The organism is Rhodospirillales bacterium (assembly GCA_023898785.1).
Classification (GTDB): domain Bacteria; phylum Pseudomonadota; class Alphaproteobacteria; order Micavibrionales; family Micavibrionaceae; genus TMED27.
Genome location: CP060239.1, coordinates 517,161 through 632,503, shown reverse-complemented (window position 1 = coordinate 632,503; position 115,343 = coordinate 517,161). Strand labels below are relative to the sequence as shown.

Annotated in this window: 111 protein-coding genes, 1 tRNA gene and 3 pseudogenes (2 of these 115 cut by a window edge); 42 read left to right on the top strand and 73 right to left on the bottom strand. The window is 48.4% G+C overall.

Features of this window, described 5'->3' with window-relative positions; translation table 11 throughout:
• From pepN to H6859_03225, 9 genes are all read right to left on the bottom strand, one after another.
• Positions 1-1,676, bottom strand: the 5' portion of a protein-coding gene (gene pepN, locus H6859_03265) for an aminopeptidase N (protein USO06226.1). It extends 925 nt beyond the left edge of the window; 1,676 of the gene's 2,601 nt are visible here — the first part of the coding sequence; the start codon lies at positions 1,674-1,676; its stop codon lies off the left edge, out of view.
• A 20-nt stretch (positions 1,677-1,696) separates the two neighbouring features.
• A complete protein-coding gene (locus H6859_03260) occupies positions 1,697-2,854 on the bottom strand; it encodes a glutamate 5-kinase (GenBank protein USO06225.1) in 1,158 nt (385 codons plus the stop codon).
• Positions 2,851-3,879 (bottom strand): GTPase ObgE, encoded by a 1,029-nt coding sequence (gene obgE, locus H6859_03255; GenBank protein ID USO06224.1) that lies wholly within the window; start codon positions 3,877-3,879, stop codon positions 2,851-2,853. The genes H6859_03260 and obgE overlap by 4 nt, the downstream gene beginning before the upstream one ends.
• A gap of 114 nt (positions 3,880-3,993) precedes the next feature.
• Positions 3,994-4,281: a 50S ribosomal protein L27 gene (gene rpmA, locus H6859_03250; GenBank protein USO06223.1), complete on the bottom strand. Its 288-nt coding sequence runs from the start codon at positions 4,279-4,281 to the stop codon at positions 3,994-3,996.
• Positions 4,282-4,317: 36 nt separating this feature from the next.
• On the bottom strand, positions 4,318-4,620 hold the full coding sequence (gene rplU / locus H6859_03245) for a 50S ribosomal protein L21 (GenBank protein USO06222.1): 303 nt from the start codon (positions 4,618-4,620) through the stop codon (positions 4,318-4,320).
• A 110-nt stretch (positions 4,621-4,730) separates the two neighbouring features.
• Positions 4,731-5,528: a zinc transporter ZupT gene (zupT, locus tag H6859_03240; protein ID USO06221.1), complete on the bottom strand. Its 798-nt coding sequence runs from the start codon at positions 5,526-5,528 to the stop codon at positions 4,731-4,733.
• A 52-nt stretch (positions 5,529-5,580) separates the two neighbouring features.
• Positions 5,581-7,467 (bottom strand): asparagine synthase (glutamine-hydrolyzing), encoded by a 1,887-nt coding sequence (asnB, locus tag H6859_03235; GenBank protein ID USO06220.1) that lies wholly within the window; start codon positions 7,465-7,467, stop codon positions 5,581-5,583.
• Between the two features lie 12 nt (positions 7,468-7,479).
• Complete coding sequence (locus tag H6859_03230) at positions 7,480-8,604, bottom strand: glycosyltransferase (protein ID USO06219.1); 1,125 nt, start codon at positions 8,602-8,604, stop codon at positions 7,480-7,482.
• Positions 8,605-8,738: 134 nt separating this feature from the next.
• On the bottom strand, positions 8,739-9,668 hold the full coding sequence (locus H6859_03225) for a glycosyltransferase (protein ID USO06218.1): 930 nt from the start codon (positions 9,666-9,668) through the stop codon (positions 8,739-8,741).
• Positions 9,669-9,804: 136 nt separating this feature from the next.
• Here H6859_03225 and rfbF point away from each other — a divergent pair, with 136 nt between their 5' ends.
• The 11 genes and pseudogenes from rfbF (at position 9,805) to H6859_03170 (ending at position 20,446) form a co-directional block, all read left to right on the top strand.
• The gene (rfbF, locus tag H6859_03220; GenBank protein ID USO06217.1) at positions 9,805-10,581 is read left to right on the top strand and encodes a glucose-1-phosphate cytidylyltransferase; all 777 of its coding nucleotides are present in this window, start codon (positions 9,805-9,807) and stop codon (positions 10,579-10,581) included.
• Positions 10,575-11,699, top strand: coding sequence for a CDP-glucose 4,6-dehydratase (gene rfbG, locus H6859_03215; protein USO06216.1), 1,125 nt, complete (start codon positions 10,575-10,577; stop codon positions 11,697-11,699). Before rfbF ends, rfbG begins: the two co-directional genes overlap by 7 nt.
• 10 nt (positions 11,700-11,709) lie before the next feature.
• Positions 11,710-12,261, top strand: a complete 552-nt coding sequence (locus H6859_03210) for a dTDP-4-dehydrorhamnose 3,5-epimerase family protein (GenBank protein USO06215.1) — start codon at positions 11,710-11,712, stop codon at positions 12,259-12,261.
• 3 nt (positions 12,262-12,264) lie between these two features.
• The gene (locus tag H6859_03205) at positions 12,265-13,488 is read left to right on the top strand and encodes a class I SAM-dependent methyltransferase (GenBank protein USO06214.1); all 1,224 of its coding nucleotides are present in this window, start codon (positions 12,265-12,267) and stop codon (positions 13,486-13,488) included.
• A gap of 11 nt (positions 13,489-13,499) precedes the next feature.
• Positions 13,500-14,630, top strand: a complete 1,131-nt coding sequence (locus H6859_03200; GenBank protein ID USO06676.1) for a DegT/DnrJ/EryC1/StrS family aminotransferase — start codon at positions 13,500-13,502, stop codon at positions 14,628-14,630.
• Between the two features lie 17 nt (positions 14,631-14,647).
• Entirely contained in the window at positions 14,648-15,673 is a 1,026-nt protein-coding gene (locus H6859_03195; GenBank protein ID USO06213.1) for an ATP-grasp domain-containing protein, read from the top strand.
• The gene (locus tag H6859_03190; GenBank protein USO06212.1) at positions 15,670-16,956 is read left to right on the top strand and encodes an NAD-dependent epimerase/dehydratase family protein; all 1,287 of its coding nucleotides are present in this window, start codon (positions 15,670-15,672) and stop codon (positions 16,954-16,956) included. The genes H6859_03195 and H6859_03190 overlap by 4 nt, the downstream gene beginning before the upstream one ends.
• Positions 16,953-17,744 (top strand): class I SAM-dependent methyltransferase, encoded by a 792-nt coding sequence (locus H6859_03185; protein USO06211.1) that lies wholly within the window; start codon positions 16,953-16,955, stop codon positions 17,742-17,744. Before H6859_03190 ends, H6859_03185 begins: the two co-directional genes overlap by 4 nt.
• Before the next feature lie 18 nt (positions 17,745-17,762).
• Entirely contained in the window at positions 17,763-18,578 is an 816-nt protein-coding gene (locus H6859_03180; protein ID USO06210.1) for a cephalosporin hydroxylase family protein, read from the top strand.
• Between the two features lie 233 nt (positions 18,579-18,811).
• Complete coding sequence (locus H6859_03175; protein USO06209.1) at positions 18,812-19,534, top strand: GNAT family N-acetyltransferase; 723 nt, start codon at positions 18,812-18,814, stop codon at positions 19,532-19,534.
• 39 nt (positions 19,535-19,573) lie between these two features.
• Positions 19,574-20,446 (top strand): annotated as a pseudogene (locus H6859_03170) (ThiF family adenylyltransferase).
• 1,162 nt (positions 20,447-21,608) lie between these two features.
• Here H6859_03170 and H6859_03165 read toward each other — a convergent pair.
• Positions 21,609-21,698, bottom strand: a tRNA-Ser gene (locus H6859_03165).
• A 102-nt stretch (positions 21,699-21,800) separates the two neighbouring features.
• On the opposite strand from H6859_03165, the gene H6859_03160 reads away from it, so the two are divergent.
• From H6859_03160 to H6859_03120, 9 genes are all read left to right on the top strand, one after another.
• The gene (locus H6859_03160) at positions 21,801-22,244 is read left to right on the top strand and encodes a two pore domain potassium channel family protein (protein USO06208.1); all 444 of its coding nucleotides are present in this window, start codon (positions 21,801-21,803) and stop codon (positions 22,242-22,244) included.
• 3 nt (positions 22,245-22,247) lie between these two features.
• The gene (locus H6859_03155) at positions 22,248-23,207 is read left to right on the top strand and encodes a lytic murein transglycosylase (GenBank protein USO06207.1); all 960 of its coding nucleotides are present in this window, start codon (positions 22,248-22,250) and stop codon (positions 23,205-23,207) included.
• Between the two features lie 45 nt (positions 23,208-23,252).
• Positions 23,253-24,215 (top strand): septal ring lytic transglycosylase RlpA family protein, encoded by a 963-nt coding sequence (locus tag H6859_03150; GenBank protein USO06206.1) that lies wholly within the window; start codon positions 23,253-23,255, stop codon positions 24,213-24,215.
• Between the two features lie 98 nt (positions 24,216-24,313).
• Positions 24,314-25,450, top strand: a complete 1,137-nt coding sequence (locus tag H6859_03145; protein USO06205.1) for a D-alanyl-D-alanine carboxypeptidase — start codon at positions 24,314-24,316, stop codon at positions 25,448-25,450.
• 9 nt (positions 25,451-25,459) lie between these two features.
• A complete protein-coding gene (locus tag H6859_03140; GenBank protein ID USO06204.1) occupies positions 25,460-26,113 on the top strand; it encodes a dTMP kinase in 654 nt (217 codons plus the stop codon).
• Between the two features lie 12 nt (positions 26,114-26,125).
• The gene (locus H6859_03135; protein ID USO06203.1) at positions 26,126-27,292 is read left to right on the top strand and encodes a DNA polymerase III subunit delta'; all 1,167 of its coding nucleotides are present in this window, start codon (positions 26,126-26,128) and stop codon (positions 27,290-27,292) included.
• Between the two features lie 40 nt (positions 27,293-27,332).
• Positions 27,333-28,898: a methionine--tRNA ligase gene (locus H6859_03130; GenBank protein ID USO06202.1), complete on the top strand. Its 1,566-nt coding sequence runs from the start codon at positions 27,333-27,335 to the stop codon at positions 28,896-28,898.
• Positions 28,898-29,692, top strand: a complete 795-nt coding sequence (locus tag H6859_03125; protein ID USO06201.1) for a TatD family hydrolase — start codon at positions 28,898-28,900, stop codon at positions 29,690-29,692. Before H6859_03130 ends, H6859_03125 begins: the two co-directional genes overlap by 1 nt.
• Positions 29,689-30,480 carry an MBL fold metallo-hydrolase gene (locus tag H6859_03120; protein USO06200.1) on the top strand — a complete coding sequence of 264 codons (792 nt, stop codon included), beginning with the start codon at positions 29,689-29,691 and terminating at the stop codon, positions 30,478-30,480. The genes H6859_03125 and H6859_03120 overlap by 4 nt, the downstream gene beginning before the upstream one ends.
• Here the strand turns inward: H6859_03120 and H6859_03115 are convergent.
• From H6859_03115 to H6859_03105, 3 genes are all read right to left on the bottom strand, one after another.
• Positions 30,470-32,092: an ABC transporter ATP-binding protein gene (locus H6859_03115; protein USO06199.1), complete on the bottom strand. Its 1,623-nt coding sequence runs from the start codon at positions 32,090-32,092 to the stop codon at positions 30,470-30,472. The two genes, H6859_03120 and H6859_03115, sit on opposite strands and share 11 nt — an antisense overlap.
• Before the next feature lie 177 nt (positions 32,093-32,269).
• Positions 32,270-34,096 carry a hypothetical protein gene (locus tag H6859_03110; protein ID USO06198.1) on the bottom strand — a complete coding sequence of 609 codons (1,827 nt, stop codon included), beginning with the start codon at positions 34,094-34,096 and terminating at the stop codon, positions 32,270-32,272.
• Positions 34,097-34,601: 505 nt separating this feature from the next.
• Positions 34,602-35,426 carry a class I SAM-dependent methyltransferase gene (locus tag H6859_03105; protein USO06197.1) on the bottom strand — a complete coding sequence of 275 codons (825 nt, stop codon included), beginning with the start codon at positions 35,424-35,426 and terminating at the stop codon, positions 34,602-34,604.
• 226 nt (positions 35,427-35,652) lie between these two features.
• Between H6859_03105 and mazG the strand changes: the two genes are divergently transcribed.
• On the top strand, positions 35,653-36,411 hold the full coding sequence (mazG, locus tag H6859_03100; GenBank protein ID USO06675.1) for a nucleoside triphosphate pyrophosphohydrolase: 759 nt from the start codon (positions 35,653-35,655) through the stop codon (positions 36,409-36,411).
• Between the two features lies 1 nt (position 36,412).
• On the opposite strand, the gene H6859_03095 is transcribed toward mazG, so the two are convergent.
• Complete coding sequence (locus tag H6859_03095; GenBank protein ID USO06196.1) at positions 36,413-36,976, bottom strand: hypothetical protein; 564 nt, start codon at positions 36,974-36,976, stop codon at positions 36,413-36,415.
• A 121-nt stretch (positions 36,977-37,097) separates the two neighbouring features.
• Here H6859_03095 and H6859_03090 point away from each other — a divergent pair, with 121 nt between their 5' ends.
• Positions 37,098-37,784: an IS3 family transposase gene (locus tag H6859_03090; GenBank protein ID USO06195.1), complete on the top strand. Its 687-nt coding sequence runs from the start codon at positions 37,098-37,100 to the stop codon at positions 37,782-37,784.
• Positions 37,785-37,805: 21 nt separating this feature from the next.
• On the opposite strand, the gene hflX is transcribed toward H6859_03090, so the two are convergent.
• Genes hflX through H6859_03055 form a run of 7 tightly spaced genes read right to left on the bottom strand, consistent with a single transcriptional unit; the run spans position 37,806 to position 45,483 of the window.
• Positions 37,806-38,558: a GTPase HflX gene (gene hflX, locus H6859_03085; protein USO06194.1), complete on the bottom strand. Its 753-nt coding sequence runs from the start codon at positions 38,556-38,558 to the stop codon at positions 37,806-37,808.
• A gap of 9 nt (positions 38,559-38,567) precedes the next feature.
• Positions 38,568-38,834, bottom strand: a complete 267-nt coding sequence (gene hfq, locus H6859_03080) for an RNA chaperone Hfq (protein ID USO06193.1) — start codon at positions 38,832-38,834, stop codon at positions 38,568-38,570.
• A 51-nt stretch (positions 38,835-38,885) separates the two neighbouring features.
• Positions 38,886-39,572, bottom strand: coding sequence for an HAD hydrolase-like protein (locus H6859_03075; protein ID USO06192.1), 687 nt, complete (start codon positions 39,570-39,572; stop codon positions 38,886-38,888).
• The gene (gene murI / locus H6859_03070; protein USO06191.1) at positions 39,565-40,383 is read right to left on the bottom strand and encodes a glutamate racemase; all 819 of its coding nucleotides are present in this window, start codon (positions 40,381-40,383) and stop codon (positions 39,565-39,567) included. Before murI ends, H6859_03075 begins: the two co-directional genes overlap by 8 nt.
• A gap of 5 nt (positions 40,384-40,388) precedes the next feature.
• Positions 40,389-41,765, bottom strand: coding sequence for a Trk system potassium transporter TrkA (gene trkA / locus H6859_03065; protein USO06190.1), 1,377 nt, complete (start codon positions 41,763-41,765; stop codon positions 40,389-40,391).
• A gap of 4 nt (positions 41,766-41,769) precedes the next feature.
• The gene (locus H6859_03060; protein USO06189.1) at positions 41,770-43,227 is read right to left on the bottom strand and encodes a sigma-54-dependent Fis family transcriptional regulator; all 1,458 of its coding nucleotides are present in this window, start codon (positions 43,225-43,227) and stop codon (positions 41,770-41,772) included.
• Between the two features lie 15 nt (positions 43,228-43,242).
• Positions 43,243-45,483 carry a PAS domain-containing sensor histidine kinase gene (locus tag H6859_03055; GenBank protein USO06188.1) on the bottom strand — a complete coding sequence of 747 codons (2,241 nt, stop codon included), beginning with the start codon at positions 45,481-45,483 and terminating at the stop codon, positions 43,243-43,245.
• A 41-nt stretch (positions 45,484-45,524) separates the two neighbouring features.
• Between H6859_03055 and ispD the strand changes: the two genes are divergently transcribed.
• The 4 genes from ispD to H6859_03035 are packed head-to-tail and all read left to right on the top strand — an operon-like array spanning position 45,525 to position 48,676.
• Positions 45,525-46,745: a 2-C-methyl-D-erythritol 4-phosphate cytidylyltransferase gene (gene ispD, locus H6859_03050; GenBank protein ID USO06187.1), complete on the top strand. Its 1,221-nt coding sequence runs from the start codon at positions 45,525-45,527 to the stop codon at positions 46,743-46,745.
• Complete coding sequence (locus H6859_03045; protein USO06186.1) at positions 46,742-47,239, top strand: phosphatidylglycerophosphatase A; 498 nt, start codon at positions 46,742-46,744, stop codon at positions 47,237-47,239. The genes ispD and H6859_03045 overlap by 4 nt, the downstream gene beginning before the upstream one ends.
• Positions 47,223-47,705, top strand: a complete 483-nt coding sequence (locus H6859_03040) for a CinA family protein (protein ID USO06185.1) — start codon at positions 47,223-47,225, stop codon at positions 47,703-47,705. Before H6859_03045 ends, H6859_03040 begins: the two co-directional genes overlap by 17 nt.
• The gene (locus H6859_03035; protein ID USO06184.1) at positions 47,702-48,676 is read left to right on the top strand and encodes a hypothetical protein; all 975 of its coding nucleotides are present in this window, start codon (positions 47,702-47,704) and stop codon (positions 48,674-48,676) included. The genes H6859_03040 and H6859_03035 overlap by 4 nt, the downstream gene beginning before the upstream one ends.
• Before the next feature lie 12 nt (positions 48,677-48,688).
• Here H6859_03035 and H6859_03030 read toward each other — a convergent pair.
• The 3 genes and pseudogenes from H6859_03030 to tnpA form a co-directional block, all read right to left on the bottom strand.
• Positions 48,689-49,371 (bottom strand): annotated as a pseudogene (locus H6859_03030) (IS5 family transposase).
• 46 nt (positions 49,372-49,417) lie between these two features.
• The gene (locus H6859_03025) at positions 49,418-49,564 is read right to left on the bottom strand and encodes a transposase (protein ID USO06183.1); all 147 of its coding nucleotides are present in this window, start codon (positions 49,562-49,564) and stop codon (positions 49,418-49,420) included.
• A gap of 17 nt (positions 49,565-49,581) precedes the next feature.
• On the bottom strand, positions 49,582-49,824 hold the full coding sequence (gene tnpA / locus H6859_03020; protein USO06182.1) for an IS200/IS605 family transposase: 243 nt from the start codon (positions 49,822-49,824) through the stop codon (positions 49,582-49,584).
• Between the two features lie 387 nt (positions 49,825-50,211).
• On the opposite strand from tnpA, the gene H6859_03015 reads away from it, so the two are divergent.
• The 5 genes from H6859_03015 to H6859_02995 are packed head-to-tail and all read left to right on the top strand — an operon-like array spanning position 50,212 to position 54,361.
• Positions 50,212-50,865, top strand: coding sequence for a TetR/AcrR family transcriptional regulator (locus H6859_03015; protein ID USO06181.1), 654 nt, complete (start codon positions 50,212-50,214; stop codon positions 50,863-50,865).
• Positions 50,852-52,009 (top strand): efflux RND transporter periplasmic adaptor subunit, encoded by a 1,158-nt coding sequence (locus H6859_03010; GenBank protein ID USO06180.1) that lies wholly within the window; start codon positions 50,852-50,854, stop codon positions 52,007-52,009. Before H6859_03015 ends, H6859_03010 begins: the two co-directional genes overlap by 14 nt.
• A gap of 1 nt (position 52,010) precedes the next feature.
• On the top strand, positions 52,011-53,150 hold the full coding sequence (locus H6859_03005) for an ABC transporter permease (GenBank protein ID USO06674.1): 1,140 nt from the start codon (positions 52,011-52,013) through the stop codon (positions 53,148-53,150).
• Positions 53,151-53,159: 9 nt separating this feature from the next.
• Positions 53,160-53,894: an ABC transporter ATP-binding protein gene (locus H6859_03000; GenBank protein USO06179.1), complete on the top strand. Its 735-nt coding sequence runs from the start codon at positions 53,160-53,162 to the stop codon at positions 53,892-53,894.
• A complete protein-coding gene (locus H6859_02995) occupies positions 53,891-54,361 on the top strand; it encodes a hypothetical protein (protein ID USO06178.1) in 471 nt (156 codons plus the stop codon). The genes H6859_03000 and H6859_02995 overlap by 4 nt, the downstream gene beginning before the upstream one ends.
• A 36-nt stretch (positions 54,362-54,397) precedes the next feature.
• Here the strand turns inward: H6859_02995 and H6859_02990 are convergent, their stop codons facing one another.
• The 9 genes from H6859_02990 to H6859_02950 all read right to left on the bottom strand — a co-directional run bounded on the left by H6859_02990 (position 54,398) and on the right by H6859_02950 (position 63,898).
• Entirely contained in the window at positions 54,398-54,979 is a 582-nt protein-coding gene (locus H6859_02990) for a recombinase family protein (protein ID USO06177.1), read from the bottom strand.
• Between the two features lie 108 nt (positions 54,980-55,087).
• Positions 55,088-58,006, bottom strand: a complete 2,919-nt coding sequence (locus H6859_02985; protein ID USO06176.1) for a Tn3 family transposase — start codon at positions 58,004-58,006, stop codon at positions 55,088-55,090.
• A gap of 240 nt (positions 58,007-58,246) precedes the next feature.
• Entirely contained in the window at positions 58,247-58,726 is a 480-nt protein-coding gene (locus H6859_02980; GenBank protein ID USO06175.1) for a type II toxin-antitoxin system RatA family toxin, read from the bottom strand.
• Between the two features lie 18 nt (positions 58,727-58,744).
• Positions 58,745-59,710 carry a lipoyl synthase gene (gene lipA, locus H6859_02975; GenBank protein ID USO06174.1) on the bottom strand — a complete coding sequence of 322 codons (966 nt, stop codon included), beginning with the start codon at positions 59,708-59,710 and terminating at the stop codon, positions 58,745-58,747.
• Complete coding sequence (locus H6859_02970; protein USO06173.1) at positions 59,711-60,013, bottom strand: hypothetical protein; 303 nt, start codon at positions 60,011-60,013, stop codon at positions 59,711-59,713.
• Between the two features lie 23 nt (positions 60,014-60,036).
• Positions 60,037-61,440, bottom strand: a complete 1,404-nt coding sequence (lpdA, locus tag H6859_02965) for a dihydrolipoyl dehydrogenase (protein USO06172.1) — start codon at positions 61,438-61,440, stop codon at positions 60,037-60,039.
• A gap of 9 nt (positions 61,441-61,449) precedes the next feature.
• Positions 61,450-62,043, bottom strand: a complete 594-nt coding sequence (locus H6859_02960) for a hypothetical protein (GenBank protein USO06171.1) — start codon at positions 62,041-62,043, stop codon at positions 61,450-61,452.
• Positions 62,040-62,582, bottom strand: a complete 543-nt coding sequence (locus H6859_02955; GenBank protein ID USO06170.1) for a hypothetical protein — start codon at positions 62,580-62,582, stop codon at positions 62,040-62,042. The genes H6859_02960 and H6859_02955 overlap by 4 nt, the downstream gene beginning before the upstream one ends.
• An 11-nt stretch (positions 62,583-62,593) precedes the next feature.
• Complete coding sequence (locus H6859_02950; GenBank protein ID USO06169.1) at positions 62,594-63,898, bottom strand: pyruvate dehydrogenase complex dihydrolipoamide acetyltransferase; 1,305 nt, start codon at positions 63,896-63,898, stop codon at positions 62,594-62,596.
• 84 nt (positions 63,899-63,982) lie between these two features.
• Here H6859_02950 and H6859_02945 point away from each other — a divergent pair, with 84 nt between their 5' ends.
• A complete protein-coding gene (locus tag H6859_02945) occupies positions 63,983-64,318 on the top strand; it encodes a hypothetical protein (GenBank protein ID USO06168.1) in 336 nt (111 codons plus the stop codon).
• Here H6859_02945 and H6859_02940 read toward each other — a convergent pair whose 3' ends face one another.
• The 4 genes from H6859_02940 to eno all read right to left on the bottom strand — a co-directional run bounded on the left by H6859_02940 (position 64,319) and on the right by eno (position 69,017).
• Positions 64,319-65,767 carry a pyruvate dehydrogenase complex E1 component subunit beta gene (locus H6859_02940; protein ID USO06167.1) on the bottom strand — a complete coding sequence of 483 codons (1,449 nt, stop codon included), beginning with the start codon at positions 65,765-65,767 and terminating at the stop codon, positions 64,319-64,321.
• A 295-nt stretch (positions 65,768-66,062) separates the two neighbouring features.
• Complete coding sequence (pdhA, locus tag H6859_02935) at positions 66,063-67,013, bottom strand: pyruvate dehydrogenase (acetyl-transferring) E1 component subunit alpha (protein ID USO06673.1); 951 nt, start codon at positions 67,011-67,013, stop codon at positions 66,063-66,065.
• 233 nt (positions 67,014-67,246) lie between these two features.
• Entirely contained in the window at positions 67,247-67,558 is a 312-nt protein-coding gene (locus H6859_02930; GenBank protein USO06166.1) for a septum formation initiator family protein, read from the bottom strand.
• A gap of 142 nt (positions 67,559-67,700) precedes the next feature.
• Complete coding sequence (gene eno / locus H6859_02925) at positions 67,701-69,017, bottom strand: phosphopyruvate hydratase (protein ID USO06165.1); 1,317 nt, start codon at positions 69,015-69,017, stop codon at positions 67,701-67,703.
• Between the two features lie 124 nt (positions 69,018-69,141).
• On the opposite strand from eno, the gene H6859_02920 reads away from it, so the two are divergent.
• A complete protein-coding gene (locus H6859_02920; GenBank protein ID USO06164.1) occupies positions 69,142-69,357 on the top strand; it encodes a hypothetical protein in 216 nt (71 codons plus the stop codon).
• A gap of 21 nt (positions 69,358-69,378) precedes the next feature.
• On the opposite strand, the gene H6859_02915 is transcribed toward H6859_02920, so the two are convergent.
• The gene (locus tag H6859_02915) at positions 69,379-69,777 is read right to left on the bottom strand and encodes a hypothetical protein (GenBank protein USO06163.1); all 399 of its coding nucleotides are present in this window, start codon (positions 69,775-69,777) and stop codon (positions 69,379-69,381) included.
• Between the two features lie 63 nt (positions 69,778-69,840).
• Complete coding sequence (kdsA, locus tag H6859_02910; protein ID USO06162.1) at positions 69,841-70,662, bottom strand: 3-deoxy-8-phosphooctulonate synthase; 822 nt, start codon at positions 70,660-70,662, stop codon at positions 69,841-69,843.
• A 128-nt stretch (positions 70,663-70,790) separates the two neighbouring features.
• On the opposite strand from kdsA, the gene H6859_02905 reads away from it, so the two are divergent.
• The gene (locus H6859_02905) at positions 70,791-71,486 is read left to right on the top strand and encodes a hypothetical protein (GenBank protein USO06161.1); all 696 of its coding nucleotides are present in this window, start codon (positions 70,791-70,793) and stop codon (positions 71,484-71,486) included.
• Positions 71,487-71,591: 105 nt separating this feature from the next.
• On the opposite strand, the pseudogene H6859_02900 reads toward H6859_02905, so the two are convergent.
• From H6859_02900 to H6859_02880, 5 genes and pseudogenes are all read right to left on the bottom strand, one after another.
• Positions 71,592-71,798, bottom strand: a pseudogene (locus H6859_02900) (toxin-antitoxin system HicB family antitoxin).
• Positions 71,799-71,848: 50 nt separating this feature from the next.
• Positions 71,849-72,292: a putative toxin-antitoxin system toxin component, PIN family gene (locus H6859_02895; protein USO06160.1), complete on the bottom strand. Its 444-nt coding sequence runs from the start codon at positions 72,290-72,292 to the stop codon at positions 71,849-71,851.
• A 1-nt stretch (position 72,293) separates the two neighbouring features.
• A complete protein-coding gene (locus tag H6859_02890) occupies positions 72,294-73,928 on the bottom strand; it encodes a CTP synthase (GenBank protein USO06159.1) in 1,635 nt (544 codons plus the stop codon).
• Positions 73,929-73,930: 2 nt separating this feature from the next.
• Positions 73,931-74,281 carry a preprotein translocase subunit SecG gene (gene secG / locus H6859_02885; protein USO06158.1) on the bottom strand — a complete coding sequence of 117 codons (351 nt, stop codon included), beginning with the start codon at positions 74,279-74,281 and terminating at the stop codon, positions 73,931-73,933.
• Positions 74,282-74,301: 20 nt separating this feature from the next.
• Positions 74,302-75,054: a triose-phosphate isomerase gene (locus tag H6859_02880; GenBank protein USO06157.1), complete on the bottom strand. Its 753-nt coding sequence runs from the start codon at positions 75,052-75,054 to the stop codon at positions 74,302-74,304.
• A 113-nt stretch (positions 75,055-75,167) separates the two neighbouring features.
• Between H6859_02880 and H6859_02875 the strand changes: the two genes are divergently transcribed.
• Both H6859_02875 and trpE read left to right on the top strand, forming a co-directional pair.
• Positions 75,168-77,072, top strand: coding sequence for a peptidyl-prolyl cis-trans isomerase (locus H6859_02875; protein ID USO06156.1), 1,905 nt, complete (start codon positions 75,168-75,170; stop codon positions 77,070-77,072).
• Between the two features lie 3 nt (positions 77,073-77,075).
• A complete protein-coding gene (gene trpE, locus H6859_02870) occupies positions 77,076-78,587 on the top strand; it encodes an anthranilate synthase component I (GenBank protein ID USO06155.1) in 1,512 nt (503 codons plus the stop codon).
• A 236-nt stretch (positions 78,588-78,823) separates the two neighbouring features.
• Here trpE and H6859_02865 read toward each other — a convergent pair whose 3' ends face one another.
• Positions 78,824-80,128, bottom strand: coding sequence for a divergent polysaccharide deacetylase family protein (locus H6859_02865; GenBank protein USO06154.1), 1,305 nt, complete (start codon positions 80,126-80,128; stop codon positions 78,824-78,826).
• 95 nt (positions 80,129-80,223) lie between these two features.
• On the opposite strand from H6859_02865, the gene H6859_02860 reads away from it, so the two are divergent.
• The 4 genes from H6859_02860 (at position 80,224) to lexA (ending at position 83,368) form a co-directional block, all read left to right on the top strand.
• Entirely contained in the window at positions 80,224-80,790 is a 567-nt protein-coding gene (locus H6859_02860) for an aminodeoxychorismate/anthranilate synthase component II (GenBank protein USO06153.1), read from the top strand.
• Between the two features lie 13 nt (positions 80,791-80,803).
• The gene (trpD, locus tag H6859_02855) at positions 80,804-81,802 is read left to right on the top strand and encodes an anthranilate phosphoribosyltransferase (protein ID USO06152.1); all 999 of its coding nucleotides are present in this window, start codon (positions 80,804-80,806) and stop codon (positions 81,800-81,802) included.
• 3 nt (positions 81,803-81,805) lie between these two features.
• Positions 81,806-82,594: an indole-3-glycerol phosphate synthase TrpC gene (gene trpC / locus H6859_02850; GenBank protein USO06151.1), complete on the top strand. Its 789-nt coding sequence runs from the start codon at positions 81,806-81,808 to the stop codon at positions 82,592-82,594.
• 102 nt (positions 82,595-82,696) lie between these two features.
• On the top strand, positions 82,697-83,368 hold the full coding sequence (gene lexA / locus H6859_02845) for a transcriptional repressor LexA (GenBank protein USO06150.1): 672 nt from the start codon (positions 82,697-82,699) through the stop codon (positions 83,366-83,368).
• Positions 83,369-83,434: 66 nt separating this feature from the next.
• On the opposite strand, the gene H6859_02840 is transcribed toward lexA, so the two are convergent.
• Positions 83,435-85,582 (bottom strand): ComEC family competence protein, encoded by a 2,148-nt coding sequence (locus H6859_02840; protein ID USO06149.1) that lies wholly within the window; start codon positions 85,580-85,582, stop codon positions 83,435-83,437.
• Between the two features lie 71 nt (positions 85,583-85,653).
• Between H6859_02840 and H6859_02835 the strand changes: the two genes are divergently transcribed.
• Together H6859_02835 and H6859_02830 are read left to right on the top strand one after the other, a co-directional pair.
• A complete protein-coding gene (locus tag H6859_02835) occupies positions 85,654-87,063 on the top strand; it encodes a glutamate--tRNA ligase (GenBank protein USO06148.1) in 1,410 nt (469 codons plus the stop codon).
• Positions 87,064-87,158: 95 nt separating this feature from the next.
• Positions 87,159-88,469: a citrate synthase gene (locus H6859_02830; GenBank protein ID USO06147.1), complete on the top strand. Its 1,311-nt coding sequence runs from the start codon at positions 87,159-87,161 to the stop codon at positions 88,467-88,469.
• A gap of 11 nt (positions 88,470-88,480) precedes the next feature.
• Here the strand turns inward: H6859_02830 and lpxB are convergent, their stop codons facing one another.
• The 27 genes from lpxB to nuoN all read right to left on the bottom strand — a co-directional run.
• On the bottom strand, positions 88,481-89,638 hold the full coding sequence (gene lpxB, locus H6859_02825) for a lipid-A-disaccharide synthase (GenBank protein ID USO06146.1): 1,158 nt from the start codon (positions 89,636-89,638) through the stop codon (positions 88,481-88,483).
• 12 nt (positions 89,639-89,650) lie between these two features.
• Positions 89,651-90,496 carry a UDP-2,3-diacylglucosamine diphosphatase LpxI gene (lpxI, locus tag H6859_02820; GenBank protein USO06145.1) on the bottom strand — a complete coding sequence of 282 codons (846 nt, stop codon included), beginning with the start codon at positions 90,494-90,496 and terminating at the stop codon, positions 89,651-89,653.
• A complete protein-coding gene (gene lpxA / locus H6859_02815; GenBank protein USO06144.1) occupies positions 90,469-91,272 on the bottom strand; it encodes an acyl-ACP--UDP-N-acetylglucosamine O-acyltransferase in 804 nt (267 codons plus the stop codon). Before lpxA ends, lpxI begins: the two co-directional genes overlap by 28 nt.
• 90 nt (positions 91,273-91,362) lie before the next feature.
• On the bottom strand, positions 91,363-91,812 hold the full coding sequence (gene fabZ, locus H6859_02810) for a 3-hydroxyacyl-ACP dehydratase FabZ (protein USO06143.1): 450 nt from the start codon (positions 91,810-91,812) through the stop codon (positions 91,363-91,365).
• Between the two features lie 30 nt (positions 91,813-91,842).
• Positions 91,843-92,865 (bottom strand): UDP-3-O-(3-hydroxymyristoyl)glucosamine N-acyltransferase, encoded by a 1,023-nt coding sequence (lpxD, locus tag H6859_02805; GenBank protein ID USO06142.1) that lies wholly within the window; start codon positions 92,863-92,865, stop codon positions 91,843-91,845.
• Complete coding sequence (locus H6859_02800; GenBank protein USO06141.1) at positions 92,865-93,302, bottom strand: OmpH family outer membrane protein; 438 nt, start codon at positions 93,300-93,302, stop codon at positions 92,865-92,867. The genes lpxD and H6859_02800 overlap by 1 nt, the downstream gene beginning before the upstream one ends.
• A 156-nt stretch (positions 93,303-93,458) precedes the next feature.
• Positions 93,459-95,726, bottom strand: a complete 2,268-nt coding sequence (gene bamA / locus H6859_02795) for an outer membrane protein assembly factor BamA (protein USO06140.1) — start codon at positions 95,724-95,726, stop codon at positions 93,459-93,461.
• 180 nt (positions 95,727-95,906) lie between these two features.
• Complete coding sequence (gene rseP, locus H6859_02790) at positions 95,907-97,289, bottom strand: RIP metalloprotease RseP (GenBank protein ID USO06139.1); 1,383 nt, start codon at positions 97,287-97,289, stop codon at positions 95,907-95,909.
• A gap of 1 nt (position 97,290) precedes the next feature.
• On the bottom strand, positions 97,291-98,478 hold the full coding sequence (locus H6859_02785; protein USO06138.1) for a 1-deoxy-D-xylulose-5-phosphate reductoisomerase: 1,188 nt from the start codon (positions 98,476-98,478) through the stop codon (positions 97,291-97,293).
• Positions 98,479-98,487: 9 nt separating this feature from the next.
• A complete protein-coding gene (locus H6859_02780; protein ID USO06137.1) occupies positions 98,488-99,174 on the bottom strand; it encodes a phosphatidate cytidylyltransferase in 687 nt (228 codons plus the stop codon).
• A 5-nt stretch (positions 99,175-99,179) separates the two neighbouring features.
• The gene (locus H6859_02775) at positions 99,180-99,908 is read right to left on the bottom strand and encodes an isoprenyl transferase (GenBank protein USO06136.1); all 729 of its coding nucleotides are present in this window, start codon (positions 99,906-99,908) and stop codon (positions 99,180-99,182) included.
• 16 nt (positions 99,909-99,924) lie between these two features.
• Positions 99,925-100,467 (bottom strand): ribosome recycling factor, encoded by a 543-nt coding sequence (gene frr, locus H6859_02770; protein ID USO06135.1) that lies wholly within the window; start codon positions 100,465-100,467, stop codon positions 99,925-99,927.
• Positions 100,468-100,489: 22 nt separating this feature from the next.
• Positions 100,490-101,200 carry a UMP kinase gene (locus H6859_02765; protein ID USO06672.1) on the bottom strand — a complete coding sequence of 237 codons (711 nt, stop codon included), beginning with the start codon at positions 101,198-101,200 and terminating at the stop codon, positions 100,490-100,492.
• Positions 101,201-101,324: 124 nt separating this feature from the next.
• A complete protein-coding gene (locus tag H6859_02760) occupies positions 101,325-102,242 on the bottom strand; it encodes an elongation factor Ts (protein USO06134.1) in 918 nt (305 codons plus the stop codon).
• Positions 102,243-102,294: 52 nt separating this feature from the next.
• Positions 102,295-103,224 carry a 30S ribosomal protein S2 gene (gene rpsB / locus H6859_02755; protein USO06133.1) on the bottom strand — a complete coding sequence of 310 codons (930 nt, stop codon included), beginning with the start codon at positions 103,222-103,224 and terminating at the stop codon, positions 102,295-102,297.
• Between the two features lie 227 nt (positions 103,225-103,451).
• The gene (gene dnaE, locus H6859_02750; protein USO06132.1) at positions 103,452-106,850 is read right to left on the bottom strand and encodes a DNA polymerase III subunit alpha; all 3,399 of its coding nucleotides are present in this window, start codon (positions 106,848-106,850) and stop codon (positions 103,452-103,454) included.
• Between the two features lie 33 nt (positions 106,851-106,883).
• On the bottom strand, positions 106,884-107,582 hold the full coding sequence (locus H6859_02745) for an ABC transporter ATP-binding protein (protein USO06131.1): 699 nt from the start codon (positions 107,580-107,582) through the stop codon (positions 106,884-106,886).
• Between the two features lie 9 nt (positions 107,583-107,591).
• Positions 107,592-108,014, bottom strand: a complete 423-nt coding sequence (locus tag H6859_02740; GenBank protein USO06130.1) for an EamA family transporter — start codon at positions 108,012-108,014, stop codon at positions 107,592-107,594.
• Entirely contained in the window at positions 108,015-109,256 is a 1,242-nt protein-coding gene (locus H6859_02735) for a lipoprotein-releasing ABC transporter permease subunit (GenBank protein ID USO06129.1), read from the bottom strand.
• Position 109,257: 1 nt separating this feature from the next.
• A complete protein-coding gene (locus tag H6859_02730; GenBank protein ID USO06128.1) occupies positions 109,258-109,464 on the bottom strand; it encodes a hypothetical protein in 207 nt (68 codons plus the stop codon).
• Between the two features lie 20 nt (positions 109,465-109,484).
• The gene (locus H6859_02725; GenBank protein ID USO06127.1) at positions 109,485-110,942 is read right to left on the bottom strand and encodes a proline--tRNA ligase; all 1,458 of its coding nucleotides are present in this window, start codon (positions 110,940-110,942) and stop codon (positions 109,485-109,487) included.
• A gap of 16 nt (positions 110,943-110,958) precedes the next feature.
• Complete coding sequence (locus tag H6859_02720; GenBank protein USO06126.1) at positions 110,959-111,441, bottom strand: hypothetical protein; 483 nt, start codon at positions 111,439-111,441, stop codon at positions 110,959-110,961.
• Positions 111,438-111,686, bottom strand: a complete 249-nt coding sequence (locus tag H6859_02715; protein USO06125.1) for a DUF1467 family protein — start codon at positions 111,684-111,686, stop codon at positions 111,438-111,440. Before H6859_02715 ends, H6859_02720 begins: the two co-directional genes overlap by 4 nt.
• A gap of 4 nt (positions 111,687-111,690) precedes the next feature.
• A complete protein-coding gene (locus tag H6859_02710) occupies positions 111,691-113,373 on the bottom strand; it encodes a ribonuclease J (protein ID USO06124.1) in 1,683 nt (560 codons plus the stop codon).
• Positions 113,370-114,149, bottom strand: a complete 780-nt coding sequence (locus H6859_02705) for a type III pantothenate kinase (protein USO06123.1) — start codon at positions 114,147-114,149, stop codon at positions 113,370-113,372. The genes H6859_02710 and H6859_02705 overlap by 4 nt, the downstream gene beginning before the upstream one ends.
• Positions 114,133-114,813, bottom strand: coding sequence for a biotin--[acetyl-CoA-carboxylase] ligase (locus H6859_02700; protein ID USO06122.1), 681 nt, complete (start codon positions 114,811-114,813; stop codon positions 114,133-114,135). The genes H6859_02705 and H6859_02700 overlap by 17 nt, the downstream gene beginning before the upstream one ends.
• 5 nt (positions 114,814-114,818) lie before the next feature.
• Positions 114,819-115,343, bottom strand: the 3' portion of a protein-coding gene (gene nuoN / locus H6859_02695; GenBank protein USO06121.1) for an NADH-quinone oxidoreductase subunit NuoN. 918 nt of this gene lie beyond the right edge of the window; only the last 525 of its 1,443 coding nucleotides appear in the window; its start codon lies beyond the right edge, outside the window; its stop codon occupies positions 114,819-114,821.

The window sequence follows — 115,343 nt, the reverse complement described above, 5'->3', positions numbered from 1 at the left end:
CGGTTAAACCCGTCACTGTCATGGAGCATCAGAAAAGTCAAATCAGCATTGGAAAGTTCGTTCTCAAGACGTACAGGCGCAGAAAACCCACGCAAAATCGATGGCACCGGGGCTTGTCCAACATCTTCAATAACAAAGCGCTGTTGTCCGTCACGCAAATCTAAAACCTGCGTTTCAATTAAATCCTGACCATTGTCACCCAATAAGCCAATCGCCACCGGAATATGCATCGGTTTTTTATTGTTTTGCCCCGGCGTATCGGGAATTTCCTGCGTTAATTCTATACTATATGTCTTGTTTTTCGGGTTATATTCACCTTTGAAGGCAATTTTCGGCGTTCCGGCTTGCGAATACCATAGCTTAAATTGCGATAAATCAATTCTGCTTGCCTCTTCCATACAGGCAACAAAATCATCGCAGGTCACCGCTTGCCCATCATGGCGCGAGAAATACAAATCCGTACCCTTACGATAATTCTCCGCCCCCAAAATCATCCGCAGCATGCGGATGACCTCGGCCCCTTTTTCATACACGGTCATCGTGTAGAAGTTATTGATTTCAATGTAATTATCCGGCCGGATTGGATGGGCGAGGGGACCGGCATCCTCAGAAAACTGCAAACGCCGCAGATGCGTTACATCGTCAATCCGCTGCACGGCTCGTGAATTCATGTCCGCCGAAAATTCCTGATCCCGAAAAACCGTCAGCCCTTCTTTGAGTGACAACTGGAACCAGTCCCGGCAAGTCACGCGGTTCCCGCTCCAATTGTGGAAATATTCATGCGCAATTACACTTTCCACGCGGCTGAAATCCTGATCCGTCGCTGTTTCCTGCGCCGCCAGCACAAGGGCCGTGTTAAAGATATTCAGCGACGTATTCTCCATCGCTCCCATATTAAAATCGTTCACAGCGACAATGTTGAACATATCCAGCTCATATTCCAGCCCGTACGTATCCTCATCCCATTTCATGGACTTCTTTAAGGACTCCATTGCATGCCCGCATTGGTCCTCATCACCCGGTCGCACATAGATATAAAGCTCAACAGCGCGGCCGGACTTCGTGGTGTACGTGTCCTGAATATGCGTCAAATCCCCCGCGACCAGCGCAAACAGGTAACAAGGCTTGGGGAAAGGGTCGTGCCACACCGCATAATGCCGCCCGCCGTCAGAATCACCATGATCAACCCGGTTGCCGTTTGACAACAAAACCGGGTAATGTGCCTTGCTGGCTTCAACACGTACAGTGAAAACCGTTAAAACATCAGGGCGGTCTGGATAATAGGTAATCGTTCGAAACCCTTCGGCCTCACATTGTGTACAATAAGTATCCCCGGACTTATACAGCCCCTCCAGCCGCGTATTGTCTTCCGGGTGAATTCGCGTCGTAATCTCCAGCGTGAAGTCTTTCAAACCCGGGCAGGGCAGGGTAAGCCCCGTATCATCCTTGTGATAATTCGCAAGCTTTTCACCATTCAGGCTGATATTCATCAGTTCCAGATGCTCGCCATTCAGAAACATATCCTCGCGGCAATGATCGGGCGTCGAGACCTGCATCACGGATTTAACAACGCAATACCCGTCATGAATGTCAAAATTCAGCTCAATGGCCTCAATTTTGTAGGGATAGGGCTTATAATCTTTAAGATAAATCGTTTTCGGTGTGTCTGTTCTCATGCCTAGAGCATGGCATGACCTTATGCGTCCTGCAAGACCATATCATTGCGGTGGATGAGTTCGCTGCGCCCGGCATAGCCCAGAATAGAAGGGATTTCATCGCTGCTTTTGCCGATAATTTTCTGTGCGTCATCGGAAGAATAGGCCGATAAGCCCATCCCCAGACGATCACCGTTGGAATGCTTGATTTCAATCACATCGCCGCGCTCAAAATGCCCTTCAAGCGCCATAACTCCAACCGGAAGCAGGCTTTTCCCATTTTTGAGCGCTTTTGAGGCCCCTTTATCGAGAACATAGGTGCCTTTTGGTCTTAAATGGGCGCTCATCCAGCGTTTTTTCGCTGTTTTAGTGCTTTTTTGTGCTAAAAACACCGTCGTGCGTGTCTTAAAGTCCTCAAAAACATCCCGTAAGACATGTTTTTCAAGCCCGTCAGCAATAATCAAATGAATACCCGTGCTAGTCGCCGCCTGCGCCGCTTCCACCTTGCTCTTCATCCCCCCGGTGCTCAGCCCCGGAACAGCATCTCCGGCCATTTTCACATGTTCGGTAGTAATCTTTTCAACCAAGGGAATATGCACGGCCTCCGGATTATGCCCCGGATGGTCGGTATAAAGCCCGTCAGTAGTCGACAACAATAACACCGAATCGGCATCGATCATCTGCGCCACACGCGCCGCCAGCCGGTCATTATCGCCAAAGCGGATCTCTCCTGTCGAAATCGTGTCATTTTCGTTGATCACCGGCACAATCCCCTGCGCCATGAGTGCGCCCAGCGTGGCGCGGGCGTTCAAATGCATTCGCCAGTTCTCGGTTTCCGACATAGTTAGCAAAACTTGAGCCAGTTCCAGCCCCTGATGCGCAAAGCTCTGGTGATAGGCATGGAAAAGATGATATTGCCCGACAGCCGAGGCCGCCTGCTTCTTTTCCAACGGAATTGCCGCCGGCGGCGTATTCATATCGATATGCAAGGCTTTACGCCCCAGCGCCACTGCGCCGGAGGTCACAATCACCACCTGTATCCCGCGCTCACGCAGGGACTTTACATCCTCGGCCAGCGCATCCAGCCAGTCTTGACGCACGCCGCTCCCGTCGCTCTGCGTCACCAAAGCCGTACCAATTTTGATGACCAGTATCTGACAGATCTTGAGAATATCAACTGTACGTGTCTTGGAGCTCACGGTGCAAACTCCTCATCCTGGGGCAGAGCGCTTGTTTTTACCTTTTTTATGGCCTTATCCAAAGCATACACAACCTCGGAAACGCCCTGACCGGAAACGCCTGACATTTTATACACAGGCTTATCCACAACCGCGCGCAAAGCCTTAGCCTGCTCCTCAGCCAGTTCATCTCCCAGCGCATCAACCTTATTCAAAACAATAATTTCTTCTTTTTTATCAATATAATGTCCGTATTCTTTCAACTCATTTCTTATGGTGGTGTACGCCTCAGCGACATCATCTTGTGTGCAATCAATCAGGTACAAAATCACATTGGTTCGTTCAATATGGCCAAGAAAACGATCCCCGAGACCATGGCCTTCGTGCGCACCCTCAATCAAACCGGGAATATCAGCAATCACAATCTCCTGTTCACCGGCTTTGACCACGCCAAGATTAGGATGTAGCGTCGTAAATGGATAATCCGCAATCTTCGGCTTGGCATTCGAACACGCCGCCAAAAATGTAGATTTTCCGGCATTCGGCAGGCCCACCAGCCCCGCATCGGCAATCAGCTTCAACCGTAGCCAAACTGCCGCCTCTTGCCCCGGCCAGCCAGGCGTCGATTTACGCGGTGCCTGATTGGTTGCGCTTTTGTAATGCGCATTGCCAAAACCGCCATCGCCGCCTTTAAGGAATAACTGGCGCTCTCCGGCTTTCGTGAAATCGGCTAGCACCGTCTCTTTGTCCTCGTCCAAGATCTGCGTTCCGACAGGAACTTTTACAATACAATCCTCTCCGTGCGCACCAGTGCGGTTCGCGCCTTTACCGTTTTCACCGGGCCGCGCCCGAAAATGCTGCTGATAACGAAAATCAATCAGTGTATTGAGTGTATCAACAACCTCAAACACCACATCGCCGCCTTTGCCGCCATTACCGCCATCCGGACCGCCAAATTCCACATATTTCTCACGCCGAAAGCTCACACAGCCTGGTCCGCCGTGTCCGCTTTGGAGATAGATCTTTGCTTCATCAAGAAATTTCATTGTCTGGATATTAGAATGTTGGAGATTGGAATGTTAGAAAAATCGCCAAAAAAGAAAAAGGATGACTGGAATATTTCCAATCATCCAATATTCCAGCTATTCCAATATTCTAAATTATTCTGCTGCTTGCTGGTTTGCGGCTGTATCGTTAGCTGGAACAACATTCACAACCGGCCGATCGCTTTTGCTGCGTGTGAACAACACCTCACCATCAACCAGAGAGAAAATCGTGTGGTCTTTACCCAGACCGACATTTTTACCCGGCTTGTACTTCGTACCGCGCTGACGCACAAGGATGTTACCTGCAAGCACATCTTCACCGGCATATTTCTTAACACCAAGACGGCGCCCTGCTGAATCCCGGCCGTTTCTGGAACTCCCGCCTGCTTTTTTATGTGCCATGCTTTAATCTCCTTAAAAATGTTTTTTCAAAAGGCCTTAGGCCGCTTTAATGTCCGTAATTTGCAGCAATGTCAGATTTTGACGATGCCCTTTTTTACGGCGGTAATTTTGACGACGTTTCTTTTTAAAAATCGTGATTTTCGGGGCGCGCTTTTGCTCCAAAACCTTGGCCACAACTTTCGCGCCTTTAACCAAAGGTGCGCCAATTTTACCATCTACGAACAGGACTTCATCAAAATCAACAGATTTACCGGCTTCAACGTCCAGCTTCTCTACCTCAATTTTGTCATCTTTTTGGACTTTATACTGCTTCCCACCGGTGCGAATAACTGCAAACATGTCTTATCTCACTTCAAATTCGTATTGAGGGGCTCAAGCCCGCTTTCTTGTACATTATGCTCGAAGCCACGAAATATACACATCCGGCAATAGGTGTCAAGAAAATGATGCTATTTAAACAAAATCAGGCTCAGCGCAATGCTGGCCATGCCAATAACCATACCGTAAACCGCGTCATGTCCACTTGAGTAACGCTTTGCAGTCGGCAAAAGCTCATCCAGAGACAAAAACACCATCGCCCCGGCAATCACCCCAAAAACGCTTCCAAACACGAAAGGGGTAAGGAAAGGAGCCAGTACCAAATACCCGGCCAATGCCCCAATAGGCTCGGCCACAGAGGAAAGTAAACATGCCAACAGAGTCAGTTTTTTATCACCGGTTGCGTAATATACGGGAATAGCGATCGAAACTCCCTCAGGAATATTGTGAATAGCAATCGCAAAAGCCAGAGAAGCCCCAACCACCGGGTCTTCCAGCGTCGCAAAGAACGTTGCCATGCCTTCCGGGAAATTGTGAACTGTAATAGCCAAAGCTGCCAACAATCCCACACGCTTCAGGTGGGACTTACTTTCATCATGCGGTGCAGTCAGCTTATTGTGCGGGTTAGGAACAAGCCGGTCAATTAACATTAAAAGTACCACCCCGCCAAAAAACGCCAGTGTTGCAGAAGTGTATGCTTCTTTTTCCGGCAAAATCTCCCCAAAAGACTGATAAGATTTCCAAAAAATCTCAACCAAAGAAATATAAACCATCGCCCCACCGGCAAATGCCAAGCCAAAAGCCAGCATCCGGGGATTGGACTCCCGTGCTTTTATGATAGAAAAACCGCCCAGCATCGTTGCCGCCGCTGCCGCAACGCATATACCAAGAGCTGTGAGAACAGGGGGAGATAAAAGATCGTAAGCCATGAGAGGTATATACGCTGTAGGGAAAGGGGGTGCAACTATGCTTTAATGAATTTCAAGACTTCTGTCTTTCAAGCCAGGCCTGGAACATCAAGATACTCCAAAGTAGGTAGCCCCAATCATTTTTTCTCGATACATGCTCTTGCCATTTTTTCCGTATTGGCTCCGTGTTAAAGAAACCTTCTTCTTCAAGCCTTTTTTCGCTCAGAAGAGTTTCCGCCCACTCACGTAAAGGGCCTCGTAGCCATTGACCGTGAGGAATGCCAAATCCCTGTTTAGGACGTTCAAAAAGAGTAGCCGGAACATGCCGCTCCAAAATTGCTCTCAATATCCGTTTTCCTCTGCCTTGATGCATTTTCATCGCGATCGGCAGTTTCCATGCATATTCAATCACGCGATAATCAAGAAGCGGGGCCCTTGTTTCCAAAGAAACAGCCATACTGGCACGATCAACCTTGACCAGAATATCATCAGGAAGATAATGCAATGTATCAACGCACATCATTCTATGTATAAAGTTATCAATATCAGGACATCGAGACGGCATATCCATAAAATCTAACGGTTCACGGCCAGGTTTGAGTAATATCTCAGGGGTCTTCCAAAAGGACATTAACAGCCTATAGAGATCATCATCATCGCGGGCATTAACAAGTTCTAAAAATTTACACGCCCGCCCACTCAGCGGCAGATTTAGCAAAAGTCTGGAAATGCATTTTTTAACAGGATAGGGAAGAGGGGATAGCCCCTTTGCCAAATTATTAGCCAGTTGATAACGGTTATATCCGGCAAAACTTTCATCTCCGCCATCCCCGGATAGAGCCACGCTCACACTTCGTCTGGCAAGGCGGGAGACATGGTATGTTGGAATTTGTGAAGGATCGGCGAACGGCTCGTCGTAAATATCAGGCAAATCAGGGATGACATTACGCGCTTCTTCAGCTGTGACATAAAATTCTGTATGATCCGTCCCCAGATGCTTCGCGATTTTTGCAGCATCTTCAGCTTCATTATACCCTGCTTCCTCAAAACCGATGCAAAAGCTCTGTACCGCAGAGACGGAGTTTTTCTGCATCAGAGCTGTCACAAGTGATGAATCTACACCGCCGGATAAAAACACGCCAAGCGGAACATCCGAAACCATCCGTTCGCGCACAGATTCGTCCAAAAGGTGCTCCAACTCATTTGCTGCATCCTCAAAAGGAATATCAAGCGGTGCACGGCACGCATCTTCGGCAACGCGTTTAATATCCCAATATTTAACTGGAGGGTCATCCTTTCCTTTATCCAGAGAAAACACAACAAAAGACGCTGCCGGAAGTTTATGAATATTCTTGTAAATAGAGCGGGGAGAGGGAACATAGCTACACCTTAAATATAAAGCCAACGCATCACGATCTATCTCCGCTGAAAAAGAAGGGTGTGCTCTAAGAGCTTTTAATTCTGAGGCAAAAACAAAAGCCTTTCCTGCCCATCCATAATAAAGCGGTTTTTTCCCCAGTCGATCCCGGCCTAAATACAGCGTGCGCTCTTTTTTGTCCCACAGGGCAAAAGCAAACATACCGTTAATTCGGCGCAGAGTTTCTTTAATTCCCCATTCCTCTATAGCCGCCAGAAAAACTTCTGTATCCGATGTACCGCGAAACTTATAACCTTTTTCAGAAAGGCTGACCTTCAAAGACAGAAAATTATATATCTCCCCATTGTAACTTAAAACATATCTGCCACTCGAAGAGACCATAGGCTGTGCTCCGTGCTCAGATAAATCAATAATGGCAAGACGCCTGTGCGCCAAGGCTACACCTTGTTTTTCATCACACCACACTCCCCATGCATCCGGCCCGCGATGAACAAGCCGAGCATTCATTTCACTAACAGTATTTTTTAGCGAATCTATATTGTGAGCACTATGAAAATCTATAAAGCCAACTACGCCGCACATTGCCTTACGCTCCTAGGAATGATGTACTAAGTCTTTCAAAAGACCCTCAAATTTATTGCAAATCTCCGGGCATTCAAAGGCACGAGGCAATAGTGAATCTCTAAATGTTTCCGAAGGGCATGGCTGTACACTTTCCATGGCCTCTATAAAATCCGCCATCGTATCAACAACAGTGACGGCTCCAGGAGAAGAAGCTTCAGCAATTTCCATAATTCCACCCGCCGAGCGCATAGCAATAACGGGAGTTCCACACGCAAGCGATTCCAAAACAACATTTGGCAGCCCTTCAAAGCGCGACGGCAATAAAAAACAATCTGCATAGGCATAAAAAGGCCAAGGGGTGTCTTGTAAACCTAAAAGATGTACGTGTTTGGACAAACCTAAGTCGTTGATAAGATTTTCCAAGGTATTTCTTTCTTCTCCTTCTCCGAGAATGCTGATCTTCCAATCATATTCAAGTCGAAGCTGTGGCAAGGATTGAATCAACCGGTCAAAGCCTTTTTGAGGATGAAGACGCCCGGATGCTACAAAGTGCACAGCGCTTTTTCGTAGTTCAGAAAGGGAATCTTTTTCGTCTTTTTGAAGCCAAATATTCGCGGTATTCACAGGATTGTAGAGCAAGGCATGGTTGTTACAAGCAAGCCCCAGATCTTTCTTGAACTCATCAATAATCATTTGGGCAGGGCTGATCACAAGGTCGGCATAGGGATAAAGCACACGATAGGCCATACGGATTATGAAGGGTTTGAACAAATATTTTTGGGAAAAATAAGAAGGCGTGACCGCTTCTCTGACAACAAACTTTGTTTTTTTAAAAAAAGGTTTGATTAATAGCGCCATAAAATTGACATGAGCCATCGTTGAAACCACTATATCGGGCCGTATTTCTTTTAACTTTTTGTAAAGATTTAGAAATGACAGGGAAACTTTTTTTCCATCCAGAGAATGAAACGGAATGTCTTTTGAAATAAGATTTCGTAACGGGCCTTCATTATTAATCGCCACAAAAACCGGCTCAAACTGCTCACGATTTAAAAAGTTCATCAATGTAATAAGAACGCGCTCTGCCCCTCCTGCATGAAGGGTAGGAAGGATAAAAAGCACTTTTATTGGCCGTTTTGTTGAAGATATACCCAACTAGAATACCCACCTTGAGTTTTGTGCATTTAAAAAAAGATTATGTGAACCAATATAGACCCTCAACAATATTTGCTGGCCCACAATCATCAGGCTATGTTTTTTGCCATCTTGTATCATAAAACAATCGGCTCCTATCGTTTAAATGCAGCAAGAAACCGCCCTATCAATTTCCAGATAAAAGACATCCCCAGCCCCCAAAACACGACAATACAAACCGGAGGAAGAACAAAAACTTTAGAGCGCGTAGAAATAAAGCTGGAAGAAAAAAGATAAGCAAATCGCTCTATATCCATTTTTATCCGCCCAAGAGGGGTCTCAATTGCCTTCCTATGAGATATGGAATAGGGGTCATCTTTGTAACGTTCTCTAAACGGCTTATCATTCTTAATTTTTTTCATCAACGGTTCATCAACAAAAATAAAACCGTAATCACAAGCAAAAGCAGACAAAAAAGCCGTGTCTCCAGGCAAATCAGGATAATCAGCCATAAATTTTTTAACCAAATCGAGATTAAACAGTCCTAGAATGTAACGATTATAATTTTTAGGCTCCTCGCCAATATATAACAAATGATAAAGACGTTTTATTGCCTGAAATATGGTGGGTTTTTCAAGGTTTTCTAATGGCTTGGCGTCTAAAAACTCGTCACGTTCGCTGTAATACTCCGCGCGGCAGGCCGCCAAAGCTGCATGTGGATTATTCTCAAGCGCCGCAACAAGCTTTTCTATAAAATTTGGTTTCCATGTATCATCGCAGCCGGAAAACAAAATATATCGCCCACGAGCACGCTTCCAGATCGATCGCGAATTGGCATAGACGCCAACATTACTATCCTGACGTTGCAGTACAATTCGCGGATCTTTTTTTTCATAACGCTGGCATATGTCAAAAGTTTCGTCATCAGAGGCATTATCTGAAACAATAATCTCAAGATTCGGATATGTTTGCGCGACAATAGAATCCAAAGCATTGCTTATAGAGGATGCGCCGTTAAATACAGGCATAGAAATTGTCACCAGAGGCAACCGATCTTTTTTCTCTGTCATATTGTTATCTTGCATGGTGTTAAATTTTCAGAGGTCACAAGGCCTATTTGAAGAATTTATAAAACATAAAATCTGTTGTTCTCAACTTACAATAAAGCTAAGAAGATGCAAACGCATTGAGGCAATTGAATAAAAATAAGGGGTTTTTACCATGAAGGTTGTGATTTTGGCAGGCGGCTATGGAACACGGATCAGCGAGGAATCTGACCTGAAACCAAAGCCCATGGTTCAAATCGGTGGACGTCCTGTCTTATGGCACATCATGAAGATATATTCACATTACGGCCTCAATGACTTCGTCATTTGTCTTGGCTATAAAGGCTATGTCATCAAAGAATATTTCGCCAATTACTTCATGCACATGTCAGATGTTACCTTCGATATTGCCAATAATGAAATGCACGTACACCGTGAAAAAGCCGAGCCATGGAAGGTAACGCTAATTGATACAGGTCAGGATACCATGACAGGGGGGCGTTTATTGCGCGTACGCGATTATATTGATGACGCGCGTTTTTGCTTCACATACGGTGATGGTGTCTCAAATGTTGATATTCCCGCCCTGATTAATCAACATGATAAAACCGGAAACGTCGCTACATTAACAGCAATCTCTCCGCCGGGACGTTTCGGCGTTTTGGAAATGGAAGGTGGTAAAAACAAAATCACCGAATTTGCTGAAAAGCCGCAGCAAACAGGAAGCTGGATCAACGGTGGTTTTTTTGTAATGGAGCCTGAAATCTTCGATTATATCAAAGACGGTGATGCAACGATTTTAGAACAAAAGCCGTTAAAAGACTTAACCGCAGACGGCAAATTGGGGGCCTATAAACATAAAGGGTTTTGGCAATCCATGGATACATTGCGGGATAAAAATTATCTTAATAAACTATGGAATGAGCAATCTGCTCCTTGGAAAATATGGTAAATCATAATAGTGCACTCTTTGGCGGCAGCTATCAGGGGCGGCGTGTCTTAATCACGGGACATACCGGCTTTAAGGGAAGCTGGCTGGCTGTGTGGCTTTCCATGATGGGAGCACGTGTAACATGCCTGGCCTTGGAACCGGAAAGCGACCCTAGCCACTGGACGCTTTTATCTCAAAAGAGCAACACCCTTAAGCCTGTACAAAGTCATACCGTTAACATCAACAATCTTGAGGAAACGCAAGCAGTGGTTACGCAAGCCAGTCCTGAGATTGTATTTCATCTGGCTGCACAATCTTTGGTACGACGATCCTACACATTTCCTCTGGAGACATGGAAAACAAACGTTATAGGAACGGCGCACTTGCTGGAGTCTTGTCGCAACTTACCGGATTTAAAAGCTGTTGTGCTGGCAACAACGGATAAATGCTACGAAAACACAGGACAGGACAAATCTTTCAAAGAAGGCGCACCGTTAGGAGGGCACGACCCCTACAGTGCCTCGAAAGCATCAATGGAGATTTTAATTGCAAGCTACCGCCGCTCTTTCTTTGCAGCAAGTTGTAGAACAAAGAACAACGCGCTGATAGCATCCGTTCGTGCAGGCAATGTCATTGGAGGAGGGGATTGGAGCGAAGATCGCCTGATTCCTGATGTTGTACGTTCCGTACACAACCAGACACCATTAAAAATTCGCGCGCCCAAAGCAGTGCGTCCATGGCAACATGTTTTAGATTGTCTGTCAGGGTATCTGATGCTGGGGCAAAAACTGTTAAACAACGAAGAGACTTTTGCCAGTGCCTGGAATTTCGGTCCCTCCTCAAGCAGCATTCTTAGCGTTGAGGACATTTTACAGCAGCTTCAAAAATCCTGGCCGGATGTTCAGTGGGAACTTGATGAAGCACACCACGTTCATGAAAGCGCTTACCTGACCCTCGACAGCGCAAAGGCGCACAGCACCTTGAACTGGCATCCAACCTGGAAGATTGATCGCGCAATTGAAAAAACGGCTTTATGGTATAAAAATTTTTACAAAGACCAATCGTTGGCTACAATAACCCAGATTGAGGAATATATTGGAGATTCCCGGCATTCAGGTATGGATTGGGTTGCGAAATAAACATAAGAACATGGATATTCAAACCACAGATATAGAAGGCGTATATTACTTTAAAAAAAATCTCGTCGGTGATCAGCGGGGGCATTTTACGCGGTTATTCTGCGAAAATGAGTTGGGTGATGTTCTTCAGGGCCGCCAAATTAAGCAAATCAATCATTCTTATACAAAAGACGTCGGCAGTGTTCGAGGAATACACTTTCAAAAGCCTCCTCATGCTGAGATGAAATTTATTTCTTGCCTCAAAGGAAGAGTTTTAGACATAGCCGTCGATATTCGCGCCGGATCAGCAACATTCCTAAACTACTGTGCGCTGGAGTTGAGTGCTGAAAACCAAAAAACAATCATTATTCCTGAAGGGTTTGCGCACGGTTTTCAGGTTTTGGAAGAAGGCAGCGAACTGCTTTATTTCCATACAGAATTTTATAACCCTGACTTTGAAGGCGGCTTACGTTATGATGATCCAGCTTTATCTATAGACTGGCCTTTGGTCGCCAGAAACATCTCCGAGCGTGACCAAAGACACCCCCTTATCAATAATAATTTCAATGGACTTGGTGTTTAAACTATGAAATGTAGGCATTGCTCACAAGAACTGGATTTATTATTTCTCGACTTGGGATATTCTGCACCATCCAACGCGTATCTTTCACAAGCAGACTTAAGCAAACCGGAAATCACATTCCCTCTACGCGTTTTCGCATGCAACAACTGCTGGCTTGTGCAAACGGAAGATTTTGCAGACGCAGACACGCTATTTTCGAATGACTATGCATATTTTTCTTCTGTTTCAAAGACATGGCTCGAACATGCAAAGCTTTACTGTAAATCAATAATTGAACGGCTCGATCTAAACAGTGACAGCTTTGTCATTGAACTCGCCGCAAATGACGGTTATCTCCTTAAAAACTTTGTTGCAAACGATATTCCGTGTTTAGGCATAGAGCCGACAGAAAGCACAGCCAAAGCTGCAGAAGCGATTGGCATTCCGGTGCTGCGCGAATTTTTTGGTTTTGATACAAGTCAGACCTTGAAACAAGACAAAAAAATGGCAGACCTTGTTATTGGAAATAATGTTTATGCGCATGTGCCTGACATTAATGACTTCACTAAAGGCATAAAAAACATTCTGAAGCCAGGCGGAACCGTTACACTTGAATTTCCTCATCTTCTCGAACTTATAAAACACAGGCAGTTTGACACAGTCTACCACGAGCATTTTTCATATCTTTCTCTTTATACGGTTAAGCGTATTTTTGAGGCTCACGCTTTACGCGTCTTTGATATAGAGCGCCTGCCAACACACGGCGGAAGCTTAAGGATTTATGGCTGTCATAATAATGACCTGCGCCAAACGCAGCAGAGTGTCGATACAATACTTCAGGAAGAAGAGGCGCATGGCCTGCAATCAAAAGCGATTTACGAAGCATTCCAGAATAAAGCCGATACAATCAAAAACGCACTCTGCAAATTTTTAATTGAACAAAAAGAAGCCGGTAAAATCGTCGCAGCATACGGCGCGGCGGCCAAGGGAAACACGCTGCTGAACTATGCTGGCATTCGCCAGGATCTTTTGAGCTACATATGTGACGCCGCACCTTCCAAGCAAGGCAAGTACACACCGAGCGGTCATATTCCAATTTATTCTCCTGAACATATTAAGGAAAAGAAACCGGATTATGTTCTTATTTTGCCCTGGAATATCGCAGAGGAAGTCATTAACCAGATGTCCTTTATTAGCGACTGGGGAGGGAAGTTTGTAACAGCAATCCCGGAACTGAAAGTAGTATGAATAAACAAAATATGAAAAACAATCGCATAGCCTATACAAAACCCTCAATTTCCGATCTGGAAGTTAAATATGCAACCGATGCAGCGCGCAACGGCTGGGGGACGCAATGTTATGATTATATTTATAAATTTGAAACTGCCCTCAGGAATTTAACCGGCGCAAAATATGCTATTGCGACATCCAGTTGCACCGGAGCCATCCATATGGGGTTATCGGCGCTTGGTGTTAAGAGTGGCGATGAGGTAATATTAGCCAACACAAATTGGATTGCTACAGCCGCGCCAATCGTTCATTTAGGTGCAAATCCGGTATTCATCGACATCCTGTCTGATACGTGGTGCATTGATCCCGCCCGGATTGAAGAGGCGATCACCCCCCGGACAAAAGCTATTATCGCGACGCATCTCTACGGAAATCTATGTGAAATGGATGTCCTGAATCAGATTAGCAAAAAACACAATCTGCATTTGATAGAAGACAGCGCAGAAGCCTTGGGGTCTTATTACAAAGACCAGCACGCAGGAACACTTGGCGCCTTTGGAACATTTTCTTTTCATGGCACAAAAACACTCACGACCGGGGAAGGGGGGGCTTTCATCACCAATGATCCTGAACTGTATGAGCGCGTTCTGACCCTGTCAAATCATGGTCGCAAAAGAGGCCAGGCCAGACAATTTTGGGCGGAGCAAATCGGTTTTAAATACAAAATGTCTAATATCGAAGCGGCATTAGGCTGTGCTCAAATAGAAAGGGCAGGCGAATTAATTGGTAAAAAACGGGACGTTTTTCACAAATATGAAAACATCTTGTCAGAATTAATTCAATGCAACGTTATAAGTATGAATCCAGAACACGAAGGTACGGTTAACGGCTATTGGATGCCGACCGTTGTCTTTGCAAAGGACGCCGCTGTAAGCAGAGAGGACATGCAAGAAGCTTTTGAGCAAGCCGATATTGATGCGCGCGTATTCTTTTGGCCCCTGAGCATGCTTCCCGTTTTTGACGATGTTGACAAACATACAACCCCAAATAGTTTTGATATATGCGCTCGGGCCATGAACCTGCCCGGCTATGCAGATATGAGCGATCATGATATTGAGAGGGTCTGTAACGTTATCAAAGATCTTGCACAAAAGCTTTAAAGGGAAAGACCTGCTTTATGAAAGTCATGATTGCCGGCATTGGAGGTGCTTCCTTAGGGACAGAGCTGTTGAAGGCCCTGAAAATGAAGGGGGGCTATATTATATATGGCTGTGATATTTCGCCAGTCGCTTATGGGATGTATCAAAAAGAATTTCAAAAAACATATCGTGTTGACAACGATGATTACATTACAGAGGTAATCAAGGCATGTTCAGATTGTGGTGCGCAATGGATTATCCCTGGCGGAGAAAAGCCTATGATTTTATTAGGTCAGGCCAAAGCTCGTCTAAAAGAAAACGGAATAGAACTCGTTTCGAATAATACCAATGTTATAAACATATTTTCGAACAAAGAAAAAACGTTTCAAATTTTAAAAGAAAAAAATATTTCAATCCCAAAAACAAAAGCGGTTACGGTGTTCTCTGATTTAAATGACATCGAATTTCCCTGCATCGTAAAGCCTTCAACTGATTCAGGGGGCAGTGCCATGGTTTTCTTTGCTCTGGATGCGCAAGAAGCCATGATTTACGCCGAATACATTCAACGAATAGGAATAGTTCCTATCGTGCAAGAATATATAGACGAGAGCGAGGGTGAGTTCACAATAGGCGTGCTGTCATGGACGGATGGATCAATAGCTGGATCAATAGCTCTAAAGCGCTCTCTTGAAGCAAAATTATCTATTATGATGCGTAGTCGTGGCGGGGTCATTTCATCCGGCTATTCACAAGGATATATAGATGATTTTTCAGAATTTAGACGCCAGGCCGAAGATATCGCCAAAGCAGTCGGCAGTACAGGCCCAATTAACGTACAGGGGCGCGTTAAAAACGGTGCTTTAATTCCCTTTGAAATTAATCCAAGATTTTCGGCATCGTCCTATTTGCGTGCAATGGCGGGATTTAATGAAGTCGATTTCTATCTTCAGCATTTAAAAACGGGCAGCAAAGATGCCTCTTATCAAATACAGCCAGGATGGTATCTTCGAACATTATCCGAAAATTATATTTCGCCCGAACAATATAACGAAAAAGCACGATGATACGCTGGATTACACCATTTTTAGGTACAGGCCCTGCCTCTAAAATTGAATTAGAGGATAATATGCGGCTCCTGGACGTGCGCGATTTGGTTGATAAATCCGGAAATAATAAAGAATCCATACAAGATAAAATCAAAACAGGCCTAGAGTTTCTGAATCAGGGGTACCGTGTCGTTGTTGGTTGTGATTATGGCATATCGCGAAGCAATGCAATTGCCATCGGTTTATTATCTGCATTCAAGAAAATATCCTTTGAAGACGCATTGAATCAAGTTGTTCAATCAACCGGTGAGCTTGAAATTAAGTTGGGACCATTAGGTGCTGTACGTTCCGCCCTATCAAAGGGAAATAGTGAACCTGCCCAGAGCCATAAAAAAGAAAAAATTCCAAACATACTGGTCACTGGTGGCACGGGTTTTATTGGACAAAATTTTTTGTCAAAGTGTTCGGGCGATTGCGCATTACACGCACCTGATAGATCTGAAATTGATTTGTTGGGTGGGGCAGCTCTTTTGGATATATATGCCCAAAAATATGATGTTTCATGTTGCGTTCACTTAGCCAACCCTCGGATTTATACATCCAATCGAGCCATGGGCGACGCAGTTACAATGCTGCGTAACGTTCTGGAAGTCTGTGTAGACAATGATTTACATCTTATTTTTCCATCAACATATGAAGTTTATTTGGGATGCACGCCACCTGAAGGCCAGAAAGATGCTATTTTGATTGTTGATGAAAATACACCGCTCTGTCCCAAAGGGCCTTACGGGGAAAGCAAATATCTGTGCGAACATTTGATTGTCCACTACCGTAAAAAACATGGGCTAAAAGCAACAATTTTGAGATCGTCTCTGCTATATGGACCCGAATCCAGTAGGCCGAAATTTCTGTCTAATTTTATTGCCAAGGCACTGCAGGGTGAAGAGATTTACACCCATAGATACGAAAACGCCGAACCTATGTTGAATATGCTGCATGTCAGCGATTTCGTGTCTGCCCTGCATTGTTCTGTAAAAAATTGTATTGATCAGGATTTCAATATAGGAGGCGACCGTCTTTTAAAAACGCATGATATTGCCCAATATGTATGCGAAAGGCTGGGTTCAGAAAGCAAGGTTAAGTATAGACTCTTGGGGGATAATATTGTAAACATCGCCCTGAACAGCAAGGCTATAAACGAACAGTTTAACTGGAAAGAAAAAATTGTCTTTGAAGAGGGCATTGACGAACTCCTGAAGAGCCACAATATCAAATTAGAAAAGAACAAGGGTATAAAATGAGCACTCTGCCCCAGGAAAAAGAAAGACAAGAAGAATTCCCTTGGCAGCGGGGTAAATTCCACACGGAATATAATGCATTTCTGGCCCACTATAAGGTTATGTCGTGCCTTGAGCACGCAAAAGGAAAGTCCTTGCTGGATTTGGCCTGTGGCGATGGCCTGATGACGGAAATGTTTTCACATCACTTTGACACCATTGTTGGCGTTGACGCCTCATCAAAGCACGTTGCAGAAGCAAGAAAAAGATTGCCCAATGCTGAATTTCACGAAGCCCTGATTGAGGATTTTGAAACAGAACAGAAATTTGATTCTGTTTTTTTATTGGATATTCTGGAACATGTGATCGATCCAGTCGCAGTCTTAAAAAAGGCAGCCAGCTTTTTGAATGATGATGGTGTGCTAATTATGCATGTACCAAATGCGCAGGCAATTAACCGTCGTTTGGCAGTTTTAATGGGAACGCTTACAAGCTGCGAGGAGCTATCGCCATTTGATATTAATATTGCTGGTCACCGCAGAGCGTATGACTTGGAAAGCCTCACTAAAGAAGTAGAGAATGCTGGGTTAACTGTTACAAAAACAGGCGGTATCTTCTACAAAATTTTATCAACACCACAAATGGATTGGTTCCTCAAAGAGGGGTTGTGGGATGAGGGGCATGGCTGGGGGCGTACGGGTCAGGAAAAAGCCAAAGACTGGAAGGCTGAGTTTTGTAGGGCATCTTACGAACTTGGTAAACTGCATCCAAACGACTGCAACATTATTTTTGCATGCGCCACGCGTAAATAAATAGAAATTAGGTACGATATGAACCAGATTTTAACGTTCAAGAAAGAGGTTGAAAATAACCTTGAAATTCTTTCGAAGGACACATCTCTCCAAGCTTTTGCCATGGAATTTTTGAAGGAAAGCGGCCTAAGAAATTATTCCTATAATTTTACTGCGTTGGGAAGACCTATCATTCAATATCCGCAAGATATGGTCGCCATGCAGGAATTGATCTGGTCCGTACGTCCCGATCTTATTATTGAGACGGGAATTGCGCATGGAGGTTCGCTAATAGCCAATGCCGCAGCCCTGGCACAACTGGATTATTGCGATGCAGTGCAAGCAGGGAAGACACTTGACCCTAAGGCCAGCAAACGTAAGGTTCTTGGCATCGACATAGATATACGCGCCCATAACAGGGCAGAGATTGAAAAACACCCCATGGTGCACCATATCGACATGATTGAGGGTTCATCAATCGCCCCGGATATGGTTGCCAAAGTGTACGACTACGCCAAAGACTTTTCTACAATATTAATATCACTGGATTCGAATCATACACACGACCATGTATTGGCAGAATTAAAGGCATATGCTCCTCTTACAAGCATTGGTAGCTACTGCATCGTCTATGATAGTAGTATCGAAGATATGCCGGAAGATATGTACAACGATCGCCCCTGGGGCAAAGGCAACAATCCCAAAACAGCCCTGCACAAATATTTGAAATATCTGGGAAACGAAGACATTAAAGCCGCTGACGGTAAAAGGCTTAAACTGGAAATTGACAAGCGTATCGAAAGTAAAATCTTGATAACTGTCGCAGCCGACGGTTACCTGAAGCGTATCTCCTGATTTTTTAGATCGGGCGCTGTATCTGAACACGTTACGAGCGATATGCTCGCACTTTCCAAACTGCCATCGCTATCGCTGCTATCATCTTATAATATATACAGAATTCGTCCTATATATGGGCACAGACGCTCTTTCAAACGCAATATTTAAAATATTATGGAATATTAAGGTTTTTTTATCACTTGTTCCGCATACTATACTATGTGCTATGACAAAAATAATGGGGTATATCTATGTTTACAAAATCGTCCTTATCCTCTGTGGGGAATACTTTTGCTGCGCCTTTATCAAATACGGGCGCTGCTATCTCAAAGCCGCTTAGTTTATATCAGAAATTTCACGATAATTTTTCAATTATTTTAGCGGATACACCGGAATTGAGAAAAGATGCTATGAGAATTCGCTATCTTGCCTACTGCGTTGAAAATCCTTTTGAAAATCCGGAAGATAATCTGGAAGGATTGGAACAGGACGTCTATGATGAAAAGGCGCATATGGCGCTTGTAAGACATAATAAAAGCGGTATCAATATCGGTACTACACGTCTGATTGTAAAGGATGAGAAACACGCTCTTCCTATAGAAGGTGTCGTGCACGACGAGGTTGTTAAATCCGTTAAGCACATGTCTTATAATGTTGGTGAAATTTCAAGATTTTGCATTGCGCAAACAAGAAAGAAAAAGATAGATGACGACTCTGCCATACTTAATCTGGGCTTTTTGGGGATTGTGGCCGGCAGCTTCATGCTATGCAGAACGCACAATATAACCCATTGGGTAGGCGCTATGGAGCCGTTTTTATTCAAAAAGCTCGAGATGATTGGACTGAAAATGGACTATGTGGGGGAAACTTTCCTTTACCATGGGGAAAGACGTCCTTTTTTCTCAGATATATCCAATATTCTTGAAAAAATGAGCTATACTCACAATGATGTTTGGCATTTAATGGCCCGATAATGATATAACAGGCCTGTGACCGAAACGTGAGGAGGCTTTATTATTATCAGACCTTTTTTAGCAAAGCCTCTTGCAGAGGCAGGTAGCCCTTTCGACTATGAGACCGCCTTTAGCCGCAATCTCGGTTTTCTCACGGAGAGTGAGCAGGAGGTTTTGCGTTCCAAGCGTGTCGCGATTCCCGGCATGGGGGGCGTTGGCGGTTTTCATCTTTTAACACTGGTCAGACTTGGCATAGGATCATTTAACATCTCGGATATGGATGTTTTTGAGGTAGCGAATTTCAACCGTCAGATAGGAGCCGATATGAGCACGATCGGCTTTGAAAAAAGCGAAGTCATGGCGGAAAAAGCGCGCCTTATCAACCCCGAACTCGATATAAAAACCTTTCCCGAAGGCATAAGCAAGGATAACCTGGACGCATTTTTGGAAGGGGTGGATCTGGCCATTGACGGTTTCGATGTCTTCGTTTTGGATATGCGCTCTCTTTTCTTTGAGGCCTGCTATGATAAAGGAATTCCAGTTATTACCGCAGGTCCCGTTGGCATGGGGACAGCTTATTTGAATTTTATGCCCGGTAAAATGAGTTTCGCCGATTATTTTGGCATCTCAAGGGAAATGTCCGAAGAGGAAAAAATTATACACTTCGTCGCAGGGCTTCTTCCGGTGCCTTTACACTGGGCATCGCTTGTCGAACCGTGGCGGCTCGATATCAATGCGAAAAAGGCCCCCTCAACGCCCATGGGCTGTTCGTTGGCGGCAGGTGTTGCCGGCGCGGAAGCACTTAAAATTCTTTTAGGAAGAGGAAAGCTCAAAGCAGCGCCTCATTACCACCATTTCGATGCGTATACAGGAAGATGGAAAAACGGTTTCATCCCCTTTGGCGCGAAAAACCCTTTACAAAGGCTGAAATTACATATGGAAAAAAAACATCTCGCAGATCTCAAACAGCAAGAAAAGCTTAGAGATACACAAAAACCTATCGAAACAGATGACGAAATCGTAGCGATTTTGGATATGGCGCGCTGGGCTCCGAGCGGGGACAACAGCCAGCCATGGCGTTTTGAGAGAACCGGGGACAGCGCCGTACGCATTCACCTCAGACTTGGTGGCGACAATAACGTTTACGAACTCGGCGACGGCATTCCCGTATACCAAAGCGCCGGCACGCTTTTGGAATCTGCGCGGTTGGCGGCAGCGGATTTTGGCCGCAAGCTGGTCTGGGCTCTTGAGGACGAGTGTGAAACCGGGTTTAAAATTGCCGTCGACTTGCCTAAAGACGCCTCCGTTCAACCGGAAAAGCTTGCAAAATTTATCAAAGAACGTAGCGTTAATCGCTATCCGTTTAAACTCAAAAGCCTTGACGATACGGCTATTCAGGCCTTGGAGCAAAGTGTCGGCGACGATTTTTCAATTCAGTGGCATTTAGATCTAAAAGATCGCTGGAATATCGTTAAAGTCAACGCTATCGGCACGGACATTCGCCTGAGCATCCCTGAGGCCTACCCTGTTCACAAAAAGATACTCGACTGGGATCATAAGCTGAGTGAAAACGCTATTCCAGATGCCGCCACCGGTCTCTCGCCGTTAACACGCATGCTTATGCGTAAAATTATGAAAAAATGGGAAAGAGTCCGTTTTATGAACACGTATATGGGGGGAACCCTCATGCCTCGCCTTGAGATGGACGTTTTACCGGGGCTATTGTGCGCCGCTCATTTTACACTTTTTGCGAAAAGCGAAAAAAAGCCGACAAAAGAGGATTTTATTGCATCGGGCATGGCCATACAGCGCTTCTGGCTAACGGCGACCGAATTAGGATTGGCGCTTCATCCCGGTTACGCTCCAATTGTGTTTAGCTTCTATGGGCGCAACAAGATAGATTTCACGAAAGACGGACGTGCCCGCAAGATGGCTGAACTCCTGGATAAAAAATGTACCGAGATATGGAACGGAAAGCCTGAGCATGTCAGATTTCAAGGACGCATAGGCTACGCTCAAGCTCGAAAGGCGTTTGGGCGCTCCATCAGAAAACCTCTTGATGATCTATGGTACCGCGGGGAGAAGACCAAATAAATGGCGGAGGGAGTGGGATTCGAACCCACGGTAGAGTTACCCCTACGGCAGTTTTCAAGACTGCTGCCTTCAACCACTCGGCCATCCCTCCTTAAATATGTGCAAGCCTTTAGATGACGACTTGTCAGTGCATGACTTTTTAGCGATATTTATAAGTCTGTGTCCAGAAAAAATATCAACGAAAGCCGAAATTTTGCTCATACAATTTGCCATTGGCGCCTTTCTAATCGGCTTAACGGTGCTCATCCACGCTCTGGCACTGGATAGGCTGATGTACACACTGGAGGAACACAGCAACCGGATTTTCATGTGGTTCCGTATGCTTTGGAAAGCAGCCATGCTCACAATCGCGGTTTTGGGCGTATTTTCGGCCCATATTGTACAAATTTGGATTTGGGCCGTTTTTTATCTGATGGTTGATGCGCTGCCTGACATGGAATCCGCACTGTACTTTTCGACCTCAACCTTCACAACCGTAGGCTTCGGCGATGTCGTATTGGGGGAGGACTGGCGATTAATCAGTTCATTTCAATCCGCAAATGGTTTTATATTGTTTGGTTGGAGCACAGCCTTTATTTTCGAAGTCATGTCAAAACTGTATCATGACGAAAGCATGCGAAAAAACAGAAAGAGCTAAACGATGCGTATCAAACGGTTTCTCCTGATAGCATTATTATTGCCTGTATCAGCGCAGGCTGCCCAGCCCTTTGATCAATGGCTTAAAGATCTGCGCCATGAAGCTGCAAGCAAAGGGATCTCAAACAAAACCATCGATGTGGCGCTCACCGGCATTGAGCCTATTCCTCGGGTTATCGAACTTGACCGCAAACAGCCCGAAGGCCGCATGACCTTCAACGAATATTATCATAAGGTGATTAATCAACAGCGCATCGACCAGGGGCGCACTATGTACCGCAAACACCGCGCAGAATTAGAACGCGCTGCTCGGAAATACGGCGTTCCTGCCAACTATATCGTTGCACTCTGGGGAATCGAAACCAATTACGGCTCCAATACTGGCGGATTTAAAGTCGTGCCAGCGCTCGCCACACTCGCCCACGATGGTCGCCGCGCGGAATTTTTCCGCAATGAACTGATGTATGCCCTCAAAATCCTTGATCAAGGCCATATTTCACCAGCCGATATGAAAGGCTCATGGGCCGGGGCCATGGGACAAAATCAGTTCATGCCTTCCAGCTTCCATGCTTTCGCCGTTGACGGAAACAACGATGGCCGCCGCGACATCTGGGCGAGCCTGCCCGATGTATTTGCCTCCACCGCCAATTATTTAAGCAAAAGCGGCTGGAAAGCGGATCAGCGTTGGGGCAGGGAGGTCAAAATCCCCCAAGACTTCCCTGAAAGCCTCACCGGTCTGAAAGTCAAAAAGAGCCTCGATGAATGGAAAACCATGGGGATAACATTACCATCCGGAGAAAATCTGCCGACAGCCCCCGGAATTAGAGCCTCTTTAGTCGCACCAGATGGCCTCAATGGTCGGGTTTTCTTGGTTTATGATAATTATCATGTTATTATGAGGTGGAATAAGTCCACGTATTTTGCTACATCCGTCGGATTGCTAGCGAATCAGGTCGCACAATAAACGCTCTTAAAACAGTTTTTTAAAAACCAAGAAGTGAAGATCACCATGAATAGCCGCTTTCTCACGCTCTTGATTACAATCCTATATGCCGGACTGCTTTCAGGTTGCGCTGAGATTGAACTTGCCTCCCACGTTGCTAAAAAAGCCCCTATTCCAGCAACGAGCAAAAGCAAAGGTACGTTTAAAGTAGGCTCATCCTATAAGGTCGCAGGACAATGGTACAAACCGCGCGAAACATATAGCTTTGAACAAACCGGCGTCGCCTCGTGGTACGGCCCTAATTTCCATGGCAAGAAAACAGCCAATGGCGAAACGTTTGACATGTACGAGATCACCGCTGCACATAAAACTCTACAAATGCCTTCACTCATCCGCGTAACCAACCTCGAAAATGGCCGCTCAATTATCGCCCGCGTGAATGACCGGGGTCCGTTTTCAAAGAACCGCATTCTTGATGTCTCCAAACGTGGCGCCGAGCTTCTCGGCTTTAAAAATCAGGGTACAGCGCGGGTAAAAATTCAGGTCTTGGCCAAAGAAAGCAGACACGCAGCCGCTATCGCCAAACAGGGCCGTTCAACTCGTGGAATGGAGGTGGCTATGAACGAACGCAACTACCAGCCGGCTTCCCATCGCTTGACTACTGTACCGTCATCTCGCCAGCCTACACGCCAACCAGACGTAGAAACTCACACTGTCGCCGCACTCCAACCTGTTGAAGCCATACCCCTTAATAACGCGCATGCATCCGCTGCTATAAGACACGCCACACAACAACAAGCCCAAAGCATATACGTACAAGCTGCCTCTTTCGGCGACCCTGTCAAAGCCAAAAGCGTTGCTGACACACTCAAGGACTTCGGTGATGCACATGTTCAACGTGCTGTTGTCAATGGTCGTAACTACTTTCGCGTACGCATCGGACCTCTCCAAAACGAACCCCAGGCCAATCAGGTTGTCGCCAGGCTCGCCTCTGCCGGACGTGACGATGCCATTGTCGTAACCGATTAAGTAAATATTTCCCAAGCAATTGGTTGATTCTCCGGCGCGAATCTACAACTCTAGAGGCATGTTTTTTAAATTCGCCCTATGAAAGTAGATGGATCGCCATGTTGAAATTATGCACCCTTGCCTTAAGCCTTGTAATGTTCTGTGGGCTGCCTGTGCTGGCTGCGCATGCAGCCTCCATCGAAACCAAGGCCAAACAGGCCATTGTTGTCGACTATGAGACTGGCACAGTTCTGCTTTCAAAAAATATGGATGAGCAAATGCCCACCTCATCGATGAGCAAGGTTATGACAATGTATGCCGTTTTCGACAGTATCAAAAACGGCCAAATTTCCCTCAACGACACCTTGCCAGTGAGTGAAAAAGCCTGGCGCATGGGTGGTTCCAAAATGTTCGTTGAAGTCGATAAACGCGTAAAAGTCGAAGATCTTATTCGTGGCGTCATCGTCCAGTCCGGCAACGACGCCACCGTCGTTTTGGCAGAAGGGCTTGCCGGTTCAGAAAACGCCTTTGCTAACATGATCAACGATAAAGCTACAGGGCTGGGCATGAAAAACTCACATTTCGTCAATGCCAGTGGCTGGCCTGATCCTGAACATTACTCAACCGCGCGTGATCTTGCTACGCTGGGCCGTGCCATTATTCACGATTTTCCGGATTATTATAAATATTACATGGAAAAGGAATTCACCTATAACAACATCAAACAAACCAACCGCAATCCGCTGCTCTACCGTAATATCGGCGCCGATGGCATCAAAACCGGCCACACCGAAGCTGCCGGCTATGGTCTCATTGGTTCCGGCACACAAAACGGTCGCCGTGTTGTGCTCGTGATCAACGGTCTGGAAGACGAGCGTGCCCGCGCTGAAGAATCAGCTAAATTGCTGGAATGGGGACTCAAACGTTTTGAGAATAAAAAACTCTATAAGGCCGGCGAGGTTATTGAAAACGCGCAGATCGTTATGGGACAGTCTGCGCAGGTTGGACTCAGCGTCGACGAAGACGTCTTCCTGACTCTGCCCAAAATGGCCGGAGCCAACATCAATATTCAGGTCAAATATAATGGCCCGCTCATCGCACCGGTGAAAAAAGGCCAGGAACTCGGCGCATTGGAAATCACAATTCCCGGTATGGAAACCATTACCCGCCCGCTTTATGTTGCCGAAGATGTGCCTGAACTTGGCTTATTCGCTAAAACACTTGCCAAAGCCAAACTGGTACTGGGCGGAAAATAGGACATCTGAATGCATAAAGGACTCTTCATTACATTCGAAGGCGGCGAGGGCAGTGGTAAAACCACCCAAATCAATCGCCTTGCCCATACACTTTCGCAAACCGGACAAAAAATTCTCACCACCCGTGAACCTGGAGGTACTCCCGAAGGCGAAAAAATCCGCAATCTTCTTGTCCAACGCGAAGGCGGTAACTGGACACCAACGGCTGAAATTCTGCTACTATTCGCCGCACGCGTTATGCATGTTGAAAAAATCATCAAACCCGCTCTCGAAGACAACAAAATCGTTATCTGCGACCGCTTTACCGATTCCACAATTGCCTATCAAGGCTACGGTCACAGCCACAATATAGATAGTATAGAAAAGATAGGTGCTCTCAGCCTAGGCGATTTTGGTCCCGATCTCACCATCATTCTTGATATAGATCCTGAAGAAGGCTTGCGTCGCTCCGATCGTCGCCTCGCTGCCGAACAGTTTAATGTCAAAGAGCGCGAAGACCGTTATGAACAACTGGATATAGAATTTCACAAACGCCTGCGCCGCGGCTTCCTAGAAATAGCAGGAAAGGAGCCTGAACGCTGCCATGTCATTCCAGCCATGCAGGATATAGATGTTGTTTCCAACCAGATCGCAGACATCGTCCGCGAGAAAATAGCAAGGTAGGGAAGCAGCACAATGGACCTCTTTGGTGAACCCGATCCCCCCGAAACAGAAACCAATGATATTGCAGAGCAGGAAGTAGAAAACGCTGCCACGCCCGAAGGCCTCACTCATCCGCGTGAAATGAGCCTTTGTCTGAACCATAAATCCATTGAAACCAGACTGCTGGAGCAAATCAACGCGGGCCGCATGCCCCACGGTCTGATTTTTTCCGGCCCCAAAGGCATCGGTAAAGCCACTTTTGCCTACCGTCTTGCACGCACACTCCTTAAACACGAAGCTTCTGACCCTAATCAGAATTCCATGTTTGCTGACGAACCGGCTGGCATACTCGAAACCATGGACATCAACCCCGCTGATCCTGTTTTCCGCCAGGTTGCCTCAGGCGGCCACGCCGATTTGCTCACTATAGAGCGCGAATATGATGCTGCCAAAAACACGTACAAAGGCAGCATTGCCGTCGATTCCATCCGCAAGGTCAATCCATTTCTGCGCCTCACCGCTTCCAAAGACGGTGGCTGGCGCGTCGTCATCATCGATGATGCCGACACAATGAACCGCAGCGCCCAAAACGCCCTTCTCAAAATACTTGAAGAACCGCCACCGCGCGCGGTGCTCATCCTCATCTGCCATCGCCTAGGCGCGATGATCCCAACCATCCGCTCACGAACGCGTACGCTTTCATTCTCACCACCATCTAAGGAAAGCTTTGAGTATTTGTTGCAAATGCAAGGCCACACCCTCGAACCAACCCGTCTTGATACGCTCTACCATCTATCCGAAGGCAGCGCCGGAGCGGGAATACACTATCTCGAACAAGGTGGCCTCGACACATTAAGTGAAATTCTCACCCTGTTTGACTACGCCCCTGAATGGTCATGGCCAGACGTACACAAACTCGCCGATGGATTGGCCAGAGGTGGCCACGACCAATCCTATCAAAGCTTTGCATTGCTGCTGCCCTGGATTTTCTCGCAAATGATTACCGCCAAGGCCCGCGGCCACGCGATAGACTCTACAGCGCTGCATATTGAGGCTATCGAGCGCCTGCACAGACAATCTTCTCTTGAAACCTTGCTCAAAATCTGTGAGAACTTGAAGCATCATTTCGACCGCGTAGAGCGCAGCAATCTGGATAAACGCCAGGCAGTGCTCGGGGCTTTTTCCATCATTGCGGCCTGATTGACGTTTAAAACGTACCTTGAGTATGGGAGTAACACATATGGCCAAACCGCCATTTTACATCACCACCGCCATTTCCTACGTCAACGGCGTGCCGCACCTTGGCCACGCCTATGAGTGCATTCTCACCGATGTCATGGCCCGTTTTCAACGTCTAGATGGCCGTGAAACCTTCTTTCTAACTGGCACCGATGAGCACGGCGAAAAAGTTGCCAAAACCGCGGAAGAAAACGCAATGAGCGCCAAAGACTTCGCGGATAAAAACGCAGCCAGCTTTATTAAAATGACCGAAACCTTGAACATTTCCAATGACGACTTCATCCGCACGTCCGAAGAACGTCACCACAAATCCGTTCAGGCCATTTGGAAAAAACTGCAGGATAAAGGCGATATATATCTCGGTAAATATGAAGGCTGGTATTCCATCCGCGAAGAAGCATACTTCGCCGAAGATGAGCTGCGAGAAAGCGAAAATGGCACCAAATTCACCCCCAATGGAACGCCTGTAGAATGGGTAGAAGAACCAAGTTATTTCTTTAAGTTATCATCCTATACTAAGAAATTACTTGAATATTACGAGACGCATCCAGGGTTCATTGCACCCGATTCGCGGCGCAACGAAATCATTTCTTTCGTGAAGCAGGAAGGCGGGCTGAAAGATTTGTCCATCTCCCGCCACAAAAGCCGCCTCAAATGGGGCATCCCGGTTCCCGGTGATGAAGATCACGTCATGTATGTCTGGCTTGACGCGCTCACCAACTATATCACCGGCATTGGCTATCCGGATATTCAAAGCGAGAGCTACCAAAAGTTCTGGCCTGCCCAGTTCCACGTCATTGGCAAAGATATCATCCGCTTCCACTGTATCTATTGGCCAGCCTTTTTGATGTCGGCAGACCTCGACCTTCCCGAAACCGTATTCGCCCATGGATTCATTAATGTGCAGGGCGAAAAAATGTCCAAATCAGTCGGCAACGTGCTCTCACCAGATGGATTAGTCGAGACGTACGGTCTTGATCAAATTCGCTATTTTCTAATGCGTGAAATTCCTCACGGTCAGGACGGAAATTTCAGTCATGAGCAAGCCATCACCCGCATCAACGCCGACCTTGCGAATGGACTGGGCAATCTGGCCCAACGTACGCTTTCGATGATCCATAAAAACTGCGATGGTGCATACCCTGAGCCCGGCGCTTTCAGTGATATTGATAAAGCTCTGTTAGATAAGGCGTACAATACAATGCTGTATAAAACGCGCGATAACTTTAACGCCTTTCAAATCCACCGCGCTCTGGAAACGATTTGGCGCGTTGTTTCCGATGCCAACGCCTATATCGATGAACAAGCGCCTTGGACACTTAAAAAAGAGGACCCGGCGCGCATGAACACCGTGCTGTACGTACTGGCCGAAGTCATTCGCTGCTTGGCAATTATCGTCCAGCCTGTCGTTCCAAATTCAGCCGAAAAGATGCTTAATCAGCTTAAAGCCTCGGCAGATGAACGCACATTCGAACATATCAGCCCCGACTTTACTCTCAAGCCGGGTTGCACCATCAACAAGCCCGAAGGGGTCTTTCCACGGATTGTTGAAGAAGAAGCGGCGTAATGTGGATAGACTCCCACTGTCATCTAAACCACGAACGCTTCAATGGCGCAGATCCGCTTGAAATTGCCGATGAAGCGCTGGGGCGGGGGATTGATGGACTCACCACCATCTGCTGCCGCATATCAGATGAATTTCCGCAAATTCTCAAGATCGCCCGCGCCCGTAATAATGTCTGGTGCTCCATAGGCACCCATCCGCATGATGCGGGCAAACCAGAAGAACAAGCCATCACCGAAGAAAAACTCATAGAACTGGCCACCTCTGACCCCAATATCATCGGTATCGGCGAAACTGGCCTTGATTTTTACTATGATTACAGCCCCCCAAATGCCCAGGAAGAATCTTTCCGCAAACATATCCGTGCCTGCATCGCCACCGACCTGCCACTGATCGTCCATGCCCGCGATGCTGATGAGGATATAGCGCGCATTTTGAAAGAGGAGGGGGGTAATGGACGGCTCCGCGGCGTCATGCATTGCTTCAGTTCCGGACCAGATTTAGTCAAAGCCGCCCTTGATCTCGGCTTTTACATCTCATTTTCCGGCATTGTAACCTTCAAAAACGCCCGCGAACTTCAGGAAATAGCTAAAACTGTACCCTTAGATCGCATTCTTATTGAAACCGATGCGCCGTTTCTTGCCCCTGTTCCCCATCGCGGTAAGACTAATCATCCGGCCTATGTGAGGCACACCGGCGAATTTCTCGCCACATTGCTCGATCAAAACACAGAAAACTTTGCCGCCCGCACGTCTCAGAATTTCCACCAGCTTTTCACCAGGGCCAAAACTCTATGAGTGAAAAATTAACCCTCACCATACTCGGCTGCGGCAACTCTTCGGGTGTTCCAGCCATCGGTAATTATTGGGGGGACTGTGATCCAAATGAACCGAAAAACGTCCGGTCGCGTTCTAGCCTCGCGGTACAAAGCGCCGAAACAACGCTGATCATCGATACAGGGCCGGATTTTCGCACACAAATTAACCGTGAGGATATTCGTCAAATCGACGCTGTTCTTTATACGCACAGCCACAGTGACCACACAGACGGCATTAATGATCTGCGTATTATCCGTTTCCGCAATAAACAACGTGTTCCAGTATATGGAAATAAAGAAGCTCTTTCGGATTTATCATGGCGTTTCGCTTATATGTTTGATGGCGGTAAAATCGATCTCTATCCACCGATGCTGGAGCCGCATGAATTCACTCAAAACCATTTCGGCCAGCTACAAACTGTCGGCGATATAAATTTCATACCATTCATTCAGGATCACGGCAGCATACAAAGTGTTGGCTATCGCTTTGGTGACATCGCGTACAGCCTTGATATGCACGATTTGGACGAGCAGGCCATTGAGACGCTGTGCGGCATCAAAACCTGGATCGTTGACGCCGCAGCCTATAATCAGGATCAAAACGCTGTACACGCCAATTTGAAAACAATTTATCGCCTCAACGAACAGATTGGTGCCTCGGAAGTCATCCTCAGCAGCCTGTCTCTGCACATGGACTACCAAACACTCTTAAAAGAACTTCCCGTTAGCTACAAACCAGCCTACGACGGATTGAAAATTAGCGTGTAACAACAACACGTTTCTTCTCATGAATTTCTTTCGCTATGGAACCATTTTCCACAACAATAACACGGTCAGCGGCCTTCAATGTATCCAAACGATGCGTTACAGCAATAATTGTAAGATCTTCTTTTCTAAGATGTTCAATCGTATTCATGATCGATTTTTCCGTTTCCAGATCAAGAGCAGACGTCGCCTCATCCAGCATCAATATTTCCGGCTGTTGATATAAGGCACGAGCAAGCGCAATGCGCTGTCGCTCGCCACCAGATACCATCGCACCTTTTTCACCGATTTGCGTATCAAGGCCATCTGGCAATTTTTCTATAAACCGGCCAAGCTCTGCATTTTTGATAACCTTGTAAACCAACTCCATATCGCGTTCATCAATCGGCACACCAAAGGCTACATTATCGACCACAGACCCTTCGATCAGATGAAAATTCTGCGCGGCATACCCAATCTTGCTGTGCCACTCTGGAGAATTAGCCGGATATTTTCCATCAATAAGAACCGTCCCTTCATTAGGAAGAAGCAAACCAAGCAAGAGATGGAGCAACGTAGATTTTCCTGATCCGGTCTCCCCGACAATGCCAATGAACTCACCTTTTTTAATTTCAAGATCTATATGATGCAAAACATGAACATCTTTTTTGGGATAACTAAAAGACACGTCGGTAACATTAATGGCTTGCTTAAAAGTGAGCTTTGGAGCAGGGAGGTATACACTTTTGTGATAAGGACTGTTCAGTTCTAACACTATTCGTTCAATACTAGCCTCAGACATTTTAACGTTGTTGAGTTGTATAATCATGCGATTAAGCCCCGGCAACAAGCGGAACCCTGCATACAAATACGCGCTCAAAACAGTTGTCAGTGCTGTAACATCATAGTCCAGCCATAAAAAAACCATGACGAGGCCGGCAAAAAACGTAACAAAAATAACTTCAATGCACGCACGCGGCAAAACTTGTGCGACGGCAGATTTTACAGTGACCTGAGCACGTAAAATGGATTGCTCCATATAAAGGGAAATAAAATAATTCGTTTTACCAAAAATCAGAATATCCTTATAAGACTGTAAAATTTGTAACGCTTTTTGGTAGCCAGCCTGCGCAGTTTCCTGAACTGTCTTACCCCACTTTCTAAAAGTGGGAACAAGATATAAAATAAAAAGCCCCCCCATAATCAGGAACATAATCAGTAAAACCGCCGTTATAGCCGGCTGTAAATAAAGCAGATAAGCGATAAGGATAAGGAATACTGATATTTCGGACAGCATAATCCCGGCGGATGTAAGCCCGATACGCATATAAATATCGGCATCATTGTATAAAACAGACAAAGATCTGCCCGAATTCAAGGTAATTTGATAGGCATAATCCATCTCAGTATATCGAGTAACAAGCCTCTTTTTAAAATTAAGAATAAGAGATTGTATCCAACTATTTTGCACATAGCTGTCAAGAAGCGTTACACCGCCTTTCACGACAAACACAATAAGGCATGCAACAGCCAAAAAGGGCAGGGTATTCGTTTCCTTATCAAACGCTGTGATCTGCGTCGCCATGGCAACAATAAGACTCGCCGCTAAAATCTCCATAAGGGCAAGAACCATCATAACTCCCAGGCATTTAAACGCTCCCGTTTTTTGCTCTGCCGAAAGCAAAGCAAAAAGATTTATTAATGGCCTAAAGGTGTTTAAAATCATGATAGCTGAATAATTCTGAGTTGCTTAAGCTGTTTTTATGAAACGCATAAAAAGGTGTGATCATCTACAAATAACACCATAAAAAAGTCAAGCGCTTTGTCCGGTATCTGCAACCTCGATAGCAGAGATTGGCACAATCAAATCCAGTACTTTTTCCAAAATAAGATGAACGGATCCGCTGGCATCAACAACATATACATCAAGCCCGGCAAACAATGCCGCCGTCGCAATATCATCCATAAGAGATCCAGCGCCACAACCTCGGAAACGTTCCTCAATATCGCGCGCATCCATACCATCAAAACGGCTTGTGCCATCTATCCTTTTGGCAATGCGCGCACTCACTATCTCAGGCGTAGTGTCAAAATACAAAAAAGCACCATCTAAATCTCGGTAAAAATATTGAATAAGCGGGCTGAGAGTAGCAGGCTTAACTTCCGTAATTTTCGCACAGATAAAGGCCGACCAAATGTTTTGTAAAAAAAGTTGCTCTATAAGATAGCGTTTTTCATTTACAGCATTTTTAAGTCTTAGCTTTTGTACAGGTAGGCGAAACAGATAATTAAGCGCCTCCCTATCACGAATATTCATGTCAAAACAAAGCTTTGCTAAAAGAAAATAAACAACAAAATCGGAAAACAAGGAATATACGGTTAACTGCGCTTTCTGAAAGAATGTAAAAGGGCGAGCTTCAAAAATATCGGTAACGCCGCCCAACACTGCTCTGGTGTAAATATCTTTGCAAACTGTAGTCTTTCCACTCCCCGGCAAACCAAAACATTCATAAAAGTCGGGCCTGGAAATCGGACGCTTTTGCAAATGCCCCCAGATAATCTCACGTGTCTGGTATAAAACTTCATTAAGCTGATCATCCGCATCAATATCATGAACCTCTCCTGCATCCCAAAAATCAAGTTTCTTGAACGCATCTATCTTTTGAGCAATCAACGCCACAATCTTTTTATTTTCTTCTTTCCTTCCAACCGCAATATCAACAGAAGGATTAAGACGCACAAGAATATCAGGCGCCTGCATACTGCATATTTGAAAAAATTGTTTCTCCTCCCAATGCGCAAGGTGGCGATAAAGCCAGCGATTACTGTCTTTAAAACGCGCAAGTAACGGCCCGTCATTTATCTCAGGAATTTGGTTTTGTGGCCAACGATCACAAATGACCAAAATCCCCTTATGCCTTAACCTGCAAATACGCCGCATAAGTTGTTTTTTCGCCAGCACACCAACAACAGCCTCCGCAAGCTTAACAGGCGAGGCTGTATACGAGGGTCGAGTTGAAGAAGCATCAACAGTTTTGACTTCAGTAGCAAAGTTTTTGTGCTGAGGCTTTAAAAGCTCCTTAGTCTTAAGCCCAGCACGAATAAAAAGCTTAAGTAACCGCTGTAAAAAAAAGGTCGCACCGTCTCCCGTGCCAAAATAAACGCGAACCACATCGATTTTATCCTGCCATTGTGCCTGAAGTGTTTTCGTAACAGTTGATTTGCCGGATCCGTCTGGGCCAATACAGGCAACAATCATCCCGCAGCCCGGAAGTACACGCCTGCGTATAAAAGGGGAGGGAAGCCGCATCTTTTCAGTAATGCGAATAATTATATACATCACTTCACGGAACCATACCGTAAATAGGGCCATAACCGGGCTCATTCTGTTCCAGCCATGCTCTGAAGAAAATGCTCTGACACATTGCTTTAATCGTAAAAACCGTTCCAAAGTCGGTTTTTGCGTGAACAACTCACAAACAAATTCAGCAATCTCCGCATTTAATAATTTCTCTGCAGACTTACGAACATCATCCACAGCAGCTCTTTCCCGGAGCCACGCAAGCTCAGCCTTAAATCCCTTGCTACCCCACATTTCATCATCCCTTAAGCGCCGCCAGTCACGCCAGCGTATTTTCAAGGATTCCCGAACAAGCAACAAAACCGCCTCAACATCAGGGCTGGACGTATAAATGTCAGGTGCCAATTCCGATACGGCCCGACCTTCAAGGATAAACGCATTCCAGGGAAGCATTTGATTTTTCAGATACTTTTCACCACCTGCCAAAAGGAAATGCGAATGCGCATGCAAGATACGCCCGCTTTCACAATCAGCACATATGGCGTCAATAATTCCGGGATAACATCTATGATCGGGTGCTTGAAAAATCACAAAACCACAAAGTCGCATAATTTCGATGACACGCCTGCGCTCATGCTCTTCAAAAATTATATCAATATCCGTTTTCCCTAGCAGCCCCTCAATCAGGTGCTCATTACTCTTCCAACTGCACCATAAAATCTTGTGCGTTTGGAATGCTTTAAAAAGCTGCGCATACGGAGCAGGGATACTATTATCTTGAGGAAAAGAAGGCGCTTTACGTTGGATAGTCATCATGATTTCTTATGCTTGACTCGCTCTTTGTTTATGTAGGAGCGCGTGAAAACACATATTCGGCGCAACCACACCCAAACACACCCATAGCCTTAACAGGATCGGTATTATATTCAGCGTCCAAATCAAAACCAAGATCAGAGAAAAATGCCTTCATTTCCGCCGGGCTTGCCGATTCATACGGATAACCGCCAAGCCAATCAATCATGTCATGCCAAAAATTCATACCGCGAAACCCTTTGTACGACTTAACATATTCTACGGGATTTTTACCGTTTATAAGTACTCCCAAAAGATATATTCCTGAAAAGACCGCTGTAATTGGAAATTGCAAAAAGGGCGGCATCCGAGAATAAAATGATTTTTCAACGCGCCAGAAGGCACACAAAGGAGATTTTTTGTAAATGGCAATAATAAACTTGCCGTCAGGAGCGACAAAAGCGGATGCTTTCCTGATTGCATCCCGCATATCGCCTGTATGATGCAAAACCCCCCAGCTATAAACAATATCGTAACGGTCGTGATCATTGACCGGCGCCGCTTCATGCACATTTTTAAGCTCAACATGCGCAGGATAATCAGGAGCGTAGGTAGAAAGAAGCTTCTTCGTCGTGGAAACACTTTGCGGATCAATATCAAAAGCATGCACAGTTCGTGCACCCAGACGTACGGCTGCCAAAGAATGCAAACCCGATCCGCAGCCCACATCCAAAAAACTTTTGTTATCCAAAGAGTTTTTCAGCAACATCTGTTTCAGCTTCACAACAGCTTCATCAATCTCCGAATTAGTGACAAGTGTTGAAAATTTTTCCCAGTTATCGCCAAATGCAAATCTATGTGGAGCCGCCATATTCATGGACACAATAGATACATGGTTCTTTGAAAAAAACAATACTCGTAATAATCATACGTAACATGTCAGTATTTCAGCGCAGAACCAATCTGTGTTATCAACAAAATGGCAATAAAAAACAACACCCATTAATTTCCATAATATATATTATCACTCTTTTGTTATCAGGAATACGCTTTAAGTGACCAAAGTCCCAAACAAACACCCTATCGAAGATTTAATCGCTGTGATGGCCGCGCTACGCAATCCTGATGGCGGCTGTCCGTGGGATTTACAGCAAAATTTTAAAACCATCGCCCCATACACAATCGAAGAAGCCTACGAAGTCGCCGATGCGATTGAGCGCAATGATATGAGCGATCTACGTGAAGAATTGGGCGATTTACTGCTTCAGCCAATTTATCACGCCCAGATGGCTGCCGAAGACAATATTTTTACGATTGAGGACGTCATCCGCGACATCACTGAAAAGATGATTTCCCGGCATCCACATGTCTTTGGCGATCAGAATGCCAGTAGCCCCGAAGACGTCAATAAAATCTGGGACGCCAAAAAAAATGAAGAAAAAGCTAAAAAGTCAAAGCACAACGATAGCGCCTTGGACGGCGTCACCAAAGCCCTGCCGGCATTGCTGCGCGCCGAAAAACTCCAGAAAAAAGCCGCTAAAGTTGGCTTTGAATGGCCTGGGCCTGAGCAAGTTTTGGACAAACTCGAAGAAGAACTCGTCGAAATGCGTGAAGCGCTTGCCTCAGGCACATTAGAACAAAAAACCGATGAGCTTGGTGACCTGCTTTTCGTTTTAGCCAATCTCGCGCGCATGCTGAACATCAACCCCGAAACGGCCCTTAGAGAGTGTAATGATAAATTTGAAAGGCGTTTCAGGGGATTAGAAAAAGAACTTAAACAAAAATCTATAGATTTGAAGGATGCATCTTTGGAGCAAATGGAGCAAGCCTGGGTCAATCAAAAGCAAAAAGAGCACAAATGACCTATATCTGATCCTCAAGGCTACTCTCTACTTCCTCATACCCAAACCGTATCTTGAATTTTTTATGATCTGCATCACAAATGCGCACCCGACACCGCGCCGACTCGGCGCCATCGTTGCGGCCCAACATTTCCGCATGCTCATACAGCCATGACAGCGCCTTCCCATCCGCATGAGGAATATGGTAACTCACTTCAATATGCTGCCTGGCCGTAACCTCGGCAACCTTATTGAGCAAATTATCAATCCCTTGCCCGAAGACAGCTGAAATTAAAACCCGATGCAGTTCAAAACGCAGCACATCGCGCCCAAAATCCTTCCGATCCTCATCTGAAAGCTGATCAACCTTGTTATAAACCTCAATGATCCGAGAATCATTTTCATATTCTATTCCCAGATCCCCTAAAATCTCAATAACGTCCCGACGCTGCGCTTGATAATCCGGTCGCGCTGCATCAATCACATGCAAAATAACATCCGCATGCAGCGTTTGTTCCAAAGTCGCGCGAAACGCCGCAATCAAGTGCGTCGGCAAATCAGCAATAAATCCCACCGTATCGGACAAAATAACTGTTTGCCCGTTAGGTAGAGGTGGCCCCAAGAATTCGGACAGTGAGTTAAGCTACGATCTATGACCGAAGGAGGGTCATCTGCGCCGTCAGGGGTACGAGGTAGGCCGCACCCGCGTGCGGCGTCTGATGCGCCTGATGGGAATCGAGGCGGTCTATCAAAGGCCGCGCACTTCGATGCCGCATCCCGGCCACCGGATTTATCCCTACCGGCTCAAGGGGCTCACGATCACCCGCCCGAACCATGTATGGTGCGCGGATATCACGTACATCCCTGTCAAACGCGGGTTTTTGTATCTGGTAGCGATCATGGACTGGGCCAGCCGGAAGGTGCTGGCCTGGCGGCTGTCGAACACGATGGAAACGCGCTTTTGCGTGGAGGCGCTGGAGGAAGCCATCGCCCGCTACGGGCCGCCGGAGATCTTCAATACCGATCAGGGCAGCCAGTTCACGGCGGACGCGTGGACGGGCGTCCTGAAAGAAAACGGGATCGCGATCTCGATGGACGGCAAGGGCCGCTGGATGGACAATGTGTTCATCGAGCGGCTGTGGCGGAGTCTGAAATATGAATGCGTGTATCTGAACGCGTTCGAGAGCGGCCTGCAAGCCAGGCGGGATATCGGGCGCTGGCTGGCGTTTTACAACGCGCAGAGGCCGCATTCGGTATTTGATGGACAACCCCCGGACGACGTTTATGATGAACGAAATTTTGTTTCTCCGGCCTCGGGCTTGCCGCCTCCGCCTAACGGCTCCGGCGGCCGCGCCCTTCACCCGGAGAAACAAAACCACAGGCAGGCGGCATGACAATAACCAACCGATCGTAGCTTAACTTCGCCGCAAAGCTGGCCGAAGAACCGAGACCACCTCTCCCGTAAGCGTATTAAACAGCGTCGATTTCCCTGCATTGGTATAACCCACCAGCGCCACCACAGGAAACGGCACCCGTTCACGCGCATGCCGCCCCAATTCTCGTGTACGTTTCACATCTTCCAGCTCTTTCTTAAGCTTCACAATCCTCTCGCTAATCAATCGCCGGTCAATCTCAATCTGTGTTTCACCTGGCCCGCCCATAAACCCGGCCCCGCCACGTTGCCGCTCCAGGTGTGTCCATGAACGCACCAGGCGCGAACGCTGGTACTCCAAAGCGGCTAACTCAACTTGCAAGCGCCCTTCTCGCGTTTGCGCCCGCTCCCCAAAAATCTCAAGGATCAAACCCGTCCGATCAATCACCTTAACATCCCATGCCCGCTCAAGGTTACGCTGTTGCACCGGTGAAAGTGTATGGTTAAAAATCAGCACATCCGGCTCCAAATTCTCAACCAGCGTTTTGACACGCTCCCGCTGTCCCTTGCCCAGAAAATGCCCGGCATGAATGCGAGAAACTTTTAAGGCCTGAAGATCAACAACATCCAGATGAATGGCCAGCGCCAACCCCGCAATTTCATCGCATTGCTCCTCCACAGAGCGCCTATGCGTATCGCCCGCGACAATAGGGCGTACGATAATGCACCGGCCCTGCCCCACGATCACTTCATGACCTTGAGAATAAAACTGTTTTGAAGATGTCCGTGAAGCCATAGAAAAGGCTTATTCGTCTGCCGTCTCTTCGTTAGCCACATCGCCGCCTTCATCATCGTGAAGGCTTAAAGGCCCGCTCGGCATAATTGTGGAAATCGCATGCTTATAAACAAGCTGAATATGCGTCTCTCGACGCAGCAACAAACTAAAATTATCAAACCATGTCACAACGCCCTGCAACTTCACCCCGTTAACCAAAAACACCGTCACTGCCATCTTTTCTTTGCGGATTTTATTCAGGAAAACATCTTGTACTTGTTGAAATTTTTCGCCCATTGTATTGCCGTTTCTTTCTTTATTATTATCGTATGAGATCAATTATCATCCCTACTTTTTTAGTGTTTCCAAATCATATTGCAACAAAAATTCACGCAATTCCTGACAATTCTTTTTATGCATATGTACTTCATAATCCTCTAATAAACCTGCAACTTCTCCACAATCAAGGATCAGAATAGTCTTACACCCAAGCGCATTTGCACACGCCAAATCATTATCTGTATCACCAACCAGCCACGTTTTATCTAGATTTAAAGGTAGCCCCATACGCTCAATCGCCAATTGCAACGGCGCAGACGAGGGCTTGTCGCTTTCCGCCTCCCCTGCCCCGACAACACTTGTAAAAAAAGCACCCCAGCCATAATTCTCAATCTCGCGTACAACCAGATCTTTTTTCTTGTTCGTTACAACACCGCAAGGTACCCCCAGGCGATGCAACACCTCCAGAACCTCCTGAGCACCGGAAATTGGCTTCAAACCTTCCTTATGATGTTTCATCACATAAGTTTCAAAATGCCCCTTCGCCGCCTCAACATTCCCTGCTCCATAAAGCTGGACATAAAGTTTTTCGCGCGGCTGACCAAAATATCTGCCAAAATCCTCCAAACTAAAAGGCGCAATTCCAAGTTGCTCCCGCGTATAATTATGCGCGCGATGCAAAAACGCAAAACTATCAACCAGCGTCCCGTCCCAGTCAAAAAACACTGCTTCCGGCCGTTCTAAACACTCAGCCATAACTCACCTCAATCACCTTTAAATCCACCGGCGCCCCGTAAAATGCGGAAGCTTTTTCCGCATAATTTTCAGTCAAATCTGTGATAAAAAACGCCTCCTTGCTGCCTCGCCCGATTTTCCCGTCAAGCTCTGGATGCCGCTCCAGATATTCAACCAGTTTTGCTGGTACAATTTCATCCTGTGCAATCACATCCACACCATAGCGCTCGCGAATTATATCCTTAAGAAAACTATAATGCGTACAGCTCAAAATAAGTGCCTCAATCCCTTTTTCTTTAAGCGGTAAAATATAATGATCAAGCACGCTCTCCATCCATTCCATCCCGTCATGCTCAATCAACGGCACCAAAAGCGGCGTATTGACCTGAAAAATCTCAATAGCCGGATTAATCTTGCGCAATTCCTCCTCATAAACATTCGAATGCACCGTGTAATTCGTCCCAATCAACCCAATGCGCTGAACCCCGCGCTCAATCGCATATTCAATTGTCGGTACGACAACCCCCAAAATCCGACGCTCTGGATACGCCTGGGGCAAATATATTTGTTGAAGTTTACGCAAAGCCGAAGCGCTGGCCGTATTACACGCCATGATAATCAGCTGACAATCCTGCTCCGCAAACAAATACTCGATACAGGCTTTAGTGTACGTATAAATAGCCTGTTCAGAACGCTTGCCATAAGGAACATGCAACGTATCGCCCAGATAAATCAGGTCTATATCCGGCAAAGCCTCGCGAATAGCCCGTGCAATCATTACCCCACCCAAACCGGAATCGAATATTCCCAATTTCATAGAACGCGCGGTCATAGAGCTTAAAATAGGTCCACCTGCACCGAGAACATCTTTTCAACATTCTGTGCCTGCGTCCGCGAAGCCAGAATAATCAAATCATCTCCCGCTCGAACAGTAAAACTCAACTCAGGCATAATAAATTCGCCTTCACGGATTACCCCGCCAACAATCACCTCATGTGGCAAATTAAGCTCTTCAACAGTAGAATTCACAATCGAAGAATTCTCAGAAACCTCAGCCTCAATAACTTCTGCAAATCCATCGCGAATATTGTAAAGCCCTTTAACCCGTCCCCGGCGTACATGTTGCATGATATTGGCCACAATGATTGAGCGCGGACTGACCATAGCATCAATCCCAAGCGGCCCAACCAACGGATAGTAAGCCTCATTATTCACTAGGGTAATTACGCGCTCACAGCCATATTGTTTGGCAAGCAATGACCCAAGGATATTACTTTCATCATCATTGGTAACCGCCACCAATGTTTCAGCACTCTGGATAGACGCTTCATTCAGAATATCCTTATCCAAAGAACTTCCGTTTAAAATAACCGTATTTTCAAGCCGTTCACTTAAATACTCTGCCCGGCTCTGGTTTTGCTCAATAACTTTTATCTGCACATTTTTTGAACGTGTATAAATCAAATCAACCAACGTCGTGCCGATATTCCCGCCGCCAGCAATAATAATTTTTCTAGCCTGATCTTCTTCATGTCCAAAAGCTGTCATCACGCGCTTCATATGCTGTGTATCAACAATGAAAAACACCTCATCACCAACTTCAAGCTGGTCCGTCGCGTCTGGAATAATAGGCTTATTCTTGCGTAGAATTGCTAAAACCTGAAACGAAAGGTCCGGAAACAAATTATGAAGCTGGTTCAGCGGCGTATTGATCACCGGACAATCTTCTTCACAAATCACCCCGATCATATGCGCCAATCCATCGGCAATAATATTCACAAACGTCGTGCCCGGTACGGCCAAACGCTGATAAATATCCTTGGCCACCAGCACTTCCGGAGAAATAATCACATCAATAGGCATATGCGCACGGCTGAACAAATTTGACCATTCGGGCTGCAAATAAACCTGCTCCCGTACGCGCGCAATCTTTTTGGGAATACCAAACAGGGAATGCCCAATCTGACAGGCCACCATATTGACCTCATCGCTTTGCGTCACCGCCACAATCATATCCGCATCATTTGCGCCTGCCATTTTCAAAACATCCGGGTTCGAGGCATGCCCCAAAACTGCATTTACATCCAGTTCATCATTAATCTGCGCAATCAAATCACGCCGCAAATCAACAACCGTAACGTCATTTTCTTCCTTGGAAAGATATTCGGCAATGTTATAGCCGACTTGTCCGGCGCCGCAAATAATGGCTCTCATTGCACTATGCTCGCTTTCTGTTTACGGCAGGATCCGCTAACGGACCATCCTGCCCCTGTGGTGCATCAGAATGTATTTGTAATGATTTAAGTTTACGATGCAAGGCCGATCGCTCCATCCCTATAAAGTGGGCAGTTTTAGAAATATTGCCATCAAAGCGCGCCACCTGCGCGAGCAGATATTCTTTCTCAAAAGCCTCGCGTGCTTCTCGTAAACTCAATTCAAGATAATCGTCTTCAAGCGCACCACCGCCGCCAGAAAAGTTTACGCCATCCACCGCTACATGCTTACCGGTCACCTCAGGCGGCAATTGATCTACCCCCAGCATTTCACTACCTTGCCCGCTATGCATAATGCACACCCACTCAATGACATTTTTAAGTTGACGCACATTTCCCGGCCAATCATAAGCCTTGAGAGCGTTCAGCGCCGCGCTGGAGAAGTGACGCTCCTCACGACCCAAAAGTCGTAATTGCGCCTGCAACAGCCCCTCGGCAAGCACTGCGATATCTTCTTTGCGTTCACGAAGCGCCGGGGCTTCAATTTGCACAACATTAAGCCGATAATACAGATCTTCCCGAAACGCACCCGCCTTAATCGCCGCTTCCAGATCACGATTTGTTGTTGCCAAAATTCGCACATCTGTCTCAATCGTTGTCTGACCACCGATACGTTGAAAGCTTTGCTCCTGCAACGTATGTACAATCTTACCTTGAGTCTCCAACGGCATGTCCGCCACCTCATCCAACACCAGCGTCCCGCCATGCGATTGTTCTAAAATGCCAATATGCTCTCCCTCTCCATTAACACCAGCCTCACTCCCAAACAACTCAGTCTCGAGGCGCTCAGGGCGCAACGTCGCACAATTTAGCGCCATAAATGCCTCATTCGCCCGCTGCGAACGACTGTGAATTAACCGCGCAATCATATCCTTCCCCGTACCCGCTTCGCCTTGAATTAAAATGCGGCTATTCGTCGGTGCCACCCGCTCAACAAGCTGTTGAATCTTTTGCACTGCTACAGATTTACCAATCAACTGATCCGCTTGCCCGAAATTGTATTTTTTCAAACTGGCGTTTTCCCGACGAAGATGCGCGGTTTCCAATGCGCGCGCAATCATCATCAATAAACGATCAGACTTAAACGGCTTTTCGATAAAATCATAAGCACCGTCCTTAATGGCGCTCACAGCCGTTTCAATCGTGCCATGCCCGCTAATCATCACAAAAGGTAATCCTGGATGATCTGCCTTCAATTTGCGCAAAATTCCCAGTCCGTCATCCTTACTTCCCTGCAACCAGATATCAAGCACGACCAAAGCTGGAATTTTTTTTGCTACCGCGGCATATGCCTGCTCACAGCTCGCCGCTTCACGCACCGTATAGTCCTCATCCTCCAAAATCCCCCGGACCAAGCTCCGAATATCGGCTTCATCATCAACAATAAGAATATCCGAACTCATTTACGCCCCATTTCCTTACGCGGCCTCTTCACTTTCAGCGCTCTGCACCGACCGTAACACCAGTACCGCCGTGGCGCCGTCAAGCCCTTGCCAACCTTCATAATCTTGCAACCATTGCGGCGCACCTAAAATAATACGCCCATTGTGATCTTCCATAATCTTTTTCACAATAGCCAACCCCAGCCCGGTTCCCTTTTGTTTGTGCGTAACATATGGCTCGGTCAGGCTGGCACGCTCTTGGTCTTCAGGAAAACCCGGCCCATTATCGCTCACCGCCACAAAAATATTATCCTCATGCCGCCCGGCCAGAAGGTGTATGCGTCCGACTTGCGCCTGCTCCTTCTGCCCGCGAATCGAATCCAGCGCGTTTTGCACCAGATTATTAATTGCTTGACGAATTTGCTGTGCATCCAGATTACCGATCAAACCCGGTGCTATATCAGCACATTCAATTTTAACATCACAATGCGCCTGCTTGTGCAAACTCACAACATCACGAATTTGCTCCTGAAGATCCTCGATATGCATCACCGGCTCCGGCATCCGCGCAAACGATGAAAACTCATTGACCATTCGTCCAATATCCCCAACGTGGCGAATAATCGTTTCCGTGCAGCGTGTGAAAGTCTCCGGATCATCTTTTATCTGCTTCAAATAACGCCTGTTAAGCCGCTCAGCTGAAAGCTGAATAGGCGTCAGCGGATTTTTGATTTCATGCGCAATTCGCCGCGCCACATCCGCCCACGCCGCCTTGCGCTGCGCCGACTGCAGTTCGGTAATATCATCAAAAGTCAAAATAATTCCGGTTTCCTGATCCCCTATTCGCTCAATTGCTACGCGCACTAAAAACGTTCGCCGCAACTCATCGCGGCGCAAGAATGGAATCTCCCCTTGCGTAATTTTCTCCGGCTGCCGGTGCGCCTCATCCAAAAGATTAGAAATCTCAGGCATAATCGCACCAATATCCCGTTCGCTCAACGCCTCAATCTCCACCCCCAACAACTCACAAGCCGAAGCATTCGCCACACTGATCAAACCCTTTTCATCCAGGGCTATCACCCCCGACGAAACCCCGGTCAACACTGTCTCGGTAAAATGCCTGCGTCGATCAAGCTGGCGGTTGGCCTGCAATAACTCGTTTTGTTGTTCCTGCAGCCGCCGCGTCATACGGTTAAAACTCTGCGCCAGATAGTCGAACTCCTTAATGCCTTTAATTGGAGGCACTTGCGCCGATAAATCCCCGGCGCGCACACTATCGGCTGTGGTGATCAATGTACTGATCGGCTGCACCAATTGCCGCGCCAGCACCAACCCAAACCAGATCGCACTCATCAATAACAACAATCCGACGACTACAAAAATCAACCCCAGAGTCACCTGCAAATCCGAAAGCCGTTCCTGCAATATGGCATAATCGTGCGTTGCCTGCTTCGTTGCCGCCAGATGTGAGAGCACTTGCGGGTCAATCATCCGACCAACAAACAAATACGCATCGACAAAATTATCCAGCTTCACCAGCGCGCGCACCCGGTCTTCGTTACCGCCGGTCATAATCACCACTTCGCCGTTATCCGCCCCTTCCATAGCGTAAAGCGGTATATCCTCAAATTCCAATGAGAATGTCAGCCCGCTGCGGGCCAACACCCGGCCACTATCATCAAAAATAATCGCCTCAGACAAATCCCGCAGCAAGGAATGCGTCTGCATCACTTGATCAAAAGCCTGCTCGTTAAGAAGCAATAACCGCGCCTCGCGGTTTAAATCATTAGCCATCGCCAAAGTGTCCGCACGGATCGTCTGGGTATGTTCACGCAAATAGGCCTCGGCGACCGCTTGCGACTCATTCACTGCCGTACTCACCCGCTCACTGAACCATGTATGCACTCCGAAATAAAAGAACACAGCTGAAAACACGGTCATAATAATCACCGGCGCTGCAGCCAGCACACTAAAAATATAAACCAACCGCACATGCAGATGCGACCCCGCCAACCCGCGCTTACGGCCACTCCACACACCAACGAGCCGCTGGGCCACCACCCCGACTAAAACCAGCAACAAGACCAAATCGAGATTAAGTAACCAAATTACAGTTTTTGGATCATTCCCAAAGGGTGGCGTTTTCGTCAACGCGCCATAAGTTGCAATCCCGCTAATAATCGAAGCGATCACGAGCCCAATCACCGCAGCATTTTGGGTATTTCGGGATTTAACCGCTGTGAGATCTTTAAAACGCTTGTACACGGATGCAAACATGGATAAATTCATATACGTCAATCCCAAGCTAATCAAGGATTTTGAAGCTTTTGCCCTCGAAAGTCTTACAATACAACCTCAATGATCTTCCCGCTTTTCATGTGCTCATAGCCTCAGCCGGAACAGGTTCACGGCTGGGCACCGCTGCCACACCAAAACAATATCTCAAAATCCATAATAAAGCTGTACTGCGCTATAGTATTGAAACATTTCTATCCATGCCAACCTGCGCTTCACTGCAAGTCATTATTGGCGCAGATGACGCAGAATTGTATCATGACGCAGTGCGCGGACTGGAACTACCCAAACCAATCATCGGATCAGATAAAAGAAATAAAAGTATATTCAATGGATTAAAAGAAATACATAAAGTAAAAAATGAAGATATGATCCTGATCCACGATGCTGCCCGCCCCTGCATTGCCACTGATGATATCGCCACACTTCTCATGAGTCTGCAAACCGAACGGGCCGCCAGCCTCGCAACGCCTGTCAGTGCTACACTAAGACGCGCTGGTGATGGGAACAAAGCTGCAGAAACCGTTCCACGTGACAACCTCTGGGCCGTGCAAACCCCGCAAGGCTTCCTCTTTGGTGATTTACTCAAAGCGCATGAAACCGCCAATCCGCACACAAATGCAACCGATGACACCGCCCTTGTCAGTGCCATCGGAATCCCGGTAACACTGGTCGAAGGCAGCGCCAGCAACATCAAAATCACCTACCCGCAGGATCTCATCATGGCCGAAAAAATTCTTGCCACTCAAACCGTGCCTCTCACTGGTCTTGGCTTTGACGTTCACGCCTTTGACAAAAATCAATGCGGCCCCGTGCGCATCGGCGGCATCGATATTGACCACGACCATGCGCTCAAAGGCCACTCCGATGCCGATGTCGCGCTCCACGCTCTGACAGACGCGATCCTCGGCACAATCGGTGAAGGCGATATTGGCCAGCATTTCTCGCCATCTGATGATGCATTTAAAAACATGGACAGCAGCCTTTTCCTTAAAAAAGCATTGGAGCTAATGCACGCTCAAAGCGCACACCTCAACAATATCGATCTCACCATCATCTGCGAAGCCCCCAAAATCGGGCCCCATGCGGGCCCCATGCGGGCCCGTTTGGCCAAACTAACCGGCCTTCCGGAAAATCGTATCAACATCAAAGCCACCACCAGTGAAGGGCTTGGCTTTACCGGCAGGCGCGAAGGCGTCGCCGCCCAAGCCATCGTCTCTGTTTCCGCAAAAGAGGCCGCATGACAAACAAACCTCCCAAGCTTAACCTAAAAGCCCCCTATATCTGGCTGGCCACATGGTTCGGCTGCGGTTTCATGAAACCCGCCCCAGGCACCTGGGGCTCTCTCGGTGCCCTGCCCTTTGGCATCATTCTATATGGCAGCGCAGGCTTTTGGGGCTTCATCATTGGTATCATTCTCGTTACTCTGATCGGCTATTGGGCCTCCGCCCGCTTTGAGGATGCCAGTGCCACCCACGATAACAAAATGATCGTCATCGACGAAGTTGTCGGGCAATGGCTTACCCTGCTCCCTGCCTTGTTTTATTGGAACTTGAACCCGTTGGCTATCGCAGTCGCTTTTTTACTCTTTCGTCTGTTTGACGTGACAAAACCCTGGCCAATCTCGTATATTGATAAGCATGTCGATGGCGCACTGGGCGTCATGGGCGACGATATCCTCGCCGGCCTCGTCGCCGCTTTATGCATCATAGGAGCATATTATGCAGGACTTGGTTGAACATCTTACAAACCTTCTCAAAACCAAGCATATGAAGCTCGTCACCGCCGAATCCTGCACAGGCGGACTACTGGCCACGACCATGACCCACCGCCCCGGCTCATCTAAAGTCTTCGAACGCGGCTTTATCACCTATTCCAATGAGGCCAAAAACGAACTGCTCGGCGTACCCAACGACATGCTGGAAAAATTTGGTGCCGTCAGCGCTGAAACCGCACAAACCATGGCGCAAGGTGCGCTAAAAAACAGCCACGCAGACCTCGCTGTTTCCATCACTGGCATCGCCGGCCCCGATGGTGGCTCAGAAGCCAAACCCGTCGGTCTCGTTTATTTCGGCTATGCCCTCAAAGGCGGCTCCGCGGGCAGCTTAGAGCACCGTTTCGAAGGAGATCGCGAAAAAATCCAGACGACCGCAACCATCACCGCACTCAAACATCTAATTAGTATTCTGGAAAATTCAGCATGACCCAAGCCCCATCACAAAAAACTGTTCTCATATCTGGCTGCGATTCCAATTATTTTCCACTTTTGCTGGAATGGCTGCACTCCGTGCGCCGTTTTGATCAATCCAAAGATTTTGACATTTGCATTCTCGATGCCGGGCTAACGTCTGAACAGATAGAACGGTTAAAACCGCACGTACAATCCATCGTAAACCCTGAATGGCCGGTTAAACTTCCCGCCTATAAGATCAAAGGCGAATATCTCAAAGCTTGTGTCTGCCGCCCGTTCCTGCCGAAAATTTTCCCCGGCTATGGCACATATATCTGGATGGATGCCGACACATGGATACAGGACTGGCGCGCTATTGAGCTATTTCTCTACGGCGCAGCCAAAGGCAAAATCACTCTCACCGCTCAAGTCGATCGTGCTTACCCCAAAGGCGGTGCAAGAGTCAAATGGCTAGGTCGCTGGCCATGGAAAGTTCGCGGTTTTTACTTCTCCAACGCTCTGCGCGCCTTTGATTTCAAAACCGCGCGTGATCTGCTGTCCTACCATGTCCTGCTCGCCGGCATGTTCGCTTTGCGCACCGATGCTCCGCACTGGGGCCGTTGGCAAGACTTCGTTAAAATCGCCATGACCAAGGGCAAAGTCTTCACCGCCGAACAACTCTGCCTTGGAAAAATGTGCTATCAGGAAGGCTTCGATTACGAAATCCTGCCCGGTTATGTCCACTGGCTCTGTGAATTCAAACCACTATGGGATGCAGATAAACAGCTTTTCGTTGAACCCTTTACCCCACATGAACCGCTCGGCGTGCTCCATATTTCCGGCTTTGATAAAATGCGCCTCGATCGCACCGTCACCACAGACTTTGAAACCACGGACGGGAAAACGATCGAATACACCTACCGTTACCCCTATTTTGACGGAGAAAAAGACGAAGACGTCATTGCGAAAGCAGCTAAACACTTCAGTGTCGTAAACTCAAACTAGGCTCAGGACTCATTAAATCCACCATATGACGATCGCAGCGATGGTGATAGCCGCCATAAAAGTATGTGCGCATCGGTCGTAACGTGTTGATATCCGTCTCCAATCCTTGAGTTTGGCAAACATATTTTCAACTTTGTGGCGCTGCTTATAGAGCATTTCATCATATTCGATTTTCACTTTCCGATTTTTCTTCGGTGGAATACAGGGTTGAATTCCTTTGTCACGCAGAGCATCCCTGAACCAGTCCGCGTCATACCCACGATCAGCCAGCAACACATTGGCTTTCGGTAAAGCATCAAGCAGGTATCGCGCGCCTTTGTAATCACTCATTTGGCCTTTGGACAGGAACAGGGCAACAGGGCGGCCAAGGCCATCACACACAGCATGAAGCTTAGAATTCAGGCCGCCTTTTGTACGTCCGATAGCGCGGGAAACATCCCCTTTTTAAGAAGCGAAGCCGCTGTGTGGTGGGCTTTGAGGTGTGTCGCATCAATTTGCAGTTGATCGGGCGGGCCTTTTTGTGTGGCCAGAGCCGTAAAAATTTTGTCAAAAACACCCAGGCGGCTCCAGCGTATAAAACGGTTATACAGCGTCTTGTGAGGTCCGTATTCGGACGGCGCATCACGCCATTGCAAACCCCGCTTGAGGACAAAAATAATGCCGCTGACAACCCGCAGATCATCAACGCGCGGCACGCCACGGGATGGCGAAGTAAAACTCCACGGGCCAAGGCCCGTGGTATCACTTTAGTTCAAGCTGCGCTTGTCCAGTATCTTCTTCTCCCTGGTTTTGAATATAGCGCTTAATAACACTCTCACCGATGCCCACTGTGCTGACAAAATAACCGTCGGACCATATGCCATCTGCGCCCCAATATGCTTTGCGCATATACTCAAACCTTTTCTTCATAAGACGGCCTGATCACTGACACGCATCTTGGGGGGAATTGATAACAACAGGTGCACATGATCAACATCGTGATTGATCTCCAACACTTCAACCTCAGGCAACATCTCATGAAAACTCGTTATCAATTCCCGCAGATAGGCAAATGATCCTTCATTGAAAATTTTACGCCGGTACTTGCTGGTCAAAACCAGATGGTATTCGCATTTGTACGCACAGTGGCCTTGCTTCCTTAATCGCATGAAGAAGATACTGGACGCACTCCATCCACGGGGCAAGCCCCTTGGTTTTTACGTGCCTATAAAAAAACAAAACAATGCAATATGCAACGTCTTGATACGGTGTCCGACCAGAACATATTTGCTATGTGAGTACGAAAGCTGACCCTGAACAGATAGAAACACAACGGAAACTGTCTCTATCTTTGCGCTTAATAGGGGTAAAGTGAGCGTAGCTGTCAAATGGGGCCAAATCACAGTTACTCTCAAAAATTTCCCACAATCCTACTCTTAAAACATGGTTCGCAGGTTATGTGATCGCCACACAAATACTTTTTGACTTTTCAAACGCCTTAATATAAGTTAGTTATTAGTTACTAACCAAACAATATTAAGGCTTACATTTTATAAATGGCTATCAAAAGAGATATACAGGGGCGTAAGCCAGCGGAAGACCGTAAACGTGAAATCGTTTCAACGGCGTTGAAACTTGCCGACAAAGTCGGCCCGGATAGGCTTTCGGCGGCGATGATCGCCCGGAATGTTGAGATTAGTCAACCGGCTGTTTTTAAGCATTTTTCGAGCATGAACGCTCTCTGGCTGGCTGTGGCCGCTCATATCGAAACGGCGATGAAAAAAAAATGGGAAGCGGCTTTTAGTGCGGAAAAAGACGAGCGCGAGCAATTACGTGATCTGGTGCTGGCGCAACTGCGGTTTATCCAGACCGTTCCGGCTGTGCCGGGTATTTTATTCTCCCGCGAATTGCACGCCGGCAATAAGGGGTTGCGCCAGGCCTTTTTAAAAATTATGAGCGCACTTCACAATCGCATTACGAATATTATCGCTTCGGGTCAGGAAAGCGGCGTTTTCAGCCGTGACGTTCCTGCGGTCGACAGTGCTTATCTTGTCCTGGGGTTTATACAAGGGCTGGCGGTACGATGGTCGGTAAGTGGAAAAAATTTTCCTCTGGTGGACGAAGGTGAACGGCTGTTTGCAATACAAATGCGCTTTTTGATGGAAGAGCCGTCATCCGGAGGCAAAGGAGATGAGCATGAACAAACGTAATCGCAAAGCCTTTCTTGCCCTGATTTCTATTCTGGCCGTCATAGCGGCAACAGTGTTTTTTGTAAAAAACAAACCGCTGAGCATTAATATCACTCCGGTAAAGGAAGATGTGACCGTGGAAGTTTACGGGCTGGGCACCGTGGAAGCCAAAATCCTCTCGACGGTCGGTTTCGAAGTGGGCGCGGCCCTTGTCGAACTGAACGCGGATCAGGGCGACAGAGTGGAAAAAGGCGCTGTGCTTGCCCGGCTCCATAGCGCGGAGCAAGAGGCAAAAACCGCTTTGGCCGCCGCAGCCGTGCAGTCCGCAGAGTCCAGATTGAAAAAAGCGCAGGCCGCCATTCCCAAGCTGCAATCCACCCTGGATTTTCACAAGGTCAGCAACAAAAGAAGCAAGGAGCTGCTTCCCCGCGGAAGCATCGGAGAAGAAGAAGCCGAACAGGATCAGTTGAATGAGGATGTCGCCGCGGCGGAACTGGAAATTGCCCGCAACGATGTCCTGCTGATGAAGGCCGAGCTTGCCGAAGCGCAGGCGCAATATGATTTTGAAACCACGCTACTCACGCACCATGTTTTGAAAGCGCCCTATGATGCGCTGGTTGTCGAAAGGCATAAAGAACAGGGAACCGTTATTGCGCCCGGCGAGACTGTTTTTACATTAATCGACCCCGCAACGGTCTGGGTCCTAGGCTATGTGGACGAAGCCCGCGCCGGGGCTATCCGGGCCGGGCAGCCTGCGCGGGTACGCCTTCGCTCTTTGCCGCATGAGGCGTTTGAAGGCAAGGTCGCGCGCATCGACATTGAAAGCGACCGGGTCAGCGAAGAGCGCCGCGTCTATATTTCATGCACACGCTGCCCCGAAAATTTTCATCTGGGCGAACAGGCTGAGATTTTTGTGCAGACAGCGATCTTAAAAAAGCCTCTTTTGGTTCCGGAAACGGCGGTCGAACGCTTTGATGGCACAAGCGGGTATGTCTGGACCGTGCAGGAAAAGCGCCTGCGCCGCATTCCGGTGACATTCGGGCATAAAACGCTGGATGGATATCTGGAAGTTACAGGCGGCATCGACGCCGGCACAGATATTGTTGCGGCCCTTGCACGCGGCTTGCGTGAAGGACGCAGAGCCATCGTCAGGAAAGAGCGGTAAGATGAATCTCGCCTATCACGACATAAGGCACAGCATGGGTCGTTTTATACTGACCTGCGCGGGGCTGAGCCTCCTGCTGGGGGTTGTTTTGTCCATGATCGGCATTTACAGAGGTTTGGTTGACGATGCGCTGACTCTGGCGCGGACGCCGGCGGCGAATATCTGGGTGGTTGAAGCCGGTACGCGGGGGCCGTTCGCGGAATCCTCCCGTATTCCCGGCGATACGCGTGAAGCCGTGGCGCGTTTGCACGGAGTCGCGGCGGCGGGTTCCGTAACATACCAGTCAATCGAAACGCGCCACGGGGCGGGTAAATTACGGCTTTATGTCGTTGGTTACGAACCCGGAAGACCGGGCGGGCCTGACAGGATTACAGAAGGCAGGGCTATCGCCCGCAGCCATTATGAGATAATCGCCGACCGCCGGACCGGGCTGAAAACGGGCGAGCGTGTTTTAATTGGCGATAATCATTTTACCGTCGCCGGGCTTACGGACGGCCAGGTCTCCTCCGGCGGCGATCCGGTCATATATATGAGCCTGCTGGATTCGCAGGAACTACAATTCGAGCTGGCGCCGCCCGCCGCCCGCCGCGAAGTTGCGCGCGGCAACGCGCCGGACACAGCCGACATGGATACGGTCAATGCCGTCATCGCCCGGTTAAAACCGCAGGCCAGTGCGGAAGAAATCGTCAATACGGTAGAGCGGTGGAAGCATTTTGCCGCCACCACCCAGCAGGAACAGGAAAACATCCTGACCCGCTCGGTCGTGGACAAGGCCCGCAAGCAGATCGGCCTGTTTACCGCCATCCTGCTGATCGTTTCGGCAGTGATTATCTCCCTCATCATTTACACCATGACCATGGACAAAATCCGCGAGATTGCCACGCTCAAGCTGATCGGCGCGCCGGACAAAACGATCATCGGCCTGATCGTGCAGCAGGCGCTGGCCATGGGCGTTATCGGTTTTGGGCTGGGGGCGCTGCTCATTGTCAGCATCAAGGATTACTTCCCCCGGCGCGTAGTTTTGCAGCCGGAGGACGGCCTGCTGCTGGCCGCTGCCGTTCTTATTGTTTGTATCCTCTCCAGCGGTCTTGGCGTGCGGCTGGCGCTCAAGGTCGATCCCGCGACGGCGTTGGGAGGGTAAATAGCGGCCATGAAGAACAACAATCATAAGAAAGCAGAGTCATCCCCCCTCGTTCATCTGCACGGGATCAGCAAACATTTCGGTGAAGGCAGCGTCCGCGTCGACGCCCTGAAAAATATAGACATCGAAGTTTCGGCTGGGCAGGTCGTCGCCCTGCTGGGGCCGAGCGGATCGGGAAAAACAACCTTGCTCAATGTAATTGGCTGTATTCTGGAACCGAATGAAGGATACATGGTTCTGGATGACGACGTTGTGTATGACGGACACTGGCTGCGTTCGGATTTACGGGCTTTGCGGCTCGAAAAAATCGGCTTTATCTTTCAGTTTCATAATTTGCTGCCGTTTTTAAGCGCGCAGGACAATGTCGGCCTTGTTCTCGAACTGGCAGGCTATGACAAAACAGCGGCAAGAGATCGCGCGGAAGAACTGCTTTCCTATCTGGAGGTCGATCACCGCAAGGATTCCTTTCCGGCCAAACTCTCCGGCGGCGAAGCGCAGCGTGTAGCCATCGCCCGCGCTCTGGCCAACAGGCCCCGTATTATCCTTGCGGACGAACCCACGGCGGCGCTTGATTCAGGGCGGGCGGGCATCGTTATGGATTTGCTGCGAAAGGTCGCAGCCGAGCAGGATGCAGCCATTCTCGCCGTGACGCATGATGAAAAAATATATGACCGTTTCGACCATATTTTTCATTTACGCGACGGGGAACTCGAACAGGAAACACAGCAGGAGGAAAAAACATGAGAATTATGAAACTGGGACTGACAGGGCTGGCCATTATGGCTTTCCTAACGGGCGGTCCAATGACGGCGCATGCCGCCAGCCCCCATGATACGCACCACGGCTATCATGGCGAAAGCAATATGACCATGAAGGAGGTTATGCAGGGGCTGAATGCCGAATTGAAAAATCTGACAGATGCAATAATTCTGGAAGATTATACGGCCATTGAACAAAGCGCGCGGGGAATTGCGCACCATCCGCCGCCAAGCGAAGCGGAACTAAAACGTATTTTTTCCATCCTTGGCGAAGATTCGGAAGCGTTTAAAGCCTGCGATCAGGCTGTGCACGATCTTGCGGCAAAACTGGCCGGGATAGCGGCAGGAAAAAATATGAAGGATATACTGGACACCTATCACGCCATGATCGTCAAAACCGTGGAATGCCACGCTAGTTTCAAAGACAATATTTCAGGGAAAAAATTGGATTAGAACCTAAAATTATCGTTTGCAGCATATAGATCCCAGCTATGCTTCTTTCAAATAATTCCCAACCGTTCGGATGGTTACGTTGAGTGCTTGCGCAATTTCAGCATGGGTCAATCCCTGTTCTTTTAAAGTTTTAGCCCGTTCGGGCTTGGCTTTAGTTGTGTTTTTCTTGCGGCCGGTGTAAATACCTTTTGCTTTAGCAACTGCAATTCCTGCGGCTTGGCGTTCTTTGATATGCTGATGCTCGATCTGGGCGATGCCGAAAAGGACTCCTGCCACCATCTGGCCAACTGTGCCGGAAAGATCAATCTGCTGTGTCACGGATACAACGCGCACACCGGATTCACAGAGTGATGAAAGCACGTTGATCCCTTCTTTCATAGATCGCGCCAATCGATCCAGCTTCCAGACCACAACCGTTTTGACCGCGCCGGCAAAAACGGCTTCAGTCAGTAAATTAAATTCCTTGCGGTTCATCGTGGTACCTGTTTCATGATCTTCGTACCACATCACCTCGCTCAAATCATGACCATGCGCTTTCAGCCAACGTGATATTTCTGCTTTTTGGCTATCTGATTTTTGTGAGTGGGTGGAAACTCGGATATAAACGGCAATGCTCATAGCAAATTAGGGTACACCCTATTTTGCTCTATGTCACGCAGGTTTAAAACTGCCGGAATCCAACGGTTAAAATCAGCGATTTACGGATAGACCCTATTTTTCCTGTTTTTAAGCTGCCATGAGCAAATTATCATTTTCTGGAAACAATCTCTGATCCATGTCCAGATCGAATGAGCCATAGGGTGTAATATGTCCATAAATCAGAGGGGTGAGTGCACGAAAATCTTCTTCACGCATTTTGTTCATCATTTTCGGTTCTGCCAATATTTGCTGAATCATGATGGTGTTGACGTAAACCAAACAAACTTGCAAAAGATGCAGGGACAAGATTGAAAGCTCCTGCGCCTCAAGCTGGTTCGATGAAATTTCATTGCCTCTGGCAAAGAAAATAAAATCCACGGTACTGTTGCAATTCTCGACTACATTGAGGGCTTCGTGAATTTCACGCCGTGTTTCTTCTGAATCCAGATACTCGCATAAGAAGATGGTTTTCACGGCGCGCCCTAATTCCGCCAAAGCTTGGTAAGTCGGATGCTGGCGGTTATTGCGGGTAAAACGGTTCAGAATAGATTCTGCGCTCGCCGTTCCTTTTTGTAAGGCTGTGGCGAATTTCACCATCTGGTCGTATTGCTGTGAAATCATCTCCCAGTTTATCGGATGTTTTTTGAGAATTGGCTGCAAATTATGAAGCTCAGAGCGCATATCATTATCAGGCAGATAGAGCTTTTGCTGGGCAATGGCTTTTAGACGAGGCATTAGTGAAAATCCCAAAAGCTCACAAAACGCAAAGGCCACTTCGCTTTGCCCGTGGCTATCCACGTATTGTTTATCAATCTCAATGTCCGTGCAGTGCCGCAGAACACCTTCGATCATGCTGCTTACTTCCGATGAAGAACAGCGTTTGAGCTGTGAATGCACACAGAGAGAATTTTTTTCAACATGCCAGTACACCATCACACCCCGCCCTTTATACCGTACATGCCATTCGCTCATCAGGTTTTGATCCCAGGCATGAAGCTTTTTGGAATCAGACGCGCATGATGTTGTGCTTTCACCCCAGATTTGTGATTGTCTGACTTGCAATGTAGCATTAACAATCTTGGCAATGGCAGCCTTCAAGCCATCTTTATGCACATAGCGTTCCTTAACGTATCGTAATTCATCAAGTGTCACATCCGCGCCTCCGGCCAATACGCGCTTCAACCCTGTATTTGTCCCAAGGGCATAAAGGCAGAGTAAAAGACGCTTTTGCAAAACATCGCGTGATAAAATCTCACGATCACCATAGCTTTTTAGAAGATTGGTAAATCCGATCTGACAATCAGCCTCTTTGAGTACGTCCAGTAAACTTGTCATTGGCCACTGCATCATAACTTGAGATTTCAGATGTTTAAGAAATGCTGACTCTGCCTGTGGTTCCAGAGGGGAGACTTTAATCAGGTTTTTGCCATGCAGCCTGATAAACACTTTGTTATTTTTGTACAGGCCGCTGTTTAATGTTCGCAAAGCCTTTTCCATGCGCGACCTGAGATTGGTGATAAAATCATTTGAGCGTATCGGCAGGCTCAAATCTTCATAATAAGCCGTTCTTTTTTCTTCAAAGTCCTGCGGCACGTCTTCATCCGGATTACGATAGCGCCGCGCCCCTTCCACCCACATCTCACGGCAACGCAGAGCATTGCGTAATGCGCGAAGAACACAGATTTCATAGCTGATTCGGTTGATCTTTCCGTCCTCAATCAAAAGAGGCTGCAAAGATTTTGGAACAATACCGGAGATAGGCAGCACATCAACACGCAATACCCGCTGCCCGAATTTTAGGTCTTTCAATATCGTAATCGCATCAATCGCCGGCCTGTGATGCTGATTATTACAACGAAATTTTAAAACCTCTAGAATAGGCGGCACCATCCGCCGGTAATGGCTTTTGTAAGAATTGCGTGCCACCAGCTCTACTTGCTCATTGTAAAAGGGACTGCTGGCCTCGAATTCTTTGACCAGATCATTGAATGTGTTTTCGCCGATAATCGGAAACAAAGCGTCACGAATGGTTGCATCAGGATTTTCGATGGCAGTTTGCGCTATTTTAAAGAGCAGTGCTTTCTTGGCCGACACCTCACGCACACCACCTGCGATTTCTTTGGTCACTCTGCGCTCAGCCTTAACCTGAATTTTATGGACGATCTGGATCAGTAAATCTGTGAGATTATCCAGGATCTCTTCGCGCCGTTCCATGCAAAACGCAGCCAGAAGAGCATAGCGGATATGATCCGGATGACGGCGAAGTTCGCGCACCGGTTCTCGCGTGGCGCGCTGACGGTATGTTTTACGCAGTTTTTGCCAATCGGCAGGGAACAAATCCAGTGGCAAGCACAAATTATCAATACTTTCCAGCTTGGATAACTCAATGAAAACACTGCTCAGGCACGGTTTGCCCGGATCATCTTTCAACAAAACCAATAGAGCTGATGTTTCGCCGGTCTGTGTTTTGAGTAAATCATCCAAACTTTGCTGATGTGTATCAGAGAGTAGATTGGCAATATGTTGATTGCGGCGCTCTTCAAGGTTTACAGACACTGCATTGAGAATGCGCTCTTCGCGCAAAACTGTCGGACGCTCTATATTTCGATCTTGAAACCACTGCTTCAAAAGCTGTGACAAGGCGTTTTCTGCATCAAAATCCTGAAAGCAAACTTCAACAAGGTCGGATTGTGCTGTTTCCCAATCTTCCGGTAATGAATTCCGTATTCCTAAAAACTCGCGGACACTCTGCCGTAAGCGTTTCCCTGTGCGATCCATGTAATCATAGTCAGGATCAACATCATCAGGAACTTTCAGATTTTCAGATAAAATCTTACGCCCAATATCAGGAATATCGCTGAATTTTTCAGGGAAACGACCCTCGATCTGGTAGTATTTGAGCAGAGTCGCACATTTTAGGCGGTTTAAACCACGATATTTCTTTATGAATTGATGCTCTTGGTCAGACAAATGCCAAAAATATGAATCTTGTGCCGCCTTGGACATGCTGGAAATCTCCCGTTTTTGTAAACTGAAAGATTATCCATAGCACTTTTGGCCCCATTTGACAGCTACGCTCACTTTACCCCTAATAGGCTCAAAAGGGGAAGCTCAGGAATTAAACAGTCCTGTTAAGAATACAGGCCAAAGCCCTTATCATCCTCGCATAGATCTCTTCGGCTTACGTTCCAGACCCTTTATCTATGCCGCAACACGAAGACAACAAATTCACTTCCAATATGGACTCTAAAATGGGGGTTGACCACAATGACGACGTGAACCGTACACAGCCAATGCACGCTGTTCAAACGCATCCACCATCCGGCGAATAACTTCTTGAAAAAATGCTTGAGATAAACCCTGTAGTGCTTTGTTTTTAAATTCAAATTCAACACTAAAATCAATAAGACATGACCCATCTGGCTCGCTAATGAACCGCCAATGGTTCTTCAGATGCCTCAACGGTCCGCGCAAATATTCAATATCAATTGTCCCTGGCGCATGTTCTGAAGGGCTTTCCAACGTCACCTTTGAAGAAAACCGTTCACGAAACATTTTATAGCCCACCACTAAATCAGCGTAAAAGACGCTATCACCTTCATGTTTATTGATCCGGCTCGCCACGCACCACGGCAAAAACTCTGAATATTTGTCCACCTCCGCCACCAGCGCATACATCTGCTCTGGCGTATAAGGAAGAACTTTTTTTTCAAGATGGGTGAGCATCGAGTATCCAGACTGCTCCTATTCTGCCGCCTGAGCGGCTAATTGCGCCTCACGCGCAGCCTTCAACTTCGCAAAATCATCTCCGGCATGATGCGAGGACCGGGTCAGCGGCGATGCCGAAATCATCAAAAACCCTTTACGCTTGGCGAGCTTGGTCAGCTCTGCAAATTCTTCCGGACTCCACCATTTCATCACCGGCGCATGTTTCGGCGTCGGCTGGAGATATTGCCCGATCGTAATAAAATCAATGTCGGCCGCGCGCATATCATCCATCATCTGAGCTATTTCCTCCATCGTCTCGCCCAGCCCCACCATCAGGCCGGATTTGGTAAAGATCGACGGATCGACATCTTTAACCCGCTGCAACATCCGTAAAGACCGGAAATAGCGCGCCCCCGGACGAATAGTGGGATGCAGCCGCGCCACAGTTTCAATATTGTGATTAAACACATCCGGCCGCGATCCGATAACCGTATCCCAGTCGCTCTGGTTGCCGCCAAAATCACCGGGAAAGATCTCCACGGTCGTTTCCGGGCTTTTCATGCGAATACCCTGCACGGTTTTGACGAAATGCTCCGCTCCGCCATCAGGCAAATCATCCCGATCCACCGCCGTCACCACAACATGTTTGAGGCCCATTTGCTTCACCGCCACCCCGATACGCAACGGCTCAAGAGGATCAAGCGCGCCGGGCTTACCGGTCGCCACATTGCAAAACGCGCAGGCCCGCGTGCAGACCTCGCCCATAATCATGAACGCGGCGTGTTTATGCTGCCAGCACTCTCCGACATTCGGACAGCCCGCCTCCTCACATACCGTGTTCAGCTTAGCCCTTCGCACAATATCTTTGGTTTCGCCGTAAATCTTCCCCTGTGGCGCGGGTACACGGATCCAGTCCGGCTTACGCCCTGCCGGCCGATCCGGGTTTTTCTGCTTTTCCGGATGCCGCCGGGCTTTATCGAGAAGTTTTTCGTTATAGGTCATTTATTTGTCTAAACATTGATACATCACATCAACTTGCTGTTGAGTACATCCATATGCGTTATAAGCAAGACATTTTAAACTTTCACCACCAAAGGCTTCTGCATTTTTATACCCCCATGCTTTACACTTATCTTTTGCTGTAGTTAAAGCAGAAGCATAATCAACCACAGGCTGCTCAAAACCACCATAAGAATAAGACAGTGTTACTGTTCCATCAGCTTTACTGCCTCCGGTAGCATACATGGTTTTATTTACGGCACACCCACTCAAAAAAATTACAACCAACAGTAAAAAGTTTTTCATCTGATATCTCCAACTTTAACATGCTAAAAATGAATAGCCTTCCCATACGCATCCAGCACACTCTCATGCATCATTTCGCTGAGCGTCGGATGCGGGAACACGGTATGCATGAACTCGGCCTCAGTCAGCTCGGCGGTTTTGCCGATGACATAGCCCTGGATCATTTCGGTCACTTCCGCGCCAATCATATGCGCTCCAAGCAGCTCGCCAGTTTTCTCATCAAACACGGTTTTCACAAGGCCCTCAGGCTCACCCAAGGCAATTGCCTTCCCGTTGCCCATAAACGGGAAGCGGCCAACCTTGACCTTATAGCCCTGCTCCTTCGCCGCTGCTTCGGTGAGGCCCACCGATGCCACCTGCGGATGACAATAGGTACAGCCCGGAATATTCGACTTCACCATCGGGTGTACGTCTTTTACCCCGGCGATCTTTTCGACGCAGATGATCCCCTCATGCGAGGCTTTATGCGCCAGCCACGGCGCACCCGTAACATCGCCAATCGCGTAAACTCCCGGCTCATCTGTCTTCAGATACCCGTCAGTGACGATATGTCCACGATCCAGCTTCACCTTGGTTTTTTCCAGCCCCAATCCTTCCGTATTGGCCACAATGCCCACCGCCGAAATCACTCGGTCAAAGGTTAGTTTTTCAACCTTGCCGCCCTGCTCTTCTATATGTGCGGTCACTTCCGTCTTGCCTTTATCAAGCTTGGAGACTTTCGCGTTCTTAATGATCTTCATCCCCTGCTTGGTCAACGCCTTTTCCAGCATCCCGGAAATCTCCGCATCTTCTACAGGCACGATCCGGTCCATCATCTCGACAACGGTGACCTCCGCCCCCAGCGTCTTAAAGAACGAAGCAAATTCAATCCCAATCGCACCAGAGCCAATCACCAGCAACTTTTTCGGCATCGTATCAGGCACCAACGCTTCCTTATACGTCCACACAAACTTGCCATCTGGTTCAAAACCCGGAATGACCCGCGCCCGCGCCCCTGTTGCGACGATAATGTGTTTGCCCTCAAGCGTGTCAGTTTTCTTACCATCTTTTTCGAGCGCCACTTTTCCACCGCCCTCAAGTTTGCTGTACGCGTCAAACACCGTGACTTTGTTTTTTTTCAGCAAATGCCCAATCCCGCCGGAGAGCTGCTTGGCCACCCCGCGCGAACGTTCAACTATTTTTTGAAGATCAAATTCCAAGCCTTTGATTTTAAGGCCATATTCATCAGCATGTTGTGCTAGATGAAACACCTCGCTGGAGCGCAGCAGCGCCTTGGTCGGAATGCACCCCCAATTCAGACAAATTCCGCCCAAATGGTTGGCCTCAACCAGTGCCACTTTCATCTTGAGCTGCGCCGCCCGGATCGCCGCGACATAACCGCCAGGACCGCCACCAATCACAATCACATCGAATTTCTTGTCACTCATATCCATCCTCTACGGTTCGTCATTAATAATTATATGGTCCTGAGAAATCTTGCCCCCTACAAAACCAAGAATGTCCTGCTCTCGATCCCTGAAGTAATTACGCAAAATAAAATAGGATGTGTAAAGCCCGCCATCCGTCTTTTTTCGTGTCACCTTGTAATAAGGCGGCGAACCATATGTTTTACTGCCCCGAACCGGCTCAACGATAAACTTATCAATATCGTCCCAAGATATGTTAAAAGAAGGCTTGTTCATTTCACGTAAATTGTCCCTCACCCGTCCCTCAAGAAAAATAATAGGCCCGGAAATACCCTCTTTATCAAAACGCAATTCCTTAACGGCGCTGCGGACAAAAAGCTTCTTTTCCCGCAAACCCTTCTTAATAAGCTGCGCTCCATAAACAGGAATAAAACACAAAAGAAAAGGGAGAATCTGCCTCACACTTTGCTTGTCTTCATCATATTCACCGATCATATAGAAATAATAAAAACTGCCGATACAACAGGCCAGACCGATCGCCAAAAACAACAGTCCGCTCCAAAGAAGCTTAATATATTTTCCTTCAATATTTTGAGCGCTGAGAACAAGTTCCTGAGAACTCATACCTGCCCCTCCCCTCCAAACACATCATCAAAAAACTGCTCAACATGAGAAATATCATCAGAGCGCAAAGGCTCTTCCGGAAACTGGTCAAACGCCTCATCCGGTCCAAACAGCATCAGCGGTTTCTCATACATCAAACCCAAGGACACTTCATTACGCGTCCCATGCGAACCGGGCAGTATAACAAGCGCCTTAGATGACATCACATTCACCAGATTGCGGCTGTAAGGCATCGCATCGCTTTGCGCCTTGGCGCTCAGTGGCGTAATAATCGGCAAATCGATATAGCTATTAGGAAATTCATCTTTCGAAAGCTCCTCGCCTTTATAATCCACCGCCGGACGAATGCCCAAAGCAACCCCCTTGCGCCCTTTAACGCTTTGAAAAGCCTTGCAAACTTCAATCATAATGCCGCCGCCAGCCCCGGTCATAAGATGAAATCCGCGCCGCGCAATCAACTCACCCAATGGACGCGCATACTCCTCCCACCGCTCGTCGTGCGAGCCCATAACACCAACAATCGGCTTACGTTCAATCATAGCCTCTCCCCTTAAACCAGCATACTCACCGGATTTTCAATATATTGTTTAAAGTATTGCAGCCACTGCGCCCCGACAGCCCCATCCACAGAGCGATGATCGGTCGAAAGCGTCACACTCATCACCGTCTGGATTTTAATCTCTCCATTCACCACACGCGGCATTTGCTCGCCCGCGCCCACCGCCAGAATGCAGCTCTGCGGCGGGTTAAGGATCGCGGCAAATTCTTTCACACCGAACATCCCGAGATTGGAAATTGTAAAGCTTCCGCCCTGAAATTCCTCAGGGGTAAGCTTGCCTTCACGCGCCCGGCCGGCCAGCTCCTTAACCTCATCGGAAATCGCGCGCAAACCCTTTGTTTCCGCCGCCCGCACAATCGGCGTGATCAAACCGTTCGGCGTCGCCACCGCCACCGAGATATCCGAAGATAGATATTGGTGAATAGCCTCATCGGTCCAGCTTACATTCGCCGCCGGATAGGCTTTGAGCACCATCGCCGCCGCCTTCACAATAAAATCATTCACCGACAGCTTATATTCGCCATTGGCTTTCTCATTCAGTTCTTTACGCGCTGCCAGCAAATTATCGAGCGCACATTCCACGCTCAGATAGAAATGCGGAACGCTTTGCTTGGATTCGGTTAGACGCTTGGCCGTAACCTTCTTGATATTGTTATTCGGAATCTCGGTGTACGCCATGCCATAGACATTTATCTTCGCATCTTCTGGCAAAGCTTGAGCCACCGCACCACTGACTGCCGTCACCATAGGTGCAGCCCCCAGTTTAGCATTCTCAACATCCGTCTTCACAATACGCCCACGCGGACCGGAGCCTTTAATGGCGGAAAGATCAATACCCTTATCCGCCGCAATCCGCTTAGCCAACGGCGATGCAAACACACGATTCCCGTCACTAGCCTTAACGTCATTGCGAGGAGCTCTCGCACAACACGGCAATCCACCTTCTTCATCTGCTTGCCCTTTAGACTGGATTGCGTCGCTCCCTTCGTTCGCTCGCAATGACGCAGGGGGCTTGGAAGCAGAACTCACATCACCAATGTCATCCGCACTTTCACCATCTTCCAAAAGCACAGCAATCACATCATTCACCGGCACATTCTCGGTGCCAGCCGGAACGATAATTTTGCCCAGCACGCCTTCATCCACGGCCTCGACCTCCATCGTCGCCTTATCGGTTTCAATCTCGGCAATCACATCGCCAGCTTCAACGCTATCTCCTTCCGCCTTGAGCCACCGGGCCAAAGTTCCATCGGTCATGGTGGGCGATAACGCCGGCATCGTTACATTAATAGACATAGTTCAATTTCCATATATTTTTATTGACATGGTTTATAATTTTCTTTATCAGGTCCATAATTAAACCCCAAAAGGATATAAAAAATGCATTTACCGCCACCACAAGATATCAATAGAGCCGTTTTAACAACAGGCCATTTTTTGCACACGGAGAAGGATGATCCAAACAGAGGCCATTTTGGCAAAGTCGTGTTTGAGTTCCTACAAGCTGGAATTCTCAAGCGTAAAGATTTGGTTAGCGCAGGAATGACCAAAAACCAGGTAGAATGTGCTGAAGCGGGCGCCGCTACAGGCGTGGCTGATGAGATACAACTGCGCGTTATTCTACTTGGTTCGAAAAGAGCCATGCACCTTATTGATTTGCTGGAAGAAAAGTCAATCAGCCAAGTTAATGATATCGACTGGGCTATGGAAGTATAATCAAACCGCATAACAAACCTTCCTTGCCGCATGGATAATCTCATCCGCCTGCGGCAGGGCCAAAGCCTCCAAATTCGCCGCATAGGGGAGCGGCACATCCGCCGCCGCCACGCGCGCCAGCGGCGCATCGAGATAATCGAACGCATGCTCGCCGATCAGCGCCGCAATTTCCGCGCCTATTCCCGCAAACGGCCAGCCTTCCTCGCAGGTTACAATACGGTTAGTCTTCTTCACGCTTTCCAAAATCGTATAGCGATCCAGCGGGCGGATCGTGCGCAAATTGATCACCTCGGCATCAATCCCCTGCTCAGCCAGCTTTTCTGCCGCCTTGAGCGCCTTGCCCACCATAATCGAAAACGCCACGATCGTGACATCCGAACCGCTGCGCTCAATCTTCGCCCGCCCCAGCGGAATAACAAACTCATCACTCACCGGCACACTGTGCGTTTCCCCGTACAGCAATTCATTCTCAAGGATCAGCACTGGGTTCGGATCACGAATCGCCGCCTTCATCAGGCCCTTGGCATCCGCCCCCGACCAAGGCGCAACAACTTTCAATCCCGGCACATGCGCATACCAACTCGCATAACATTGCGAATGCTGCGCCCCGACCCGGCTCGCCGCCCCGTTTGGCCCACGAAACACAATCGGACAGCCCAATTGCCCACCGGCCATATACAGTGTCTTCCCGGCAGAGTTGATGATATGGTCGATCGCCTGCATCCCAAAGTTCCAGGTCATGAATTCCACAATTGGCTTCAGACCGTTCATCGCAGATCCCACAGCCATCCCGGCAAATCCATGCTCGGTAATCGGCGTATCAATCACGCGCTTGGCACCAAATTCATCCAAAAGCCCTTGGCTTACCTTATACGCACCCTGATATTCGGCGACCTCCTCACCCATCAGATAGACATTTACATCGGCGCGCATTTCCTCGGCCATACCGTCGCGCAACGCCTCACGCACCGTCATATCCTGAATTTCAGTAAAAGAGGCTTCATCAAACGGCGACGGCTCCAGCACAGCCCCTTGCGCATACAAAATATCGCGGTTTTCAATTACTTTGCCTTCTGTTTGCTGAGCGTCATTGCGAGGAGCTCTCGCACGACACGGCAATCCACCTTCTTCATCTGCTTGCCCTTTAGACTGGATTGCTTCGCCTTCGGCTCGCAATGACGATGCATCAACATCATCAGCGCTCTCACCCTCTTCCAGAAGTACAGCAATCACATCATTCACCGACACATTTTCGGTGCCTTCAGCCACAAGAATTTTGCCCAGCACACCTTCATCCACGGCTTCAACCTCCATCGTCGCCTTGTCGGTCTCAATCTCGGCAATCACGTCGCCAGCTTCAACCTTATCGCCCTCGGACTTCAGCCACTTGGCAAGATTTCCTTCCGTCATCGTCGGCGACAGCGCCGGCATCAAAATATTTATTGACATAATTAAAAGCCTTTGTTACGAAATCGTTTTGAGGGGTTTATAGTTATGCGTACAGTGAATGGTGATGACCTCTTTTTTGAAATTAAAAGAGAATTCAGACAGCAAACCCAATCGGGAAGATACTGGAAAAAGTGCTTTTTAAACGCCTTCAATAGTTGTACGCCCCAAAGACTAGCATCCTTTCTGGAAGTATCTACCAAAGATCGACGCGTAAAACGTGCAATCAAAAGTGGTGGCACGGCAGGACTAAGACCAGACCAACAGAGAGAATTTATCGGCATACAAAGATAAAACATCACTCGTCCACCTCCACCAAAACATCCGTCCACAACTCTTCCGGCGCAGGCTCTGGACTGTCCTGCGCGAATTGCGCCGCTTCATTGACGATATCCTTGATCTCCTTGTCGATTGCCTTGATCTCGGCTTCATCCACGCCCGCAGCCTGCATCAGCCCCTTAAGCGCCGTAATCGGATCGCGATCCTCCTTCATTGAGGCCACCTCTTCCTTGGTCCGGTATTTCGCCGGATCAGACATCGAATGCCCGCGATAACGATATGTCATCACCTCAAGAATATACGGCCCGTTGCCGCTGCGCACATAATCAAGCGCCTGCTTCGCCGCCTTCTGCACAGCAAACACATCCATCCCGTCTACCTGCTCACCGGGAATGCCGTAACCTTCGCCGCGTTTATACAACTGCCCGGCGGAAGAACGCTTCACAGATGTACCCATGCCATACTGATTATTCTCAATCACAAACAACACCGGCAAATCCCACAGAGCGGCCATGTTATAAACCTCAGCCACCTGCCCCTGATTCGACGCGCCATCCCCCATATAGGCCACCGCCACGCCGTCATCTTCTTTATATTTATGCGAAAAGCCAAGCCCCGCGCCAATCGCCGTGCCTGCCCCGACAATCCCGTGCCCGCCAAAAAAATTCTCTGCCTTCGAAAACATATGCATGGAACCGCCTTTCCCGCGCGAATACCCGTCAATGCGTCCCGTCAGCTCGGCCATAATGCCCTTCGGATCCATCCCGCACGCCAGCATATGTGCATGATCGCGATACGACGTCACCACCGTATCTTGCGGCTGCTGCACAGAATTAATTCCCGTCACAACGGCTTCCTGACCGATATAAAGGTGACAAAACCCGCCAATCAAGCCCATCCCGTAAAGCTGCCCAGCCTTTTCTTCAAACCGGCGAATCAAAAGCATCTCGCGATAGAGCTTTTGTAACATCTCCACAGACGGAATTGACTCATTGTTCGATACAGTTTTGAGCTTAGGTTTCTTTTTGGTCTTTGAACTGGCCACGATTTTGGCGCCTCCATCATTGAAAGAACAGAACTGTTGAAATCAAGACAGATGAATTACACGATTTCACAAGAGGCGACCAGCAAAAATAGCATATTTGTGCGGCGCAACATACTGAAAAGAAAGGATAAAAAATAAAAAACAGGAATTTTTGTAATTTAATTACCTAAGAACACCAATTCGTCGGACTGTCTGTAACCCAGCACCAGCCTAACCTGCTCTTCCAGTAAATCTTTATCAACATTGCCTGGACGCATCATAATCACTTTTTTCTGCAAAGAATCTTTCGCCGCCACCGTAAAAGTCTTTTTTTGCGACATTGTCTCTATTTGCTTCTCCAACGCGTAAAGCTTCAACACCGAACGATTACCCAAAAGCGTATGATAAGAAAAATACAAACACAAACACACCCCGATAAGAGGTAAAATGTTTTCACGTAAGAAATAACTATGGTCGCTAAGCTTATTCATGTCCTTGAGTGAATCACATTCCGAGTCTGTGAACAAGGCAAAAAATACAATAGATTCAACAATTTAATGTGAACAAAAAAAGAACATATGCGCTAAACGATTCAAATGACTCACATTTTAGCACATAAACTTTTTATGTTTTTTAAGCCGCGTTTTTCTTTGCCTTCGCGCCGAAAGACACCGGCGCACGCAAGAATCCTGCCCCTTCATAAGCTGCCTGCGGCCCCAGCTCTTCTTCAATCCGTAGCAGCTGGTTATATTTCGCCACCCGGTCTGAACGCGACAAAGAACCCGTTTTGATCTGCCCGGCATTGGTTGCCACCGCCAGATCAGCAATCGTAGAATCCTCTGTTTCGCCGCTGCGGTGCGACAGAACAATCCCGAAACCGGCTTTCTTCGCCATCTCAATGGTTTCCAAAGTCTCGCTCAACGTCCCAATCTGATTGACCTTCACCAGCACAGCATTACCCGCTTTCTCGTCAATCCCGCGTGCCAAACGGCTTGCATTGGTCACATACAGATCATCGCCGACAAGCTGCACTTTATCACCAAGAGCGGCTGTAAGCGCACTCCACCCCTGCCAATCATCTTCATCCAAACCATCTTCAATCGAAACAATCGGGTATTTCGCGCACAGATCTTCGTAATAGCGCACCATTTCATCCGACGACAAAACCTTCCCCTCGCCAGCCAGATGATATTGACCATCCTTATAAAACTCGCTCGAAGCCGCATCCAGCGCAATCGTAATCTCTTCGCCCGGCTTATAGCCAGCCGCTTTAATCGACTTCATAATATAATCCAGCGCTTCCTCAGATGACTTCACAGCAGGCGCAAACCCGCCCTCATCACCAACATTGGTATTTAATCCGGCAGATGATAATTCTTTCTTCAGCGCATAAAACACCTCCGCGCCTGCACGCAAAGCTTCAGAAAAGCTCTCCGCCGCAATCGGCATAATCATAAATTCCTGAATATCAACCGGGTTATCCGCATGCGCCCCGCCATTGATGATATTCATCATCGGCGTCGGCAGCGTATGCGCGTACGCCCCGCCAACATAACGATAAAGCGGCATATCCAGCTCGTCCGCCATCGCTTTGGCCACCGCCAGCGACACGCCCAAAATCGCATTGGCCCCCAAGCGGCCCTTATTTCCAGTCCCGTCCAGTTCGACCATCGCCTGATCGATATACATCTGCTCTTCGCCGTCCATACCAATCAGCGCCTCATAAATCTCGGTATTTACAAATTCGACAGCCTTGCGCACACCCTTACCGAGATAACGGCCCTTATCTCCATCACGCAACTCCACCGCCTCATACGCCCCCGTAGAAGCCCCCGACGGCACTGCCGCCCGGCCCTTCGCGCCGCTTTCAAGCTGCACATCAACCTCCACAGTCGGGTTCCCCCGGCTATCCAGAATTTCACGAGCATGAATATCAATAATGGCAGTCATAGAAAGGCACTCCTTATTAGGGTCAGACATTACGCGTTTTTCTTTCGGGACAATACAAACGCGACGACGAACCTGTCAATCGGAACAATGTCAAAAAAACTTGACTAAATACAATACGGAAATTATGTGCAAAGATAAAAAAACAGGGGAAATAACAATACATTCGGCAGTATCACCAGATGAAATAAAGGATCAAGCAGATGAAAATGTCCTAATCGGTCTGTTCCCGCATGTATGGCCAGAGGACTGGAAATCTAAACTGGATAACAAGATGGAAGACACACATAAAACCTATATAGAATTGATCAGAGAACAAATTGAAAAAGCCCAACCGGCATAAGAAAACAGCCTGAGAAAGATATCACGCTTCAGTATCAACGTTCTGCCCGGTTTCGCCCCCGGCCACGCCGCCATCATCGACCACCTGAACCAAAGACCGCGCAAGTTGACTGGTTGGCGTCTTTGCCCGCAGCGCCAGAATCTGTGTCTGCGCCGCCTCCACCGTAGAAGACCCGCCAACGGCATAAGAAAACAGCGCATTAGCTTCCGAAGCTGTCGATTGCAAAAGCTGATTGGTCAACTGGCGAGAACGCGCCGACAGGCCAATCCCGTTATTCGCATTCAAGGAGCGCCCGGCATCAAGCAAACTCAGAGCACTGCCGCCCGTCCCGAAAAGCGTAGACGACTGCGCAGGTAAACCATGCGTATTAGCAAGTCTCGCTGAAACAATATACTGCGATGCTCCGGGAATGGTCGTCACGTGTGCTCAAGCCTCCTGCTTTATTCAAAATCAACAAGGGCTTACTACCCCTACCCTTATATTCTACGCGTTTTTGGTGATTTTGTCGAGTTTCATGAGTATTTCCAGTAAACCGCGCATATCCTCTAATTTCACCATATTTGGCCCATCCGAGGGTGCATTGTCCGGGTCCTGATGCGTTTCTATAAACACTCCGGCTACGCCCACAGCCACCGCTGCGCGCGCAATCACCGGCACCATCTCCCGGTCTCCGCCAGAGGAAGCACCCTGCCCACCAGGCTGCTGAACACTATGGGTCGCATCAATAATCACCGGATACCCGGTCCGCGCCATAATCGGCAAGCCCCGCATATCCGAAACCAGCGTGTTATAGCCAAAGCTTGTCCCTCGGTCGGTCAGCAAAATCTGATCATTGCCGCTCTCGGAAATTTTCGCTGCCACATTCTTCATGTCCCACGGCGCCAGAAATTGGCCTTTTTTGACGTTAATCACCGCTCCGGTCTTCGCTGCCGTCACCAGCAAATCCGTCTGCCGACATAAAAACGCCGGAATTTGCAGCACATCAACGACCTCAGCCACATCAGCGCATTGCTCCGCCGTGTGAATGTCAGTCAGCACCGGCACGCCAAATTCTCTCTTAAGATCAGCAAACACCGGCAAAGCACCATCCAGCCCCATTCCACGCACACCATGCAAAGACGTTCGATTGGCTTTATCGAACGAGCTTTTATAAATGAAGGGGATATCGAGATTCTTGGTAATCTCAACCAATGCCCCGCACATATCGAACGCATGATCACGCGATTCCATCTGGCACGGCCCGGCAATCAGCACAAACGACCTGTCATTGGCAATTTGAAGTTTATCTACAGATACGGTTTTCATGGCTTTAGTTCTAAAACACTTCCTCACTCATGGGAAGCCCCATAAACATTTTCAATAAAACCCTTGATTTTTACATATAAATAACACTATTGTGCATTTTTTAATCAAAGAAGCGGCAAGGATTAGCAATGGCCAGAATGAAAGACATCAGAGCAGCGCAAAGAGCAGCAGCCACCGGAAACCCAACTCAAACAAAGGTTTCACCAAAAAAACTAAGCAAAGAACAAAATCAGCGACGCATTCATGGCAACCAAGGCGAAACACCCGAAATGCACCAAATCCGTAAGATCCTAAGAAAAGAACGTCAAAATTTTAACGATTACCAAGCAATCTGTAAAAAGGCGACAAGCGACCAACACTCATCAATCACAGCACAAGACATTAATAATTATACCGATGGCGCAGACATGAAATCTCATCACATTCCACCATTGAAGCACGCGCTACAAGAACTTGGCCTGTTCAAAGCGCAAACAAAACCGCAACAAGAAGGCAAAAAAACCTCAAAACAAGAAAACGGCCTCAACGGCGAGGGGATTTCAGACAATTTCTGGACAACAGTAAAAGTGGATAACACCTACCCCAATAACGGTGACATAAACCTAGATAGAATTGCAGCGGTAAGCGAGGCCTTACATACGGCTACAGGCATTCACGTAAACAAGCTGAAAACCCTGTTAGTTCAAGGTATAGAAATGACCAAAGCCTTGGAAGCAAACGCAAGCAAACACAACAACGAATCAAAAATACCAGCCATCACGGTACGCCTAAGACCAGACCAACAAGCAGCCCTGGTGGACGCATATAACACACTCGACATTTAAACCAACAGGCCCTACCCCGGCGCGGCTTCAATCGTCTTTATGTTTGAAACCGCCGGTTTCGGAATCGTGCAGCGTTTGATGCGCGGATTGAGGTTCGTCATCCCGCGCATCAAGCATTTCAAGGGCGGCCAGCCCACGTTCACGAGACCCACGCGCCGCCCGCGCCAAAAAGGACGCCTGCGCATCAAATTCCGCGATCCCCATCGTGGCCCATTCTTCAATCAACTTATTGAGGCTGATATCCCTTGATTTTGCGAGTTCTTTCAAACGGTTGGCTTTATCATCCGCCATACGAATCGTCAAAGTGGCCATAGCGCACCTCCTTTCTTTACTATCTTATGATAGCATATAAGCTATCACTGTCAATGGTTTTTTACGGATTGTTCCCGCTGCATCCGAAAATATTCCACAGGCGTAAGAATAGCGATCTCCGGCAAAACCAGATTCCCGTGGCGAAAGTCCTTTTTATTCCAGGTAATCAGCGTCTCCGCGCCCCCGGAAATCGCCAGCTCCAGCACATGATTATCCGCCTCATCGTGCAAATTTGGCCGCCAGCGGTAATACACATCCACCCAGCGGCAAATGCTGCAAAAATCATCAAAAAAATCTTCGCACTCCTGCGCATTGAAACTGCTGTCTTCGAAAAGATGAGCGCGCCCCATCAGGCTTTGATATTCGCTATAAAGCGCCTCGCTCATCAACGGCGTGATGTCGTCCAAAAAGGCCTGTTTTAATACCGCCCGGTTTACTCCGTCGCGGCGCTGTAAAGCGCCCACAAAGATATTGGTATCAAGAACCGCCTTCATCCTAAACCAAACGGCTTTGCTTGAGCGCCGCTTCGATAAAGCTGACAAACAGTGGATGCGGATCAAACGGCTTGGATTTCAGTTCAGGATGAAACTGCACCCCGACAAACCACGGATGGTCGGTCCGCTCGACAATCTCAGGCAATTCCCCATCCGGTGATAAACCGGAAAACACCAGACCCTGATCCTCTAGCTGCTCCCGATAATTGATATTCACCTCATAACGGTGACGATGACGCTCGCTAATCTCTTCACTGCCGTAAATCTCGGCTACGCGTGAACCTTCAACCAGCTTGGCCGGATAGGCCCCCAGACGCATCGTCCCGCCCAAATCGGTATCCTCGCTGCGCTGCTCCTTACCGCCCTCTTCGGTTTCCCATTCGGTCATCAGGCCGATCACATGCGTCCCGCCGTCAGACAACTCGCTCGACGTCGCATCCTCAATCCCGCATAAATTGCGCGCTGCCTCGATAATCGCCATCTGCATACCCAGACAAATCCCAAAATACGGAATATTATGCTTCCGCGCATATTCCACAGCCTTGATTTTCCCCTCCGTGCCACGCTTGCCGAAACCGCCCGGCACCAAAATACCGTGCACACCTTGCAGATGCTCCGCAAGATTTACACCGCCTTCAAAATCCTCACCCTCAATAAATTTCAGTTTAACCTTAACCTTATTGGCAACGCCGCCATGAATGAGCGCTTCATTGAGTGATTTATAACTATCCGCCAAATTGGTGTATTTCCCGACAACCGCGATTTTCACCGTACTTTCCGGCTCTTTAATCCGTCGGACAATCTGCTCCCAAATCGAAAGATCGAGATTAGCGATGTCTTTGATGCCGAAACATTCCATCACCTGATGGTCCAGCCCCTCGGCATGGTAAGACAGCGGCACTTCATAGATCGAAGAAACGTCCAGCGCCGGAATCACATTTTTCTCAGCAAGATTACAAAACAGTGCAATCTTGCGGCGCTCTTCTTGATGAATCTCACGATCCGCCCGGCACAGCAAAATATCCGGGCGAATGCCATAGCTCATAAGCTCTTTTACAGAATGTTGAGTCGGCTTTGTTTTCAACTCTCCTGCCGCTGGAATATAAGGAAGCAATGTCACATGCACATAAAGCGCGCGATCATGCCCGACCTCATTACCAAACTGGCGAATAGCCTCCAAAAACGGCAAAGATTCAATATCGCCCACCGTTCCGCCAATCTCACACAGCACAAAATCCGCCGTACCTTCTTTCTCTAAAATGAAGTCTTTGATTTCATTGGTAATATGCGGAATAACCTGAATCGTCGCACCCAGATAATCACCGCGCCGTTCTTTCCCCAGCACTTCGGTATAAACCTGCCCCGTGGTAATATTGTCATTCTTGCGCGCCGGAACGCCGGTAAAACGCTCATAATGCCCCAGATCCAGATCCGTCTCTGCCCCGTCGTCGGTCACAAACACCTCGCCATGCTGAAACGGACTCATCGTCCCCGGATCAACATTGAGATAAGGATCAAGCTTACATAAACGTACCTTATATCCCCGCGCCTGCAAAAGCGCACCAAGCGCAGCGGAGCCGAGGCCTTTTCCGAGAGAGGAAACAACGCCACCAGTAATAAAAATATATCGTGTCATGGCTAATCAGCTATTGGTACGCTCGGCGCTTCTTCAGGTTTTTGTTCTACTTCATCAAGCGGCGCCTCAATCGAAGCCGGCGTTTCACTCAAAGCATCCATCAGACTGACCTGCTGCGAAGTGCTGCGCCCAGCCAAAACGCCAAGAATAAGGCTGGTGCAAAAAAACGCCGCCGCGCAAATCGCCGTCGCGCGCGTCAGCAAGCTGGCTGTTCCTTGCGGAGTTGCAAGACCACCAAGACCGCCGCTGCCGCCGCCAATCCCCAGACCGCCCCCTTCAGAGCGCTGCAAAAGGACAAGCCCGATAATGGCCAAAGCCAAAAACAAATGTATAACGAGAAGTACGCTTTCCATGGGATTGCTTTCTAATTGATTTATGCCGCCCTTGCAATAGCCAGAAACGATTCAGCGCTTAAAGAGGCGCCGCCGATCAGCCCGCCATCGACATTTTCTGTGGATAGAAGCTCTTTCGCATTCTCCGGCTTCATCGAGCCACCATACAAAATCCGCACCTTATCGGCATTCGGCACAAGCTCTTGAAGCTGCTCACGAATAAGACCATGCATTTCTACAACATCGTCCACGCTCGCCGTTTTTCCCGTGCCGATCGCCCACACCGGCTCATAGGCAATCACAATCTCATGGAACCGGTCAACTTCAGGCACAGAAGCGCGAAGCTGCGCCGCAACGATATCCTGCGCCTGACCAGACTCACGCTGCGCCTCTGTCTCCCCCACACAAATAATCGGAATCATATCATTCTTCAATACCTGCGCAGCCTTTTGCGCCACCATCCCATTACTTTCTTGCTGATACTGCCGTCGCTCCGAATGCCCGACAATCACATAGGAACACGAAGAGTCACTTAACATGCTGGCCGAAACATCGCCCGTGTACGCACCGTTATCGTAGGTCGAACAATCCTGAGCGCCGAAGCGTAACTCCGGAAACCCGTAAATCGCATGACGAACAGCCGGAATATGCAAGAATGGAGGACAAACTAAAATATCACATTTTTTGAGAACATCTTCATCCGTCTCCAGCCGGTTTATAATATTTGCAATCAAGGCCCGTGCATTTTCCATGCTGCCATTCATCTTCCAGTTACCGGCAATCAGCTTTTTCATGAGTTTTCCATCATCCTTTTTGAATAGGGAGTTGCCCCTCCGTAAGCTCCGCCTTATAGTGCAATCCGATAAACACAAAAATCAACCTTAAGAATAATTAAAGGGTAAAAAACATGGTTATGACCGCACTACGCGATGGCGCATCCGGTGGAATTTTAAAATACTTTCTGCTCGGCCTGTTGGTTATGGCCACGGGCGGGCTTGTATTTATGGATATTGGCGGGTTTTTCCGCGGCGGTATCACCAGTTCAGATGCAGCCAAAATCGGCTCCAATGTGATACCTATCCAGCAATTTGACCGCACAGTGCGCACAACCCTCAGCCGTTTAGGCATGTCCCCGGCTCAGGCTTATCAACTGGGCTATATTAAAGAACTATTGAATGGAGAAATTCGCGCCAGCCTCATCCAGCAAAAAGCCGCCGATACAGGTATTCAGGTCAGCACACAGCAAGTCGCCGCCAATATCAAAAAACTCATCGCCCCTATGACACAACCCGGTCAAAGCCCGCAAGACGTCCTTGCTCAAATTTTGCGCGCCCAAGGCATGAGCGAAGACCAGCTCACCGCTTCTATTCGTCGTGAAATGAGCGTCAATATGCTGGGCAATGCTGTACAATCCGGCTTTCTCAAAACTTCAGAGACAATGACCCGCGATCTTGCAGCTTATGAAAACGAACAACGCAATGTTGATTATATCCTGTTCAAAGATGCCGATCTCAAAGAAATTGAACAACCCGCAGACGAACAGCTTCTAAAACTCTATGAAAGCACAAAGGAAGCCTACGCTATCCCCGAAATGCGCAAAAGCAAGCTCATCACCATTAAAATGGACACTTTGAAAGACAGCCTTGAAATTTCCGATGAAGAAATCAAAGATGTCTATGAGCGTAACATCTCTTCTTATACTCAGCCTGAAACACGCGAAATCGAACAGGTAATCCTTTCTGATGCCGATCAAGCCGAAGATATAGCCAAAAAAATTGAAGCTGGAGCCTCCCTTAAAGACGCAACAAAAGAGGTCACCGGTAACACAACTGACTACATCCCGGCTACGTCAGTAGAAAAAACCGCCCTGCTTGAAGAACTCCAAGAACCGGTTTTTACCGCAAAAGAAGGGGACCTGCTCGGCCCCATTGAAAGCGGCTTGGGTTATCACGTTGCGATGCTCATAACCATCACCCCTGCTCATACAACTTCACTTGAAACTGCAAAAAAAGACATCCGCACAGAGCTTACAGAAACCCGCCTGCTCGATGCACAATATGATCTGGCAGCCAGCCTCGATGATTATCTGGCTGCTAGCGAACCCATCGAAACGATCAAGGAAAATTTGAGCGTTGAAATTAAGGACCTGCCCGCCACCAATCGGTTTGGCATTGGTGAAAACGACAAGAGCGCCTTCAACGAAGAATTCGGCCCCGATGCGCAAAATATGGTCTCGATTTTATTTGAACTCGGCGAAGGGGAAGCCTCTCCCGTGACAGAATTAACAGATGGTCGTATGAGCGCCCTGTTGGTTGAAAACATCACCGAAAAATCATACAAGCCCTTCGAAGACCAAAAAAAAGCGCTCAAAAAACGCTGGATCGACGACTCCCGCCGCGTTCAAAATAAAATGCATACACTTAAATTACTCACCACAGCCCAGGGTGACGGCACATCCATCAAGGATCTTGCCAAAGCTAAAGGCCGCACATTGAGCAGCGCCAAAGACCTTAAACGCGCCAGCGAAATCGAACAGCCGCTAACCAAAGCCGCCCTTGGCCAGATCTTCGAAGCAAAGCAAAATGAACTCTTTGCTCTCGATCTTGATGAAGGCGCGGCAATCATGGTCGTAACAAACACCACCATTCCGGAAAAGCTCAAAGACGAAGAGCTAAAGGCTGCACAAAACACACACCTGCAAGAAATGCAAAACGAAGCCTATACGCTTTACATTAATAGCTTGCGTAAAAAATACGGTGTACGTGTCAATGAAAAACTCCTCCAGATGGTTTACGCCCCGCAGGACAATTAATAAATGAACCAAAGCCAACCCGCACTAAGCGAGTTTGAGCACCACTTCACAGCTGGACGCTCTCAACTTCTCACCCATGAACTCCCCGGCGACTTGGAAACGCCTGTAGGCACATATCTAAAACTCTGTATGGATGCCCCCTATTCCTTTTTGCTGGAATCGGTCGAAGGCGGCAACGTACTGGGACGTTACTCCATCATCGGCATGGCCCCTGACTTGCTATGGTCATGCAAAAAAGGAAGCATTGAAATCAAGAACGCCAACGGCGCGCCCATTAAAGACGATGCCCCCGATGCACTGGCCTCACTACGCGCACAGGTTCAGGCTTGCCATATTGATGAAATCCCCGATGGTTTACCCCCCATGGCCGCATCCGGCCTGTTCGGCTATATCGGCTATGACATGATCCGTCTGATCGAGGATATTCCAGACAACAACCCTGACGATCTGCAAATCCCCGACAGCGTCCTTATGCGCCCGTCCATACTGGTGATTTTTGATAATGTGAAGCAAATCATCATCCTGGTCACACCCGTTTATGAACATGCAAACAACACAGACAAAGACGCCCGGACAATTTATAAGCAAGCCGCAAAGCGTCTGAATCAAACAATCGAGCAAATCTTTACATACGTCGATCGCAACCGCCTCAAATCCAGATCAAACATTGAAACGCCTCTGGATGTGCAATCCAACATGACTCGTGAAGAGTATCACGATGCCGTGCGCAAAGCGGTGAACTACACATTTGAAGGCGATATTTTTCAGGTCGTCCCCAGCCAACGCTTTTCCACCGATTTCGACCTGCCGTCTTTCGAGCTTTATCGCTCCCTGCGCCGGGTAAACCCCTCGCCTTTTATGTTCCATGTAGCCCTTGGCGATTTCCAGCTTGTCGGCGCCAGCCCCGAAATTCTCGTACGTGTACGCGATAACGAAATCACTATCCGCCCCATCGCCGGCACCCGCAAACGGGGCAAAGATACCACGGAAGATAAGGCATTGGCTGAAGAGCTCCTCGCCGATACCAAAGAACGATCCGAACATTTGATGCTGCTTGATCTGGGCCGCAATGATGTGGGGCGCGTCGCCGAATTTGGCAGCGTCAAAGTCACCGACTCATTCTTCGTTGAACTCTACTCCCACGTCATGCATATCGTCTCCAACGTCACCGGAAAGCTGCGCAAAGATCTCGATATTGTCGACGCTATGTTTGCAGGCTTCCCCGCCGGAACCGTCAGCGGCGCACCCAAAGTTCGCGCCATGGAAATCATCGACGAACTGGAAGTCAGCCGCCGGGGTTTTTACGCAGGCGGCGTTGGTTATCTATCCGGCAACGGCATGCTTGATACCTGCATCGCCCTGCGCACAGCGCTTGTTAAGGATGGAAAGCTATACGTACAAGCCGGGGGAGGCGTCGTCGCCGACAGCGACCCGGAATTCGAATATCAGGAAACCGTCAATAAATCCCGTGCCATTATCCACGCCGCCGAACTAGCCTTAGAAAATGCGAAGTAAGAAGCCGCCGTCATTGCGAGCGTAGCGAAGCAATCCAGAAAGGAAGATTCGTAGATACCCCCGGGTAAACCCGGGGTACTACTCGGCTATGGCCCTTCTGGCCGGTCCGGCTACTCCTTACGGCATCCCTTGCTTCAGTCGCAGCCGGAAAATTGCATTCACCCCCGACTAAAGTCGGGGAACTCTGCTTAACCAGTAGATTGCTTCGTCGGCAACGCCTCCTCGCAATGACATATCTATGGGGTTTGCCCCAGCATTTTTTTGAGAATAGCCTCACGTGCCTGCGCACTGTTAGGATCATCATCAGGAACAGCCTGATTCTTAACGACCTCCTCCTCATGCTCAATCTCAACAGCACCCCTTTTAACCACCATCTTTTGAGCCGGTTTTTCAATAACGTTCTTTTTCTTAAACACATCCTCACCCGCAGCAGGCTCCGTATTACTCAGCGCCCATAATGCAACTTTATCTTGCGCATCTGCAGAAATAGCCACCTGCTCTTGTCCCTTCGGACGCTCCACCAATCGTCCGGCATGCACAATCTCAAATCCGCGCGCCTGCACATCAGGAAGCCACGCCCGAAGCCCTTCAATCGTCACATCCTTAGGGTGACCAATCGCAATCGCATAACCCTTCTTTGCTGCAATCTCTTCAGTCTTACGCAAAGCCCCGCGTACAAATTCCGGCGTTTCTTCATGATCAAGAAAAACATCGCGCACAGCCGTGGGAAGGCCATTTTGCCGCGAAACATCCGCCGCCACCGACGCGCCAATCGTCTTTGAATCAATAAAATAAAGCCCGCGCTCACGAACGCTTTCCATCACCCAGTCCATCAACTCAGGATTTTGCGTCACCTTACTCCCCATATGGTTATTAAGCCCGACATACCCGTCAAAACTTTCAAACGCGGCCTTCATATTCTCCTTCACAACCAACTCATCCATATCGGTTTTAATCGCAATCGGCCCCAAACTCACAGGATTGCTTATCGCCTGCATTGGCATATGGATCATCAATTCATGCCCTTTTACTTGCGCTTGCGCAGTAATTCCTGATAATTCCGACGCATACGGCAAAAACGCTAAAGTCAGCGGCGCATCCAGATCAATCGCCTCAAAACTGTTTTTTCGATTCACCCCCATATCATCAATGATAATCGCGATTTTCGGTTTACCCGTAACCACCAGCGGCTCATAATTCGGCGCATTTTTTTCGATCTTCGGCTGCGGTGCATCCGTATAGATCTCCTCAACAAATTCCTCAGCCATAACATCTAGCGCAGGTGGACCATAAGTCTCCGCCGGCACACCATATGCCGCCACAATGCCTTCAAATTCATCCGCCCCCAGCTCCGTCTCTACGCCAGACTGCGGGCCGAAATCAGAATAATGCAAAGAGGTCTTAAAACTCGCAGGCTCGGCAACCTGAGCACCATCCTTTTTTACAGGCCAAACATTCATCATCAGATGAACAATCAGCATCAAAATAACGGCAATAAGCGTAAACAGAACAGTTCCGCGCGGGTTTGCATAGCGTTTCATAGCGCAATAATATCCATATTTTCAAAGCTTAACAACCATCGTCAAACAATATTAGCCCTTGCATTCACAGGCCTGTTTACGCCATAAATGCCTCCATGCTTACTCTCATCGATAATTACGACAGCTTTACCTACAATCTCGTGCAATATCTCGGGGATTTAGGTGTGGAAACACAAGTCCACCGCAACGATCAAATCAGTGTTGACGAAGTTCTGGCCAAGAAACCAGCCGGGCTTATGATTTCCCCCGGTCCGAGCGATCCTGACCATGCTGGTATTTGCCTTGATCTTGTTAAAGCCGCCGCAGAAAAAGAAATACCCCTGATCGGCGTGTGCCTCGGCCACCAAACCATAGGTCAGGCCTTTGGCGGAAAAATCGTCAAAACCAGCCCCCTTCACGGTAAAATTTCACAAATCACTCATGAGGAAAAAAGCCTCTTTGCTGGCCTGCCCTCGCCGATTGAAGTCACGCGCTATCACTCACTGATTATCGAACGCGAAAGCCTGCCGGAATGTCTCGAAATCACCGCCAAAACCGAAGACGGCATCATTATGGGCGTCATGCATAAAACCCTGCCGATCAACGGCGTCCAGTTTCATCCCGAAAGCATAGCCACCGAGCATGGGCACGCCATGCTGAAAAACTTCATCGCATTGCTATAAAGGATACATCATCATGGATTTTTACGATGGCAAAACACCGCTAAGCGAAAACCAAATGATCGAGGCCATGAACCAGATCATGAGCGGAGAAGTCTCGGATAAAGCCCTCTCTACTTTCCTTGTCAATATGGCCGATCGCGGCGAAACCGTCGAAGAGCTCACCGGCGCCGCCCGCGTCATGCGCGAAAAAGCGGTCCACATCAAAGCCCCATACGGCAGCGTTGATTGCTGCGGCACCGGCGGCGATAAATCCGGCACATACAACATTTCCACCGCCGTTGCCCTCGTCGCCGCCAGCTGCGGCGTATGCATAGCCAAGCACGGTAACCGCGCCGCCAGTTCCAAATCTGGCGCTGCCGACGTCCTCGAAGTCCTTGGTGTTAACCTCGATATTTCCCAGGAACGCCTCGAAGAGGCCCTCGAAACCATTCATTTCGGCTTTCTCATGGCCCCCAACCACCACAAAGCTATGAAACATGTCATGCCCGTACGCAAAGTGCTGGGACGGCGCACCATTTTCAATCTGCTCGGCCCCCTTTCCAACCCCGCAGATACACGCCACCAACTCCTCGGAGTCTTTGATAAACGCTGGGTCAGCCCCATTGCTGAAACCTTGCAAAAACTTGGCACCAGGCGCGCCTGGGTTGTCCACGGACAGGACGGTCTTGATGAAATCACCACAACCGGCCCCACCCACATCGCCATGCTGGATGCAGAAGGCCATATCGAGGAAACCACGCTCACGCCGGAAGATTTTGGCCTCGGAACAGCCCAACCGGAAAAACTGCTGGGGGGCAGCGCCAAAGAAAATGCTCAAGCCTTGCGTGCTGTTCTGGAAGGACAAAAATGTGCCTATCGCGATATAGTACTGGCCAACACCGCCGCTGTACTGGTAATCGCTGAAAAAACCACAGACCTAAAAAGCGGCGTTCGAATGGCTGTCGATGCCATCGACAGCGGTCTGGCCATGCAGACTCTCAAAGACTATATCGCATTTTCGAGGGGAACCTGAAACATGAGCGTCCTCCACGAAATTTGTAAAAAAAAGCGCGCTCATGTTGAAAAACAAAAAAACGCACATCCCTTAAATGAAATTAAAAACCGCATCGCAGATCAATCTCCACCGCGCGGTTTTATCGATCGCATCAAGACGGTAAATGCAGCCGGAATCGCGCTGATCACCGAGGTTAAAAAAGCCTCGCCCAGCAAAGGACTAATCCGCGCCGATTTTGACCCGGCGAGTATCGCCAAAATCTATGAGGACAATGGAGCCGCCTGCGTCTCTGTGCTTACCGATGAACCGTATTTTCAAGGCACTGATGCACATTTCATCTCTGCACGCACCGCAATTGAATTGCCAATGATCCGCAAGGATTTCATGATTGATCCATATCAGATTTATGAATCGCGGGCTTTGGGCGCTGATTGCATCTTGCTGATCATGGCCGCGCTAGATGATTCTCTGGCCGCAGAGCTTTACGGGCTAGCCACAGATCTCGGCATGGACGTACTCGTCGAAATCCATGATGCCGAAGAACTCGAGCGTGCGCTCACGCTTAACCCCGCCATGATCGGCATCAATAACCGTAACCTCAAAACCCTAAGCGTCGATGTTCAAACTTCTTTTAATCTGGTAAGTGATATCCCTGAAAACTGCGTCAAAATCGCTGAAAGCGGCCTGTCCGATCACAATACACTTACAAAACTCAAAACCGCTGGTTTCAGCGGTTTCCTCGTCGGTGAAAGCCTGATGCGTCAGGACGACATCAGAAGCGCCGTCAAAAAACTTCGCACAGCTATTTGACACAGATCAAGAACTAAAGTAGAACAAAAAGCGTATATCTGCGTAATATCTTGTCATGAACCTGCCCGCGCGCAGAAATTACATTGGAAGAGGAAAAAGACCATGCTTACAAAAAAACAACGCGATTTGTTGCTTTTTATTCACCAACGACTCAGTGTTGATGACGTCCCCCCCTCCTTTGAAGAAATGAAAGAGGCGTTAGGGTTGAAATCTAAATCCGGCATCCACCGCCTGATCAGCGGACTGGAAGAACGCGGCTATATCGAGCGCATGCCGCACCGTGCCCGCGCACTGGAAATCAAAAAACTCCCCGATGGCATAAAAAATACAGGACGGGAAACACACGATGCGACAAATGCAATTACGCAAATGTCAACCGCCAACCAAGAATTCGATCAAGTCCCGCTCTATGGCAAAATCGCCGCCGGAACGCCCATCGCCGCCATTCGCAATGAAGGCGAATTTTTACAAATCCCCTCCGGATTTGCCGGCAACGGCGAGCTTTACGCCCTGACCATTGAAGGCGACTCGATGATCAACGCCGGCATCAACGATTCCGATATTGTGATTATTCAACGCTGCGATACAGCCGAAAACGGCGCCATCATCGTCGCCCTCATCGATGATGAAGAAGCCACGCTTAAACGCCTGCGTCGCGCCGGGGGCAAGATCGTGCTAGAGCCCGAAAACGATGCCTATGAACCAAGAATACTTGAGCCGGAACGGGTCAAAGTTCAGGGGCGGCTCGTCAGCCTGATGCGCTCATATCATTGAAAACCCGCCCATAACGCTACTGCAAAACAGACTGGTTAATCCTGTTTTAACAGCTAATACAATGATCTATAGCCATTCCTGCTGAAACCGTGCCACCCATGGCCTTTGACCACGCCGATCCTCGACCGCGACAATCTCCGGTGCATCGCCCTCGCGCAACGTAATCGCATGTGCTCCGCCACGCCATGTCGTAAACCGGTCAATAACCCGCGCCCCCTCACATTTCGGCAACGGATCAGGCGCAATAATCACATCCGCCCACAAACATTCCTCCTCAAACCCTTGCGCATCATACAAAAAAGCAACACGGCTGCCTGCCCGCTCCAACCGGCAGCCAGCCTCTGCACAATACAGATTCCCGTTTTGCCCCTCTTTCGGCCATTTTTGCGCTTTTTGCTTCTGCAATCCAAATCCTTGCGCCCACTGCTCCCGCACAAACCGCTCTTTTTGCAGATCCGAATACAACAATGACCCGTTATCCTGACGGATCGCCATTAATTTAGAATTTGAAGAAATTAGTATATCTGGTTGTTCTACATATAAAATCTCGATAATACACAAAACAAACGCTATCGCCGCAATGATCCGCAAACGCCCCTTCAGCAAAACCAGCATAACAAAGCCTGCGCTAAACAATGCCAACGCAAAACCACCCCATACCCTGCCATGCAAAACCGCATGATCCAAACCCGAAACAAAATGCGCAACATCCAGAATCAAACCTATTCCCCATCCCATAACACTGAGCGCAATCCCTTCCATCCCAAACGGCATCAACAAAAAGTGTAAAACCGCAAACGGCATCACCACAAAAGCCAAAATCGGCATCGCCAGAATATTAGCCGGCAAGCCATAGACAGCCAATTGTTGAAAATGATACAGCGCGAACCCCGCCGTCGCCAACGTCGCAACCACACTCGTAACCGAAACACCAAGCACATACAGCCCCGCACGGCGTATCCATCCAGCCTTGCGATATAAAGCCGACCAGAACGGACGAATGGCGCTATAAAACGCCACCAATCCGGCCACCGCACCAAACGACATCTGAAAACTCGCCGACAGCAAACTTTCCGGCGCAATCAACAAAATGACAATCGCGGCAAAAGCCACAAGACGCATCGAGATCGGGCTACGATCGAGTAAAATAGCCGCAAATACCACTCCCGTCATCAACACAGCCCGCTGGGTCGGCACCCCTGCTCCGGCCAAAAACATATAGCAAACCGCTGCAAACATCGCACACAGCGCCGCATATTTCTTAATGGGATAACGCAGCGCCAAACGGGGGCTAAGCGCCAACCCAAAACGCACAACAAAAAACACAAACCCAAAAAACAGCCCGATATGCAGCCCCGAAATCGCTAACATATGCGCCAACCCCGCCCAGCGCATTGCCTCCTGATCACTTTCAGTAATCGCCGTGTGCTGCCCCACCAAAAGCGCCGCCGCAACGCCGCCATTTTCACCGTTCTTTTGTATGGCGTTCAAAGCAATCCGCGCGCGCAGAGCTTGAAGCCTCGCAACCAATCCACCGCTTCCCCTCTCCTCAACGCGGCGCGGAGTACCATAGGCAAACCCGACCGCGCCAATGCCTTTGAAAAACATATAACGTTGAAAATCAAACCCTCCCGGAAGCACCGGCGATGAAGGCGGATTAAGCCCTGCCAGCACTTCAATATGCGCACCAACGCTTAACCCCTCACCATTCCTGAAGCTAATCCGCACTCGCCTCGGCGTTTCGTCCTCAGCTAATTTCTCAATACGTACAGCACCCAAAACAGCACGCGTGCTTTTTTCATTCGGAAAATATTCAAGAGATTCGACCGTTCCAGACACCTGCACCGGTGCCATTTTTTTCTGCAAAATCGGGGTATAAACACTCTGCGTACGGTAAGCCGCAGCGCTAAATCCACACGCACCACACAACAAAGCCAAACAGACGAAACGTAAAATTTCAAAAGGACGCACAAAGCGGTAGAATCCTAACAGCGCAAATACCGTTGCTACCCCCAACAAAGCCGGCGGCTCATACTCCAACATAAAATAAACAATGATCCCACAGCCTATACACACAGGCCCCCACAAAAACGCTTCGCTGCGCTGCACCGCAATCGCCGTGAGCAATCCATGTCCCGCCGCCCTGATATCCGGGCATATCGAGCAGCCTTTCACTATCCGCGGAAACGGGTTCAATGAACGAATCTCTTGCATGAGCCCCCAATGCGCTTTAAGACCATAATTCGGTTTTAAAGAAAAACACTCAGCATACAAGCATATTCATCATGAGCATCGTCACTCGTTTTCCGCCTTCTCCCACCGGTTTCATGCATATCGGCACTGCCCGCACCGCGCTATTTAACTGGCTCTACGCCCGTAAAAATGGCGGCAAAATGCTGTTTCGCATTGAAGACACAGACCGCGCCCGCCACAATGAAGAAGCGGTCGTTGCCTTGATTAACGCCATGAAATGGCTGGAGTTGGACTGGGATGGAGAAATCGTTTCTCAATACGAACAAAAAAACCGTCATATAGAGATCGCTGAAGAGCTGCTGGACAAAGGCCTGGCCTATCGCTGTTACTGCAGCCAGGATGAACTCGAAGAAATGCGAAAAAAGGCCCGCGAAGACGGCAAACCAACTTTTTATGACCGAAGATGGCGCGATAAAGGCCATGAAGATGCCCCCAAAGGCATAGAGCCGACCATTCGCATCAAAGCCCCCCGTGAAGGTAAATCAACCATTCAGGACCACGTACAGGGCGAAGTGACTGTCAATAATACACAACTGGACGATTTCATTATCCTGCGCGCAGATGGCACTCCGACCTATATGCTTTCTGTGGTTGTAGACGATCATGATATGGGCGTTACACATGTCATTCGCGGCGACGACCACCTCAACAACACCTTCCGCCAGAACGTCATTTACGATGTCCTGGGTTGGGAAAAGCCGCAATACGCTCACCTGCCGCTAATCCTCGGACCCGATGGCACCAAAATGTCCAAACGCCACGGCGCTGCAAGTGTAGAGGAATACCGTGAAATGGGCTACCTGCCTGAAGCCATGCGCAATTACCTGCTACGGCTGGGCTGGAGCCATGGCGATGATGAAATTATCTCAGATACGCAGGCCCTCGAATGGTTCAATCTTGACCATATCGGCAAAGCTGCTGCCCGCTTTGACTTTGATAAGCTCGAAAGCCTCAATGCCCATTACATCAATGAATCCGACCCACAACGTCTTATAGAGCTTTGCATGCCTTTTTATAAACAACGTCACAACATCGATCCTGATGCGCAAGCGCAGATGCGGATCATGCAAAGCGCAGATGAATTAAAGTCTCGTGCCAAGACACTACTCCAATTCACTGATGAATCAGCATTTTATGCCAAAACTGCTCCGTTTGATTATGACGAAAAAGCCGGCGCGTTATTGGGTCAGGACAATCTCGACGTGCTTCAAGCGCTCAAAACCACCCTCGAATCATTAAGCGATTTCACATCCGAGAATATTCAATCCGCCATCAAAACCATCGCCGCTGATCTGCGCGAGAGCAAAATGGGCAAAGTCGCCATGCCGCTGCGCGCCGCACTGACAGGCACCACCGTTTCGCCATCAATTTTCCATGCTACTGAAATTCTTGGAAAAACCGAAACATGCGCGCGCATTCAAAACGCGATTGATCGGGCTTGATCAATCGCAAAACTTCTCTACAATAATGCCCAGTTGCACAACCGCAAATTCTGCCTATTCTATTTTCAATACAATCAAACAATATGGGGATCCCAATGGGTAAAGAACCTGAAAGCCAAAATACATTCACACTAACCAATGATGAGACGGGCGAAAGCTATAAGCTACCGGTACTTGATGGTTCAACGGGACCGAGTGTGATCGATGTGCGCAAACTTTATGCCGAAACAGGTCACTTCACCTATGACCCCGGATTCACCTCAACCGGAAGCTGCGAATCTCGCCTGACATTTATCGATGGTGAAAAAGGCATTCTCATGCATCGCGGCTACAGCATCGAGGATCTGGCCGAACACAGCAGCTACCTTGAAGTCTGCCACGCTCTGCTTTACGGCGACCTCCCTAATAAAAAAGAAATGGAAGAATTTGAACGCACCATCACCCATCACACGATGGTGCATGAACAGATCAACTATTTCTATCGCGGATTTCGCCGTGATGCCCACCCGATGGCCATTATGTGCGGCACTGTCGGAGCACTCTCGGCTTTCTACCACGACTCTCTGGATATTTGGGACCCCGAACAACGTAAAATCTCCGCTCACCGCCTCATTGCAAAAATTCCAACATTGGCGGCAATGACCTACAAATACAATGTTGGCCAGCCCTTCATGTATCCGCGCAACGACCTCAGCTATGCCGAAAACTTTCTCTATATGTGCTTTGGTCTTCCAGCAGAACCCTATAAAATCAATCCGCTTTTAGCCGACGCGATGAACAAAATTTTAATTTTGCACGCTGACCACGAACAAAACGCTTCCACCTCAACCGTGCGCCTGGCCGGATCATCCCAAGCCAATCCCTTTACCTGTATCTCTTCCGGTATTGCCTCGCTGTGGGGACCCGCGCATGGCGGTGCAAATCAGGCTGTGCTTGAAATGCTCGACCAAATCGGCGACAAGAAAAATATCCCTGAATTTATCGAACGAGCCAAGGACAAAGACGATCCATTCCGCCTCATGGGCTTTGGCCACCGCGTTTACAAAAACTTCGACCCGCGCGCAGGCGTTCTCAAAAAATCATGCGATGATATCCTTGCCGACCTAGGAGTTCAGGACCCGCGTCTTGAACTGGCTATGGAACTTGAGCGCATCGCTCTGGAAGATGATTACTTCGTCAGCCGCAAACTCTTCCCTAATGTCGATTTCTATTCTGGAATTATCCTCAAGGCTATGGGATTTCCAACCTCAATGTTTACCGTGCTGTTCGCCGTCGCCAGAACCGTTGGCTGGATTGCACAATGGAAAGAAATGATCGAGGAGCCAACATTGCGCATCGGTCGCCCGCGCCAGCTTTACACCGGCCCGGTAGCCCGTCCTTACGTACCGATGGATAAACGGAAATAAAAAAACCGGGATCACGCAGCCATGCGCAAAACATAGGCGGCAGCTCTTTCGCTCGGCGTTTCACCAGCCCCAAGTTGCAATTTTTCATGCAACCGGGCAAACGCCTGCTTTTGCTTTACTTGCTCTTCCGGATAGCGCAACAGCCGCATCATCGCGCGCGTAAGCTTGCCGGCGCTGCATTTCGTCTGCAAATATTCCGGCACGACCTCTTCATTCAGCAAAATATTAGCCAAATGAGCATATTTAGTCTTCACAACAAGTTTCAAAATCAATGCCGTCAGCGGATGCGCCTTATAACCGATAATATGCGGCACGCCTAAATAAGACAGCTCAAGCGCAACCGTTCCCGATGCCGCCAACGCCACATCACACGATGCCAACGCATCCCATTTAAAATTCTGATCTTTAACAACGTTGCAAGGAACATCAATACCGCTCAATAAATTTGTAACGTTATATTCAAGCGACGGCAATGTAGGCGCAATCAATTGTAAATTTTCATATTGCTCATGTAATGCGCCAATAGTCTCCAAAAATGGTTTTGACAACGAACTCAATTCGCGTTCCCGGCTACCAAAAAGCACCCCCAAGCACAACGCGCCATCTTGGATATGAAGATCTTCTCGAAAACCTTTCGGATCCAGAGCCGCCGTATCAACCTCGATCAAAGGATGCCCTACATAAGCCGCATCAAGCCCATGCTCTGTAAAATATGCAGGCTCAAATGGAAACAAGCACATCAAACCGTCAAAATACCCGGCAATCTTCTTTGCCCGCCCAGGCCGCCATGCCCAAACACTTGGCGCGACATAATGAACAATTTTACCTTTAAAAATGCCCCGTTTTTTCAAACGCTGCGCCACCTCAAAATTAAAATCCGGCAAATCAATCGTAACAACAACATCAGGCGCACATTTTTCAATTTCCTCAACAGTGCCTTGAATAAGCCTGAGCAGCCTCGGAAGCTGCCAAACCACCTCCCAAAGCCCCATCACACAAAGATCATCCATAGGAAGAAGACTCTTAAACCCTTGCCCCTCCATCAATGGGCCACCAATCCCTGAAAACTTGACCAAATCTCCTTCGCGCTTTTTCAAACCCCGCATAAGCGAGGCTCCAAGAGAATCTCCGGAAGCCTCTCCCGCGATAAAAAATACAGACTTATTCATCTATCAAACTCCTTAAAGACTAATCCCTATAACAAACACGCCTGCACTATCAGCTTTTTCGCGCACATCATCAATTTGACTAATAAAACTCTTCCCCGCATGCACGGCCAAACCACTAAAACCAGATTGAATAATATTATCTACAGTGTGTGGACCAATCGTCGGTAAATCAAGATCCTGATCTTGCGTATCTTTACAAAGCTTCACAAGAACTGCACCATGTCCTTTCCGTTTCAGATCACCACAGCGCCGGATTAAACCGTCCGTCCCTTCCGCTCCCTCAATGCCCAGAACATGACCATTTTGCACTACTGCCGCCTGCCCAACATCCTGCCTGCTCAATGCTTTAAGAACCTCAATTCCACGTGCAATATCACGCCGCTGCGCCGCATGGGGCTTTATACGCCCAATAACACCTTCCGGTGCCAAAAGCTCCGGTATAAATTCTTGCGCCCCATGCAATGTAAACCCTTCGCCTTCCAAAAACCGCCGTAAGGCCCGCAACAAGCTATCATCCCCAAGACTCTTCCAGCCCTCTTTGGCAAAAAACTCAACAGTTTTAAAATCAGGCTTCAACTCACTCAAGGATGGCCTGCGAATAGAACCCAGCATCACCAAATCACGAATGCCGGATTTGCGCAGCGTACGTATAACCTTACGGGTAGCGCCCAAATGCACCCAGATATGGTCCAGCCCGTCAGGAGTCTCCGGATCAGTTTGACCTTCAAATGCAACAATGAACGGTTCAATACCCCTATCTTGACACGCAGCAATCAACATTCGTGGCAACGCACCGCCACCTGCAATAATTCCAATACGGGACAAACCCTCTAGGCATTTTTCTTCGGCGGCTGACATAATGGAAACTTGTCCTTGCCCTTGGCAAATTCAATAATTTTCGTAACAGTTTCATTGCCGGAGTAATTTTCACTCACGCTTTCGATGCGTTGATCCATGGTCCCTTCATCACCAAAAAGCTGATTATAGGCTCGCTGCAAATGACGAATATCTTCTTTTTGAAACCCTCGGCGCTCAAGGCCAATCAGGTTCAGTCCGTGCAAATGCGCCCGCTCACCCTTGACCCGACCATATGGAATTACATCATTTTCTACGCCCGACATGCCGCCAATAATAGCATGATCACCAATACGCACAAACTGATGCACAGCCGCCAAGCCGCCGATAATTACAAAATCACCAACCTGTACGTGCCCACCCAATGTTGCATTGTTCGCCATAATCACATGATTACCCACCTGGCAATCATGCGCCACATGTGTGCTCATCATGAATAGGTTATTATTACCAACACGCGTCACCATCCCCCCATCCGCAGTGCCGGGATTCATTGTCGTATGTTCGCGGATTGTATTGTTTTGACCAATAATGAGCCGGGACTTCTCACCGGCATATTTCAAATCCTGTGGTGCGGCCCCCAAAGACACAAACGGATAAATCGTACAACCTGCGCCAATTTCTGTGCATCCATCAATCACGACATGCGATTTCAACTCCACATCTGCGCCCAAAGAAACATCCGGACCAATCACGCAATATGGACCGATCTTGACACCATCGGCCAACACAGCCTTTTCATCAATAATGGCACTAGGGTGAATTTGGGGCGCACTCATACTCTAACCTTTTTTCAAAATACTAGGCTCAGAAAGACGTTTGCACAAATCACGGATTGTTGCACTGCGTTACAAATTAAAGAAGAAAAACTAGGCCGATTCTTTATCGGTGATCATCGCGCTAAATGTTGCCTCCGCACAGATTTTGCCTTCAACGCTCGCTGTGCCCTTAAATTTCCAGACATGAGCGCGCGATTGCAACTTTTCAACATGTATATGTAAGGAATCACCAGGCGTTACCGGCCGGCGGAAACGCGCATTATCAATCGTCATAAAATAAACAACTTTGCCTTCCGCCTGCGCGCCCAAAGCTTCCACAACAACGATCGCCGCTGTCTGCGCCATCGCCTCAACAATCAAAACCCCCGGCATAACAGGATACCCCGGGAAATGCCCCATAAAATGCGGCTCATTCATCGTCACATTTTTAAGGCTTGTTGCACTCTCACCAGGCATCAATTCAAGAACCCTATCCACCAGTAAAATAGGATAACGGTGCGGAATCATCTCCATAATACGATTTATATCAATTGTGCTCATGATCTGATTAATCCTATAAGTCTACCAAAATTATCCTTTATTCTTTTTAATCAAACGTTTCAGTAAAGCAACCTGTTTCATATTATCGCGAATAGGCATCGCCGGAGACCCCATATATTCTTCTCCAGCTGGCACGTTGCGCATAACACCAGATTGCGCAGCGATACGCGCACCACTGCCAATGTGCAAATGCCCGGTCACACCAGCCTGGCCACCGATCACGACAAAGTCTTCAATTACCGTTGAACCAGAAATCCCTACCTGCGCAACAATCACGCATCCCCGTCCAATTCTAACGTTATGACCGATCTGCACCAGATTATCTATCCATGTACCTTGCCCAATTATAGTATCAGGCCCTGCCCCACGATCAATCGTCGTATTCGCGCCAATTTCGACATGATCCTCAATAATCACCCGGCCCAATTGAGGAACTTTGACATGTCCTTTAGGATCAATAGCAAACCCAAAACCATCTTGCCCCACACGTACGCCCGGATACAGCCGCGTATAATCACCAATATGACAATGCGAAAGCGTCGCATTCGAACCAATGCGACAATATGCGCCAATACGTACATTGTCACCAATAACGCTATTCGCCTCGATCCAGCTTGCCTCTCCGATTTCAACACCCGCGCCAACCACTACGCCCGGCCCGATTGTACATTCACCACCAATACGCGCAGAAGGATCAATATACGCCTGCTCTGATATCTCACCATTCGGCTTGGCATCAGGGTAAAATGCCTGCGCCGCCAACGCATAAGCCTTATAAGGGTGCACATTAAGCAACAAACAGACATTTCGAGGGGCTAGCTCCGTTACAGATGGATGCACAAAACATGCCCCGGCCCTGGTTGTCAAAAACTGGTCTTTATATTTTACATTATCAAGAAAACTCAAATCATCCGGCCCGGCTATATCCAGCGGCGCTACATCGCTCAAAACGCGTTCAGGCGCCGCTCCAGCCCCGAGTTCAGAACCCGTCAGTTCCACAAGCTCCCGCAAGCTAAAATCCTTGGATTTTACAAAAAACCGAGAGTCCGCCACTATTCGACCTCCTCAATTTTCAAAGGCACTTCCTTCAAATTTTTATTAATTATCTCAAGCGTCTCTTTGGTAATATCAAGCGACTTCTCACCCGCAATGACATTTTTATTAGAAATAACCAACTCAAATCCCCGCTCATTGGCAATCTCTTGCACAACAACGTAAAGCTCTTCGCGCAACACATTCATAGCCACATTGGAAGCCTCTTCCAAGGCTCTCTTCTTTTGTTGAGCGTCTTTACGCAGTTCAAGGAGATTAGCCTCATAAACCTGACGAAGTTTCAAATAATCTTCTTGTGAAATCTTACCGCGCTGATCAAGAATTTTTTTTTCTTCCGCCCGCAAAGCCTGCTCAGTCTTGGAAATATCAGCTAAAAACGCCTCCCGCACACTCTGCCGCTGCGCCTGAATATTCTGAGCCGCTTGTGATTTACTCAAAATATAAGCAACATCAACAACACCGATAGACCCTGCGGCCTGCGAGCACACAGGCCATATAAAAACACTAAAAAAACTTAAGAACAGACAAAATAAACGCATGATACCCACTTCATAGCTATAACAAAATTATAACGCCTTGCATGAGTATCAGATTTAAAAGCGTGTGCCAAAGTTAAATCTGAAATGCTCTTCTTGGTCAAAGTCTTCCTTGGAAACCGGCACAGCAAAGTCAGCGCGCACAGGCCCGAATGGAGAGCGCCACGACAACCCCAATCCCAAGCTTGCCCGTAAACTGGCCTCATCTTGAATTTCCGGACCGTTATCATCCAACTCTGTCAATGTCCCGACATCGCCAAATGCATGCCCTGAAATACCAAGCTCACTCGGCAAACCAATCGGGAAAGAGCTTTCCAGCGTTCCACGATAAAAGACCTGACCGCCAAGAGCATCACCAGTCGTCCGGTCACGCGGCCCGACGCCTGCGCTTTCAAAACCGCGAAGCGTACTGCCACCCAGATAATAGCGTTCATTGATCTGAACATCCGTATCGCTATACCCTTCAATAATCCCGGTTTCAGCCATAGCATTCAAAACCACCTGATCAAACACCGGATAGTAATAAGACACGCCCGTTTTCCCTGAAACATACTTGGCATCACCGCCCAAACCGGCCACTTCCGCATTCAACCAGTACAACAATCCCTCCGTCGGAAAGACCGTGCTATCGCGGCTATCATAGGTCAAACGCTGCGACAGCGCAGACGTATCCCGCGTCCCTTCCTGACCACGAATAAAGCGAGAGGCATCACTTTGCACATCGGTAATCTCGTTACGCTCCATACGATAGTTCAAACCCTGACGCCAACGCTCAGAAAGTGGGTAGCCCATATGCACCCCGCCACCAGTACGGCGCTGATCATACGAACTTTCATCTTGGTAATCCCGTGTCATATGAAAGGCACTAAAGCCCGCAGACAGATCCCGATCAAGAAAATACGGCTCCGTAAAACTGACATCAAATTCAGTGCGTTTTCCTGCGACAACAGTTGCCAGTGACAAATCCTGTCCCTTGCCAAGCAAGTTGCGCTCGCGAATACGGAAATCCGCCAAAGGCCCGTCATTCGTCGAAAACCCGGCCCCGATAGAAAGTTCCCCAGTTGATTTTTCACTTACCTCAACCTCAACGACAGTTTTATCGAGCGCAGAACCAGGCTTTGTAGTAACCTCAGCCGTTTCAAAGAAATCCAGATTACGGATATTCTGCTCAGATTTTGCCAATTTTGATTTGTTGAACGGATCTCCCTCAACCAGTTCAAATTCACGACGTACAACCTTATCGAGCGTACGCATATTACCGTTCACCTCAATGCGCTCAATAAAAACTCGCGGCGTTTCATCAATATTGAACACCAGATCAACGGTATTCTCTTCGCGGTTACGTTGCACATCCGGACGTACATTCACAAATGCATATTGGCGATCTCCCAAAGCATCGGTCAAATTATCAACGCTTTCCTGAACATAATCGGCATTATACCATTCACCGGTTTTGATATTGATTTCAGGACGCAAAACGGCAGGCTCAAAATTACGCAATTGAGAATTAATAGAAACTTTACCCACGCGATAACGCTTCCCTTCTTCAACCGTAAAGGTCATAAAAAAACGGTCCCGCTCATCCGAAAGCTCGGACACGGCAGAAAGAATACGAAAGTCTGCATAACCATGCGCAAGATAAAAACGACGAAGCAACTCTTGATCATATGCCATCCGGTCTGGATCATATCGATCATCTGAGGAAATAAAGCGATACCAGGCAGATTCTTTCGTGCTGATTTCACTACGCAAACGATCATCATCAAAACGCTTGTTACCAACAAAACGAATAGATTCCACCTTGGTGACATCACCTTCCTGGATTTCAAATACCAAATTAACACGGTTTTGATCCAGCTTAATTACTTTTGGCTCTATCCGAACAGAAAAACGCCCTGAGCGGCGGTAAATTTGATAAAGACGCGAAACATCAGATTGTACACGCGTACGGGTAAAAACCTGCCGTGGACGCATCTGAATCTCAGCCAGAAGCGCAGAATCCTCAATTTTGTCATTACCTTCAAAAGCAATTTGATTGATAACCGGATTTTCAAGCACATCCACAACCAAAGCACTGCCCTTCTGGGCCAATGTCACATCAGCAAAAAGCCCTGTTGCAAACAGGCTCTTAAGGCCTGCATCAAGCATCTCACGCGTCATGGGGTCCCCGACCTTAATATCCATATAAGACTGGATAGTTTCCGGCTCAATTCGCTCTGCCCCCTGAATATGAATTTCACGTATCAAGGTCTGCGCATATGCACTCAAAGGCATAATCACAGTCAAAACCAAAATTCCAATGAACAATCTGTCTATCAGTCGCATGGGAGATCACCATCAATAAATAATAAATAAAAAACAAAAACGAGAAAGAAATGCCTCCCCGAAAGTACGTTCATTTTTATCGGGTTAAGCGCAAAAAGACAACAGCCTTATTATGCTGATTCTTTTACACAAAAACCAGCCCTTAAGACAAAACTATCCCTAGAAGGTTAAGTCATGTACCTAGAGCAAAAGCTGCATAATATCGTTAAGGTTGGCAAATACCATCACTCCAATCAGAAAAGCAAACCCGATGCGAAACGCATATTCTTGGATTCTTTCTGGAATTGGACGTCCCAAGGCTGCTTCAAATGCATAAAACATTAAATGCCCACCATCAAGCATCGGAATAGGAAACAAATTAATCAGCCCCAGATTAATCGACAGTAAAGCTGTAAACATAATAAGTGCAATAACACCTTGTTTGGCCATATCGCCAGCTAGGGCGCCGATACGGATTACCCCGCCAAGCTCTGCGGCACTGCGACTACCAGTAACCATTTGTCCCAAAGCCTCAAGTGTACCGCGGGTAATCACCCAGCATTGCTTAATAGCTTCAAACGCTGATTTATGAATCGGATACTGAATAAAAGTGTTTGCATCTACATTCGACAAAAACAAAAAGCCGTATTCCTCAGCCTTAGCTGTATTAATAAATTCATTAAACTCCGGCAAAGGCTTAACGAGCAACGCCTGCTTGGACTGTCCGTTTTCAATTTCAATTTTAAAGCTTTTCCCCATGCGCTTAATCAAGGCCTCGCGCACCGCAGCTTCATCATCATAACTACGTCCGTCAATAACTTTAACATTTTTAATCTGAACAGCATGACGCGGGCTAATTAACCCCAAAAGCCCCCGGCTATGCTTAAAACCAAATCGGTCTTCCTGCGTCTGTTTCTCCGGCGAAGCCATAATATCAATCAACTCGCCATCGCGCTCAACGACAAAATGCTTTTCCAAATCCAACGCAATCATCATCTCCCGGCGAATATCTTCAAACGTATCAATAGACTTTCCATCAACGGAAATAATCCTGTCATGCGGTAAAAAACCGTTTTTCTCTGCGCTCGACCCACCAATCACCGCCGCCGCCACGGGCGGAGTCACCGGCTGACCATTAAATGTAAACAACGCAGCCATGATAAGAATCGCAAAAATATAATTAATCGCCGGCCCTGCAATCACAACCGCCGCACGCTTCCATACAGATTGCGCAAAAAATGCCTGCGTCTTTTCTTCCTCGGTAAAAGGACGGATTTCACCCTGTTCATCCTCTGCGCCTTCCGCATGCCCAGCACTGGCAGGATCAACATCACCAAACAGCTTCACATATCCGCCAAGCGGAATCATGGAAACCTTCCAGCGTGTACCGTTTTTATCGTCAAAGCCCAAAAGCTCTTTTCCAAAGCCAATTGAAAAAGTCTCCACCCGAATGCCGCACATCCGCGCGACAATGTAATGACCCCATTCATGAACAAAGACAAGGATACTCAAGACAAGGATAAAAGCCCCGCCATAAAACCAAACATTACCACCAAGCATTTGGAAAATTTCGAAAAAGTTCATATTAAACAGCTTTCACTTTCATCATCGAAGGCAAGAGTTCGTCCTTGATATAGGTCGAAATACGCACACGAACAACCTCATCCGCCTTTTCAACGGAATCAATCGTATTCAAACTTATATCAGGCTCTTGGCCTAATGCGAACTCTATAGTGCGCAAAATATCAGGAAAAGTAATTTTACCGGCCAAAAACGCCGCCACCGCCACTTCATTCGCCGCATTCAACGTAAGACAAGCCATCGGCCCCTTTTCCAAACATTCATAAGCCAGCCGCAACGCCGGAAAACGCTCCAAATCGGGCGTCTCAAAATTGAGCTGTGACATTTTAGCCAAATCAAGCCGCTGCCCGGGCGTGTTCATCCTTCCGGGCCAGGCCAAAGCATAAGCAATCGGCGTACGCATATCGCTCGCACCCATTTGCGTCAGAATAGACCCATCAGCATATTCAACCATCGAATGCACCACCGATTGTGGATGAACCAACACATCAATTTGCTCTGCGGGCATATCAAACAGCACATACGCCTCAATCACCTCTAAAGCTTTATTCATCATGCTGGCACTATCCACCGAGATTTTTGCGCCCATATCCCAGTTTGGATGCACCACTGCTTGCTCAGGAGTCGCCTTTTCAATCTCTTCAAGACTCCACGTACGAAACGGCCCGCCCGAAGCGGTTAGAATAATCCGCTGAATATTTGCACGCTGCGCCGGATCAAAGACCTGAAACACTGCATTATGCTCGCTGTCGATCGGCAAAATTCGTGTATTATATTTTTCCGCCGCCGCTTTCACCAAAGCTCCTGCTGCCACAAGCGGCTCCTTATTCGCAATCGCCACAACCTTTGAATTTTTAATTGCATGCATCAAGGGCCTAAGCCCTGCCATGCCTGAAATCGCCGCAATACTAAGATCAGTATCGGCCTGCACCGCTTGTTCCAAGGCCTCCGGTCCGCTCAACACAGCAACGCCCTGCCCCTCCAAAGCATCGCGTAAAACAGCCTCGTGCAACGGATCGGCAATAATCGCCCGGCGCGCCTGAAGCCGCACAGCCGCCGCCGCCAACCCTTGAGCATCTTCGTTCGCCGTAACCGTGCAGACCTCAAAGCGCTGCGGCGCAGAAGCAATCACATCGGCGCAACTCTGTCCAATCGAACCGGTTACCCCAAGGATTGAAACACGTTTTTTCAATGTCTCGGCCTATAGATTAAAGGAGAAAAAGGAAGTTAACACAAAAAACACCGGCGCCGCCAATAACAGGGAATCAATCCGGTCAAGCAACCCACCATGCCCGGGAATTAAAGCTCCCGTATCTTTTACACCCGCCTTACGCTTCATAAAAGAGATCAGCAAATCGCCCCCTTGCGCAACAATGGCAATCATAACGCCGACAAAAAACATAAAAATCAATGCTACCCACGAGAACACCGCCTCAAAGCTAAAGGCAATCACTCCCAGATAATACAGTACCGCTGCCAGTCCGGCAGAATCACACGCTCCGCCCAGCCCTGCCCAGGTCTTATTCGGACTAATCAGCGGCGCCAGCTTCGCTCCACCAAAATACTTGCCCGCAAAATAAGCCCCAATATCTGCTGACCAGACCATAACGACAAACAAGATCGCTGCGTTCAAAGATTGCTCCTCGCGAATAACAATACAGCACAAAAAACCAACTGCGAGATAAACCAGCCCCCATAAAACATGCAGCGCAGTATCATCGATTTTGCGCACCATAGAAACCCACTCATAAGCGGAGATAACAAACAACAGTGCGATCATGATATAAAATGGAATTCCTCCCCATATAACGGCAAAAAGAACAACCGGGATAAGGACAGCAGCCGAAATAGCGCGTTCTTGCAGGGCTTTAAGGTTAAAACGGCCCATTTCCATCACACCTCAATCTGCGTTACCGCACCAAAGCGCCGATCTCGCCTTGCATAAACAGCCAAAGCATCTTCCAAAGTACCTTTGTCAAAATCCGGCCACAGCGTATCGGTAAACACCAATTCGCTATAAGCGCTTTGCCACAGTAAAAAATTGCTGATGCGCTGCTCGCCGCTGGTACGGATCAACAAATCAGGATCGGGAATACCTTCTGTCATCAAAAAACCGGGGAACTGGGCCTCAACAGTTTCAAAGGACAGCTTTTGCCCCAAATGCGCATTGTGCAACCGCTGCGCCGCATGCAAAATATCATTACGCCCGCCATAATTGAGCGCCATCACCACCGTAATAGCGCTATTATCTTCAGTGAGTTTTTCGGCATGTTCAATCATCCGTACAATATCATCGTCAAGCGCGTGACGATCGCCTATAACCCTCAGCTGCGCACCATTCTTATGCAATTCCGCCATTTCTGAACGCAAATAATAGCGCAGCAGATTCATCAAATCCTTAATCTCACCATCAGGCCGACTCCAGTTCTCGGAAGAAAACCCGAACAACGTCAAATATTTTATGCCCAGATCCATTGCCGCCTTCACAACCCGGCGTGCACTTTCTGCACCCTGCTTGTGCCCGGCGCTGCGCGGCAAGCCCCGTGCCCGTGCCCAACGGCCATTACCATCCATGATAATAGCAACGTGCTTTGGTATTTTTATTTCAGTATCTTGAGGCATATTCTTAAACTAAAACTTAAACCGTCATAATGTCTTTTTCTTTATCCGCAAGCATCGTATCAATCTTCTTGATTGCTTCGTCGGTGAGTTTCTGCACTTCATCCTGCAACCGCTTTTCCTCATCTTCTGGAAGATCGTCCTTCTTCACCGCATCCATACCGTCCTTACGCACATTACGTACAGAAATCCGTGTATTTTCAGCATATTTACCAGCAATCTTAGTCAGTTCACTGCGGCGTTCTTCATTAAGATCAGGAATTGGAATGCGTATATTGTTACCCTCAGGCATGGGATTTAAGCCCAATCCGCCATCGCGAATAGCCTTTTCCACCGCCTTCACATTACCGCCATCCCAAACCTGCACACTCAACATACGCGGCTCAGGCACACTCACAGTGCCAAGCTGATTAAGCGGCATTTTAGAGCCGTAAACCTCTACCACCACAGGATCAAGCAAATTTACCGACGCACGGCCAGTACGCAATCCACCAAACTCTTTGGCCAAATTATCGATTGCACCATCCATCCGGCGCTTAATTTCGTTTTTATTATAAGACATGACAATAATCCCTTTGTTATTCTTAATTAGTAACGATTGTGAACGTGCCTTCAGAAGCCACAGCTTTGGCAAAATTGCCCTTCTCCTTCACAGAAAACACGATAATCGGAATATTATTCTCCCGCGCCAGAGAAATCGCCGTTGCATCCATAACCTTCAAATCCTTGGTCAACACCTCCATAAAATTAATATGCGCATAATGCTCCGCCGTCGGATCCTTCTCAGGGTCTGCAGAATAAACCCCGTCAACTTTAGTACCTTTAAAAATCGCATCGCAGTTCATTTCCGTCGCACGCAACGCCCCGGCAGTATCGGTTGTAAAATAAGGATTACCTGTCCCGGCAGCAAAAATAACCACCCGCCCCTTTTCCATGTGACGCACCGCGCGGCGACGAATATAAGGCTCGCAGATTGAATCCATGCGAATAGCAGATTGCACACGCGTCTGCACTCCAAGATTTTCTAGGGCATTTTGCAGCGCCAAGGCATTAATAACGATCCCCAGCATTCCCATATAATCAGCCGTCGTCCGGTCCATTCCTTCGGCTGCACCGGCAACTCCTCGAAAAATATTACCCGCGCCGACCACAACACAAACTTCAATGCTTTTATCAACAACCTCTTTAATATCCTCGGCAACCCGCTTAACAGTCTCCGAATCCAGCCCATACTCCCCCTCGCCCATCAGAACTTCCCCCGACATCTTAAGCATGATCCGCTTATAGTCTTTCATGTTATCTTTGGCGGTTTGAGCATTCATGAGCTTAGGTCCTAATTTTTGCAAAACTGTTCCAATGTAATAACAGCCGCATGCTTTTGCAACGCGGCTGTCATAAAATATTAAATTTTCTCGCTTATTAGCCGTTCGCAGCTTTTGCAACTTCTGCAGCGAAATCTTCTTCTTCTTTCTCGATACCTTCACCGAGTTGAAAACGGGAAAATGCTGTCAGAGTAATTTTAGAGCCAGCCTCTTTTGCCGCATTCGCAATCACGTCGGCAATTTTGGTTTCACCATCAATCACTGATTTCTGGTCCAGCAAACAAATCTCTTCGAAATATTTGCGCATGCGCCCTTCAACCATCTTCTCTGCAATTTCCTGAGGTTTGCCTTCAGCCATAGCCTGTTCAACCAAAAACGCGCGCTCTTTTTCCATCTCAGCCGTATCCACGGAATTACGGTCCAGATATTTCGGAAACGCGGCGGCAACATGCATCGCAACCTGCTTGCCAAGCGGCTCAAGCACATCAGCAGACGCATCTGATTCCAGAGCCACCAACACACCAATCTTACCCAACCCCTCAGCCAAAGCACCATGCACATAAGACACGATCGCGCCATTGCTAACTTCCAGCTTCTCCGAACGGCGCAGCGCCATGTTTTCACCAATCTTGGCAATCAGATCCGTCAGAGCGTCTTTCACAGACTTACCGCCGAAATCCGATGCCGCCAAAGCCTCGACATTTTCAACATCAAGCGCTTTTTCAGCCACTTTTTTAACAAAAGCCTGAAACTCTTCATTCCGGCTTACGAAATCGGTTTCAGCATTAAGCTCAATCACCGCACCTTTTGTACCATCGGTTACAACAGCGACCAAACCTTCCGCCGCTGTGCGAGAAGATTTCTTATCGGCCTTCGCCATCCCTTTTTTACGAAGCTCTTCCATAGCCGCTTCCATGTCGCCACCGGCTTCGGTCAGAGCCTTTTTGGCATCCATCATGCCGGCACCGGTTTTCTCACGGAGTTCCTTTACTTTTGCAGCAGTAATCTCAGACATCTTAACGTCCTTCCTTTGTATATTCAGATTTAAAGTATTATCTCAAAAAAGATTAAGCAGAAGCTTGCTTCTTGGCTTTTTCTTCCGCCTCTGCTTCATTAGCAGGCTCATCAGCCTTGACCACTTCAGCTTTAGAGTCTTTTTTCAGCGCAGGCTTCTTTTTCTTTTCCGCATCCAGCTTAGCTTGCTCGCCCGGTGTCAAAGCCTCAGGCTCTTTATCCTTAACCTTTTTCGGCAATTTAACCTGAACGTCCTCAGCAGCGCCCGGATCCTTGCCACCAGAAGCCAATTCGGCCTGAAGACCATCCAAAACTGCATCCGCAATCAAATCACAATAAAGATCAATCGCGCGCAAAGCATCGTCATTGCCTGGAATAATGTAATCCACCCCGGCAGGATCCGCATTGGTATCCACAACGCCAAACACAGGAATGCCAAGCTTATTGGCTTCTTTAACCGCGATGTCTTCCATCGTCACATCCAAAATGAACAAGGCATCAGGCTGCCCGCCCATATCCTTAATTCCGCCCAAAGACAACTCCAGCTTGTCACGCTCGCGCGTCAACATCAAAATCTCTTTCTTGGTACGTCCTGCACGCTGCTCATTGCTACCAAGAATATCCTGCACTTCACGCAGACGGTTGATAGAACCGGTAATCGTCTGCCAGTTGGTCATCATTCCGCCGAGCCAACGGTGGTTCACATAGAACTGCCCACAACGCTTTGCGCTCTCGGCAATTTTGTCGCGCGCCTGACGCTTTGTACCCACAAACAAAACGCGTCCCCCGTTCGCAACAATGTCACGAACAGCTTTCAACGCTTCATTCAGCAAAGGGGTCGTCTGTTGAAGATCGATAATATGAACGCCATTACGAACACCAAAGATATATTGGCGCATTTTTGGGTTCCAGCGGCGTGTGTGGTGACCAAAGTGAACGCCAGCTTCGAGCAGTTGACGCATGGTAAATTCAGGCATAGCCATAGCGATAGTCCTTTCTAGTTCCAGTTATTTCCTCTGCAGGCCTTGGTAAAAGCTGTCATTCCGAACGAGCAAAGCGAGGAGGGATTCCCCTCGGCACCCTGAGATTTCTCGGACAAGCCTCAAAATGACAACTTCACACTGGTTAAGGAACCTGCATGTGAATTTCACCCAAACCGATGAGTGATGGCGGGTTTATACGTCGATTTAACAGGGATTGCAAGAGATTTTTACCCCTCCAATATCTCCTGCACGCCTTCCTGCGTACGGATAATATTCCGAGCCTGAGGGCTTAAGGACCAACGTCCAGGCAGGCGCATTTTAACGACGCGCGGACCGTCAACAGACACATACAGATTGATCAGCGCCTGCCCCTGCCCCTCATTATCAAGGAATTCCTTGATCTTATGGATCGGCGTAGGCTTGTCCATATAGATGGATATCTCTCGGATTTTCCCCTCTAATGCTCCATCCAGCAGCGCAATCCGGGTGCAGGTGAACCGAATTTGATCCTCGCGTTGCTCCGCTTCAACCTCCAGCAAAAGCGCTGTTCCCGGCTCCAGATAGTCCCGCGCGCCGGCCAGCATCTCGGAAAACAGGGTCACCTCGAAAATTCCAGTCGGGTCAGACAATTGCAAAAACGCATATTTATTGCCTTTTTGCGACATCTTCTCCTGCTTCTTGAGCAGCACACCTGCCATTTGGAACCGCGAAGCGGGCAACTCCTGCAACACCGCTTCGACCATCGCATAGCTGGCGATCTTTAAATTCTCAAACTGCTGCTGACGGCTATCCAGTGGGTGCGCAGATAAATAAAACCCGACCGCCTTAAACTCGCGGCCCAATTGTTCCAACTGATCCCACGGCTCAATCTTCGGCAACTCTGGCATCCCCAGCCCGCCAACCTCCTCTGGCCCGCCAAACAAACTCACCTGACCCGATTCCCGCTCATCCGCCAAGGAATGCGCATGACGCAAAATCACTTCAGCACCCTCAAACACCTGCGCTCGATTAGGATTCAAACTGTCGAATCCGCCAGCCGCAGCCAGCCCTTCTAACTGGCGCTTATTCATCGATTTATAATCCAGCCGTGACGCATAATCTTCAATCGACGCATACGGCCCATGTTCAGCGCGCTCCGCCACCAACGTACGCATCGCCGCCTCACCAACGCCTTTCAAAGCGCCAAGCGCATAGCGCACACCTTCGCCCTCAACCTTAAAATCCGCATTCGATTCATTGATATCCGGCTGGCGCAGCTCAACCCCCATCCGGTCCAGATCCTGCTTAAAAATACTGAGCTTATCGGTATTCCCCAGATCAAGCGTCATCGAAGCCGCCATAAATTGCAGCGGATAATGGCATTTCAGCCACGCCGTCCAATACCCAATCAACGCATAAGCGGCCGCATGTGACTTGTTAAACCCGTAACCAGCAAAAGCAGCAATTTGATCGAAAATTTGATTAGCCTGCACCGCCGGAACATTATTATGCTCTTTCGCGCCTTTCACGAACATTTCGCGCTGCGCATCCATCTCCGCCTTAATCTTCTTTCCCATTGCCCGGCGCAAAAGGTCGGCACCGCCCAGAGAATACCCGGCCAAAGCCTGAGCCGCCCGCTGCACCTGCTCCTGATAAACCATAATTCCGTACGTCTCTTCGAGAAAAGGTTGAAGCTTTTCATGCATATAGTCCGGCTCGGTCTTACCTTCCTTGTTACTGATATAGGTCGGAATATTATCCATAGGCCCGGGACGATAAAGCGAAACCAGCGCAATAATGTCACCAAACCGGTCGGGATGCATCTTGCGCAAAACCTCGCGCATTCCGGCACTTTCCAACTGAAACACACCGACAGTTGCACCTCGGGTCATCATCTCATAGGTCGATTTGTCATCAAGCGGAATTTCAAGCGTATCAATCCTTTCCCCCGTCTGCTCTTCCACCATTTTGAGTGTCTTGTGCACCACCGTCATGGTTTTCAGCCCCAAGAAGTCGAACTTGACCAAACCAGCCTGCTCGACATATTTCATGTTGAACTGCGTCACCGGCATATCAGAACGCGGATCACGATAAAGAGGCACCAACTCATGCAACGGCCGATCGCCAATCACCACCCCGGCCGCATGCGTTGAAGCGTGCCGATATAACCCTTCAAGCTGCAAAGCAATCTCGATCAGACGAACTGAAGTTTCATCCTTTTTGATTTCAAGACGCAAATCCGGGTCATCATCAAGAGCCTCTTGCAACGTCACCGGGTTTGCCGGGTTATTAGGAATAAGCTTGGCAAGCCTGTCCACCTGTCCATAGGGCATCTGCAACACGCGCCCCACATCGCGCACCACCGCGCGCGCCTGCAATTTCCCGAAGGTAATGATCTGCGCCACCCGGTCCCGGCCATATTTCTGCTGAACATAGTGAATCACCTCCTCGCGGCGATCCTGACAAAAGTCGATATCAAAATCGGGCATAGAAACGCGTTCGGGGTTCAAAAACCGCTCAAACAGCAAGTCCAACTCCAGCGGGTCAAGGTCGGTAATTTTCAGCGCCCAGGCCACCACCGAGCCCGCACCCGAACCCCGTCCCGGCCCGACGGGAATATCCTGCTCCTTCGCCCACTTGATAAAGTCCGAAACAATCAGGAAATAGCCCGGAAAACCCATTTTATTAATAATATCCAGTTCAAACTCCAGACGTTCAAAATACGGCTTCGCATCCACGCCCTTGGCGAAATTTTTAAGACGCCATTCAAGTCCAGCTTCGGATTGCGCTTTAAGCTCCTCAAACTCGCTGCGCCCGCCTTCCGTATCAAACGCCGGCAAAATCGGCGCAATTGGTTCCAGCAAGAACGAACAACGCTGCGCAATCACGGCGGTATTAGCGACAGCCTCCGGCAAATCCGCAAACAGCCTGCACATTTCATCGGCAGACTTAAAATAATGCTCCGGCGTAACCTTGCGCCGATCTTCTTCGGTCACATAGCGTCCTTCAGAAATGCACAAAAGCGCGTCATGCGCGTCATGCGCCTCCCGGTCCATAAAATAACAATCATTAGTCGCCACCAACGGCACATCATACTTGTACGACAGCTCAATCAGCGCCTCTTCCGTTGCGTCTTCTGCGGCCCACCCATGCCTTTGTATTTCACTATAAAGACGCCCATCAAAGCATTCTTTTAAATAAATAAATTCCTCTTCCGCTTTTTCTGCCTGCTTATGAAACAGCGCGTCATTCACCGGCCCTTTTGACCCGCCTGAAAGACACAGCAACCCGTCTGAAAATGCCCCAAGCTCCTCCTTCGAAATCACCGCCTTGCTCGCTGCATCCCCGCCCATATAGGCATCTGAAAGCAACCGGCACAGATTTTTATAACCCTGCTCATTTTGTACCAGCAAAACCAGTTGGTGCTCCGCATCACCATAAAGAACCTGCGCCCCCAAAATCGGCTGCACACCGTTTTTAGTCGCCTCAGTCGCGAATTCCATCGCTCCGAACATATTGGAAGAATCTGTCACCGCCACCGCCGGCATATTCTCAGCCACGCAGCGATTCACAAGGCCTTTAACCTTGATAGCCCCCTCGGCGAGCGAATACGCCGAATGCACATGCAGATGAATGAAGTGATTCATGGAACGAGTTTAGCAGGACACAGAAACAAAATACTAGTCGAAGGGAACAATTCTTCCAGCCTTTAGTTCTAACGCGCGGTCCATTTGATCGGCAAGTTGCAAATTATGCGTCGCCACCAACGCGCCAATTTCGCGTTCCCGCACCTGCTGAAGCAAAATATCGAAGACCTCGCCTGAAGTTTCAGGGTCCAAATTCCCCGTCGGTTCGTCCGCCAGCAGCAATTTCGGATCATTCGCCAACGCCCGCGCAATCGCCACGCGCTGCTGCTCCCCGCCCGAAAGCGTCGAAGGACGATGTTCTAAACGCTTTCCAAGCCCCAAAGAACGAAGCAACCCTTGCGCCTTATCCTTGGCGTTGCTGACCCGCGCGCCCGCAATAATCTGCGGCATCGCCACATTCTCCAGCGCCGTAAATTCCGGCAAAAGATGATGAAACTGGTAAATAAACCCGATCTGCGACAGGCGCATGGCCGTACGTTTTTGCTCCCCGAGCTTGACGCAATCGCGGCCATTGATCACCACCCGCCCCGCCGTAGGCTTGTCCAACAACCCGGCGATTTGCAGCAGCGTCGATTTCCCGGTCCCAGACTGCCCGACTAAAGCCACCAACTCGCCAGCCTCAATCTTCATATCCAGCCCACGAAAAATCGTTAGCTTGCGCCCACCCTGCTCAAAGGTCTTTTCCAACCCTTCCAGCTTCAACAACACATCCTGATCCAGTGGATTATTCATGCTCATTTCCTAGCGCGTAATTAAAACAATCCCGATGACAGCGAAAACAACACCAGTCATATTCACAAGCGTTAATTTCTCAGCAAAGAAAAACACACCAAACAAGACCGCCAAAATGGCTGTAGATGTACGCGTTAAGGGCATAGCAACACTCATCGGCGCGCCAGCTTTATACATCAAAAACACCCCAAAATTAGCAGCTGTCATAGCCACTCCCGTACACAAAGCTAAAATAATGCCTTTAGTTGGTGTCTGCGCAATATGCTCACGCCCTCCCATAATCAGAAAGGTAAGAATAGAAATGGTAAAAAACACGCCGCCCGCCAAAAGGAATGTATAAACCGGATCAATATAGGACTTGGCCAGCTTTGAGAAACTGTGAATTCCCAAACCGCCCGCAATAACCACAAGTGCGTAAACTAACCAATGCATCTATTCATACCTCAAAGCCTCCACCGGATCCATGCGCGCCGCGCGCCATGCAGGATACAACGTCGCCAACACAGACAAGAAGAAAGCCATGCCGACAACCGCCGCAACCTCATGCCATTCAATTTCCGCCGGAAGTTGCGAGAGAAAATAAATCTCCTCTGCAAACAGCTCCGTTCCCGTCAGTCCTTCCAAAAACTGACGAATACTCTCGATATTCAGCGCAAACGCGATGCCTAAGGCCGCGCCCACCAACGTCCCAACAATGCCTATGCTCGCGCCTGTAAGCATAAATATCCGCATCATAGAGGCGCGCGAGGCCCCCATCGTGCGCAAAATCGCAATATCCTGCCCCTTATCTTTGACCAGCATAATCATCGAAGAAATAATATTGAACGCCGCCACCAGGATAATCAGCGTCAAAATCAGGAACATCACATTGCGCTCCACCTGCAGCGCATTGAAAAAACTGGCATTCATATCACGCCAATCATAAATCCCGGCCTGCCCCTCAATCACCATCGAGACCGCCTTGCGCACCACCGACAATTCATCCGGGTCTTTCAAAAACACCTCCAAGGCCGTAACCGCTCCGTCAAATTGAAAAAATTTCTGCGCAGCTTCCAAAGGCATAAAGATAAAACCGCTATTATACTCATACATCCCGACATCATAGATCAGCGCCACCGTATAGCTGCGCTGGCGCGGCATAGAGCCAAACGGCGTTGATTTAACCTGTGGCGAAGTCAACGTGATCTTATCGCCGGGCCGCAGACGCATTTTTTGCGCCAAAGCCTCGCCCAGCGCAATCCCGTTACCGGTGAAATCCTCAAGTTTTCCTTGCGTAATGGAATCGCGCAAAATTTCCCGGTTCGCAAAATCCTTCCACGCCATTCCGCGCACCAATACGCCGCTGGAACTGCCCCCCTTGGACACAAGCGCCTGACTTTCAATGATCGGCACCACCATCTTAATACCGGAAATCGGCTCAACCCGGCTCTGAATATAATCGTAATCATAAAGCGGGCCGGACTGGGAATAGATGTTCATATGCCCGTTCAGCCCCAAAATCCGGTCAAACAGCTCCGCACGGAAACCATTCATCACGCTCATCACGATAATCAGCGTCGCCACGCCCAGCATAATTCCGGCAAAGGAAAACCCGGCGATCACGCTGACAAAGCCTTCGGCTTTTTTAGAGCGCAAATACCGCCACGCCACCATCCGTTCAAATGTTGAAAGCATTTTACTTATCCAGTTTCTTGGAAATCGTTTCCAAAAGCTCAATCATACGTTTTTGATTCTCTAAGGATTTTTTAGCAACCTCATCCCCTTTTTCGGAAGCATGTTCATAATAATTCATGACTTTTTTTTGATCTTTATTTCTATGATAAATAGCGAGCACAACAACAGCCAAAAGAAAAACGGCATATAGAATAAAAGTTAAATCCATTATTTTTTCCTTGATTTAGATTAATACGCCTTCGCAATCAAAACCGTACGCCCATTATCAACAAACGGCATGCAGCGCGTCGTCAGGCCATATTCTTTCATTACCGCGTCCAGCCCAACATCTTCAAGCACGGCCACCGGCACCTTCACAAGCCCGGTTTTACCCGCCTTAAAGAACGCCTCAATATCAGCAAGCGTTTGCCCTTCATGCGTGTTTTCATCCCTAAAACTGCGCGAGCGCGCCAACATATCATCATGGATTGCATCCAAAAGCCCCCGTGCATCTTCAACAAAACTCTCCACACTTTGCGTGGTTTTAGACTCACGGCCCAGATCACGCCGTACATGCGTCACTTGCGCCTCTTCCATCTCACGACCACCAACCTCAACGCGCAGCGGAATGCCTTTCTTAATCGCATCCCACATCTTATCTGGTGTGCGCATATCACGCGCGTCAACCTTGGCCTTAATACCTTTTTCCTTCAACTGCGCGGCAATCTCAGAGCAATACGCCATGATCGCCTCATCATTGTCACCTTTTAACACCGGCAAAATCACCACCTGCTGCGGCGCAATGCGCGGCGGCATAATCATCCCGTCATCATCACCATGCATCATGATGAGCGCACCGATCATCCGTGTCGTAAACGCCCAGCTTGTCGTATGACACAGCTCTTCACCACCCTCTTTAGTCTGATATTTAATATCAAAGGTCTTGGCAAAATTTGTGCCCAGATCATGCGTTGTCGAAGCCTGCAAGGCCTTTCCATCTTGCATCATCACTTCAAAGGAATAAGTTTCATTAGCGCCTGGAAAACGTTCTTCCTCAGTTTTGATACCCTTAAACCCGTCAATAGCCAGCACGTCGGTAAAGAACTTTTCGTACAAATCCAGCACATGCAAACAATCGGCCTTGGCACCTTCATGATCAGCAAACGCATTATGCCCCTCATGCCAGAAGAACTCAGACGTACGCAGGAAAATTCTCGTACGCATTTCCCAGCGCATCACGCTACACCACTGGTTCAGCTTCAACGGCAAATCACGATATGACTGCACCCAGCGCGCCATTGCATCGCCGATAATCGTCTCAGACGTCGGACGCACCACATAAGGCTCTTCCAACTCTGCCGTTGGCGCAGGCCGCAGCCCATTACCATCCGGGTCAGCCTCCAGCCGGTGATGCGTCACCACCGCGCACTCCTTGGCAAACCCCTCCACATGCTCGGCCTCTTTCGATAAAAAACTCACCGGAATCAGCATCGGAAAAGAGCAATTCTGCACCCCGTATTCCTTCAGCCACGGATCAAAAATCCCGACCATATTTTCCCAAATCGCCCAGCCATAGGGCTTCACAGTCATACATCCACGCACAGGCGAACTCTCCGCCAAATCCGCAGCTTTAATCACCTGTTGATACCATTCAGGAAAATTCTCTTCGCGCGTCGGGGTAATGGCGGTTTTGGCTTTTTGACTCATTAAGACCTCTATGACTTTACGGATACTGACCTTCGAGAACCTCGCCCTCGACGCTCTCTTTCAGTTCAATAACTTCGGGCTGAGACTTTAAGGCATCATCGCCTGCCTGTCCATTCCTGGATTTTTCAACAATCCCCACAGATTTTCCGCACAAACTATACGCCTGGCCCGAAACATCCTGCCCGTTATACTCCACGCGCCCATCACGATAGATAGAAATCATCGCAACATTAGGCTGAAGCTCCAGATCACTCGGAATTTTCACAGATTGAAACCGCTCAGCCAGCATGACATCAATCGGAATTTTCACCACATCCAACATTGGCGCTTTCAGCGGATTAAGATCAGCCGGAACAACGCCTTCTACGCCCTGCACATACTCAACCCCCGCCGGAGTTTTATAATTTGGCAAGGCCTTGCATATCACTGCAAGCGAAGCATCCTGAGCCAAAGCAGCCACCGGCACAAAAAACACCAACAAACCTGTAAACCATCTCATCGTAGCTTATCCTCTAAAGCCATCTCATTCGCTATTTCACGAAAACTTACAATTTCTGCTTCAATCAAAACAAAAACAATTCCCCAAACCACCATAGCCACGAGCGTTGTCCAAATAAATTTGCGCTTTAAATTCGCCTTAACCGGCGTCCCGTCTACCTCACGCGCATGCCCGAATGGCAACACCGCAAACAAGCTGACCCACCAGATCAACAAAAACACGATAATGCCCGTAACGAGTCCCATCGCTTTAAACCCTCAATACATGCACAGTGGTTTTCGGTTTAATCCCTAAAGTATGGTCACAAAACCGTCGAATTCCGATGCGCAGCTCTTCGGCAATAAAATGATCGTCCAGCCGCTCTTCAAAAGTCAGCTCTTCAAGCAAATCCAGGATTTCATCATAAAGCTTGTCTTCAATCTGCTCTTCGCCGGGATTATCAAGATCCAGAAGCCCAAGCATCTCAAACTTCGGATCACCCAGAAATTTGCCGCGCGCATCCACAGCCAACGAAATATGCACTGCCCCGGTATATTGCAGCTTCCGCCGCGCCGCGATGGACTGGTGCGTCGCCTTGACGATCCGTTTTTGATCCACAGCCAGAATGTCTGTTTCAATATGATCAACAATCTCAGGATTGCCCGGCGCCAAACGGATCACCGAACCATTTGAAGGCACCAGCGCCTTGGGAACTTGACAATCTCGTGCAAACGCCGCCTGTGCATCAAGCTGCACCCGCTCCCCATGCACCGGCACGACGACCTGCGGACGCACCCATCGCAACATATCGGCAATTTCATCGCGGCACGGATGCCCCGACACATGAATAATGTTTTTCGTGTCGCGCGGCGTAATAATATTAACGCCTGCGGCGCTTAAATTATTTTTCACCTGATTAATCGAAACTTCATTACCCGGAATAGCGCGCGCCGAAAAAATCACACTATCCCCTTTATTCAGCTTAAACCCCTTAAAGACTCCGCGTGCAACTTTTGCCAAAGCCGCGCGATATTCACCTTGTGAACCGGTTACAATCACCACAACCTTATCATCCGGCAGATAGCCTAAATCTTCTTCCGAAACAAAATCCGGCAAATTTTTGTCCAAAAGTCCACAATCCGCCGCACACCCGATCATTCGGTGTAACGAGCGGCCAATAACCCCGACTTGCCGCCCACAAGCCTTAGCTGCCTTTAAAATACTAATCACCCGGCCGATATTGGAGGAAAAAGTCGTGACAGCAATCTTGCCATCGCACTTGCGAAACTCGGCCTCAAGTCCTTTAGCCACAACACTTTCCGAACCGCTGCGCCCATCCACTTCTGCATTGGTTGAATCACCGATATAGGCCAAGACACCCTCTTCGCCGGCCCGCTTAAAAATCGCCGCATCCGTCGCCGCACCCGTCACCGGTGCCGGATCAAGATTCCAATCTCCACTATGCACCAGCTTACCATGATCCGTATCAATAATCAGCGAACATGTATCGGGCACAGAATGCGACACCGGTACAAAATGAACCCCGAATGCACCAATTTGCACCTGCACCCCTGGCGTAATAATTTCAATCTTCACCCGACGCACATTCTGTTCTTCCAGCTTCTTGCGCAGAACAGCCGCCGTAAACGGGCTGGCATAAATTGGACATTGCAACCGATCCCAAACATACGCCACCGCGCCAACATGATCCTCATGTGCATGCGTAATAATCAGCCCCTTAAGCGCTTCCCGCCGCTCTTCCAAAAACGTGGGATCAGGCAACAGCAAATCAATCCCGGGAAATCGATCATCAGCAAAACCAATACCACAATCCACCGCCAACATCTGCCCGTCTGACACATACACATTCAGATTAACGCCGAACTGCTCGCTGCCTCCCAACGGAATAAAAAACAATCCATCCTGACTCATAAGATCCCGCGCCACGCTCATCCGTGCATCTCCTGATAAATCGCCAGCAGACCCTTAAGCGTCAGATCCTGGTCAATCAAATCAATTACTCCTGCATCCTCAAACAACGCCGCAAGCCCGCCCGTTGCCAAAACAAACGGCTTTTCACCACCCAGCTCTGCACTAATCTGCCCGGTAATCCGCTCAATCAAACCAACATACCCCCAATACACTCCGGAGCGCATAGCCTCAGATGTTGATTTTCCAATCGCCTGCGCAGGCTTACGGACACCGATTTTAGGCAACTTCGAGGCCGCGCTATGCAGCGCATTCACCGAAAGATCAATCCCCGGCGCAATCGCTCCGCCTGCATACGCGCCAGACGCATTAATCACGTCAAACGTCGTGGCCGTACCAAAATCAATCACAATCACTCCACCCGTTCCAATGCGCTCACCATAATGCATATTCACCGCCAAAGCATTCACAAGCCGGTCAGCGCCAACATCCTCTGGCCGTTCCATATCAATCGTAATCGGTACATGATCCTTGGTTATAAAGACCGGCACGAGGTGCAAATGCTTTTCACAAAAGCACCCCAAATGAAAATGTGTTTCCGGCACAACTGAACTGATAACAACATCATGAATGTTGATAAAACTAAGGCCATCCATCACCAAAATCTGATGCAAGAACACCGCATACTCATCAGCGCACCGCCGCGCATAAGTATGCAACCGCCAGGCACCACGGATGATACCGCCGTCAAAAACAGCAAACACAATATTGGTATTTCCAACATCAATCGCCAGCAGCATAGTCTCGATCCTTTAAAAACACATCGCCCGCTGAGATGGTTTGTAACTGGTTTTGCCTATCACGTACAATTAAATTTCCCAATTCATCAAGACTCTCAAAGGCTCCGACATTGAGCGCCATACCTTTTTCGTAAGTACGCGCCAGCCATTCCAGGCGAATATCTGCAAAACCATCACGCTGCCAACGCATATAAAGCTGAGCAATATTGGCGAGCAACGCATCACGAAACTTATCACCATCTACATTGAGCACTGCACCAATCTCAGGAGCACTGGCCACATTCACACCAATACCGATAACCAGCCAGTTTAACGCTCCCCCGGACAAATCGCTATCAATCAAAATCCCGGCGCATTTTCGGCCATCAACCAACACGTCATTTGGCCATTTTAATTGAGCCTTTTTACCAATTGTCTGCGCCAACGCCACACCAATCATAATGGAAATCTGCCCGATTTTTACGATCTCGCATCGGGGACGCAAAATAAAAGACATCGCAAGATTACCTTCTTCCGAAAGCCATATACGCCCATGCCGTCCACGCCCCAATACCTGCTGAATCGCCTGCACAACTGCGCCTTCAGGTACACCATCGACAGCCAAACGCTTGCATTCATCCTGCGTTGAATTGAGCTTTGTAAAAACCTGAATATCCCAATGCAAGGCCCCTACCCCGCAAATAACACGGACGCCGCATTGAAAGAACTGGCAATAAAAACGCTCGGTTTAATTACAAACCCAAGCACAAACAAAATACAGACAAATAAAACCACCCGGCGCGCAAACGGAATCGGCCCGTCAAATACATCAGCGGGTTCATCGAAAAACATCACCTTAATCACACGCAAATAATAATAGGCAGCAACAACAGATGTAAGCACCCCAAGCGTCGCCAGAATGTAATATCCTTCAGCCACTGCGGCGTTAAATACCGCCAGCTTGCCAAAGAACCCGGCCGCAGGCGGAATGCCACTCATCGAAAACATCAAAATCGCCATGCCGTAGGCCAACCCTGGCGCATGCCGCGACAACCCTGCCAAATCGCTGATTTTATACACCGCCATGCCGCGCCGACGCATACACATCACAATCGCAAACACTCCGGCACTCATGATCATATAAATAAACAAATACAACACCACAGCGCCCGCCCCGGCCGCACTGCCCGCGACAACGCCAATCAACGCATACCC

Bases quoted from the DNA above. Each gene is read 5' to 3' on its own strand.
- H6859_02945 (USO06168.1), top strand. From the start codon at position 63,983: ATGCATTTACCGCCACCACAAGATATCAATAGAGCCGTTTTAACAACA.
- murI (USO06191.1), bottom strand. From the start codon at position 40,383: ATGACCGCGCGTTCTATGAAATTGGGAATATTCGATTCCGGTTTGGGT.
- H6859_02955 (USO06170.1), bottom strand. From the start codon at position 62,582: ATGATTGAACGTAAGCCGATTGTTGGTGTTATGGGCTCGCACGACGAG.
- mazG (USO06675.1), top strand. From the start codon at position 35,653: ATGGCCGCGCTACGCAATCCTGATGGCGGCTGTCCGTGGGATTTACAG.
- H6859_02710 (USO06124.1), bottom strand. From the start codon at position 113,373: ATGAGCGTGGCGCGGGATCTTATGAGTCAGGATGGATTGTTTTTTATT.
- rseP (USO06139.1), bottom strand. From the start codon at position 97,289: ATGAACTTTTTCGAAATTTTCCAAATGCTTGGTGGTAATGTTTGGTTT.
- frr (USO06135.1), bottom strand. From the start codon at position 100,467: ATGTCTTATAATAAAAACGAAATTAAGCGCCGGATGGATGGTGCAATC.
- H6859_02715 (USO06125.1), bottom strand. From the start codon at position 111,686: ATGGGACTCGTTACGGGCATTATCGTGTTTTTGTTGATCTGGTGGGTC.
- H6859_03195 (USO06213.1), top strand. From the start codon at position 14,648: ATGAAAGTCATGATTGCCGGCATTGGAGGTGCTTCCTTAGGGACAGAG.
- H6859_03145 (USO06205.1), top strand. From the start codon at position 24,314: ATGTTGAAATTATGCACCCTTGCCTTAAGCCTTGTAATGTTCTGTGGG.
- trpE (USO06155.1), top strand. From the start codon at position 77,076: ATGAACCAAAGCCAACCCGCACTAAGCGAGTTTGAGCACCACTTCACA.
- trpD (USO06152.1), top strand. From the start codon at position 80,804: ATGGATTTTTACGATGGCAAAACACCGCTAAGCGAAAACCAAATGATC.
- rpmA (USO06223.1), bottom strand. From the start codon at position 4,281: ATGGCACATAAAAAAGCAGGCGGGAGTTCCAGAAACGGCCGGGATTCA.
- H6859_02960 (USO06171.1), bottom strand. From the start codon at position 62,043: ATGAGTTCTCAGGAACTTGTTCTCAGCGCTCAAAATATTGAAGGAAAA.
- H6859_02895 (USO06160.1), bottom strand. From the start codon at position 72,292: ATGAAGGCGGTTCTTGATACCAATATCTTTGTGGGCGCTTTACAGCGC.
- lpdA (USO06172.1), bottom strand. From the start codon at position 61,440: ATGAGTGACAAGAAATTCGATGTGATTGTGATTGGTGGCGGTCCTGGC.
- zupT (USO06221.1), bottom strand. From the start codon at position 5,528: ATGGCTTACGATCTTTTATCTCCCCCTGTTCTCACAGCTCTTGGTATA.
- H6859_03135 (USO06203.1), top strand. From the start codon at position 26,126: ATGGACCTCTTTGGTGAACCCGATCCCCCCGAAACAGAAACCAATGAT.
- H6859_03105 (USO06197.1), bottom strand. From the start codon at position 35,426: ATGAATATGGCGGCTCCACATAGATTTGCATTTGGCGATAACTGGGAA.
- rpsB (USO06133.1), bottom strand. From the start codon at position 103,224: ATGGCTATGCCTGAATTTACCATGCGTCAACTGCTCGAAGCTGGCGTT.
- H6859_03120 (USO06200.1), top strand. From the start codon at position 29,689: ATGAGTGAAAAATTAACCCTCACCATACTCGGCTGCGGCAACTCTTCG.
- H6859_02705 (USO06123.1), bottom strand. From the start codon at position 114,149: ATGCTGCTGGCGATTGATGTTGGAAATACCAATATTGTGTTTGCTGTT.
- kdsA (USO06162.1), bottom strand. From the start codon at position 70,662: ATGAAAACCGTATCTGTAGATAAACTTCAAATTGCCAATGACAGGTCG.
- H6859_02765 (USO06672.1), bottom strand. From the start codon at position 101,200: ATGAAAGACTATAAGCGGATCATGCTTAAGATGTCGGGGGAAGTTCTG.
- H6859_03040 (USO06185.1), top strand. From the start codon at position 47,223: ATGCAGGACTTGGTTGAACATCTTACAAACCTTCTCAAAACCAAGCAT.
- H6859_03010 (USO06180.1), top strand. From the start codon at position 50,852: ATGAACAAACGTAATCGCAAAGCCTTTCTTGCCCTGATTTCTATTCTG.
- lpxI (USO06145.1), bottom strand. From the start codon at position 90,496: ATGTCAGCCGCCGAAGAAAAATGCCTAGAGGGTTTGTCCCGTATTGGA.
- H6859_02740 (USO06130.1), bottom strand. From the start codon at position 108,014: ATGCATTGGTTAGTTTACGCACTTGTGGTTATTGCGGGCGGTTTGGGA.
- H6859_02835 (USO06148.1), top strand. From the start codon at position 85,654: ATGAGCATCGTCACTCGTTTTCCGCCTTCTCCCACCGGTTTCATGCAT.
- H6859_02880 (USO06157.1), bottom strand. From the start codon at position 75,054: ATGAAAAAGCTGATTGCCGGTAACTGGAAGATGAATGGCAGCATGGAA.
- H6859_02970 (USO06173.1), bottom strand. From the start codon at position 60,013: ATGAAAAACTTTTTACTGTTGGTTGTAATTTTTTTGAGTGGGTGTGCC.
- H6859_02840 (USO06149.1), bottom strand. From the start codon at position 85,582: ATGCAAGAGATTCGTTCATTGAACCCGTTTCCGCGGATAGTGAAAGGC.
- H6859_03205 (USO06214.1), top strand. From the start codon at position 12,265: ATGAAATGTAGGCATTGCTCACAAGAACTGGATTTATTATTTCTCGAC.
- H6859_03190 (USO06212.1), top strand. From the start codon at position 15,670: ATGATACGCTGGATTACACCATTTTTAGGTACAGGCCCTGCCTCTAAA.
- H6859_03210 (USO06215.1), top strand. From the start codon at position 11,710: ATGGATATTCAAACCACAGATATAGAAGGCGTATATTACTTTAAAAAA.
- tnpA (USO06182.1), bottom strand. From the start codon at position 49,824: ATGCGATTAAGGAAGCAAGGCCACTGTGCGTACAAATGCGAATACCAT.
- H6859_03055 (USO06188.1), bottom strand. From the start codon at position 45,483: ATGTTTGCATCCGTGTACAAGCGTTTTAAAGATCTCACAGCGGTTAAA.
- secG (USO06158.1), bottom strand. From the start codon at position 74,281: ATGGAAAGCGTACTTCTCGTTATACATTTGTTTTTGGCTTTGGCCATT.
- dnaE (USO06132.1), bottom strand. From the start codon at position 106,850: ATGAATCACTTCATTCATCTGCATGTGCATTCGGCGTATTCGCTCGCC.
- hflX (USO06194.1), bottom strand. From the start codon at position 38,558: ATGGCTTCACGGACATCTTCAAAACAGTTTTATTCTCAAGGTCATGAA.
- H6859_02920 (USO06164.1), top strand. From the start codon at position 69,142: ATGTGCAAAGATAAAAAAACAGGGGAAATAACAATACATTCGGCAGTA.
- eno (USO06165.1), bottom strand. From the start codon at position 69,017: ATGACTGCCATTATTGATATTCATGCTCGTGAAATTCTGGATAGCCGG.
- H6859_03125 (USO06201.1), top strand. From the start codon at position 28,898: ATGTGGATAGACTCCCACTGTCATCTAAACCACGAACGCTTCAATGGC.
- H6859_02980 (USO06175.1), bottom strand. From the start codon at position 58,726: ATGCTCACCCATCTTGAAAAAAAAGTTCTTCCTTATACGCCAGAGCAG.
- H6859_03180 (USO06210.1), top strand. From the start codon at position 17,763: ATGAACCAGATTTTAACGTTCAAGAAAGAGGTTGAAAATAACCTTGAA.
- bamA (USO06140.1), bottom strand. From the start codon at position 95,726: ATGCGACTGATAGACAGATTGTTCATTGGAATTTTGGTTTTGACTGTG.
- lpxA (USO06144.1), bottom strand. From the start codon at position 91,272: ATGAGTGCGCCCCAAATTCACCCTAGTGCCATTATTGATGAAAAGGCT.
- H6859_03175 (USO06209.1), top strand. From the start codon at position 18,812: ATGTTTACAAAATCGTCCTTATCCTCTGTGGGGAATACTTTTGCTGCG.
- H6859_02860 (USO06153.1), top strand. From the start codon at position 80,224: ATGCTTACTCTCATCGATAATTACGACAGCTTTACCTACAATCTCGTG.
- H6859_02780 (USO06137.1), bottom strand. From the start codon at position 99,174: ATGGGCCGTTTTAACCTTAAAGCCCTGCAAGAACGCGCTATTTCGGCT.
- H6859_02720 (USO06126.1), bottom strand. From the start codon at position 111,441: ATGAGATGGTTTACAGGTTTGTTGGTGTTTTTTGTGCCGGTGGCTGCT.
- H6859_02735 (USO06129.1), bottom strand. From the start codon at position 109,256: ATGCTTTCAACATTTGAACGGATGGTGGCGTGGCGGTATTTGCGCTCT.
- H6859_03200 (USO06676.1), top strand. From the start codon at position 13,500: ATGAAAAACAATCGCATAGCCTATACAAAACCCTCAATTTCCGATCTG.
- lpxB (USO06146.1), bottom strand. From the start codon at position 89,638: ATGAATAAGTCTGTATTTTTTATCGCGGGAGAGGCTTCCGGAGATTCT.
- H6859_03185 (USO06211.1), top strand. From the start codon at position 16,953: ATGAGCACTCTGCCCCAGGAAAAAGAAAGACAAGAAGAATTCCCTTGG.
- H6859_03115 (USO06199.1), bottom strand. From the start codon at position 32,092: ATGATGGTTCTTGCCCTTATGGAGATTTTAGCGGCGAGTCTTATTGTT.
- H6859_02930 (USO06166.1), bottom strand. From the start codon at position 67,558: ATGAATAAGCTTAGCGACCATAGTTATTTCTTACGTGAAAACATTTTA.
- pdhA (USO06673.1), bottom strand. From the start codon at position 67,013: ATGTTACAAAAGCTCTATCGCGAGATGCTTTTGATTCGCCGGTTTGAA.
- H6859_02830 (USO06147.1), top strand. From the start codon at position 87,159: ATGGGTAAAGAACCTGAAAGCCAAAATACATTCACACTAACCAATGAT.
- H6859_03005 (USO06674.1), top strand. From the start codon at position 52,011: ATGAATCTCGCCTATCACGACATAAGGCACAGCATGGGTCGTTTTATA.
- rplU (USO06222.1), bottom strand. From the start codon at position 4,620: ATGTTTGCAGTTATTCGCACCGGTGGGAAGCAGTATAAAGTCCAAAAA.
- lexA (USO06150.1), top strand. From the start codon at position 82,697: ATGCTTACAAAAAAACAACGCGATTTGTTGCTTTTTATTCACCAACGA.
- H6859_02890 (USO06159.1), bottom strand. From the start codon at position 73,928: ATGACACGATATATTTTTATTACTGGTGGCGTTGTTTCCTCTCTCGGA.
- H6859_02950 (USO06169.1), bottom strand. From the start codon at position 63,898: ATGTCTATTAATGTAACGATGCCGGCGTTATCGCCCACCATGACCGAT.
- H6859_02985 (USO06176.1), bottom strand. From the start codon at position 58,006: ATGTCCAAGGCGGCACAAGATTCATATTTTTGGCATTTGTCTGACCAA.
- H6859_02760 (USO06134.1), bottom strand. From the start codon at position 102,242: ATGTCTGAGATTACTGCTGCAAAAGTAAAGGAACTCCGTGAGAAAACC.
- H6859_02940 (USO06167.1), bottom strand. From the start codon at position 65,767: ATGTCAATAAATATTTTGATGCCGGCGCTGTCGCCGACGATGACGGAA.
- fabZ (USO06143.1), bottom strand. From the start codon at position 91,812: ATGAGCACAATTGATATAAATCGTATTATGGAGATGATTCCGCACCGT.
- H6859_03025 (USO06183.1), bottom strand. From the start codon at position 49,564: ATGCGCAAAGCATATTGGGGCGCAGATGGCATATGGTCCGACGGTTAT.
- obgE (USO06224.1), bottom strand. From the start codon at position 3,879: ATGAAATTTCTTGATGAAGCAAAGATCTATCTCCAAAGCGGACACGGC.
- H6859_02725 (USO06127.1), bottom strand. From the start codon at position 110,942: ATGAGTCAAAAAGCCAAAACCGCCATTACCCCGACGCGCGAAGAGAAT.
- rfbF (USO06217.1), top strand. From the start codon at position 9,805: ATGAAGGTTGTGATTTTGGCAGGCGGCTATGGAACACGGATCAGCGAG.
- H6859_03075 (USO06192.1), bottom strand. From the start codon at position 39,572: ATGGCTGAGTGTTTAGAACGGCCGGAAGCAGTGTTTTTTGACTGGGAC.
- hfq (USO06193.1), bottom strand. From the start codon at position 38,834: ATGGGCGAAAAATTTCAACAAGTACAAGATGTTTTCCTGAATAAAATC.
- H6859_02745 (USO06131.1), bottom strand. From the start codon at position 107,582: ATGAATAATCCACTGGATCAGGATGTGTTGTTGAAGCTGGAAGGGTTG.
- H6859_02990 (USO06177.1), bottom strand. From the start codon at position 54,979: ATGAGCATTGCCGTTTATATCCGAGTTTCCACCCACTCACAAAAATCA.
- H6859_03140 (USO06204.1), top strand. From the start codon at position 25,460: ATGCATAAAGGACTCTTCATTACATTCGAAGGCGGCGAGGGCAGTGGT.
- H6859_02865 (USO06154.1), bottom strand. From the start codon at position 80,128: ATGAAACGCTATGCAAACCCGCGCGGAACTGTTCTGTTTACGCTTATT.
- H6859_02905 (USO06161.1), top strand. From the start codon at position 70,791: ATGGCCAGAATGAAAGACATCAGAGCAGCGCAAAGAGCAGCAGCCACC.
- H6859_03035 (USO06184.1), top strand. From the start codon at position 47,702: ATGACCCAAGCCCCATCACAAAAAACTGTTCTCATATCTGGCTGCGAT.
- trpC (USO06151.1), top strand. From the start codon at position 81,806: ATGAGCGTCCTCCACGAAATTTGTAAAAAAAAGCGCGCTCATGTTGAA.
- asnB (USO06220.1), bottom strand. From the start codon at position 7,467: ATGTGCGGCGTAGTTGGCTTTATAGATTTTCATAGTGCTCACAATATA.
- H6859_02775 (USO06136.1), bottom strand. From the start codon at position 99,908: ATGCCTCAAGATACTGAAATAAAAATACCAAAGCACGTTGCTATTATC.
- H6859_02995 (USO06178.1), top strand. From the start codon at position 53,891: ATGAGAATTATGAAACTGGGACTGACAGGGCTGGCCATTATGGCTTTC.
- H6859_03155 (USO06207.1), top strand. From the start codon at position 22,248: ATGCGTATCAAACGGTTTCTCCTGATAGCATTATTATTGCCTGTATCA.
- H6859_03225 (USO06218.1), bottom strand. From the start codon at position 9,668: ATGCAAGATAACAATATGACAGAGAAAAAAGATCGGTTGCCTCTGGTG.
- H6859_02875 (USO06156.1), top strand. From the start codon at position 75,168: ATGGTTATGACCGCACTACGCGATGGCGCATCCGGTGGAATTTTAAAA.
- rfbG (USO06216.1), top strand. From the start codon at position 10,575: ATGGTAAATCATAATAGTGCACTCTTTGGCGGCAGCTATCAGGGGCGG.
- H6859_03015 (USO06181.1), top strand. From the start codon at position 50,212: ATGGCTATCAAAAGAGATATACAGGGGCGTAAGCCAGCGGAAGACCGT.
- trkA (USO06190.1), bottom strand. From the start codon at position 41,765: ATGAGAGCCATTATTTGCGGCGCCGGACAAGTCGGCTATAACATTGCC.
- H6859_02730 (USO06128.1), bottom strand. From the start codon at position 109,464: ATGGATTTAACTTTTATTCTATATGCCGTTTTTCTTTTGGCTGTTGTT.
- H6859_03045 (USO06186.1), top strand. From the start codon at position 46,742: ATGACAAACAAACCTCCCAAGCTTAACCTAAAAGCCCCCTATATCTGG.
- H6859_03130 (USO06202.1), top strand. From the start codon at position 27,333: ATGGCCAAACCGCCATTTTACATCACCACCGCCATTTCCTACGTCAAC.
- H6859_03150 (USO06206.1), top strand. From the start codon at position 23,253: ATGAATAGCCGCTTTCTCACGCTCTTGATTACAATCCTATATGCCGGA.
- H6859_03060 (USO06189.1), bottom strand. From the start codon at position 43,227: ATGAGTTCGGATATTCTTATTGTTGATGATGAAGCCGATATTCGGAGC.
- lipA (USO06174.1), bottom strand. From the start codon at position 59,710: ATGACCTATAACGAAAAACTTCTCGATAAAGCCCGGCGGCATCCGGAA.
- H6859_03000 (USO06179.1), top strand. From the start codon at position 53,160: ATGAAGAACAACAATCATAAGAAAGCAGAGTCATCCCCCCTCGTTCAT.